The 113,192-nt window shown below is 55.5% G+C and carries 111 protein-coding genes and 3 pseudogenes (2 of these 114 only partly in view); 46 read left to right on the forward strand and 68 right to left on the reverse strand.

Annotated elements, in window-relative coordinates; all coding sequences use genetic code 11:
* The 4 genes in view from AC2FH9_RS04110 to AC2FH9_RS04125 are tightly spaced (at most 2 nt apart) and all read left to right on the forward strand, a layout consistent with a single transcriptional unit that may run on beyond the window.
* Window positions 1-839, forward strand: the 3' portion of a protein-coding gene (locus AC2FH9_RS04110) for an ABC transporter permease (protein WP_496701234.1). Its footprint begins 19 nt before the window's first position; only the last 839 of its 858 coding nucleotides appear in the window; the start codon falls outside the window, past its left edge; its stop codon occupies window positions 837-839.
* Between the two features lie 2 nt (window positions 840-841).
* Window positions 842-1,834: an ABC transporter ATP-binding protein gene (locus tag AC2FH9_RS04115; protein ID WP_496870895.1), complete on the forward strand. Its 993-nt coding sequence runs from the start codon at window positions 842-844 to the stop codon at window positions 1,832-1,834.
* Entirely contained in the window at window positions 1,831-2,826 is a 996-nt protein-coding gene (locus tag AC2FH9_RS04120; RefSeq protein ID WP_496708883.1) for an ABC transporter ATP-binding protein, read from the forward strand. Before AC2FH9_RS04115 ends, AC2FH9_RS04120 begins: the two co-directional genes overlap by 4 nt.
* Entirely contained in the window at window positions 2,819-4,618 is a 1,800-nt protein-coding gene (locus AC2FH9_RS04125; RefSeq protein WP_496870897.1) for an aminopeptidase P family protein, read from the forward strand. Before AC2FH9_RS04120 ends, AC2FH9_RS04125 begins: the two co-directional genes overlap by 8 nt.
* 15 nt (window positions 4,619-4,633) lie before the next feature.
* Here AC2FH9_RS04125 and AC2FH9_RS04130 read toward each other — a convergent pair whose 3' ends face one another.
* From AC2FH9_RS04130 to AC2FH9_RS04195, 14 genes are all read right to left on the reverse strand, one after another.
* Entirely contained in the window at window positions 4,634-4,996 is a 363-nt protein-coding gene (locus AC2FH9_RS04130; protein ID WP_496870898.1) for a hypothetical protein, read from the reverse strand.
* 459 nt (window positions 4,997-5,455) lie between these two features.
* A complete protein-coding gene (locus AC2FH9_RS04135; RefSeq protein WP_142637805.1) occupies window positions 5,456-5,851 on the reverse strand; it encodes a RidA family protein in 396 nt (131 codons plus the stop codon).
* Window positions 5,848-6,255: an acyl-CoA thioesterase gene (locus AC2FH9_RS04140; protein WP_142637803.1), complete on the reverse strand. Its 408-nt coding sequence runs from the start codon at window positions 6,253-6,255 to the stop codon at window positions 5,848-5,850. Before AC2FH9_RS04140 ends, AC2FH9_RS04135 begins: the two co-directional genes overlap by 4 nt.
* Entirely contained in the window at window positions 6,255-6,941 is a 687-nt protein-coding gene (locus tag AC2FH9_RS04145; RefSeq protein ID WP_496749282.1) for an ABC transporter ATP-binding protein, read from the reverse strand. Before AC2FH9_RS04145 ends, AC2FH9_RS04140 begins: the two co-directional genes overlap by 1 nt.
* Window positions 6,938-7,687 carry an ABC transporter ATP-binding protein gene (locus AC2FH9_RS04150; RefSeq protein ID WP_496678003.1) on the reverse strand — a complete coding sequence of 250 codons (750 nt, stop codon included), beginning with the start codon at window positions 7,685-7,687 and terminating at the stop codon, window positions 6,938-6,940. Before AC2FH9_RS04150 ends, AC2FH9_RS04145 begins: the two co-directional genes overlap by 4 nt.
* Window positions 7,680-8,660, reverse strand: coding sequence for a branched-chain amino acid ABC transporter permease (locus AC2FH9_RS04155; RefSeq protein ID WP_496871034.1), 981 nt, complete (start codon window positions 8,658-8,660; stop codon window positions 7,680-7,682). Before AC2FH9_RS04155 ends, AC2FH9_RS04150 begins: the two co-directional genes overlap by 8 nt.
* 2 nt (window positions 8,661-8,662) lie before the next feature.
* The gene (locus tag AC2FH9_RS04160) at window positions 8,663-9,583 is read right to left on the reverse strand and encodes a branched-chain amino acid ABC transporter permease (RefSeq protein WP_496749283.1); all 921 of its coding nucleotides are present in this window, start codon (window positions 9,581-9,583) and stop codon (window positions 8,663-8,665) included.
* A gap of 52 nt (window positions 9,584-9,635) precedes the next feature.
* Window positions 9,636-10,766: an ABC transporter substrate-binding protein gene (locus AC2FH9_RS04165; RefSeq protein ID WP_282027718.1), complete on the reverse strand. Its 1,131-nt coding sequence runs from the start codon at window positions 10,764-10,766 to the stop codon at window positions 9,636-9,638.
* 126 nt (window positions 10,767-10,892) lie between these two features.
* Window positions 10,893-12,503, reverse strand: a complete 1,611-nt coding sequence (locus AC2FH9_RS04170) for an AMP-binding protein (RefSeq protein WP_496870901.1) — start codon at window positions 12,501-12,503, stop codon at window positions 10,893-10,895.
* The gene (locus AC2FH9_RS04175; RefSeq protein WP_496870903.1) at window positions 12,503-13,654 is read right to left on the reverse strand and encodes an acyl-CoA dehydrogenase family protein; all 1,152 of its coding nucleotides are present in this window, start codon (window positions 13,652-13,654) and stop codon (window positions 12,503-12,505) included. Before AC2FH9_RS04175 ends, AC2FH9_RS04170 begins: the two co-directional genes overlap by 1 nt.
* Window positions 13,654-14,454 (reverse strand): enoyl-CoA hydratase family protein, encoded by an 801-nt coding sequence (locus AC2FH9_RS04180; protein ID WP_496694017.1) that lies wholly within the window; start codon window positions 14,452-14,454, stop codon window positions 13,654-13,656. Before AC2FH9_RS04180 ends, AC2FH9_RS04175 begins: the two co-directional genes overlap by 1 nt.
* Window positions 14,444-14,911 carry a MarR family winged helix-turn-helix transcriptional regulator gene (locus tag AC2FH9_RS04185; protein WP_496870904.1) on the reverse strand — a complete coding sequence of 156 codons (468 nt, stop codon included), beginning with the start codon at window positions 14,909-14,911 and terminating at the stop codon, window positions 14,444-14,446. Before AC2FH9_RS04185 ends, AC2FH9_RS04180 begins: the two co-directional genes overlap by 11 nt.
* Complete coding sequence (locus AC2FH9_RS04190) at window positions 14,908-15,639, reverse strand: SDR family NAD(P)-dependent oxidoreductase (RefSeq protein ID WP_496749287.1); 732 nt, start codon at window positions 15,637-15,639, stop codon at window positions 14,908-14,910. The genes AC2FH9_RS04185 and AC2FH9_RS04190 overlap by 4 nt, the downstream gene beginning before the upstream one ends.
* The gene (locus tag AC2FH9_RS04195; protein ID WP_496749288.1) at window positions 15,636-17,930 is read right to left on the reverse strand and encodes a bifunctional salicylyl-CoA 5-hydroxylase/oxidoreductase; all 2,295 of its coding nucleotides are present in this window, start codon (window positions 17,928-17,930) and stop codon (window positions 15,636-15,638) included. Before AC2FH9_RS04195 ends, AC2FH9_RS04190 begins: the two co-directional genes overlap by 4 nt.
* Before the next feature lie 263 nt (window positions 17,931-18,193).
* On the opposite strand from AC2FH9_RS04195, the gene AC2FH9_RS04200 reads away from it, so the two are divergent.
* The gene (locus AC2FH9_RS04200) at window positions 18,194-19,213 is read left to right on the forward strand and encodes a LacI family DNA-binding transcriptional regulator (RefSeq protein ID WP_142637781.1); all 1,020 of its coding nucleotides are present in this window, start codon (window positions 18,194-18,196) and stop codon (window positions 19,211-19,213) included.
* A 2-nt stretch (window positions 19,214-19,215) separates the two neighbouring features.
* Here the strand turns inward: AC2FH9_RS04200 and AC2FH9_RS04205 are convergent, their stop codons facing one another.
* Both AC2FH9_RS04205 and AC2FH9_RS04210 read right to left on the reverse strand, forming a co-directional pair.
* Window positions 19,216-20,187: a LysR family transcriptional regulator gene (locus AC2FH9_RS04205; RefSeq protein ID WP_271949993.1), complete on the reverse strand. Its 972-nt coding sequence runs from the start codon at window positions 20,185-20,187 to the stop codon at window positions 19,216-19,218.
* An 88-nt stretch (window positions 20,188-20,275) separates the two neighbouring features.
* Window positions 20,276-22,711 carry a GcvT family protein gene (locus AC2FH9_RS04210; RefSeq protein WP_496870907.1) on the reverse strand — a complete coding sequence of 812 codons (2,436 nt, stop codon included), beginning with the start codon at window positions 22,709-22,711 and terminating at the stop codon, window positions 20,276-20,278.
* A 184-nt stretch (window positions 22,712-22,895) separates the two neighbouring features.
* Here AC2FH9_RS04210 and AC2FH9_RS04215 point away from each other — a divergent pair, with 184 nt between their 5' ends.
* Both AC2FH9_RS04215 and AC2FH9_RS04220 read left to right on the forward strand, forming a co-directional pair.
* Window positions 22,896-24,413 (forward strand): trimethylamine methyltransferase family protein, encoded by a 1,518-nt coding sequence (locus AC2FH9_RS04215; RefSeq protein ID WP_496870909.1) that lies wholly within the window; start codon window positions 22,896-22,898, stop codon window positions 24,411-24,413.
* A 60-nt stretch (window positions 24,414-24,473) separates the two neighbouring features.
* Window positions 24,474-25,442 carry an agmatinase gene (locus tag AC2FH9_RS04220; RefSeq protein ID WP_496702310.1) on the forward strand — a complete coding sequence of 323 codons (969 nt, stop codon included), beginning with the start codon at window positions 24,474-24,476 and terminating at the stop codon, window positions 25,440-25,442.
* Here AC2FH9_RS04220 and AC2FH9_RS04225 read toward each other — a convergent pair.
* The 5 genes from AC2FH9_RS04225 to AC2FH9_RS04245 all read right to left on the reverse strand — a co-directional run bounded on the left by AC2FH9_RS04225 (window position 25,439) and on the right by AC2FH9_RS04245 (window position 31,340).
* On the reverse strand, window positions 25,439-26,413 hold the full coding sequence (locus AC2FH9_RS04225) for an arginase family protein (protein ID WP_496870910.1): 975 nt from the start codon (window positions 26,411-26,413) through the stop codon (window positions 25,439-25,441). The genes AC2FH9_RS04220 and AC2FH9_RS04225 overlap by 4 nt on opposite strands.
* A gap of 51 nt (window positions 26,414-26,464) precedes the next feature.
* Window positions 26,465-28,054: an ABC transporter permease gene (locus AC2FH9_RS04230; RefSeq protein WP_496870912.1), complete on the reverse strand. Its 1,590-nt coding sequence runs from the start codon at window positions 28,052-28,054 to the stop codon at window positions 26,465-26,467.
* Window positions 28,047-29,084, reverse strand: coding sequence for a quaternary amine ABC transporter ATP-binding protein (locus tag AC2FH9_RS04235; RefSeq protein WP_496870914.1), 1,038 nt, complete (start codon window positions 29,082-29,084; stop codon window positions 28,047-28,049). The genes AC2FH9_RS04230 and AC2FH9_RS04235 overlap by 8 nt, the downstream gene beginning before the upstream one ends.
* 77 nt (window positions 29,085-29,161) lie before the next feature.
* Window positions 29,162-30,112 carry an ABC transporter substrate-binding protein gene (locus AC2FH9_RS04240; RefSeq protein WP_496705558.1) on the reverse strand — a complete coding sequence of 317 codons (951 nt, stop codon included), beginning with the start codon at window positions 30,110-30,112 and terminating at the stop codon, window positions 29,162-29,164.
* Between the two features lie 340 nt (window positions 30,113-30,452).
* On the reverse strand, window positions 30,453-31,340 hold the full coding sequence (locus tag AC2FH9_RS04245; RefSeq protein ID WP_142637763.1) for a LysR family transcriptional regulator: 888 nt from the start codon (window positions 31,338-31,340) through the stop codon (window positions 30,453-30,455).
* Between the two features lie 98 nt (window positions 31,341-31,438).
* Between AC2FH9_RS04245 and AC2FH9_RS04250 the strand changes: the two genes are divergently transcribed.
* The 11 genes from AC2FH9_RS04250 (at window position 31,439) to AC2FH9_RS04300 (ending at window position 43,939) form a co-directional block, all read left to right on the forward strand.
* Window positions 31,439-32,881, forward strand: coding sequence for an aldehyde dehydrogenase family protein (locus AC2FH9_RS04250; protein WP_496692979.1), 1,443 nt, complete (start codon window positions 31,439-31,441; stop codon window positions 32,879-32,881).
* Entirely contained in the window at window positions 32,881-33,855 is a 975-nt protein-coding gene (locus AC2FH9_RS04255; RefSeq protein WP_496749292.1) for a membrane dipeptidase, read from the forward strand. Before AC2FH9_RS04250 ends, AC2FH9_RS04255 begins: the two co-directional genes overlap by 1 nt.
* A gap of 4 nt (window positions 33,856-33,859) precedes the next feature.
* Window positions 33,860-35,548, forward strand: coding sequence for a hypothetical protein (locus AC2FH9_RS04260; RefSeq protein WP_496749293.1), 1,689 nt, complete (start codon window positions 33,860-33,862; stop codon window positions 35,546-35,548).
* Window positions 35,545-36,174, forward strand: coding sequence for a DUF3726 domain-containing protein (locus AC2FH9_RS04265; protein ID WP_496870917.1), 630 nt, complete (start codon window positions 35,545-35,547; stop codon window positions 36,172-36,174). Before AC2FH9_RS04260 ends, AC2FH9_RS04265 begins: the two co-directional genes overlap by 4 nt.
* Window positions 36,175-36,186: 12 nt before the next feature.
* Entirely contained in the window at window positions 36,187-37,200 is a 1,014-nt protein-coding gene (locus AC2FH9_RS04270) for an Ldh family oxidoreductase (RefSeq protein WP_496870918.1), read from the forward strand.
* A 257-nt stretch (window positions 37,201-37,457) separates the two neighbouring features.
* Window positions 37,458-38,642, forward strand: coding sequence for an ROK family transcriptional regulator (locus AC2FH9_RS04275; protein ID WP_496870920.1), 1,185 nt, complete (start codon window positions 37,458-37,460; stop codon window positions 38,640-38,642).
* Entirely contained in the window at window positions 38,639-39,904 is a 1,266-nt protein-coding gene (locus AC2FH9_RS04280) for a M20 family metallopeptidase (RefSeq protein ID WP_496749296.1), read from the forward strand. The genes AC2FH9_RS04275 and AC2FH9_RS04280 overlap by 4 nt, the downstream gene beginning before the upstream one ends.
* An 11-nt stretch (window positions 39,905-39,915) precedes the next feature.
* Window positions 39,916-40,965, forward strand: coding sequence for a substrate-binding domain-containing protein (locus AC2FH9_RS04285; RefSeq protein ID WP_496749297.1), 1,050 nt, complete (start codon window positions 39,916-39,918; stop codon window positions 40,963-40,965).
* A gap of 61 nt (window positions 40,966-41,026) precedes the next feature.
* A complete protein-coding gene (locus tag AC2FH9_RS04290; RefSeq protein ID WP_282022025.1) occupies window positions 41,027-41,980 on the forward strand; it encodes an ABC transporter permease in 954 nt (317 codons plus the stop codon).
* Window positions 41,981-41,996: 16 nt separating this feature from the next.
* Window positions 41,997-43,208, forward strand: a complete 1,212-nt coding sequence (locus AC2FH9_RS04295) for an alanine racemase (RefSeq protein WP_496870922.1) — start codon at window positions 41,997-41,999, stop codon at window positions 43,206-43,208.
* Window positions 43,205-43,939: an ATP-binding cassette domain-containing protein gene (locus AC2FH9_RS04300; RefSeq protein ID WP_496696699.1), complete on the forward strand. Its 735-nt coding sequence runs from the start codon at window positions 43,205-43,207 to the stop codon at window positions 43,937-43,939. Before AC2FH9_RS04295 ends, AC2FH9_RS04300 begins: the two co-directional genes overlap by 4 nt.
* Window positions 43,940-44,005: 66 nt before the next feature.
* Here the strand turns inward: AC2FH9_RS04300 and AC2FH9_RS04305 are convergent, their stop codons facing one another.
* From AC2FH9_RS04305 to AC2FH9_RS04330, 6 genes are read right to left on the reverse strand one after another with little or no spacing between them, the layout of a single operon-like run.
* Window positions 44,006-44,827, reverse strand: coding sequence for an energy transducer TonB (locus tag AC2FH9_RS04305; RefSeq protein ID WP_496870924.1), 822 nt, complete (start codon window positions 44,825-44,827; stop codon window positions 44,006-44,008).
* Window positions 44,824-45,216, reverse strand: a complete 393-nt coding sequence (locus tag AC2FH9_RS04310) for an ExbD/TolR family protein (protein WP_496870926.1) — start codon at window positions 45,214-45,216, stop codon at window positions 44,824-44,826. The genes AC2FH9_RS04305 and AC2FH9_RS04310 overlap by 4 nt, the downstream gene beginning before the upstream one ends.
* Entirely contained in the window at window positions 45,216-45,545 is a 330-nt protein-coding gene (locus AC2FH9_RS04315) for a biopolymer transporter ExbD (protein WP_496870929.1), read from the reverse strand. The genes AC2FH9_RS04310 and AC2FH9_RS04315 overlap by 1 nt, the downstream gene beginning before the upstream one ends.
* A 31-nt stretch (window positions 45,546-45,576) precedes the next feature.
* Window positions 45,577-46,245 (reverse strand): MotA/TolQ/ExbB proton channel family protein, encoded by a 669-nt coding sequence (locus AC2FH9_RS04320; RefSeq protein ID WP_496870930.1) that lies wholly within the window; start codon window positions 46,243-46,245, stop codon window positions 45,577-45,579.
* A 4-nt stretch (window positions 46,246-46,249) separates the two neighbouring features.
* Complete coding sequence (locus tag AC2FH9_RS04325; protein ID WP_496749302.1) at window positions 46,250-46,696, reverse strand: hypothetical protein; 447 nt, start codon at window positions 46,694-46,696, stop codon at window positions 46,250-46,252.
* A gap of 20 nt (window positions 46,697-46,716) precedes the next feature.
* Window positions 46,717-48,747, reverse strand: coding sequence for a TonB-dependent receptor domain-containing protein (locus AC2FH9_RS04330; protein WP_496870932.1), 2,031 nt, complete (start codon window positions 48,745-48,747; stop codon window positions 46,717-46,719).
* 238 nt (window positions 48,748-48,985) lie between these two features.
* On the opposite strand from AC2FH9_RS04330, the gene AC2FH9_RS04335 reads away from it, so the two are divergent.
* From AC2FH9_RS04335 to AC2FH9_RS04350, 4 genes are read left to right on the forward strand one after another with little or no spacing between them, the layout of a single operon-like run.
* Window positions 48,986-50,041: a hemin-degrading factor gene (locus AC2FH9_RS04335; protein WP_496870934.1), complete on the forward strand. Its 1,056-nt coding sequence runs from the start codon at window positions 48,986-48,988 to the stop codon at window positions 50,039-50,041.
* 32 nt (window positions 50,042-50,073) lie between these two features.
* Complete coding sequence (locus AC2FH9_RS04340; RefSeq protein WP_496870936.1) at window positions 50,074-50,904, forward strand: heme/hemin ABC transporter substrate-binding protein; 831 nt, start codon at window positions 50,074-50,076, stop codon at window positions 50,902-50,904.
* Window positions 50,901-51,977, forward strand: coding sequence for a FecCD family ABC transporter permease (locus tag AC2FH9_RS04345; RefSeq protein ID WP_496870938.1), 1,077 nt, complete (start codon window positions 50,901-50,903; stop codon window positions 51,975-51,977). The genes AC2FH9_RS04340 and AC2FH9_RS04345 overlap by 4 nt, the downstream gene beginning before the upstream one ends.
* Window positions 51,978-51,980: 3 nt before the next feature.
* Window positions 51,981-52,769, forward strand: a complete 789-nt coding sequence (locus AC2FH9_RS04350; RefSeq protein ID WP_496870939.1) for a heme ABC transporter ATP-binding protein — start codon at window positions 51,981-51,983, stop codon at window positions 52,767-52,769.
* Window positions 52,770-52,793: 24 nt separating this feature from the next.
* On the opposite strand, the gene AC2FH9_RS04355 is transcribed toward AC2FH9_RS04350, so the two are convergent.
* Complete coding sequence (locus AC2FH9_RS04355; RefSeq protein ID WP_281973196.1) at window positions 52,794-53,498, reverse strand: SDR family oxidoreductase; 705 nt, start codon at window positions 53,496-53,498, stop codon at window positions 52,794-52,796.
* 98 nt (window positions 53,499-53,596) lie between these two features.
* Here AC2FH9_RS04355 and AC2FH9_RS04360 point away from each other — a divergent pair, with 98 nt between their 5' ends.
* Window positions 53,597-54,475, forward strand: a complete 879-nt coding sequence (locus tag AC2FH9_RS04360) for a LysR substrate-binding domain-containing protein (RefSeq protein ID WP_496701289.1) — start codon at window positions 53,597-53,599, stop codon at window positions 54,473-54,475.
* 228 nt (window positions 54,476-54,703) lie between these two features.
* Here the strand turns inward: AC2FH9_RS04360 and AC2FH9_RS04365 are convergent, their stop codons facing one another.
* The 11 genes from AC2FH9_RS04365 to AC2FH9_RS04415 all read right to left on the reverse strand — a co-directional run bounded on the left by AC2FH9_RS04365 (window position 54,704) and on the right by AC2FH9_RS04415 (window position 63,713).
* Window positions 54,704-55,795 (reverse strand): alpha-hydroxy acid oxidase, encoded by a 1,092-nt coding sequence (locus tag AC2FH9_RS04365; protein ID WP_496870942.1) that lies wholly within the window; start codon window positions 55,793-55,795, stop codon window positions 54,704-54,706.
* Entirely contained in the window at window positions 55,795-56,349 is a 555-nt protein-coding gene (gene comE, locus AC2FH9_RS04370; RefSeq protein ID WP_496749311.1) for a sulfopyruvate decarboxylase subunit beta, read from the reverse strand. The genes AC2FH9_RS04365 and comE overlap by 1 nt, the downstream gene beginning before the upstream one ends.
* On the reverse strand, window positions 56,346-56,852 hold the full coding sequence (gene comD, locus AC2FH9_RS04375) for a sulfopyruvate decarboxylase subunit alpha (protein WP_142637714.1): 507 nt from the start codon (window positions 56,850-56,852) through the stop codon (window positions 56,346-56,348). The genes comE and comD overlap by 4 nt, the downstream gene beginning before the upstream one ends.
* A gap of 40 nt (window positions 56,853-56,892) precedes the next feature.
* Entirely contained in the window at window positions 56,893-57,306 is a 414-nt protein-coding gene (locus tag AC2FH9_RS04380) for a universal stress protein (protein WP_496749312.1), read from the reverse strand.
* Between the two features lie 33 nt (window positions 57,307-57,339).
* Window positions 57,340-58,320 (reverse strand): zinc-dependent alcohol dehydrogenase, encoded by a 981-nt coding sequence (locus AC2FH9_RS04385; RefSeq protein ID WP_496870945.1) that lies wholly within the window; start codon window positions 58,318-58,320, stop codon window positions 57,340-57,342.
* Complete coding sequence (locus AC2FH9_RS04390; RefSeq protein ID WP_496822062.1) at window positions 58,317-59,078, reverse strand: SDR family NAD(P)-dependent oxidoreductase; 762 nt, start codon at window positions 59,076-59,078, stop codon at window positions 58,317-58,319. Before AC2FH9_RS04390 ends, AC2FH9_RS04385 begins: the two co-directional genes overlap by 4 nt.
* Window positions 59,071-60,378, reverse strand: coding sequence for a histidinol dehydrogenase (gene hisD, locus AC2FH9_RS04395; RefSeq protein WP_282027724.1), 1,308 nt, complete (start codon window positions 60,376-60,378; stop codon window positions 59,071-59,073). Before hisD ends, AC2FH9_RS04390 begins: the two co-directional genes overlap by 8 nt.
* A 12-nt stretch (window positions 60,379-60,390) precedes the next feature.
* Entirely contained in the window at window positions 60,391-61,719 is a 1,329-nt protein-coding gene (locus AC2FH9_RS04400) for a TRAP transporter large permease (RefSeq protein WP_142637703.1), read from the reverse strand.
* Between the two features lie 12 nt (window positions 61,720-61,731).
* Window positions 61,732-62,244 (reverse strand): TRAP transporter small permease, encoded by a 513-nt coding sequence (locus AC2FH9_RS04405; protein WP_281973202.1) that lies wholly within the window; start codon window positions 62,242-62,244, stop codon window positions 61,732-61,734.
* Between the two features lie 113 nt (window positions 62,245-62,357).
* Window positions 62,358-63,506 (reverse strand): TRAP transporter substrate-binding protein, encoded by a 1,149-nt coding sequence (locus tag AC2FH9_RS04410; RefSeq protein WP_142637699.1) that lies wholly within the window; start codon window positions 63,504-63,506, stop codon window positions 62,358-62,360.
* Window positions 63,507-63,527: 21 nt separating this feature from the next.
* Window positions 63,528-63,713 carry a hypothetical protein gene (locus tag AC2FH9_RS04415; RefSeq protein ID WP_142637697.1) on the reverse strand — a complete coding sequence of 62 codons (186 nt, stop codon included), beginning with the start codon at window positions 63,711-63,713 and terminating at the stop codon, window positions 63,528-63,530.
* A gap of 298 nt (window positions 63,714-64,011) precedes the next feature.
* Here AC2FH9_RS04415 and AC2FH9_RS04420 point away from each other — a divergent pair, with 298 nt between their 5' ends.
* The 3 genes from AC2FH9_RS04420 (at window position 64,012) to AC2FH9_RS04430 (ending at window position 65,632) form a co-directional block, all read left to right on the forward strand.
* Window positions 64,012-64,221 carry a hypothetical protein gene (locus AC2FH9_RS04420; protein ID WP_496870946.1) on the forward strand — a complete coding sequence of 70 codons (210 nt, stop codon included), beginning with the start codon at window positions 64,012-64,014 and terminating at the stop codon, window positions 64,219-64,221.
* A 351-nt stretch (window positions 64,222-64,572) separates the two neighbouring features.
* Window positions 64,573-64,740, forward strand: coding sequence for a helix-turn-helix domain-containing protein (locus AC2FH9_RS04425; RefSeq protein ID WP_425595601.1), 168 nt, complete (start codon window positions 64,573-64,575; stop codon window positions 64,738-64,740).
* Window positions 64,741-64,792: 52 nt separating this feature from the next.
* Complete coding sequence (locus AC2FH9_RS04430; protein WP_496701306.1) at window positions 64,793-65,632, forward strand: EamA family transporter; 840 nt, start codon at window positions 64,793-64,795, stop codon at window positions 65,630-65,632.
* A gap of 49 nt (window positions 65,633-65,681) precedes the next feature.
* On the opposite strand, the pseudogene AC2FH9_RS04435 reads toward AC2FH9_RS04430, so the two are convergent.
* Window positions 65,682-65,942, reverse strand: a pseudogene (locus AC2FH9_RS04435) (transposase); the annotation flags it as partial.
* A 156-nt stretch (window positions 65,943-66,098) separates the two neighbouring features.
* On the opposite strand from AC2FH9_RS04435, the gene AC2FH9_RS04440 reads away from it, so the two are divergent.
* The 3 genes from AC2FH9_RS04440 (at window position 66,099) to AC2FH9_RS04450 (ending at window position 70,483) form a co-directional block, all read left to right on the forward strand.
* Window positions 66,099-67,217, forward strand: coding sequence for a putative 2-aminoethylphosphonate ABC transporter substrate-binding protein (locus AC2FH9_RS04440; RefSeq protein ID WP_496710130.1), 1,119 nt, complete (start codon window positions 66,099-66,101; stop codon window positions 67,215-67,217).
* Window positions 67,218-67,334: 117 nt separating this feature from the next.
* Window positions 67,335-68,465: a putative 2-aminoethylphosphonate ABC transporter ATP-binding protein gene (locus AC2FH9_RS04445; protein WP_496701308.1), complete on the forward strand. Its 1,131-nt coding sequence runs from the start codon at window positions 67,335-67,337 to the stop codon at window positions 68,463-68,465.
* Window positions 68,462-70,483, forward strand: a complete 2,022-nt coding sequence (locus AC2FH9_RS04450; RefSeq protein WP_496789155.1) for a putative 2-aminoethylphosphonate ABC transporter permease subunit — start codon at window positions 68,462-68,464, stop codon at window positions 70,481-70,483. Before AC2FH9_RS04445 ends, AC2FH9_RS04450 begins: the two co-directional genes overlap by 4 nt.
* Window positions 70,484-70,515: 32 nt before the next feature.
* Here the strand turns inward: AC2FH9_RS04450 and AC2FH9_RS04455 are convergent, their stop codons facing one another.
* On the reverse strand, window positions 70,516-71,406 hold the full coding sequence (locus AC2FH9_RS04455) for a LysR substrate-binding domain-containing protein (protein WP_142637687.1): 891 nt from the start codon (window positions 71,404-71,406) through the stop codon (window positions 70,516-70,518).
* Between the two features lie 119 nt (window positions 71,407-71,525).
* On the opposite strand from AC2FH9_RS04455, the gene AC2FH9_RS04460 reads away from it, so the two are divergent.
* The 5 genes from AC2FH9_RS04460 (at window position 71,526) to AC2FH9_RS04480 (ending at window position 78,873) form a co-directional block, all read left to right on the forward strand.
* Entirely contained in the window at window positions 71,526-72,713 is a 1,188-nt protein-coding gene (locus tag AC2FH9_RS04460) for a 2-aminoethylphosphonate--pyruvate transaminase (protein ID WP_281995490.1), read from the forward strand.
* A 19-nt stretch (window positions 72,714-72,732) separates the two neighbouring features.
* Window positions 72,733-73,977, forward strand: coding sequence for a phosphonoacetate hydrolase (gene phnA, locus AC2FH9_RS04465; RefSeq protein WP_142637684.1), 1,245 nt, complete (start codon window positions 72,733-72,735; stop codon window positions 73,975-73,977).
* A 3-nt stretch (window positions 73,978-73,980) separates the two neighbouring features.
* Window positions 73,981-75,444: a phosphonoacetaldehyde dehydrogenase gene (gene phnY / locus AC2FH9_RS04470; RefSeq protein ID WP_496749319.1), complete on the forward strand. Its 1,464-nt coding sequence runs from the start codon at window positions 73,981-73,983 to the stop codon at window positions 75,442-75,444.
* A 107-nt stretch (window positions 75,445-75,551) separates the two neighbouring features.
* Entirely contained in the window at window positions 75,552-76,904 is a 1,353-nt protein-coding gene (gene pbfA / locus AC2FH9_RS04475; RefSeq protein ID WP_281973209.1) for a (R)-1-hydroxy-2-aminoethylphosphonate ammonia-lyase, read from the forward strand.
* A gap of 304 nt (window positions 76,905-77,208) precedes the next feature.
* Window positions 77,209-78,873 (forward strand): Na/Pi cotransporter family protein, encoded by a 1,665-nt coding sequence (locus tag AC2FH9_RS04480; RefSeq protein ID WP_496870947.1) that lies wholly within the window; start codon window positions 77,209-77,211, stop codon window positions 78,871-78,873.
* A gap of 454 nt (window positions 78,874-79,327) precedes the next feature.
* Here AC2FH9_RS04480 and AC2FH9_RS04485 read toward each other — a convergent pair whose 3' ends face one another.
* The gene (locus AC2FH9_RS04485; protein WP_496870948.1) at window positions 79,328-80,896 is read right to left on the reverse strand and encodes a trimethylamine methyltransferase family protein; all 1,569 of its coding nucleotides are present in this window, start codon (window positions 80,894-80,896) and stop codon (window positions 79,328-79,330) included.
* Between the two features lie 102 nt (window positions 80,897-80,998).
* Here AC2FH9_RS04485 and AC2FH9_RS04490 point away from each other — a divergent pair, with 102 nt between their 5' ends.
* The 3 genes from AC2FH9_RS04490 to AC2FH9_RS04500 all read left to right on the forward strand — a co-directional run bounded on the left by AC2FH9_RS04490 (window position 80,999) and on the right by AC2FH9_RS04500 (window position 83,051).
* A complete protein-coding gene (locus AC2FH9_RS04490) occupies window positions 80,999-81,871 on the forward strand; it encodes a LysR substrate-binding domain-containing protein (protein ID WP_496870949.1) in 873 nt (290 codons plus the stop codon).
* A gap of 89 nt (window positions 81,872-81,960) precedes the next feature.
* The gene (locus tag AC2FH9_RS04495) at window positions 81,961-82,482 is read left to right on the forward strand and encodes a dihydrofolate reductase family protein (RefSeq protein WP_496870950.1); all 522 of its coding nucleotides are present in this window, start codon (window positions 81,961-81,963) and stop codon (window positions 82,480-82,482) included.
* Window positions 82,479-83,051 (forward strand): TetR/AcrR family transcriptional regulator, encoded by a 573-nt coding sequence (locus AC2FH9_RS04500; protein WP_496870951.1) that lies wholly within the window; start codon window positions 82,479-82,481, stop codon window positions 83,049-83,051. Before AC2FH9_RS04495 ends, AC2FH9_RS04500 begins: the two co-directional genes overlap by 4 nt.
* A 251-nt stretch (window positions 83,052-83,302) precedes the next feature.
* Here the strand turns inward: AC2FH9_RS04500 and AC2FH9_RS04505 are convergent, their stop codons facing one another.
* Window positions 83,303-83,995 (reverse strand): MOSC domain-containing protein, encoded by a 693-nt coding sequence (locus tag AC2FH9_RS04505; RefSeq protein ID WP_496749325.1) that lies wholly within the window; start codon window positions 83,993-83,995, stop codon window positions 83,303-83,305.
* Window positions 83,992-84,537, reverse strand: coding sequence for a MarR family winged helix-turn-helix transcriptional regulator (locus AC2FH9_RS04510; RefSeq protein WP_496870952.1), 546 nt, complete (start codon window positions 84,535-84,537; stop codon window positions 83,992-83,994). The genes AC2FH9_RS04505 and AC2FH9_RS04510 overlap by 4 nt, the downstream gene beginning before the upstream one ends.
* Before the next feature lie 86 nt (window positions 84,538-84,623).
* On the opposite strand from AC2FH9_RS04510, the gene AC2FH9_RS04515 reads away from it, so the two are divergent.
* Both AC2FH9_RS04515 and AC2FH9_RS04520 read left to right on the forward strand, forming a co-directional pair.
* Complete coding sequence (locus tag AC2FH9_RS04515) at window positions 84,624-85,373, forward strand: hypothetical protein (protein ID WP_496870953.1); 750 nt, start codon at window positions 84,624-84,626, stop codon at window positions 85,371-85,373.
* Between the two features lie 58 nt (window positions 85,374-85,431).
* On the forward strand, window positions 85,432-85,956 hold the full coding sequence (locus AC2FH9_RS04520) for a redoxin domain-containing protein (RefSeq protein ID WP_496870954.1): 525 nt from the start codon (window positions 85,432-85,434) through the stop codon (window positions 85,954-85,956).
* A 169-nt stretch (window positions 85,957-86,125) separates the two neighbouring features.
* On the opposite strand, the gene AC2FH9_RS04525 is transcribed toward AC2FH9_RS04520, so the two are convergent.
* The gene (locus tag AC2FH9_RS04525) at window positions 86,126-87,586 is read right to left on the reverse strand and encodes a catalase (protein WP_496870955.1); all 1,461 of its coding nucleotides are present in this window, start codon (window positions 87,584-87,586) and stop codon (window positions 86,126-86,128) included.
* A 96-nt stretch (window positions 87,587-87,682) separates the two neighbouring features.
* Between AC2FH9_RS04525 and AC2FH9_RS04530 the strand changes: the two genes are divergently transcribed.
* Window positions 87,683-88,627, forward strand: coding sequence for a hydrogen peroxide-inducible genes activator (locus AC2FH9_RS04530; RefSeq protein ID WP_496749329.1), 945 nt, complete (start codon window positions 87,683-87,685; stop codon window positions 88,625-88,627).
* Between the two features lie 482 nt (window positions 88,628-89,109).
* Here the strand turns inward: AC2FH9_RS04530 and AC2FH9_RS04535 are convergent, their stop codons facing one another.
* From AC2FH9_RS04535 to AC2FH9_RS04590, 12 genes are all read right to left on the reverse strand, one after another.
* On the reverse strand, window positions 89,110-90,531 hold the full coding sequence (locus AC2FH9_RS04535; RefSeq protein ID WP_496870956.1) for an AMP-binding protein: 1,422 nt from the start codon (window positions 90,529-90,531) through the stop codon (window positions 89,110-89,112).
* A complete protein-coding gene (locus AC2FH9_RS04540) occupies window positions 90,524-91,369 on the reverse strand; it encodes a hypothetical protein (protein ID WP_496692038.1) in 846 nt (281 codons plus the stop codon). The genes AC2FH9_RS04535 and AC2FH9_RS04540 overlap by 8 nt, the downstream gene beginning before the upstream one ends.
* Window positions 91,366-92,697 (reverse strand): hypothetical protein, encoded by a 1,332-nt coding sequence (locus tag AC2FH9_RS04545; RefSeq protein WP_496870957.1) that lies wholly within the window; start codon window positions 92,695-92,697, stop codon window positions 91,366-91,368. The genes AC2FH9_RS04540 and AC2FH9_RS04545 overlap by 4 nt, the downstream gene beginning before the upstream one ends.
* Entirely contained in the window at window positions 92,694-93,794 is a 1,101-nt protein-coding gene (locus tag AC2FH9_RS04550; protein ID WP_496749332.1) for a BtaA family protein, read from the reverse strand. The genes AC2FH9_RS04545 and AC2FH9_RS04550 overlap by 4 nt, the downstream gene beginning before the upstream one ends.
* Window positions 93,784-96,243: a PEP/pyruvate-binding domain-containing protein gene (locus AC2FH9_RS04555; RefSeq protein ID WP_496870958.1), complete on the reverse strand. Its 2,460-nt coding sequence runs from the start codon at window positions 96,241-96,243 to the stop codon at window positions 93,784-93,786. The genes AC2FH9_RS04550 and AC2FH9_RS04555 overlap by 11 nt, the downstream gene beginning before the upstream one ends.
* Complete coding sequence (locus AC2FH9_RS04560; protein WP_496870959.1) at window positions 96,240-97,151, reverse strand: UbiA family prenyltransferase; 912 nt, start codon at window positions 97,149-97,151, stop codon at window positions 96,240-96,242. The genes AC2FH9_RS04555 and AC2FH9_RS04560 overlap by 4 nt, the downstream gene beginning before the upstream one ends.
* On the reverse strand, window positions 97,148-98,386 hold the full coding sequence (locus AC2FH9_RS04565; protein WP_496870960.1) for a hydroxymethylglutaryl-CoA reductase: 1,239 nt from the start codon (window positions 98,384-98,386) through the stop codon (window positions 97,148-97,150). Before AC2FH9_RS04565 ends, AC2FH9_RS04560 begins: the two co-directional genes overlap by 4 nt.
* Window positions 98,387-98,639: 253 nt before the next feature.
* A complete protein-coding gene (locus AC2FH9_RS04570; RefSeq protein WP_496749336.1) occupies window positions 98,640-99,455 on the reverse strand; it encodes a formate/nitrite transporter family protein in 816 nt (271 codons plus the stop codon).
* A 6-nt stretch (window positions 99,456-99,461) separates the two neighbouring features.
* Window positions 99,462-100,022, reverse strand: coding sequence for a hypothetical protein (locus AC2FH9_RS04575; RefSeq protein WP_496870961.1), 561 nt, complete (start codon window positions 100,020-100,022; stop codon window positions 99,462-99,464).
* On the reverse strand, window positions 100,019-100,618 hold the full coding sequence (locus AC2FH9_RS04580; RefSeq protein ID WP_496870962.1) for an SCO family protein: 600 nt from the start codon (window positions 100,616-100,618) through the stop codon (window positions 100,019-100,021). The genes AC2FH9_RS04575 and AC2FH9_RS04580 overlap by 4 nt, the downstream gene beginning before the upstream one ends.
* Window positions 100,618-102,078, reverse strand: coding sequence for a cbb3-type cytochrome c oxidase subunit I (locus AC2FH9_RS04585; RefSeq protein WP_496870963.1), 1,461 nt, complete (start codon window positions 102,076-102,078; stop codon window positions 100,618-100,620). The genes AC2FH9_RS04580 and AC2FH9_RS04585 overlap by 1 nt, the downstream gene beginning before the upstream one ends.
* On the reverse strand, window positions 102,079-102,588 hold the full coding sequence (locus AC2FH9_RS04590) for a cupredoxin domain-containing protein (protein WP_496702365.1): 510 nt from the start codon (window positions 102,586-102,588) through the stop codon (window positions 102,079-102,081).
* Window positions 102,589-102,694: 106 nt separating this feature from the next.
* On the opposite strand from AC2FH9_RS04590, the gene AC2FH9_RS04595 reads away from it, so the two are divergent.
* Entirely contained in the window at window positions 102,695-103,159 is a 465-nt protein-coding gene (locus tag AC2FH9_RS04595; RefSeq protein WP_496870964.1) for an RrF2 family transcriptional regulator, read from the forward strand.
* A gap of 33 nt (window positions 103,160-103,192) precedes the next feature.
* On the opposite strand, the gene AC2FH9_RS04600 is transcribed toward AC2FH9_RS04595, so the two are convergent.
* The 8 genes from AC2FH9_RS04600 to AC2FH9_RS04635 are packed head-to-tail and all read right to left on the reverse strand — an operon-like array spanning window position 103,193 to window position 108,165.
* The gene (locus AC2FH9_RS04600; RefSeq protein ID WP_496701351.1) at window positions 103,193-103,318 is read right to left on the reverse strand and encodes a hypothetical protein; all 126 of its coding nucleotides are present in this window, start codon (window positions 103,316-103,318) and stop codon (window positions 103,193-103,195) included.
* Window positions 103,319-103,343: 25 nt separating this feature from the next.
* Window positions 103,344-104,216, reverse strand: coding sequence for a cytochrome-c oxidase, cbb3-type subunit III (gene ccoP / locus AC2FH9_RS04605; protein ID WP_496870965.1), 873 nt, complete (start codon window positions 104,214-104,216; stop codon window positions 103,344-103,346).
* Window positions 104,207-104,374: a cbb3-type cytochrome c oxidase subunit 3 gene (locus AC2FH9_RS04610; RefSeq protein ID WP_496786572.1), complete on the reverse strand. Its 168-nt coding sequence runs from the start codon at window positions 104,372-104,374 to the stop codon at window positions 104,207-104,209. Before AC2FH9_RS04610 ends, ccoP begins: the two co-directional genes overlap by 10 nt.
* Entirely contained in the window at window positions 104,371-105,102 is a 732-nt protein-coding gene (gene ccoO / locus AC2FH9_RS04615) for a cytochrome-c oxidase, cbb3-type subunit II (protein ID WP_496870966.1), read from the reverse strand. The genes AC2FH9_RS04610 and ccoO overlap by 4 nt, the downstream gene beginning before the upstream one ends.
* 6 nt (window positions 105,103-105,108) lie before the next feature.
* Entirely contained in the window at window positions 105,109-106,728 is a 1,620-nt protein-coding gene (gene ccoN, locus AC2FH9_RS04620; protein WP_142637651.1) for a cytochrome-c oxidase, cbb3-type subunit I, read from the reverse strand.
* Complete coding sequence (locus AC2FH9_RS04625; RefSeq protein ID WP_496702372.1) at window positions 106,718-107,008, reverse strand: TehB family protein; 291 nt, start codon at window positions 107,006-107,008, stop codon at window positions 106,718-106,720. The genes ccoN and AC2FH9_RS04625 overlap by 11 nt, the downstream gene beginning before the upstream one ends.
* Entirely contained in the window at window positions 107,009-107,749 is a 741-nt protein-coding gene (locus AC2FH9_RS04630; protein WP_496702374.1) for a DUF2189 domain-containing protein, read from the reverse strand.
* Window positions 107,746-108,165 (reverse strand): group III truncated hemoglobin, encoded by a 420-nt coding sequence (locus AC2FH9_RS04635; RefSeq protein WP_496870967.1) that lies wholly within the window; start codon window positions 108,163-108,165, stop codon window positions 107,746-107,748. Before AC2FH9_RS04635 ends, AC2FH9_RS04630 begins: the two co-directional genes overlap by 4 nt.
* Before the next feature lie 141 nt (window positions 108,166-108,306).
* Here AC2FH9_RS04635 and AC2FH9_RS04640 point away from each other — a divergent pair.
* Window positions 108,307-108,405: pseudogene (locus tag AC2FH9_RS04640) on the forward strand (IS6 family transposase); the annotation flags it as partial.
* Between the two features lie 60 nt (window positions 108,406-108,465).
* Here the strand turns inward: AC2FH9_RS04640 and AC2FH9_RS04645 are convergent.
* Window positions 108,466-109,419 carry an AraC family transcriptional regulator gene (locus tag AC2FH9_RS04645; protein ID WP_496870968.1) on the reverse strand — a complete coding sequence of 318 codons (954 nt, stop codon included), beginning with the start codon at window positions 109,417-109,419 and terminating at the stop codon, window positions 108,466-108,468.
* Between the two features lie 139 nt (window positions 109,420-109,558).
* Here AC2FH9_RS04645 and AC2FH9_RS04650 point away from each other — a divergent pair, with 139 nt between their 5' ends.
* From AC2FH9_RS04650 to AC2FH9_RS04665, 4 genes and pseudogenes are all read left to right on the forward strand, one after another.
* On the forward strand, window positions 109,559-110,083 hold the full coding sequence (locus AC2FH9_RS04650; RefSeq protein WP_496696619.1) for a DUF4142 domain-containing protein: 525 nt from the start codon (window positions 109,559-109,561) through the stop codon (window positions 110,081-110,083).
* Window positions 110,083-110,430 carry a cupredoxin domain-containing protein gene (locus AC2FH9_RS04655; protein WP_496870969.1) on the forward strand — a complete coding sequence of 116 codons (348 nt, stop codon included), beginning with the start codon at window positions 110,083-110,085 and terminating at the stop codon, window positions 110,428-110,430. The genes AC2FH9_RS04650 and AC2FH9_RS04655 overlap by 1 nt, the downstream gene beginning before the upstream one ends.
* A gap of 67 nt (window positions 110,431-110,497) precedes the next feature.
* Window positions 110,498-110,608: pseudogene (locus AC2FH9_RS04660) on the forward strand (integrase); the annotation flags it as partial.
* Window positions 110,609-110,879: 271 nt separating this feature from the next.
* Window positions 110,880-111,671 (forward strand): inositol monophosphatase family protein, encoded by a 792-nt coding sequence (locus tag AC2FH9_RS04665; protein ID WP_496701367.1) that lies wholly within the window; start codon window positions 110,880-110,882, stop codon window positions 111,669-111,671.
* A 280-nt stretch (window positions 111,672-111,951) separates the two neighbouring features.
* Here the strand turns inward: AC2FH9_RS04665 and AC2FH9_RS04670 are convergent, their stop codons facing one another.
* The gene (locus AC2FH9_RS04670; RefSeq protein WP_496870970.1) at window positions 111,952-112,122 is read right to left on the reverse strand and encodes a hypothetical protein; all 171 of its coding nucleotides are present in this window, start codon (window positions 112,120-112,122) and stop codon (window positions 111,952-111,954) included.
* A 124-nt stretch (window positions 112,123-112,246) separates the two neighbouring features.
* Window positions 112,247-113,192 carry the 3' portion of an ABC transporter ATP-binding protein gene (locus AC2FH9_RS04675; RefSeq protein WP_496870971.1) on the reverse strand. The gene runs 128 nt beyond the window's last position, so the window shows 946 of its 1,074 coding nt (coding positions 129-1,074); the start codon falls outside the window, past its right edge — the gene reads right to left on this strand; the stop codon is at window positions 112,247-112,249.

Below are 113,192 nucleotides of genomic sequence, written 5' to 3' on the forward strand. Positions count from 1 at the left end.
ACAGCACCTCGCAGCGCCCCACCTTCATGCAGCGGGCCTTGCGCAAGCCTGGGTTCGTGGCCGGGTGCATCATCATCGGGTTTTCAGTGCTGCTTGCCCTGTTTCCCGGCGTATTCGCGCCCTATGACCCAAGCGCAATCGACTATCAGGCCCTGCGCCAACCACCATCCTGGGCACATCCGTTCGGCACAGATCTGTTAGGGCGCGACAGCCTATCCCGCGTCATCTGGGCCTATCAGGTCAACATGCAGATGGCAATTTTCGGGACTGTATTCGCATTGGTCACCGGTATAACGGTTGGCGCGCTGGTCGGGTACTATCGCGGCATCGCGGACATGATCTTTGGCCGCATCGTTGACGCTGTAATCACCTTTCCTTTCCTGGTTCTTGTCATTGCCGTGGTTGCGGTTCTAGGGCCAGGCCTGATCAACATGTATATCGCGATTTCAGTTGTTTACTGGGTCTATTATGCGCGCCTGATGCGGGCCGAGGTAATCGCTCAAATGGGGAATGACTATGCCTCGGCCGGGGTGGTGATGGGATATTCCGACAGCCGCATCATCTTCCGCCACTTGCTGCCAAACGCGATAACACCGGTTATTGTCTATTGGATGACTGACATGGCGCTGGTGATCTTGCTGGGGTCATCCCTTGGCTATCTGGGGTTGGGGGCGCAACCACCGCAAGCCGAATGGGGTGTGCTGATCGCCGAAGGGCGCAACTTTATCTCGACCGCCTGGTGGCTGAGCCTGATGCCCGGCATCGCCATCGTTTTGACCGGCCTTGGCTTTTCGCTTTTGGGCGATGGGCTTGCCGATCTGCTGAGACCGCGGGGATAGCGATGCAGGACCAAACGAAACTACTAGAAGTAACCGGGCTATGCACAACCTTTCACAAGAACGGTCGCGCGTTGCCTGCGCTGCGCGATGTCAGTTTCGGCGTGAACCGGGGTGAGGTTTTGGGGCTGGTCGGCGAAAGCGGGTCGGGCAAGAGCGTCACGTTGCGCTCGATCATGGGGCTGGCGCGCCGCTATGGCGACGTGACCGGCCAGATGCGCTGGAATGGACGCGATCTGACATCCATGTCAGACAGGGCTCTTCGTCGGTTTCAGGGTCGCGAAATCGCGATGATTTTTCAGGAACCGATGACTTCGCTGAACCCTCTGCTGACTGTCGGACTGCAACTGGAAGAGACCCTGCGTGCCCATACCGACCTGCCCCGCGCCGAGCGCTTGGATCGGGCAATCGAAATGCTGGACCTTGTCGGCATCCCCTCGGCAGCGCAACGCTTGAAGGATTATCCTCACCAATTTTCCGGCGGAATGCGCCAGCGGGTCATGATCGCAATAGCGCTTGCCGCAGAACCCAAACTGTTGCTGGCGGATGAACCCACCACAGCTCTGGACGTGACCATTCAGGCCCAGATCCTCGATCTGATCCTGCGACTGGCGCAGGATATGGATATGGGGGTTGTGCTGGTCACCCATGATCTTGGCGTGGTTGCCCAGACTTGCGACAACGTGGCCGTTATGTATGCGGGACGGATCGTCGAACAAGGGCCGGTCCGCGATGTGCTGCGGGCACCGCATCACCCCTACACTGTGGGTCTGATGCGGTCTGTGCCCGAAAACATCGCTCCTCGCACGCCGCTATATTCTGTTCCCGGAGTGCCGCCCGCACTGGATGCCCTGCCTGCCGGATGCGCGTTTGCACCGCGCTGTGCCGCATGCATAGACGCCTGCACGCAAGAGCGCCCAGCGATGACCCTGATCACCGATCAAAGACGGGTCGCCTGTTTCAACCCGATAACCAAAACCCAAGGGAACGCCGCATGACTGCCCTGATGCAAATCCGCGACCTGCATCTGCGGTTCCCAATGGGCCGCAGCATCGGCGATGTCATTACGCGGCGTCCTGGTCGCGAAGTACGGGCGCTGAATGGTGTCAGCCTAGATTTGACCCGCGGCGAAACTTTGGGCGTCGTCGGAGAGTCCGGGTGTGGAAAGTCCACACTAGCCCGGTGTATCGTGCGCCTTCATAAGCCCAGCGACGGTTCAATCCACTTTGAAGGTCAGGACATATTCGACGGCGAAATCAAAGCTGACCGCACCTATAACCGCCGGGTTCAGATGATGTTCCAGGACCCCTATTCATCGCTCAATCCCCGGATGACGACAGGGCAAATTCTGGCCGAAGCCCTGAGCGTTCACAACATGCGCCCAGAAGCAGAAATTCCCGACCGTGTGGCCGAGTTGCTTGATCTGGTCCGCCTTCCGAAGGACGCGCAAGACAAGCTGCCGCACGAATTCTCCGGAGGTCAGCGTCAGCGGATCGCCATTGCGCGCGCATTGGCGGTCGAACCCGAAGTTCTGATTGCGGACGAACTGGTCTCGGCACTAGATGTTTCGGTTCAGGCGCAGGTGGTAAACCTGTTGCTGGACCTGCAGCGGGAACTTGATCTGACAATCCTGTTTGTGGCCCATGACCTGCGGCTTGTCCGTCATGTTTCAAACCGGGTCGCGGTAATCTACCTTGGGCGGATCGTTGAAATCGGCGACAGCGAAACCTTGTTTTCCGCCCCCTCCCACCCTTACAGCCAAGCTCTGCTTTCAGCCGCGCCTTCGCTGAACCCCGACAACCGGGGCACCGTCAAGCGGCTTGAGGGAGAGCTGCCTTCACCGCTGAACATGCCCTCAGGGTGCCCATTCCATGTCCGGTGCCCTCACGCCAGCAACATATGCAAAGCCAAAGTGCCTGCCCTGCTGCCTTTTGAAAATCGTGGCGAGGTCGCCTGTCACCATGTTGAAGAGATAAATGCCGATGCTTGATGCCCCCGGAACCGACCGATCCGCGATTGTTTCGGCCTTGCGCGCAGAGCTTAAAGCACAAGGTCTGGATGCCTTTATCGTGCCCCGCTACGACGCACATCAGGGCGAATATGTTGCCCCTCATGATGAACGCCTCGCCTTTGTAACTGGCTTCAGCGGCTCGGCAGGCATGGCCATCGTCACACCAGAAACTGTCGCTTTATTTGTCGATGGCCGCTATGTGGTGCAGGCTGCAAACCAGTGTGCCGAGGCTGTTTTCTCGCACCATCATCTGTTTAACGAGCCGCCCGAATACTGGCTGGCCGCCGTTGCACAGAAAGGATGGAAAATCGGCTTTGACTCTATGCACCTACCGCCGGTCTGGTTTGACCGATTTGAGCACGGGCTGGAAGGCAGCGGTGCCGCGATGGTAGCGACAGCTTCAAATCCGGTCGATGCAATCTGGACCGACCAACCCGCTGCCCCCCAAGGACAGATCGAGCCATTTCCACTTCAGTTTTCGGGCCGGGCGGCGGGTGAAAAGATCTCGGATCTGGCCACTGAGCTAACACGCCGAGAGGCCGGCTTGCTGGTGGAAACTCAGCCCGACAACATCGCCTGGCTGCTTAATGTGCGTGGCTCAGACGTGGCTTTCAACCCTGTTCCCAACTCTTTCCTTCTGTTGCAAAGCTCGGGCCAAGTGCACTGGTTCGTGTCTGACCAAAAACTGGATGCCGATGTCACTGACCACATGCCGGAAAATGTTTCGGTTCAGGCGCCGGATGGTTTTCTGTCTACACTCAGTGATCTCACAGCGCCCGGCCAGGCTGTGATTTTCGACCCCGATTTTTCGCCGACGGCGGTCAAACAAGTGCTGGAGCGTATCGGAGCGAAGGGCGTGCCGGTCAACGGATTGTTAAGCAAAACCAAAGCCCGCAAGAATACAACGGAACTGGAAGGGTTGCGCGCTTGCCATATCCGGGACGGGATCGCCTGGACCGAATTCTGCGCCTGGCTGGCGGCTCAGGTACAGAAACAGGCTGAACCGGTGACCGAGCGTAAAGCAGAACAGCGGGTATTGGCCTTCCGCCGCGCTCAGGATGGGTTCATCCACGAAAGCTTCAACACAATCTCGGCCGCCGATGGCAATGCCGCGATGTGCCATTACGCGACCGAGGCCGACAATACCGTTCCGATCCAACCGCGGGGCACATACCTGCTGGATTCCGGGGGGCAGTACGACACCGGCACAACGGATGCCACGCGCAGCTTTTCGTTCGGGCCTCAGCGGCCTGATGGATATGACCGAGCCTATACCGCAGTGTTCAAGGCCTTTCACGCTCTGGCCACGCTGCGCTTTCCTGCAGGCACACAGGGCCATCACATTGATGCAATCTGTCGCCGCCCGCTGTGGGATCTGGGATTGGATTATGACCACGGTACGGGTCATGGAATTGGCCACCGGTTGTCTGTCCATGAACATCCGCAGCGCATTGGCAAACCTTACAACCCGGTCGACCTGATGCCTGGCATGGTTATGTCGATCGAGCCGGGATATTACGAGGCCGGCAGGTTCGGCATTCGCATCGAAAACCTGTTCGAAATTGTCGAGGCAGATGACGGATTTCTGGAGTTCTCGAACATGACCTGGATCCCGATCCAGACGGATATGTTGATGCCAGATATGCTGAACCAGTCAGAAATTGACTGGATCAATGACTATCATGCCAAGGTTCTCAGACAGGTCGGGCCGCATCTTTCGCCTCTGGCCCTTAGATGGGCCCAGACGGCCTGTGCAACGCTGACCAAATAAACCTGAGTTTTGCCATCAGACCACCGTTCGAGGCGTCTTTCCGGCAAATACAGGCTGGACCCGGGCACCCTGATATTCGCCTGCGTTATCCAACCAGTCCAGAAACAAGCGCGTGTTTCCAACGATGTAAGGGACAAAGCCGAAATCCGGTTGATTACCAGCCAGCTTTTGAACCACTGAACCCGTTTGCAACACGAAGATCGCGCCCCCTACCACAACGGCGGCGCTGATTGTGGGCGAGGCTGCGATCTCATGGCTTTGGGTTCCGGCCACCCAAAGAGCAAATGCCAGACGCGTCATCGCCACCGTATCCGTGACGCGGCGCAAGCCTGGAAGGAAATAGGTGGATAGAGCCGTCGCGCATACAATGACAGCCATATAGATCAGGCCGATAACAACCGGGACGGGCAATCCGAAACGCGTTGCCTCTATATGTGAGTAAAGAGTGAAACCTGAGGCAAAAGCCAGAGCCGCAATCAGCGACAACCGCCGTCTTTCGAGACTTAGATGCCTTGTGACTCTATTCACTGCGTCGACCCTCATGTTTTGTTGAGGATCTGTTTGAAATATGAATTTGTGATTGATCTGACGAAATAGCGGCGGAAGTTTGTCTTTGTCTCCCTTCACCATTCAATCGGTCGCCCAAATGACTTGGTTACGCCCTGCACGTTGGCCTTTTAACTCTGGTACGAGTAAAAAATCCAGCGCGGTTCAGGCCGCTGCAACCCGCTTCGGCGGCCCTGTGATTTCAGAAAAGAGGTTTGGCAGAATTCTCACCTCCTATGGTGAAAATCGCTCATATTCATTCCGCTGGGTCGGTTTCAATGTCGCTTGCCTTCAGGATAAATGTGCTGTCGCTTCAATTTCCAACAAGGCCTCGTCTTCGACCAAACCCGCCACGATGATCATTGACATCGCAGGAAAATGCCTGCCGAAAACCTCACGATAGGCCGCCCCAACTTCGGCTTGCAGAGACAGATATTCGCGTTTGTCAGTTACGAACCAGGTCAGGCGGGTCACATCGCGGGCCGAGCCACCAGCGGCCTCGACAATATCAACGATATTCTGCAGCGCCTGTTTCATCTGTCCGATGAACCCGCCGCTGACAAATTTCTTATTCGCGTCCCATCCTATTTGCCCGCCGATATGTAACGTTCCATCTTTGGTCAAAACGCCATTGGCATATCCTTTGGCAGGCAACCAGCCGTCGGGGTGAATTGTCTTGTGGCTCATAGCGCGTCGTCCCTGAATGCCTCGAGTTTTTTACGGATGTCTGCGGGCCAGGCCGTTGGACCGCCCTTTGAATCTACATGAACAAGCGTTGCTACGCTTGTCAGTCGCTCCTCTTGCGCACAACTGGCTACGACCGAGTATTCGGCTGAACTGCGTCCGATCTTTGTGATCTTCATCCGGAATATCAAATGGTCACCGTGACGGCTGGGCGCTGAAAATCGGGTTTGTATCTGTGCGGTAGGCACTGCGCCAACAGGATGAATCTCTTCAAACGGTTTGCATAGCACTTGATCGAAATAGGTCTCAACGCAATCATTGATCATCTCGAAATAGCGCGGGAAAAAGACAATCCCCGCCGGGTCGCAATGTTTGAACAGAACCTTTTGGTGGAATTCAAAAGTCATCAGACCCCCACATATTTTTCTGTGATGTCATGACCGAGATCCACCATCGCGCCAGACCAGACTGTTTTACCGCGCTCAAGAATGACCGCGCGGTCAGACACCAGCGCCAACTCTTTCAGAGACTTGTCGATCAACAGGATCGAAACATTGGTTTCCTGTTTCAGGCGATGCAAGACCGACCAGATTTCCTGTCGCACGATCGGAGCCAGCCCTTCGGTTGCTTCATCGAGGATCAAGAGCTGGGGATTTGTCATCAGGGCGCGCCCAATAGCCAGCATCTGTTGTTCTCCGCCGGATAGTGAGGCTGCCCTTTGGCCCTGACGTTCCTCTAGCCGTGGGAACAGTTCAGCCACCTTCTGCAATGTCCAGTCACCGGGTCTGGCAGCGGCGATCAGATTCTCGCGCACCGTCAGGTCGGCAAAGCACCGGCGCCCCTCGGGTACCAGCCCGACACCAAGACGCGCGACCTTATAGCTGGGCAAAGCGTGCAGATTCTGATTGTTCAGCGACAGGGTGCCCTCGGACCGGATCATCCGGCAAATGGCTTTGACAGTCGTGGTCTTGCCCATCCCATTGCGCCCCATAAGGGCTGTAACCTCGCCCTGCGCCAGAGAAAGATCGACACCAAATAAAGCCTGACTGACGCCGTATGTCGCGGTCAGGTTTTCTACCCGCAACAAAGTCATGCCTCATCCCCCAGATAGGCATCGCGCACCTCACGGCTTGCGCGGATTTCATCTGCCGTCCCGGTTGCAATCACCTTGCCATAGACCAATACGCTGATCCGATCAGCCAGCGCAAAAACGGCGTCCATATCATGTTCAACAAGCAAGATGGGCGCCTCTTCCCGCAGACCGTCAAGAAACCCGGTCAACCGCTTGGACCCTCCAGCGCCAAGCCCGGCCATCGGTTCATCCATGACAAAGACCCGAGGTGACAAAGTCAAAGCCACGGCGACTTCAAGCTGGCGGCGTTGACCATGGCTGAGATTTGCGCAACGCGTTTCGCGTTCATCGCCCAGGCCCACCCTTTCCAGCGCAGCCTCGGCCCTTTCGAGCAGCTCTGACCGTTTCAAGGCAGGTTTCCAGAACCGCCATACGAGGTTTTCCGCCCCCATGGCGCTCAACACGACATTTTCCAGAACCGTATCTTCCATGCACAGTTCAGATATTTGGAACGTCCGCCCCATCCCTGCCCTTGCCCGCTTTTGCGTGCCCAGGTCCGACACATCCTGTCCGCACAGCAAAACACGCCCCGAATCCGGTTGCAAACCTCCGCAAATCTGCTGGATCAACGTGGATTTTCCCGCTCCATTCGGACCAATGATGGCGTGGATCTCTCCTCGCCTGAGATCAATCGAGACGTTATCCGTAGCCTTTAACGCACCAAAGCTTTTGTTCAGACTCTCGGTGGCAAGGACGGGATCAGACATGTGCCCCCTCTTTCCCGGTTAGCAGCCCAATCAGGCCACCGCGACCAAACAGAACGATGCACAGCAGAACAATACCCAAATATACATGCCAGAAATCGGTTAGTTCACCCAGAAAATGCTCGAGCGCGACAAACACGCAAGCCCCAATTACCGGACCCATCAGGCGTCCGACACCTCCGATGATTATCAGCACAATCAATTCGCCCGAAAGCTGCCAACTGAACATAGACGGCGAAACGAACCGGTTGAGATCGGCAAACAGCGCCCCGGCCAGACCAGTGACAGCACCGGACAGAACAAAGGCCAGAAGTTTCAGCCGCATGGGGTTCAATCCCACGGTCTCGACCCGCGCCGTAGATTGCCGCGTCGCATTAAGAGCTAGCCCGAATGGCGCGGCTTGCATCCGTGCAAACAGGACCAGGACGAGACATAGCAGCGCGAAACAGATGCCGTAAAACTGGATCGGATCCAATGTGTTGAGGCCGGGAAAACCGTTGCGAACATAGATGGATAATCCGTCTTCGCCCCCGTATTGCGCCCAAGAAATCGCGAAATAGTAAAACATCTGTCCGAAGGCCAGCGTAATCATGATGAAATAAACGCCTGACGTTCTTAGGGACAGAAGACCGACGAAAAAGGCAGCAATGCCCGAAGTAAGCATCGCAACTATCCAGATCACGGGCATGGATTTACTGCCTTCGATAGAAATCAAGCCCAAATCCAGTGCAGTGTAGGTCTGCGCGTGATAGGTCAGAATGCCCATCGCATAACCGCCGATCCCGAAGAAAACAGCATGGCCAAAGCTGACCAACCCCCCAATTCCCAGGATGATATTCAGACCAACCGCTGCAAGCGCCAAGATCACCGCCCGCGTCACAAGCGTGATTGTGAAGGGCTGGTCCGCGGCCAGCGCCCAAAGGGGCAGCGCCAGCAGGCCGGCGATCATCAGGCCATTGATGTATCTTTCATTCATTCTCATGCGCGGGCTCCGAACAGACCTGTTGGGCGCCAGATCAGGACCAGTCCCATCAGGACATAGATTCCCATTGATGCCAGAGCCGAGCCGCTTTTCTGAGCCGCTCCCGGTTCCATGAACAGTTTGAACAGTTCGGGCAGAAAAACCCCGCCCAGCGTGTCGGTCAGCCCAACCAACAGCGCCCCGATGAACGCCCCCCGAACCGAGCCTATGCCACCGATTACGATAACCACGAAGGCCAGGATCAGAACAGGTTCACCCATGCCCACCTGTACCGACTGAATTGCCCCAACCAAAGCACCGGCAAGCCCCGCCAGCGCCGCACCTAATGCAAAGACCAACGTGTAAAGTTTCGAGATGTCGACGCCCAGTGCGGCAATCATTTCCCGGTCGTTCTTACCGGCCCGTATCTGCACACCCAAACGCGTGCGTTCGATCAGGGCCCACAAACCCACTGCAACAGCAAGACCAATCCCGATCAGGGTTAGGCGATAGAGGGGATATTCGATCCCGCCCTGCAGCGTGATCGGACCCGAAAGTGCCGCTGGAATATCCAAGAACAATGGGAAAGACCCAAAGACCCACCTTGTCCCTTCGGAAAAGATCAGGATCAGTGCAAAGGTGGCCAGAACCTGATCCAAATGTGGTGCCTGATAAAGCCGCCGGATAACGAGCATTTCTACGATCACCCCTGCCAGTGCGGCCGCAGCCAGAGCAGCAATCAGAGCAAGCAGAAATGACCCGGTCGCCCCTGCAACTGCTGCAGCGGCAAATGCACCCACCATGTACAAAGAGCCATGGGCCAGGTTGATCAGGCCCATCACCCCGAAGATCAGCGTCAGGCCAGCAGCCATCAAAAACAACATGACGCCGAACTGCAGCCCGTTCAGGATCTGCTCGATAATCAGGATCGAGGACATGGAAACTCCGGTGATCTGCCCGCCCCACTTTTAGGGGCAGGCAGAAATTCAGTTACATTTTGCACTCGGCGGCGTAGGCATCAGAGTGGTTTTCAAGAGCTACGCCAAGGATCTTATTGGTAAATACATCACCTTCTTTGATCACTTCGCGCGCATAGATGGTCTGAACCGGATGATGGTTCGGGCCAAAGCTGAAATCCCCTCGTGTGCTGTTGAAGTCCGCCGCCCTCAGCGCTTCGCGGAAGGCATCCGCATCTGACGGGTCAGCCTTGTTAAGCGCGGCAAGCAACAGGTTGGCGGTATCGAATCCCTGACTGGCGTAAAGCGAGGGCAGACGTCCGTATTCTGCCTGAAAGCTTTCAACAAAAGCAGCGTTGGTCGGGTTGTCGATATCCTTGTTCCACTGCGAAGTGTTCACCACGCCCAGAGCTGCATCGCCTACCGCCTGCAGAATGCCCTGATCAAAGCTGAAGGCTGGGCCAACAACTGGAAGATCGATCCCGCTGTCGGCATATTGCTTCAGAAACGAAATCCCCATCCCGCCGGGCAGGAAGAAAAAGACGCTATCCGCATCGCTTGCGCGGATTTGCGCGATTTCAGCTGCATAATCGGTCTGGCCAAGCTCGGTATAGATCTCACCGGCCAGATCACCTTCGAAAAAGCGTTTATAGCCAGTCAGCGCGTCGACACCCGCCGGGTAATTCGGAGCAAGTATGAAGCTGCTCTTGTAACCCGCACCATTGGCGTATGCGCCCGCGGCCTCGTGCAGGTTGTCGTTCTGCCAGGCGACGTTGAAATAGTTCTGGTGACAGCCCTTCCCCGCCAGAGGTGACGGGCCCGCATTGGGTGACAGATAGAAAACGTCCTGGTTCACGGCTGCTGGCACAACCGCCATCGCCAGGTTTGACCAGATGATACCGGTCATCACATCTACACGTTCGGATTGGATCATCTTGTCTGACAGCTGTACCGCGATATCCGGTTTGCGCTGGTCGTCTTCGATCACCACCTCGATATCATCCCGCCCCGATTGAGCAATCGCAAGCATGAACCCATCCCGTACGTCGATGCCCAAACCGGCCCCGCCGCCTGAAAGCGTTGTGATCATCCCCACCTTAACTTCCGCTGTAACACCCGTCGCGCACAGCGCGGTGATCGCTGCAGCCGCCAATAGTCTCTTCATCGTCTTCTCCCTTCGTTGGCCCTATGAACGCGATTTATGTCATTATTCTCAACGTTCGGTCTATGCCTTTGGCAATTCGGTCTTTTTCTTACATTCTTTCTTCCCGCTATATTCTACATACATTGATCATGATTTCAGGCGGAAACGCTGGATTTTTCCGGTCGCGGTTTTGGGCAAACCATCGCAGAACCGGATCGAGCGCGGGTATTTATACGGAGCAATCATAGATTTCACATGAGCCTGAAGGGCTTCGCGCATAGCGTCATCAGCCGTGCCTGAAGCCAGAACAATATGTGCTTGGACAATATGACCCCTTTCAGCATCTGGGACGCCGATCACCGCGCATTCCGCAACGACCTCATGCGCCAGAAGTGCGGCTTCGACTTCGGGTCCGGCTATGTTGTATCCGGCCGAGATAATCATGTCGTCATTGCGCGCAGAAAAATGAAAATACCCCTCTGCGTCCCGATAAAAGCTGTCACCAGTGATATTCCACCCATCTGTTACATAACCCGCCTGCCGCTTATCATTCAGATACCGGCACCCTGTCGGACCACGAACAGCTAGGCGTCCGATAACCCCAACTGCAGCTTCAGTACCGTCTGGGTTTAGTACTTTGGCCTCATATCCGGTAACCGGCCTGCCGGTACTGGCTGGGCGGTGATCGTCAAACCGGTTTGAAACAAAAATGTGCAACATCTCGGTCGCGCCGATCCCGTCGAGCATTGGTTTGCCTGTCTTGGAAATCCACTCGTCATAGATTGGCTGCGGTAAGGTCTCGCCCGCCGACACAGCCGCACGCAGACTAGACAGATCAACACCGTCATCCATCGCCTGCAGCATGACCCGATAGGCGGTTGGCGCAGTGAAACAGACAGTCGCTTTGTATTTTTCGATTATCTCGATCATGCCCGCAGGCGAGGCTTGTTCTAACAGGGTTGCAGTCGCGCCGAACCGCAACGGAAACACCGCCAAACCACCCAACCCGAATGTGAAGGCCAAAGGTGGAGAACCAACAAAAACGTCCTCTGGAACGACCTGCAACACCTCACGCGCATAGCTGTCGGCAATGATCAGAATATCTCTGTGAAAATGCATGGTGGCCTTGGGCTCACCTGTCGAGCCGGAGGTGAAACCCAACAAGGCCACGTCGTCGCGCCCGGTTTTAACGCAATCGAACTGTACCGGCTTTTCAAGTGCTAGACGATCAAGCTCGGCATCGTGGTTTGAAGTTCCGTCGAACCCGACGACCCGCTGCAGGAACCGGCTATCACTGGCGCAGGACTGCATTTCGTCGATCAGCCGGGTATCACATAATGCAAACTGGATTTCCGCCTTATCGACAGTTTTCGTCAGTTCTGCAGCGCGCAACATCGGCATAGTATTGACGACGACCGCACCCACCTTGGTTGCGGCAAGCCAGCACGCAACCATTGCCGGATTGTTAGCCGATCGGATCAGCACCCGGTTTCCCGGCTCGACCCCCAAGTCATCGACCAATACATGTGCCAGCCTGTTGGTCCAGTCGCTGAGCTCTTTATATGTTCGTTGCCGACCATTGCCGATCAAAGCGGTATGATCACCAAAGCCCTTGGCAACCATGGCATCGGTCAGCTCATATGCTGCATTCACATGATCGGAATATGCAAAACCCGCCAACAGGAAGTCGGGCCACTGATCCTGGGGGGGCAGGTTATCGCGGCTGAACGTGTCGGTATGTGCAGACGGTCCAAGCATCACCTTCCCTCCATGTGCGCGGCCATCGTCTGACGTGCAATGATTACTTTTTGAACGTCCGAGGCGCCCTCGTAGATGCGCAAGGCACGGATTTCTCGGTACAGAGATTCAACCGCCATCCCAGAACGCACCCCATCGCCACCAAACAACTGAACCGCCTTGTCGATAATCAACTGCGCCTGATCGGTAGCAAACAGCTTGGCCATCGCCGCCTCACGTGTAATGCGCGCCGCTCCGCTGTCCTTGGCCCACGCTGCCCGATAGATCAAAAGCGCCGAAGCATCGACATCTAATGCCATCTCGGCGATGTGCCCCTGCACCATCTGCAAATCAAACAACGGGGCGCCTTGCACCTGCCGTTCTGATACCCGTGTCAGCGCCTCATCCAGCGCGCGTCGTGCAAATCCCAGCGCAGCGGCGGCCACCGTCGGGCGGAACAGGTCCAGCACAGACATTGCAATACGAAATCCTGCGCCAGCTTGACCGATCATCGCGCTAGCCGGCACACGCACATCATTGAAACGCAAAGTCGCCAATGGGTGTGGCGCGATTGTGTCCAGGCGCCCGACTACTTCGAAACCCTTCAGATCAGGAGTGATGATAAAAGCTGATAACCCTTTGGCCCCGGGTGCCTCGCCAGTACGGGCGAACAGGGTGTAGACAGCTGCGATACCCCCGTTCGATATCCATGTCTTTTCACCATTCAGGACAAAGTCGTTGCCATCACGGATAGCCGTCATTGTCGAATTTGCCACATCCGACCCCGATTGAGGTTCAGTCAATGCAAAGGCCGCGATAGCCTGACCAGAGCGCGTTTGCGGCAGCCAATGCGCCTTTTGGCCTTTTGAGCCGAACAACGAGATCGCTCCGGTTCCAAGCCCCTGCATTGCAAAGGCGAAATCGGCCAACCCATCATGGCGAGCAAGTGTTTCACGGCTGAGGCACAGCGTCCTGACATCCAAATGGCCGCTTTCGTCCGAAGTAGGCTGCAGCAGCCCAGCGTCGCCCAGCTGGCGGACCAGATCGCGACAAGCCTGGTCCGGGTCGCCATGGTCAATAGTCAGTCCCCGAGCAACCTCTTGCACCCGATCCGCCCAGCCCCGGTGATGAGGGTCAAAGAATGGCCACGAAAGAAAGCTCTGATCTGCCATCAATCGCCCTCGAATACTGGTTTGTCTTTTGCAACAAAGGCCTTGTAGGCGCGTTCAAAATCTCCGGTTTGCATACAGATCGCCTGGGCCTGCGCCTCTGCTTCGATTGCCTGTTCGATCGACATAGACCACTCCTGCGCCAGCATGGTCTTGGTCATCATATGCGCAAAATTGGGGCCAGCCACGATACGGTCAGCCAGAGATTGCGTGGTAGCGTCAAGCTCGGATGGATCAACCACCGCATTGTAGAACCCCCAGGAAAGCCCCTCATCAGCGGTCATGCTGCGTCCGGTATAGAGCAGTTCGGCCGTACGCCCCTGCCCGATGATACGAGGCAGGATGGCGCAGGCCCCCATATCGCACCCTGCCAGCCCCACCCGCGTGAACAGGAATGCACATTTGGCCTGCGGGGTGGCGATACGCAAATCCGCAGCCATAGCGATGATGGCCCCGGCCCCCACGCAAATACCGTCCACCGCAGCAATCACCGGCTTGCCACAATTCACAATCGCCTTGACGAGATCTCCGGTCATTCGCGTGAAGAGCAACAGGTCCTTCATCTTCATGCGCGTTAGCGGACCGATGATATCGTGCACATCGCCGCCCGAGCTGAAATTGCCACCATTTGAGGCGAACACCACTGCATCTACCTCTTCTGAATAGACCAGATCCCTGAACCAATCACGTAGTTCGGCATAGCTGTCGAAGGTCAAAGGGTTCTTACGCTCTGGTCGGTTCAGTGCAATCGTTGCAACTCGGTTCCGGATTTCGCAGCGAAAATGTTTGACGTCACTGGCCATCGATTTCCTCCGAAATAGTGAGTTCGGTTGTCAGAGTGCGGGCGTCCTCGGCGGAAAACTGACCAAGCATTTCGGATATCCACGCCTCATGCGCCGCGGCCTGACGTGCGAATTCCTCGCATCCTTTTTGTGTCATGCGTACGCGATGGGCACGACGATCCCCAGGCACAGGTACGCGCACTAGCAGGCCGTCATCAGCCAGCCGATCCACGATTCCGGTCACATTCCCGTTCGAAACGCGCAGCGCACCCGAGATTTCGCTCATCTTCAGCCCATCTTCGAACCGCGACAGGGCTGCCATCACGTCAAAACGCGGCAGTGTCGTGTCAAACTCTACTCTGAGGTTCTCTCTTAGTGCCGCCTCGATGCCACGCGTGGTCTTGAGCAGCCGCAGCCATAACCGCAACCTCTCTTTGGATGGATCTTCCAATGGTGCTTGAAGCGGGTTTGGGTTCATATCTCGCCTCCGGACAGGCTAAGCGCGTGGCCATTGACTGAATTTGCCGCATCCGAGGACAACCACCTCACGGCACCTGCTACGTCTTCGACCTGGATGAAACGACCCTGTGGGTTTATCTTTTTCAGGCTTTTCACCGCATTTTCCGCGCTCATTCCCGTCTTCTCGACGATGTTCGCAATCGAGCGATCCAGCATCGGCGTTTCCACAAACCCCGGGCAAACCGCATTGACGGTGATGCCTGTCGCCGCAAGTTCGACCGCCAGAGACCGCGTCAGCCCGACCACCGCATGTTTTGTCGCACAATAGCCGGAAACATAAGGATAGCCCTTCAATCCGGCGGTGGACGCGATGGCAATCAGACGGCCCGTTCCAGCGGCTTGCATGTCAGGCAAAACCGCCTGCCAAAGATTGAAAACACCCACCAGATTCACATCCGTCAGGGTCCGCAGATCATCGGCTGTCATCCGATGAAACGGAAGCGAATGGGCCGCGCCGGCATTCGCAATCGCTATCGAAATCGGGCCGCGTTCTGCCCGTGCTGTTTCAATAGCAGCTCGGACTTGCTTGTCATCGGTCACATCACAAAGGACATACGGCAAGGCTTGCTGCTGCAGCTTGGCCTCTGTACGGCCCAAAATGGTAACGGCTGCTCCGCCATTCGCGAAATCTTGGGCTATAGCCGCACCAACACCGGTGCCGCCGCCAGTTATGACGACATGTTTCATACTTCACCCGCCGTTTCCGCCATGCGATCTGCCAGGCGCCAGGCCTGATCCCGTCCAGCCTCATAGGGGCGGGGCCAAGTTTCCTGCCGGTCCCCCAACGCCGTAGCCGCGTGCAAGGTCCAGTACGGATCGTCCAGATGAGGCCGGGCAAGGCACACCAGATCCGCACGACCGGCCATGAGAATCGAATTTACGTGATCGGCTTCATAGATGTTCCCCACCGCCATAGTACTGATGCCGCATTCGTTTCTAATGCGGTCCGCGAAAGGGGTCTGGAACATACGGCCGTAAACCGGGTTAGCATCGGTCGAAGTCTGCCCGGCGGAAACATCCACTATATCTGCACCCGCCGCATCGAACATCGCCGCTATATCCACAGCTTGTTGCGGCGTCACGCCAGTAGGTCCGACCCAGTCATTGGCAGAAATGCGCACCGCCATCGGCTTATCTTTGGGCCAGATCGACCGCATAGCTGAAAAAACTTCAAGCGGATAACGCATACGGTTTTCAAGACTGCCCCCATACATGTCGTCGCGCGTGTTCGACAAAGGAGAGATAAAGGACGAGATGAGGTAGCCATGCGCCGCATGCAGTTCGATCATGTCAAACCCAGCACGGTCTGCCATCCGGGTTGCGGTTACAAATTGGGACGTGACCCTATCCATATCTGCACGATCCATCGCGCTGGGCACAGCGTTACCGTCGGACCAAGGGATCGCCGAAGCTGATACCAAAGGCCAGTTTCCTTCCTTCAGCGGCTGGTCCATTCCTTCCCACCCGATGCAGGTTGAACCTTTGCGGCCCGAATGGCCGATTTGACAGCATATTTTGGCGTCGGTTTCCGCATGGACAAATTCGGTGAGTCGAGCCCATGCGGCCTCGTGTTCGGGCTCATAAAGCCCCGGGCATCCTGGGGTGATCCGGCCTTCGGCGCTGACACAGGTCATTTCGGTGTATACCAGCCCGGCGCCACCTTTGGCCCTTTCACCGTAATGGATCAGGTGCCAGTCAACCGGGCACCCATCAACCGCCTTGTACTGTGCCATGGGTGACACCACGATCCGGTTCTTCAACTGCATCCCCCGCAGGCGAAATGGCGCAAACATCGGGGGCCGGACCATACCATCAACCGCGCCCCCAGACTGTTGCATGAACCATGCCTCGGCATGCCCCAGCCAGTTGGCATCGCGTTGGCGCAGGTTCTCGTGGCTGATCCGCTGAGACCGTGTCAGCATCGCGTAATTCAACTGAACCGAATCCTGATCGAGGTAACGTTCGACATTCTCGAACCATTCGACCGAGTTCCGCGCTGCCGATTGCAGGCGCAACACTTCAAGACGACGCTCGTCCTCATACCGTGCGAAAGCCGCTTCAAGCGTATCTTCTTTATGGAGGAAGTCAGCCAGCGCTATAGCGCTTTCCAGTGCTAGCTTTGTTCCCGAGCCAATGGAAAAATGTGCGGTCGCTGCGGCATCTCCCAGCAATACCAGGTTTTTGTAACTCCATTTTTCGCACAAGACCCTAGGAAACCGCAGCCAGGCCGAGCCGCGGATATGACTGGCATTGCTCATCAAGGGATGGCCGCCCAAATGATCTTTGAAAATGTCTTCGCACAAAGCGATGGACTCTTGCTTGGTCATCTCACCGAACCCAAAAGCATCGAAGGTCTGTTGCGAGCATTCCACGATGAAAGTCGCCGTATCCCGGTCGAACTGATAGGCATGTGCCCAGACCCAGCCCTTTGGCGTTTCCTCAAAAATAAAGGTGAAGGCGTCGTCAAACTTCTGATGCGTTCCCAGCCAGACGAACTGACACCGTCGTTGGTCTATATCGGGTCGAAAAACATCTGCGAACTCGGCCCGTGACTTGGAGTTCAGCCCGTCCGAAGCCACAACGATGTCGTAGTTCATCATATAGTCCGAGGCTGATGCCGCCTCGGTCTCAAAGCGCATCTCGACACCAAGCTCGCGCGCTCGGTCTTGCAAAATGAGCAGCAGTTGCTTGCGTCCGATCCCGCAAAATCCGTGGCCACTGGACACGGTGCGCTGACCTTTATGCACAAGTGCTACGTCATCCCAATAGGCAAAGTGTTTACGTATCACCGCCGCGCTGGCTGCGTCATTGGCGGCAAGGTTATCCAGCGTCTCATCAGACAACACGACGCCCCAGCCAAATGTGTCATCCGGGCGGTTTCGCTCGATAACAACAACTTCGGCATCCGGATCGCGGAGCTTCATTGAAATCCCGAAATAGAGGCCAGCCGGCCCGCCGCCGAGACATGCAACACGCATCGTTACCTTCCCCCCATTCGCAGCTTTACCTGAAACGCTAGACCAGGTGGCTCATCCCTTCAAGTAAAAATATTTTATACTTGAAGTTTCTATATTCTGAATAACCACCCACAAAATCGCGACGGGTTGGTATTTTCCTGAGCCAAGCCAGCATCGGTTTGCCTGCGACAAAGCAATCAATCTCTGTAAGCGGTTACATTTCGCTTTCACCTGAACGGCGCAGAGCTTACACATATTTGCAAAATCAAATTTCAGGTTTGACAATGCCAAAGGCAAAAACTGCACCGACCCTGGAGGATGTTGCGAAACTCGCGGGCGTATCGACCGCCACGGTTTCACGTTGCCTCAATTCTCCGAGCCTGGTGGTGCAGGCTACGCGTGATCGGGTTCAGTCTGCCGTTGACGCTTTGGGATACACGCCAAATTTTGCCGCACGTGTTATGGCTGCCAGACGATCGCACACCATCGGCGCCATCATTCCCACCATGGAAAACGCGATCTTTGCGCGTGGACTTCAGGCCTTTCAGGAAGAGCTGCGCCAGCATGGCTATACCCTGCTTGTCTCTAGTTCGGCCTATCAGCCTGAGATCGAAGAAGAGCAGATACGCAACCTGGTCGCACGGGGGGCGGATGGGTTGCTGCTGATCGGGCATGATCGAGACTCGCGGATCTATGACTATCTCGCAAAGCGCAGGATTCCGGTTCTGATAGCGTGGTCGTTTCAGGCAGACGCACCAGTCCCTTCGGTCGGATTTGACAACCGTGCGGCCATGGCTGAACTGGCAAATCAAGTGATCAAGCTGGGTCACCGAACCCTGGGTATGATTTCTGGTGTCAGCACCGGAAACGACCGTGCCCGACTGAGGATCGAAGGGGTGCAAGAAGCAATGCGCCGCAACAACATCCCAAATGACCGGCTGACGATCGTAGAAACGCCATATGAAATCGAAAACGGGGCAGAGGCGTTTTCCCGTCTGATGTCTCGGCAAGATCGACCAACAGCGGTGCTGTGCGGGAACGATGTTCTGGCTATCGGTGCGTCGCGCCGGGCCAAGGAGATGGGGCTTAGAGTTCCTCAGGACGTCTCCGTCACAGGGTTCGACGATATCGAACTGGCGCAGATCACCGATCCAGGCTTGACGACCGTGCATGTCCCACATCGGGAAATGGGTCGACGGGCTGCGCTGGAACTGGTTGGATTGATCGAAAAGCCCACCGAAAGTTGCAATGTACAGTTGCGAACCAATTTGGTCGAACGCCAATCGCTGGGGCGCCCCGGCTGACTTCAGGCGGCCTCGTTCTCCATGGTGCGAAACTCACCTTTCAACCAGGCGTGACTTGCGCACATCGGGTCGGTAAAATGTTGACGAATAAGCTTTCCCATCGCTCTCTGGATTAGCTTCGAAGTGGTCTCGGGGTATACGTCGGTCGTGAATAAAGACACTGTTCTTACAAAGTTTCGGCCGGGAAATGGCACCACCCGAACTTGGTCGTGAAATCTGTGGGCCCTATGAAAACTTGCGGCCGTGGTGATGGTCCAACCGGTGCCTTCAGCGACCAATCCTATGATCGACTGATTGCATTCCAGTTCGAACCTGTTGGGCAGATCAAATTTACCTCGCCTGAGCTGTATCTCAATTTGCTTGCCGATCACGTAATCACGCGAATAGCGCAGCAACGGCAGTTCTGCGTTTGATGAAAACATCTCCTCGGGCATGCCACTGAACGCTCCGGGCAAAACAACGATAAAAGGGTCGCGCATCAACGGGTATTCGATCAGGCCCTCGGTCCGTTCGAACGGTCGGGTCGCCACCCCTGCATCCAGCTTGTGTTCCTGTAACTTGGCAATGATCTCATGGCTGGGGCGTGTGAAATGCCGAAAACTGCAGCGCGGCAAAGCATGCGCAAGAAACCGAAACAAGTCTGGCGAGATTTGATTGTCGAAATCATCAATCAGTGCCAGCCTCAAATCCGTCGCATGGCGCCAGTTACCCGACCGGATCTCCGCCTCGGCCTTTTTCAAAACGATCAGCCCATCGCGGACATGGCGCGCATAGACTTCACCGGCAGGTGTCAGACCCATTGGACGACGCCCGTGATCCACCAAATCAATGCCCAATGCGGTCTCAAGGCTTCGTAGGTGATTGGAAACTGTGCTGATAGACAAACCGGTTTCCGATGCGACCTGTTGGATCGATCCTGACTTTGCGACCAACTGAAAAACTTCCAGCCAGCGGAGGCTTAGCGACTTTGGCACATTTACAGTCCGTTGTTTCGATTACATCAAAACTAGCGAAACAAAGAACGCCCCTCATTGCAATGAGGAACTTGCAAACCGTTCTGCGTCAAGCCCGGAGCCTGCTATGGTCCGGGTCATAGGGCGAAGGTGCGATCACCGTTGCGTTGACCCGTATTCCACAGTGATCCAACTCTATCTTGCACCCGATTTCTGCAAGTTGCGGATCGACAAATCCATGGGCAAGATTGAAGCCGGTGCGGTGCCCCCACTCGCCCGAGGTGATTGTCCCGACAACCGTGTCACCCAGCATCAGCGAAGCCCCGGCATGGGCAGATCCCTGTTCGCTTTCCAACCGGAGCGGCACGAGTTTTCTCCGCGGCCCATCAGCATCACGGTTCAGCAGGGCATCGCGCCCGATGAAGTCGCCCTTTTCCAACCTCACAAACCGACTCAGACCTGTTTCAAAAGGATCAAACTCGGTGATCAAATCAGCCTTCCAGTGCAGGAACGTTTTTTCCATCCGCATGGAGTCGATCGCCCGAGCGCCAAACAACTTGAGGCCGAAGCGCTCTCCAGCCCGCCGCAGCGCCAGATATGCGCTATAAAGCGAAGGGTTGGGAACATGGATTTCATATGCAAGTTCGCCAGAAAAACTTACCGCCATCACCGTTGCCGGAGCGAAGCCAACAAAGCACTCCCTGACGCTCAGCCATGGAAAAACTGCCGGGGACCAATCACCGCGCGCGCTGGACGCCAGCACATCACGTGATTTCGGGCCGGCAAGGATCAGAATGGTGTAGTCGTTGGTCAGACTGCGTAAATGCACGTCTTCATCAGGGTAGCGGTTATGCTTTAGCCAATCCATATCGTGGAATTCACTTGCCGCCGCCGAGCCATACCAGACCCGGGCAGGGCCGCGATCGCTGGCGGGCAGGTTCGCCACAGTCGCTTCGGCTTTGACCATCCCGTGATGGTTCAAAAGATAGCCCAGCCCAACCCTGCCGTCGCGGCGCGTGACAGCACCGCAAAACAGACGATCCAGAAAGGCATGCCGATCCGCGCCGGTAATCTCGATACGGTTGAAACCATTCACCTCGGACAACCCGACATTGGACTGAACATTTGCCACCTCGGCCCCGACCAGATCATAGGTTTCGTCAAAATCGAAACTGAGGGTCGGTTCAAAGCTGGGGTCAGGCTTGATGTAATCCACCCTTTCCCATCCATTGACGACAGTGAATTCGGCGCCCTCGGCCGCCAGAACCGGGGTCAAAGCAGTGGTCTTAGCAGGCCTCCCCGCGGGGCGGTGTTCATGCGGGAGATGAAAGCGAAATTCGTTTTGATAATCCTCAATCGCCTTCAGTGCCGTCAGTTCGACATTCGCATGGTCGGTGAACCTGCGCGGGTCCAGACACCAGGTGTCATAACACGCCTCTCCATGCACAATCTGCTGGGCCAACAGCCAACCATGGCCACCGCCCTCACCCAATCCAGCCCGCAGGCCGATAATACAGAAGGCGTTGCGCTTGCCCGGGATCGGCCCGACAAGTGGTGCACCATCAATCGTATAGGTTATCGGCCCGTTGACGACCGTGTGAATCCCGGCCTCTAACAGCGCAGGCATCCGAGCAAAAGCGCCTTCCAGTACGTCCGACACGCGGTCCAGATCGTCCGGGCAAAGCGCATTTACAAAATTTGGATCGATCCCGTCCATGCCCCAGGTCTTGCAGTCCTGTTCATAGAACCCCAGCAAGAGGCCGTTCTTTTCTTGTCGACAGTAGAAATCGCTGATCGGACATCGCAGCAAAGGCATTCGGTGGCCGGCATCGCGGATTGCAGGAATTTCTTCCGTCAGAAAATACTGATGCTCCATCGAGGCCACGGGGTGGTGCACTCCCATCAAGGCGCCCACTTCGTTCACACGATATCCGCAGGCATTCACCACGATGTCACAGTCGATATCACCGTGTTCGGTCTGTACCGTCCAGGTGTCATCCTTGTGCTGGATCAACCCGACAACCGGGGTATTCCGGTACACTTCGGCCCCGGCCAAACGTGCAGCCCGGGCCAACGCCTGACACAGCTGAGCCGGATCAATATCCCCGTCCAAAGGATCCCACAGCCCGCCAATTAGGTTTTCGGTCGAGATCAGAGGGTGCCGCCGAGCGCATTCTTCGGCATCAATAACCTCGAAATGGACATCCATCCCCCGGGCCATCGAAGCGAAATGACGGTATCCCTGCATTTGTGCTTGGGTGTTCGCCAACCTGATTCCGCCGTCACCATGGTGGTAATTGATGGGATAGTCGGGATTCGCAGACAGGTTTTGGTACAGTTTGATCGAATGGGATTTCAGTCCAACCATGGTCTGGTTTGTTCCAAAATTCGTCACCTGCGCGGCTGAATGCCAGGTGGTACCAGAGGTCAACTCGTTTCGTTCGACCAGGACGACATCTGCCCATCCTTCTTGCGTCAGGTGATACAGAGTTGAGCACCCTGCGATCCCGCCACCAATTACCACTACTTTTGTCCGCGACTTCATTGGCTTTGCTCCTCTGAACCCCAATAGGTTTTGCTGAAAACGGGTCTTCGCAACAGCTTACGAATGGCTTGTGCTGAAAAATCGAAACTACGATTGAGGATTCTGAAAGGCGCATTTCCCTTTTGCAGAGACCCCGCATCGCCCTTTACGGTTCCGGGAATTCTGACATGAAAAGGATTGGGCGTTGTCAAAGGGCAGTAAAAGAAGCGGTCGAAATGCGCGTCTTGCGCAACGCGCAGCAGAGCCCGCCATAGATCCGTGCCCCCCCGGGCAAGCCGGTGGTCGCTTTCAACCTTTGACACAGTCCGAAGTCAAACAAATATACAATACCGCCTTAAGGCTTCTGGAAACTCTGGGCATGGGCGAAGTCCCGGACAGGCTGGCCAACGACCTGCGGTCAGCCGGTGCACAAACCGGACAGCAAGGGCGGCTGCTATTTCCTCGAAACTTGGTTGAAGACGCTATTGGGTCCGCTGCCAAGACTTTCTCCTTTCATGGCCGGGACGAAGCGCGCTCGATCGAAGTGGGCGGAAATCGTGTGTTCTTTGGCACCGGCGGTGCGGCGGTGCAGACGCTGGATCTGGAGAGCGGCCACTATCGCCCATCCACGCTGGCCGATCTGCATGATTTCACGCGGCTTCAGGATACGCTGGCCAATGTCAGCTGGTTTACGCGCTGCTGTGTCGCGACTGATCTGCCAGATGTTTTCGATCTGGACGTGAACACAGTTTACGCTCTGGTTCGCAATACCACCAAACCGATTGCCACGTCGTTTACCCTTGCCGAACATGTGGCCCCGATCGTCGAAATGCTCGACATCGTTGCAGGCGGGCCGGGTGAGTTCGCTAAGCGGCCGTTTCTGAAAGCCCACATAAGTCCGGTGATTTCACCACTGCGTTATGGCGAAGATGCGGTGGACGTTGTCTATGAATGTATCGCCCATAATATCCCGATGTCCTGCATTACCGCTGCACAGGCAGGCGCCACCGCCCCTGCAACACTTGCCGGGTTTCTGGCGCAATCTTTGGCCGAGACACTGGCCAGCCTTGTTATGGTCAATGCGATCAAACCCGGCTTTCCGATGGTGTTTTCCAACTGGCCTTTCATCGTCGATTTGCGCACCGGTTCTTTCGCAGGCGGCAGCGGTGAGACCGCCATCCTGAACGCGGCGTCGGCGCAGATCACCAACGCGCTGGGGCTGCCTTCGGGTGTGGCCGCCTCGATGACTGATGCGAAAGCTGTCGACGCACAGTACGGGGCCGAGAAAGGAATGACCTCGCTGGCTGCAGCGCTGGCCGGGGGCAATCTGATCTACGAAAGCTCGGGCATGACCGCTTCGTTGCTGGGCGTCAGTTTCGAAGGGTTCGTCCTTGACGACGAAATGCACTCTCACACCTATCGCGCTTTGCGCGGCATCGAAGTGACCGACGAAAACCTGGGATTCGACGCCATTTGTCATGCGGTATTGGGCGACGGTCATTTTCTGGGAAGCGCCCACACCTATGCTGCGATGGAACGGGACTACTTCTATCCAGCGCTGGCTGACCGGAACGAACCCCGAACATGGCAAACCGAAGGGGCCGCCGATGCGTGGACGGTTGCCCGCCGGCACGCAAAGGACATCCTGGCACGACATCATCCGCAATACCTGACCGAAGAACAGGACACTGAAATCCGCAGACGGTTTCGCATTCTGTATTAGACTTACGTCGACCGACTCTAGCCAGTAGGCTTGCAGCACATACACTCAGATGAGGCCCTCATGACAAATCCCTTCTTTCAGCCGGTCTCGGCAATGGAGCTTGCGCGTTTCGCTGGTGTCCCCACGTTCATGCGCCTTCCCGAACTGACCCCCAAGGACGACCGGATCAACGAAGTTGATATTGGGATCATCGGGATCCCGTGGGATGGCGGCACCACAAACCGCCCAGGCGCGCGGCATGGGCCTCGGCAGTTGCGCGACTATTCGACCATGATCCGCGCAATGAACCCGGTCACCGGTGTAGCCCCTTTTACTATGGTGAATTGCGCCGATCTGGGTGATGTCGCGCCGAACCCGGTGGACATCGAAGACACCATGAACCGAGTCACGTCTTTCTATGACGATCTGACCGAACGGGGCATAACGCCGCTAACCGCGGGCGGCGACCACCTGACCACCCTGCCCGTCTTGCGTGCTCTGGCCAAGTCGGAGCCGTTAGGCCTTATTCAATTCGACAGCCACACCGACCTGTTCGACAGCTATTTCGGTGGCTACAAATACACCCATGGCACACCGTTTCGTCGTGCCGTTGAAGAGGGCCTTGTGGACCCCAAGCGCTTTGTCCAAGTCGGCATACGCGGGACGGCCTATAACACAGACGATATCGATTGGGCCGAGGCACAGGGCATCCGCATCATCCGCATCGAAGAACTGTTCGACCGCGGCATTGACGATGTCATGGCCGAGGTGCGGGAGATCGTCGGAACAGGTCAGACCTATTGCACCTATGACATCGACTTTGTGGACCCCACCTATGCCCCCGGCACTGGCACGCCGGAAATTGGCGGGCCAAACAGCTTTCAGGCGCAGCAGGTGATCCGCCAGTTAAGCGGTGTCAATTTGGTTGGTGCTGATCTGGTTGAGGTCGCGCCCCCCTTCGATGCCGCTGGGGGCACGGCCTGGCTGGGCATCTCACTGATGTTCGAGCTACTGTGTGTTCTGGCACAGGCCGTAGACGCCCGCCGCTAACCGGTGTTTTCGGCAATCATCGAGATCATCTCGAACATCACCGCCGCCGCGGTCAGGGCGGTGATATTGTTGGGGCTGTCCTTAGTGGGCATCATGCAAACAACGTCACCGCCGACAATGTTCAAGCCGCGCGCGGCACGCAGGATACCAACGGCTTCGTCAATGTCGAACCCCTTTTCGCCCGGCTCCAGATTGGACACCGCCGGAGCGATTGTCGGGTCAAGGCAATCCAGATCGAAGGTGATATAGACCGGGCGGTCACCTAGAACCTCTTTGGTCTGCGCCACTACATCTGCAAGCCCGCGCTGACGAAATTCGCGCATGGTGACGATGTTGTACCCATAGTCGTAAGAAGGCTGCAACCAGTCCAGGCTGCGCGGATGGCCTCGCAGGCCGATCTGCATCGAACGGGTAGGATCAACCTGCCCCTGATCGGCCAGATAAGCCCCCCAATGGGCTGCCGACTTCTTTGCCCCCAAAAAGTGATCGACCTTTGTAAACACATCCGTATGGGCATCCAGATGCAGAAAACTGATCGGCTCTCCTCCGGCCAGCTTCCCACATCCCAGCGCCTGTACGATCCCGCCGGTAATGGAATGGTCACCGCCAACGGATACCGGGCGCGCACCTGCCGCATCTATGTCCTTGTAAAAGGCGGTAATGCGTTCGATGCAGTCTTCGTTGTCGTTGGCGCGCGGAAAGGGTACATCGCCGACATCGGCAATCTTGGCGCGGCTCCAGGGGTCGATCTCAAAAACCGAATGGACCCTGCGCTGTACCGCCGAGACATTCCGCAAGGCGCGCGGGCCCAGATGCTGATCCCTTTCGGTTGTCCCGTTTCCGGTCGAATGCGGCACACCGACAAGTGCAATATCCTGCCCCTCGGGTCCGATATTGGGACAGCGAAACATCGTCGGTATGCCCCACCAGTACAAATTGTCCATCATGGACTGCTCATAGCGGTCGACCATTTCATCCTCCGGTAAAAAAATGCCCCCGGCCTGGGCCGAGGGCACAGAAGTTCAGATTCTTTCGTCTTCTCGCCGGAATGCACCCTGAACAATACGGTCCATGACCATAGCAAGGAACAAAATGGCAAAGCCGCCCAACAGGCCGGGCCCCTTGGCTGCGTATTGCAACGCCTCAAGGATTTCCTTGCCCAGCCCTCCGCCACCGATCAGCGAAATGATCACCACCATCGATAGGCACATCAGGATGGTCTGGTTCACCCCGGTCATGATCGACGGCAAGGCCAGAGGTATCTCGACATCCTTCAGCAACTGCCATTTCGAAGCCCCAAAGGCCACAGCAGCCTCTTTGATACTGTCGGGCACCCCGCGCATGCCCAGCGCGGTCAGTCGGATGACCGGCGGCATGCCAAAGATGATCGTGGCCAGAATGCCGGGCGGGTTGCCGGTGCCAAAGAAGGCGATAATCGGGATCAGATAGACGAAGGCCGGCAAAGTCTGCATCAAGTCCAGCACGGGCTCTGCCGCGCGGTAGGCACGCCTGGACTTGCCAAACCAAATGCCCAGTGGAATGCCAAAAACAACGCATAACAGCACCGCCGCACCGACCAGCGCCACGGTTTCCATCGCCACATCCCAATATCCCAGCAAGGCGATATAGGCCAATGAAGACGCCGTGAAGATCGCCACTCGGGGGCCTGCAGCCCGCCAAGCCGTCACACATATCACCAACATCACAACCGGCCAAGGCGACCCGATCAGCGCAATGGTCAGGGCATCCAGAACCGACCGAACCCCAGCGACGATCCCATCGAATACGTCCCCGCCAGCAAGAGCGGCCGCATCTATCTGCGCCTCCATCCAACTTGCAAGGTTTGAAAACAGGGTCCCGCCGCCCTCACCCAATATCAGTGCGGACACTTCTTTTTCGGGGAATGCATCCAACATGGCCATCGACGCATTGACCGTGAATTTGTAGACAATCAACGGCCCAATCGCCGCAACAAGAACAGCCCCCAGCACCATATTTCGCCTGGACTGACCACTTTCGGTACTGTCCGGATCGGTCCGCCATTTTGAATACTGTTTTTCATAGACGCGGTCGGCATAGAAGCCCTGTGCCAGTTTGAAGACCAGCAGCATCAGCAATCCGGTGATCATGATGCTCAGCGCTTCAGACTGCGCGGCCGCGGCTTTTCCAAAGCTGGTATCGGCGGCTTTCTGGATGTTCTCTGCCAGCTTGGTAAAGCGGTCGATATCGGCCTTTTCTGTCGCGTCAGCCGCCCGGGCCAACAGCTCGTCTGCGCGCGCTTGCTGACGTTCGGCACGTTCCGCCATATCAGCACCCGGGTTGCCCCAGGCACCGCGCCCGATCTGTACCCAGGCGATGATTTCAAGGATCAGGAAGGTCCAGAACATCCCCCAGATGGCTCGTGATGCTGACCACAAAGGCCCCAGAACCGCGGCCCAGAGATTGAACGTATTCGGAACCGCGCTAGTTGCATCATGGATCTTGTGAAACGCCTTGACGTAATAGTCCCCGTTCGGACCAGCAAACTCGTGAATGGACCGATCCAGTGCCTCATGGTCGACCTCGATATCCGAGGCGGCGGTGACTTTCACTTCGGTGGTTACATCAGTCATTTTTGCCCCCCTGAATTCCGCGCAACAGGCGCGGTTTGGTCACGACGCCCACGTCCTGTCCTGCATCGGTGATGATCACCGGCAGGTCCGTGTTGACGGCAAGGTCGATCAACTGATCCAGATCGGCCCCCTCATCCGCGCGCGGCGCGCCGTCGGTCGGGCCGGAATAGCTGTCCAGTGGCTCCATGATTGAATGCGCCTTGACAAGTTTCAGTTTGGATATGCCCTGAACAAACTCGCGCACATAGTCATCGGCCGGATTCATCACGATGTCTTCCGGTGTGCCGATCTGAACGATGACACCATCTTTCATGATCGCAATCCGGTGGCCTATGCGGATAGCTTCGTCCAGATCATGGGTAATGAACAATGTGGTCTTCTGCAACTGGGCGACCAGCGCTTTGAACTGGTCCTGCAACTGCAGCCTGATCAGCGGATCGAGCGCAGAAAAAGGCTCGTCCATTAACAGGATTTCCGGATCAGAGGCCAGCGCGCGGGCAATTCCAACACGCTGCTGCATCCCGCCCGACAATTCTTTGGGCAGGCGATCTTCGTACCCGGTCAGGTCCACCAAACCCAGCGCATGGTCCGAGACGGCCCAGCGCTTGGATTTGGACACTTTTCGAATTTCCAAAGGATAGGCCACATTGTCTCTGACAGATCGGTGCGGCATCAGCGCCATATGCTGGAAAACCATCCCGATCTGCTGCGCGCGGATACGGCGCAGTTCGGCCTCGGATATTTTGGATACGTCGTGGCCCAGAATTTCGATCTTGCCTGAGGTCGGCTCGATCAAGCGGTTCACGTGGCGCACCAGCGTTGATTTCCCGGATCCCGAAAGACCCATAATGCAGAAGATTTCGCCGCGCGGGACTTCGAAAGACGCACCCTGTACGCCGACAACACAATTATACCTTTCAAGAACTTCAGGCTTTCCAATCCCTTCATCCCGTACTGCGGTCATGGCCTCCTCTGCCCGCGCACCGAAAATCTTCCAGACATCTGTCAGTTTAACGACTGTTTCGGTCATACTTGCCCCTTCAATGCAAAACAGGCCGCCAGGCATTCCCGGCGGCCTATCTGTAATTCAGTTCCGAGCGTTACCGATCACTCTGACATCCAGTTCAGAACCGCATCTTCGTTCGCACCGACCCATTCTTCGGCATATGCGAGCGGCTCTTTGCCATCTATGACAAGCGCATAAGTCATGGCCGAGACAGCGGCAGTATCCAGTTTCATGTTGGACAACAGCCGAGCAACCTCGGGGTACTCATCCTCAAGAGATTTGGCATAGTGAAGGTGCAGATAGGCCAAATCCCAGGCGACACCTGCTTCGGATTTCTCCAGCCAATCCGGATCATCCGTGGGCTGCAGGACATTCCATTTTGCCGCGTCATAGGCTGGCTCTTCCAGGATCTGAAGATCATGCAGTTCAAACACGTAATGCGGCGTATAGCAGAAACCCACCCAAGGCTCACCCGCTTTGATCGCGTTATCAAGGTTCGCATAGGCGACGGTTTCGTCTATCTCGGTCAGTTCCATGACTTGGTCATAGCCATATGATTTGGCCCGGATTTTCTCGACATTGGTCGACGCCCAGCCGGGGGCACCGATCCATACTTCGCCCTGCCCGTCGCCATTGCTGTCGAACAGTGCCGCGATGTCAGGATTGGTCAGGTCGTCAATGGACCGGATATCATTGGCATCAGCGGTCGCCTTGTCGACACACATTCCCTGAAATGCCTCAACGCCATTGGAATTGAAGGTAACTGTACCCTTTTCGGTTACATAGGTGTCATGCAGGTTCTGCTGGTTCGGCATCCACACTTCGGGGTGTACGTGCATGGCGCCGGAATCCATCGCCTCGAACACGATCGGGTTGGTGCCATTCTGAAGCTCGACCTCTAGCCCCAGATTTTGTTCGATCGCAACCTTTAGAATGTGCGCTGTTGCATTTACCGATGGCCAGTTCGGCACACCGATCACAATGTCAGCAGCAAAAGCAGGCACAGCGACCATCATCGACGCGCCTCCCAGTAACATATTGAGTTTGTTCATATTATTTCTCCGTGTTGGACGTTCGAGGCGCTGTTCTTCTTACCCTAGGGGCAGCGGTGAGCCTGTCAAACGATATCGGGATGAGGTTCCATCCCCCTTTTCAGCCAATACCCGGGCGCGCCGGTGTGACATGAAAATTCAAACATGCCGACATATAGCCCATCAAGAGCAAGATGCCACAAATCGATTTATGCGGCTTTCTCGCAGGTTAGTTTCGGTTTATTCTGATCTTGATCGATATGACGCCTGAAACAGGTACAGCCGATTCTTGAGTGGGCTTGTCTGCCAGTAATATCTTCTACGCGGCGCCATCTCAGACGAGGGCAAAGGTTTTATCCAGTCAGTCCTCAGATCCCAGTACAAGATCCTGCTTCAGGATGAAGTCCCCAAACGCGTCCGTCAGCGTTTGAAAGCGCGAGCGTTGCGAGACATAAAGATACACCTGCCTTTGATCTTCGAGATCAGCGATAGGACGGAAGACGATAGCCTCAGGGAGAGACCGTGCAACGGTTTGCGGCAAAACCGTCACCCATTCCTCGGTGCGCACCAATGCGATCAGTGAATGGGTGTTCTGAATGGTCACACCGGCCTTCGAAATCGCCGCGTGAAACCGCGGGGACTGAACCAGATCGCACAGAGCATTGCGTATGAAGGGAACCGAAGCCACCTGTTCGATGGTTGGCATCTCCGATTGCTGTGCCAGCGGGTGAGCAGCCGTGCAAACCACCCCAAACCTGTCTTCGAACAATGGCGTGGCTGTGACCCCGTTTAGCGCAAGATACCCGGATGCAATACCGATATCCGCTTTTCCTTGCACAACCGCGTCCAGTACCTGCTGTGTATCGGTATCGCGGAGCTCGATCCTGATATCGGGGAAATGGCTATTCATGTGACTCAGCACCTTGGGAAAGGCAAGAGCCGCCACCGACGGCACAGACACGATCCGCAACAGGCCGTACTCTGCGCTGGCTATTGCCTCGATATCCTGAACTGTTTGATCGAACTGTCTGACCTGCTTCAAAGCCAAATCATGAACCTGCCGACCCACTTCTGACAGTCGATTTTTGCGCTCTCCCTCGAACAGCTTCTTACCCAGGTGCTCCTCAAGCTGCTTCAGCGTCATTGACACCGCCGATTGCGTTCGCCCAAGACGGTCGGCGGCCTCGGTCAGATTACCAGTCTGCACAACCGTGCAAAAACTGCGCAGTGTTTCAATCTTGATCGCCATACTTCAATTTTTCTGCAATTTGTTTCATTTAATTGAGTTTGACTGATGTTCGCCAAAAAATCCATCCTAGGTCAAATGAAATCGCACTGGGGCGTAACGTGACACAACTGAATCTGATTGCTGGCGAATGGCTGGCAGGTGAGTCTGAAATCGAAAACCGCAATCCTTCGGACCTGAGCGATCTGGTCGGCATGTTTGCACAGGCCAGCGCTGACCAGCTTGAGGCGACGCTGGATCAAGCCCGTGTCGCACAGGCTGAATGGGCCGCCTATGGCATCGAACGGAAGCAAGCTGTTCTGAACGCTATCGGCAATGAAATGATGGCCCGGGCCGAAGAACTGGGTACGCTCTTAGCGCGCGAAGAAGGCAAGCCTCTGGCCGAAGGCAAAGGCGAAGTGTTCCGCGCCGGGCAGTTCTTTACCTACTACGCAGCTGAATGCCTGCGTCAAATCGGTGAGAACGCGGATTCCGTGCGCCCCGATATCGAAGTAGACGTTCGCCGCGAAGCTGTCGGCGTTGTCGCCATCATCAGCCCATGGAACTTCCCTACCGCGACTGCCTCGTGGAAGATTGCTCCGGCGCTGTGCTATGGCAACGCGGTTGTGTGGAAACCCGCCAACATCACCCCGGCATCCGCTGTTGCACTGACCGAAATCATCGAACGTCAGGACATCCCCAAAGGTCTGTTCAGTCTGGTCATGGGTTCGGGGCGCAGCATCGGGCAACGCCTGGTCGAAAGCCCCAAGGTCAATGCAATTTCCTTTACCGGGTCAGTCCCGGTCGGCAAGGGTATCGCAGCAGCCGCCATCCAGAACCTGACCAAAGTTCAGATGGAAATGGGATCAAAAAACGCGCTGGCTGTGATGGACGATGCCGATCTGGATCTGGCCGTTACTCTGGCATTGGGAGGAGCGTTTGGCGGCACCGGACAGAAATGCACGGCGTCTTCGCGCCTTGTCGTGCATGCGGGTATCCATGACGCGTTTGTCGAAAAGCTGGTGGCCGGTGCGCAAGCGATGAAGGTCGGCCACGCGCTGGAGGAAGGCGTGCAGATGGGTCCCGTCGTCAGCCAACAGCAGCTGAGCGAAAACCTGGCCTATGTTGATCTGGGCAAATCCGAAGGGGCCGAGCTGGCCTGTGGCGGAACCCGGCTGGAGATGCCTCATGACGGGTTCTACATGTCGCCGGGCGTGTTTCTGAACACCAACAACGACATGCGCATCAACCGCGAAGAAATGTTCGCACCCCTGACCAGTGTCATCAAGGTTGGCAGCTATGACGAAGCGCTGAGCGTCGTCAACGACACCAACTTTGGCCTGACCTCGGGCATCGTGACCAAATCGCTGGCCCGCGCCACGCATTTCCGTCGCAATGCGCGCACTGGTGTTGTAACTGTGAACCTGCCCACTGCAGGCACCGACTACCACGTGCCTTTTGGCGGCCGCGGCGACAGCTCTTACGGGCCGCGCGAACAGGGTAAGGCTGCGGCCGAGTTCTATACCACGGTCAAAACCGCCTATATCAGCGCGGGCCCCGTGTGATGCGGATCGACGGGCTACAATATGCCAACTGGTCGGAAAAGATTTTCCGCCAACTGCGTGACGGGGGCGTGGACGCGATCCACGTCACCATCTCGTACCACGAGAACTTTCGCGAAACGGTTCTGAATTTCGAGAAATGGAACCGCTGGTTCGAACAATACCCGGACCTGATCATGAAAGGGCGCTGGGCCAGCGATATCGATACGGCTCGTAAAACGGGCCGGACGGCTGTGTTCTTTGGCTTTCAGAACCCCTCGCCCATCGAAGACGATATCGGGCTAGTCGAAATCCTGCACGATCTTGGCGCCCGTTTCATGCAGCTGACCTATAACAACCAGTCCTTGCTGGCGACCGGCTGTTATGAGGCCGAAGACACAGGCATCACCCGTATGGGCAAGCAGGTGATCAAAGAGATGAACCGTGTAGGTCTTGTAGTGGACATGAGCCATTCGGCGGACCGTTCCACCATCGAGGCCGCAGAATGGTCCGAGCGTCCCATAGCCATCACTCACGCGAACCCGTATGATTGGTCGCCCGCGCTGCGTAACAAGCGTGACGATGTCATTCGTGCAGTGACGGAAAATGGCGGGATGCTTGGCTTTTCGGTTTATCCCCACCATCTGAAAGATAAATCCGACTGCACGCTGGACAGTTTTTGCGAGATGATCGCACGCGCCGCCGACAAATACGGCGCGCAGCATCTGGGGATCGGCACAGACCTGTGTCAGGATCAACCCGACAGCATTGTGGAATGGATGCGGGTTGGCCGCTGGACCAAGGAAATCGACTATGGCGAGGGATCCGCTTCGGCACCAGGCTTTCCGCCCATGCCGGGCTGGTTTCAGGACAACCGAGATTTTGGGAACATCGAACAAGGGTTACGCGCGACCGGCCTGAACGATGACGAAGTGGCCGGGATCATGGGCAGGAACTGGTATCAGTTCTTTGCCGAGAACTTCGTCCCACAAGGGTAACACTATGAATACACGCGTGCAGACTGAAAATGTCAGACGTGATCCCGCGATGGTCATGCGGCTGTCGCGGCTGGGCTCGCTGCATCAATGCCGTCTCAGCTTCATGCGGCAACTGACCCGCCGTATGGCGCAGGAAAACTGGAGTTTTTCCCGCCCTGCGTTCGAGATTGACGAACACGGCGTTGGCCATGCGGTCTATACCGCGCAAGGCCCTGATCACGCATATTCTCTTGTGGCGTTTGCCCATGATCTGCCGCCCGAAAAACGCTCGGACCGGGTCATCGCCGAGGCCTGGGATGCCACCTTCGCGCTATTTGACGGCATTCCGACGGCGGATGATATTCACCGCCTGTCGCAAAACGTACCAGTGCAAGAGGCCGGTCGCGTCAGCGAGTCAGAACTGTCATTGTCGCGCGCCAACCGGTCAGTCCGCCTGTGGGCACATGTGGTCGACCGTCTGGCCGCTGGTCAACAACCCGATCTGGAACAGATTTATCAGGTTGGCTACCTGATGCGGACAACCGCCGTGTATGGTTCCGGCAAGTTTGGGGCTGCAGATCGCGAGAAAACAGCCAGTCGCCCCGAGGTCAACGGCCCGTTCCAGACCGAGATGTTGTCGGTCTACCTGACCCGGACCTTTGTGCGCGATCTGGTGCAGCATATGGCCCAAGTGAAGGGCGGCGATCAAACCGCGCAGTTAGATCCTCAGATCGCCAGTTGGCTCGGCATTGGCAATTCCACAGGTCTGGGCATGGCACCGTTCATCGTCAACCATCCGATCTTGTTCAACAACTGGATCATGGCGCGAGAGGAAGCCATCGCCCGCGTACGGTCGCTCTTGACCGCCTCGGAAGATGAGGCCCGTCAATTCCGTGGCATCTATGATCGTAGCAAACTCTCAATGTCCTGGTGGCAGTCTGAGCATCCGGTCCAGCGCGATAAGCTGGCGGCGCTCAACAACGATCTGCAGGCAATCTCTGGGTATCTGGACAGGGATGATCTGACGCAGAACCAACCCTGGGATCGGTTGATCCTGTGGTCGCAATCCGCGCTGAGCGAGGAGGGCCAGGAACTGCTCGCCTCGCTTATCCTTGAGCCCTATAGCGAATTGGTCGATGGGCTGAGCTGTTGTATGGCCGACAGCAATTCAAGTGCCCATGTGATTGATGGATCAATGTCGGTAGGCGCTGCGCGCGATCTGATCAGTAACAGTTTTGGCTGGGCCTTGGATCTGGATTGGAACGCAGCGGAAAACTGTGCGCGGGCCTGGTATGTCTCCGAGGAGAAGCTGGAGCCGCGACTGGGTGAGCGCTTTGAGGAACCGATAGCCGGTTACGAACAGCCCCTTGCCCCGGCCCGTGACGCCGCGATGGCGTATAAAGCGCTTGCCGAATGGGATACTCGCTCCTCCGTTGCAGAGTTTCTGCTGCGCCATCCTGAACATCGCCACACCCTGCGCCGCGCTCAAATGAGCCGAGTAGCCCCCTATGGTGAAATCCACGACAATACGATCAGCGCCACTGTCCTGCCTATCGACATGCTGCGGGCCAAGCTGTCGTTTTTTGGGGCAACGCATTTTGACCCCCGGTCGGACCGCTGGGTGCGGATCTGCATGTATTCCGGCGCACCATATCCTGATGAGCTAACGCCGGAAAATGCCGATCTGTGGGTTTATCCGGAGTTGCCGCAATGATCTATTCACTGAACGAGATCGAAGCCACCTCTAAACGCGCTGCCCGAGGGGCAGGGTATGCCTGGGGTCTGGCAGAAGAGGCCGCCAAAGCCACACGCTGGTTGTGCGGGCATGGGCTGGACGGGACGGCAGAGCTGGCCCACCTGCTGGATTTGGGTTTGGCTGCGGCGCCGGCAGATCACAGACCAGATGCGATGCAGGGCCCATGGCAGGGCAAGGGCGCTTTGTGCCCTCTGGCCGCTGGCACCTTGCTGTCGGATTGTGCCGAACAGCTGCGCGCCGGACCGGTTGAGATGGCCAACATTGCAATCCCTGCCCTGTTACTGCCCTTTGCTGCTTATGCGGCACGTGAACTCAAGGGCTGTGTGGTGCTTGATTGTGATGGGCATCTGGCGGCATGTGATGGGTATTCCGTGTCGACCCCAGATACCTTACCCGCCCAGGCGCGTAGGGTGGTGGTTTCGCTGGGGGAACAGCGCACAGGCCCCCGCCCACATCAGACCCGCGCCGCCCCAACTGATCAGGCTTGGGCAACGCTGAATCGCTTTGCCCACCGCACCTATGCTCCCGCAACCGAGGAATCCCGCCTGCTGGGTGCAGGGGCCGGGCTTTCTGACAATGACTGATGAGGTACTGATTTGACCGAGACCCGGACCCTTACACTGAACGAAATCGAAGACCTGTCGTTTCGCGCGCTTGTTGCTGCGGGGACTTCACCGGAAAACGCCCGCCCGCTGGCGGTTGCGACCGCGGCAACCGAGGCGGACGGCGTGGCAAGCCATGGGCTGGCCTATATCCCGATCTATTGTGAGCATGTCCAATGTGGCAAGGTCGACGGGCTTGCCAAACCGGTCATGACACGGCCCAAGCCAGGTGTGGTTACCGTAGATGCCGCAACCGGATTTGCCCATTCAGCCATCGATCTCGGGTATGAGACGCTGATCACCGCTGCGCGCGAACAGGGCGTTGCCGTGCTGAGCATCTGCAACAGCTACAACTGCGGCGTGCTGGGCTATCACACCTATCGTCTGGCACAGGCCGGGCTGGTCGGGCTTGGTTTTACCAACGCGCCAGCCTCGATCGCGCCATCGGGTGGCGCAAAGCCGGTTGTAGGGACCAACCCCTTTTCCGTTGCCGTACCCGGTACAGATGGGCAACCCGCCCTGCTGATCGATCAAAGCGCCAGCACAATCGCCAAGAGCGAGGTCATGAAACATGCCAGAGAAGGAAAGTCGATCCCCGTTGGGTGGGCATTGGACGCCGAGGGCAACCCGACCACTGATCCCAATGTGGGCCTCAAGGGCTCCATGGCACCTTCTGGTGGGTACAAGGGCGTCGGTGTGGCCCTTCTGACCGAAGTTATGGCGGCCGCTCTTACAGGGGCCACTCTGGGCATCAACGCCTCGCCCTTTTCCGGAACCGCTGGCGGTCCGCCCAAGACCGGACAGTTTTTCATTGCGATCGACCCTGTGGCGACATCGTCGTCGGGTGGCTTTGCTCAGGGCATCGAGGAACTCGTCGGTGCCATTCGATCGCAAGACGATGCACATTTGCCTGGCGATGGCCGACGCGCAAAACGCGTCGCCTCGGCCACACAAGGCGTGGCTGTAAATATTGCGACCCTTGAAAAGATCGAGACCATCTTGGGATAAGCCGGTTTTCTTAGCCCGCAATCAGATTCTTTCTGGTTCGGGCACCCTTACCCAAACCTTCTGACCCAGCACCGAATTTCAGAACGGCTTCCAGGCCTTTAGCCAAAATTCGACCCGGACGCAGCAGGCTCATTTTTCGTATTTCATGCTTTAGGGCAGAAAAACGGGGTTGACTCAAATCGCACTCCATATTTAGTTCGGTAACAGAACGAATAAATGGAATCGACGTGGCAGCGCAGACGAAAATCTCTCGACGAATGTCTCAAAGTGCGGTCGTTCAGGCGATTGCGACCTATGGGCCCATTTCGCGCGCCAGCGTGTCGAAGCTGACCGGTCTTTCGAAACAGACAATCTCGGAAATTGTCGGAAACCTAGAAAGCGATGGCTGGGTGCGGACAGTCGGTCAGACCGAGGGGCATGTTGGACGCCGCGCCGTGGTATATGAAATCGCTCCGGATGCGGCAACGGTCGCCAGCGTCGATCTGGGTGGAACAAAGATCAGGGTCGCACTATGCGATCTGACCGGTCGCGTTCTGGCCGAACGCGTAGAGCCGACAGAACAAAGCGGCGGCAGACAAGTAGTCGATCAGGTTGCCCGTATGGTTCGCGCAACCGCAGACGACCCCCAATGCCCGTCAGGCGAATTGAAAATAGCTGTCGTCGGTGTCCCAGGCGTGCCGGACAGCAAGACCGGCGCGGTCCTGATGGCGCCTAACATAACCGGGCTGGATCAGATTGATCTTGCTGGCACTTTGAACGAACGGCTTGGGATAGAAATCCTTGTCGAAAATGACGTCAACCTTGCCGCTCTGGGCGAGCATTGGATGGATCATCGAAGCGACCAGGATGATCTGGTCTTCGTTTCCGTCGGAACCGGAATTGGTGCAGGAATCGTCGTCGGAGGTATTTTGTTGCGCGGCGCATCTGGTGCAGCTGGCGAAATAGGTTTTCTTCCCTTTGGTGCCGATCCCATTGCAAAGGAAAGCCATAAAATAGGCGCGCTGGAACGCGTAACCGCCACTGATGCAATCATTGGCGGATACAGGACGCTCACGGGCAAAACTTGCTCAGTTCCTGCGATCTTTGAGGCTGCCAACAACGGCGACAAAGCAGCCGAGCAAACGCTGGACAATGTCGCTTATCAGATCGCGCGGGCTTCGGCGTCGATTGTAGCGGTCCTTGATCCGTCCCTTATCGTGATGGGGGGCTCTATCGGCGCGCGTGACGAGTTGATGCACCGGATCAGACGCTTTGCCGCCCAGTGCTACCCCCGTGAAATAGAGATCCAGCCCTCAAAGCTGGGTCCGCATGCTGCCCTTGCCGGAGGTGTGTCTATAGCCCTGTCGCACCTACATATTTCTCTTTTCGCCGAGGGTCAGAAAGGTGCCGAGATCAACGTACCACCTCCAGCGCTCGATACCTTCAAGGCAAGTATGTCATGACCGCTAAGGCTCTTTCAGAACGCTTGCGTCAAGAACAGGATGCTGATGCAGACCTGACTCTGTTGCGCGATGCCCTGTCCATCGAAAGCGTGACGGGCAATGAAACACGTTTTGCGCGTTTTCTGGACCAGCAACTTATGGCCCTGGGGCTGAATACCGGACGGGGCTGTTTCGCGGGTGAACGCGAAAATGTCTGGGGAATTGCTTCTGTGGAGGGACCCAACCTCATGATTTTGGGCCATACGGATACGGTGCATGTCCGGGGCTGGGAGGAATACTGGGAAGACGATGCACGCAAAAATCCATTCGGCGCGACCGAAAAGGACGGGCACATCTGGTCACGTGGGGCAAGCGACCTCAAGGGTGGGATTTGCGCTGCGATTGCCGGGTATCGCCTGCTGCAAAAACTTGGCGTTATGCCTTCAGCCAATCTGACCTTTGCCTTCATCGGTGACGAAGAAAGCGGTGAACCTGGCAGCGGCGTCAGCGCCGGGGCGAAAGATCTGGTTGGACGCATCAAGTCCGCCGAAATCCCCCGTCCTGATTTCGCGATCTATGTCGAGCCAACGAGTTTGGACATTTATTCCGCCCAGATCGGGTTCTTTATCGCCGAGATCACGATAACTGGAAAAACAGCTTATTTCGGCCGACCCGAATTGGGGGTCGATGCATTGAAAGCAACGCATACACTTCTGTCGAAAATCTGGGATCATGAAAAAGAACTGAACGCGGGCCCGCGTCATGACCTTGTCGGTGCCTCTTCTGTTCTGGTGACGCATATCAATGGCGGCGGGTTTATCGCAGTGCCCGGAGAATGCAGGCTCTCGCTAATCCGGAAACTTAGACCTGGCGAAATGCTTGATGATGCAGTAGCAGCATTGGAAATAGCGCTTGGCCTGGATCGCCTACCTACAGGTATAGAGGTGTGCATCGACTACCCAGCCGGTCGTGATCATCCCAAGGGCGGCTCACCAGTTGAAAACGACCCCGATACTGAGGCGGTTCGCCTGTTGCAGAACTGTGTACAGCAAACTCTGTCCCGAAAAGTAGAAATCGGCGGCGCGCCCTACTGGTCTGAGATGCCATTTTTAACAGAACAGATCGGCTGTCCAACCGTTTACTGCGCACCGGGTGATATCGCCGTGGCGCATACTTTTAAAGAACGAATTGAGGTCGAAGAATACCTCGCCGCCGTCCGGGCCTTTGCGCTTTTCATAGCGCAGTTCGGTGCGTCGGACACGCTCGTAATGCATCCAACCTGAGGAGGACAAACATGTCACTTGTTAGAAGCACATTTGCCGCTACCGCGATGTTCGCGCTGGCGGGCAGCTTATACGCCGAAACCATCGGTCCAGCGGGGGAAAGTGCCACCCCTTCATCAATGGTTGTTGTCGCTGATGATGATGTCGAAAAGGTGAAAGAGGCTGGATATTCAGCTGCTTTGCTGTGGCATGACCAATCCGACTTTGTGAATGCGGTAACAGCAGGTGCCAGCGATGAATTTGCGCGTCTGGGGATCGAGGTCGTTGCCGTGACAAGCGCAGGATTTGATGCTGCAAAACAACGTAGCGATATCGAGACGGTCATGGCCAAATCGCCCAATATCATTCTGTCGCTTCCTCTGGACCCGGTGACCTCTGCCGCAGCATTTGCAGAGGCAAAAGAGGCCGGAGTTGCCCTAAGTTTCCTCTCGAACCTGCCGGCCGGCTACAAGCACCCGGACGACTATGCGGCAATCGTGACGGATGACCTGTTTCAGATGGGCAAACAAGCGGCGGATGCGCTTGCGGCTGCCATGGGCAATGAAAGAACAGTTGGATGGATTTATCACGACGCAGATTATTACGTAACCAATCAGCGCGACAACGCTTTCAAGACCACGATTGAGAACGACTATCCGAACATCACAATCGTTGCAGAACAAGGCATATCTGATCCTGCGCGCGCCGAAGAGATTGCCAATGCGATGCTGCTGAAAAACCCAGACCTGGGTGGAATCTACGTAACCTGGGCTGGTCCGGCAGAGGGTATTCTTGCAGCGCTGCGGACGAACGGAAACACCTCGACCAAGATCGTGACATTGGATCTGTCAGAGCCGATTGCCCTTGATATGGTTCAGGGTGGCAATGTCGCGGCGATTGTTGCCGATGAAGCCTATGAACTGGGGCGTGCAATGGCCGCCAGTGCCGTGCTCGACCTTCTGGGCGAGGACGTACCATCCTTTGTTGTAGCCCCTGCATTGACAGTGACAGCGGACAACGTTGCCGATGGATGGCAAAACTCGCTGAATATTGATGCACCAGCCAGTCTGACATCGAAGTAGAGACCTGATGGGCAGGTCGCCTCTGGCGACCTGCCGCAACCGGATATTCCCAGAGGCATCCATGGAACAGGCTTTTCAACGTATGCGCGACTTGGATCTACAGCGCTGCGTCATTTATTTCGGCTTTCTTGCGATCTTTCTGTTTTTTGGGATCACTCTCTACGATGACGGATTTCTGACCAGTCGGAATCTGACAAATATCGTCCTTCAGACAGCCCCGGCCACGATCATGGCCATCGGATTGGTCTTTGCCCTGTCAGCGGGAGAGATCGACCTGAGTTTTGGCTCTGTCGTTGCAGTTGCAGCCCTCTCGGCAGCTGTTGCGATGCAGAACGGCCCAATGATCCTGGGTGTCGCAGCGGGGCTTGGCGCAGGCATTCTGATCGGCGCGTTCAATGGTGCATTGGTGGCCTATCTGCGGTTGCCATCATTTCTGGTGACCTTGGCCACCATGGGTTTATTTGCCGGAATTGCGCGTTCGATGACCGATCTGCGATCCATTCCTGTCGTTAACGGGACTTTCACCGGGGTCTTCGGCTCGGGCAAGCTGTTTGGTGTACCTTCACTTGTCATCTGGACCGTGATTGCAGTGCTGATTGGCCATGTCATCTACCGACACACACGTTTTGGCGCACACGTTCTGGCCGTTGGAGACAATGCCCGCGCAGCCCAAGTCTCTGGCATCAGGGTTCCCCGTATCCGGCTGATGGTTCTAACCTTGTGCGGTGCAACCGCTGGGCTGGCTGGTTTGCTCTATGCCGGGCGTATTCAAGCCGCCAAATATACAATGGGCGAAAGCGATCTGATGACGGTCATTGCCGCTGTCATCGTAGGTGGCACTGCGCTTAATGGCGGCAAGGGATCCATAATAGGTGCGCTTTTGGGCTCGCTCATGATGGGAATGCTGAATAACGGGCTGATCCTGATGGGGCTTCAGGTCTCGGACCAGATGATCGTACGCGGGCTGATCATACTGATCGCCGTAGCAATTTCACTCCGCGAAATCCGCCGATAGACACCGGAGCAACCCAATGTTTCTTGATCTTCTCATACGCCGCAACCCCAAGTTCATCGAGGCCGCCATGGCCTTGCATCAACAAGGGAAGATCCCCGCAAACGCCTATGTGCTTGACCTGGATGCCGTCGAACGCAACGCGCGCCTTTTCTCTGATGTGGCCCGTGGGCATGGCCTTACAACTTTTGCCATGACCAAACAGGTGGGCCGCCATTCCGGCTTTTGTCAGGCGGTCATGCGCGGTGGCATCAGCCGGTCCGTCGCCGTGGATATGGCCTGTGCCTTGGCATGTGACCGCGCTGGCTTAAGGACAGGTCATTTGGGTCACCTTGTACAGGTGCCCCGCCAAGAAGCTTTCTTCGCCGCGGCCAAACTACGCCCGGACTATTGGACGGTATTCTCGGACAACAAGGCAAAAGAGGCGGCAGACGCCTCTGCTCAGGCCGAGAGAGAACAGGCACTGATGGCGCGCATCCAGACCGAAGGGGATACGTTTTATCGTGGCCACGAGGGGGGATTTGACGCGAATGATATCCTGGCGGTGGCCGACCGTTTGGATGCGCTGCAGGGCGGGCGCTTTGCAGGCATTACAACCTTTCCCGCCCTGCTTTTCGACCAGGATGCCCGCAAGGTTGTGCCGACCCCAAACCTCCACACGCTCAACATGGCTGCAGAAGCTCTGGCGCGTGCTGGGCGTACGGAGATCGGAATCAATGCCCCCGGAACGACATCTTCAGCTGTTCTTCCAGCATTAGCCGAAGCCGGGGCCACGCAGGTTGAACCGGGCAATGGCCTACATGGCACGACGCCTCTCCATGCGGTAGAAGACCTTCCTGAGGATCCCGCCGTACTTTACCTTTCCGAGGTCTCGCACCATCACGGCGGGAAAGCCTATTGCTTTGGCGGCGGGCTCTATATCGATCCGGTTTTCCCGAAATACCAGGTTCGGGCGCTGGTCGGCAACAGCCCGACAATCCGCCGGTCAGCCCTGCGAAATGTCGAAATTCCTGATTATTCCGCAATAGATTACTACGCCATGATCGACAGCGACAGCGATCAAAACCCCGCACCAGGCGACACGGTTGTCTTCGGTTTTCGTGGGCAGGCCTTTGTGACCCGCGCTTTGGTTGCCGGGATAAAAGGCGTAGACAGCGGAATGCCAGAGCTTACCTCAATCGAAAACGGCTTTGGCGACCACGTCAGCTGGCCGGGAGCATTTGCGCAATGACTCCGGTTCTTTCCCTCAAGCAAATCCACAAATCTTTTGGCGGAGTGGTCGCAATCCAGAATTTTTCACTGGACCTCTACCCCGGTGAAATCGTGGCTCTGGTCGGTGATAATGGCGCGGGTAAATCCACGCTCGTCAAGATCATCTCTGGCGTGCATCGACCAACCAGCGGCGAGATCGCGCTCGACGGCGAAGAAGTCGGTTTTTCGGATGCAAGCGCGGCTCGATCACATGGTATTGAAGTGGTCTATCAGGACCTCGCATTGGCTGACGAACAGCCGGTTTATATGAACATGTTTCTGGGCCGCGAACTGACGCGCAAACCTTTTGGACTGCTCGATAAAGCACGCATGCGTGCCGAAACCCAAAGCCTTGTTGATCAGCTTGACGTGCGCATCCCCTCTGAGCGCGCAGCCATACGTGATTTGAGCGGAGGCCAAAGACAGGGCATTGCTATCGCGCGAGCAACCCATTGGGCCAGCAAATTGATCCTTCTGGATGAACCCACTGCAGCACTTGGCGTTGCAGAGACTGCGAAGGTTGAGGACCTCGTCGCGTCACTTAAGGATCGCAATCTGGCAATCTTGATCATCAGCCATTCCCTGGATCAGGTTTTTCGTCTTGCCGACCGCATCTGTATTTTACGCCGGGGTGAACAGATAGGCGTCAGGACAACTGCCGAGACCGACAAGAACGAAATTGTCGCCATGATCACCGGTGTTCATAGATGATGGCGCAAAGCGCAGCCGTGTCCCCATCTTTACGAAGGGGCCCTTTGGCTCGATCGGATATGACACCTATCGCTGCCCGATGATTTCGAAAGTATAATCTCGTCTCACCCCTGCCGGAGGTGGCGGGAAGGGTGCAGCCGCTTTCACCTGGGCAAGGGCGATCTGATCCAACCGCTTTGATCCCGAACTACGTACTATTCCAACCGTCTGCAATGTCCCGTTCTCAGCTATTCGAAAGGCCACCAACGCGGCACCTCGAATATTGGCGCTCTTTCTCCGGGCGCGGATAATCTTGCGTTTAATCTGTCCGGCATAGTTGCTGGCGTCAGCATTGCCGGATGCGGTCAGCGCTGACGTGGATGTAGCAACATTTGCCGCGCCTTTCGTGGTTTTCCCGGTGGCGTCGCCTTTTTTCCCCGATTGTTTCGCGTTGCCATGCGCGGTGGCAGTTTGATTGCTTGCCTGTTTCTTCGGTTCCGGCGGCTTGGCATCCTCGGTCGGCGACACCGAAGCAGCATCACCCTGTCTGTTCGGTGTTTCAGCGTCCTGAGGCCTGAGAGGGCTTGGCGCAACAGCGGTCGCGGCCGAAGCGCTGCTCACAACCGGGCTGAGAGTTTGCGGCGACGTTGTGCGCTGCTGCTTGACAGGGCGGGCCTTGGGTTGCAACCGATGAGGTGCTGCCGGTTTCTTGCGCGTGCTGGCCGGTGCTGGTGCATTTGTTCCGGCGACGAAGTCCTTGAATACAGATCCCAGCGCGGCGGCCCTCTCCTCTCCGCCACCTTCGACCTGCACCTGTTCGGCGGTCGAATAATCCAAAAGCGCAAGGCCATGTGTCGCTACGGCCAATGCGACAGAAATCACAACCACCGCGCGGGATTTGGTTATCACCGTAATCCCCTTTCGGTCACGACATGAACCTGACTTGCACCCAACCCGCGCAAGTCATCGCTGATCTGTTTGAGCGCAACCGCAGGCAAGGATCGATCCGGCACGATCCGAACCGCATCAAGGGGCAGATCAACAGCCGCCCGCTCGACATAAGCCGCAGCATTGGTCAGCTCTGCCCCGCGATATTCTAGCGTGCCATCGGCGCGAATAACCAAAGCATCTGGCGGCTCGCGCCCCTCCATATCCGCCGCCTCAACAAGCTCAACCGATCCGCTGAGCGGCGGGGCAAGGGTGCCCGCGATCATGAAGAATATGAGCATCAGGAACACGACATTGATCAGCGCGATGGTGGGCTCTCGGCTTTGTCTGGGCTTCGATTTCAACTGCATCAGCCCAGAACCTGAGTGCGCAAGTTCTCGACAGGCGTCAGCACGATGAGCAGATCAATCAGCTGCTGAGAGGTTGCTTTTGGTCCGAGGCTGATGAGCGCGACTTGGGATTTGGCGTCGAGCAGCATTGGGGCCACCTGCGCCAATGGTACAGGCGCACCATCGACCAGAATTCGGTCTGCATCCAGTTTAATAAACCGGATGGCTTGGTCTGGTTCGGCACCTCCGACAGAGGCCGTCGAAAACTGAATCTCGGCGAATTTCGAGAATGTGGATGTCAGCATGAAAAACAGCAGTAGCAAAAAGATGACATCTATGAGCGATGTCATCGACAGGCGTTTGCGCCGCTTTCTTTGCACATCAAGCGCCATGCGCCAGCGCCGTAATCGGGGCCCCTGCCGTTTGCTCGGCCTCTTCAGCATGGCCTGGGGCAAAGATTGTTCTAAGCGCACGGTTGGCAAAGACGCGTTCCCGGTTCACGCGAGCCTCAAACCAGGTCAGGATCAGTGACGTCGGCATGGCTACAGCCAGCCCCGCTGCTGTTGTCATCAGCGCCACCCAGATGCCCCCAGCCAGCAACGATGGGTCAACAGCGTTGCCTGCCCCCTGCAGGGTCTGGAAGGCTTCGATCATGCCCAGCACTGTGCCGAACAATCCAAGCAGGGGCGCAAGTTGCGAGACGATATCCAGCACGTTGAGACCCTGTTCCAGCTGTGCAAATTGCGTCTCAGCCTCGGCATCGACCCGTTCGGACAAGGTGCGATCATTCCCGGACAATGCCATTGCGATCACCGGCGCCAGGTAACTACGGCTTTTGTTCAGGTAAATTCTGGCGGCCGTGGGGTCTTCTCGGTCCCATGCGTCGATCGCCCTGGACAATTCGACGTGACGGCCGACCCCCGCCGCTTTGTATTGCCAGATTTTGTAAAAGACCAAGGCGAGGGTCGCGATTGAGGCTGCAATCAGGATCGCCACCACCGGGCCCCCTAATTGCAGGATTTCCATCAGTTTTTGCAGCATTTCGGACATAGCTTTATCCTATCACCTCAGTTTCAAGGCGGCTTTTTAGACTGAGGCCATTCATACAGGCATCTTTGTTACCGCTCTGGGTCATGCATTCCTGCACGCCGTTGAACAGAATCCGGCTGATCTGGTCACAGGCCATGTCGGTGAATTGAAATTGCCTGACCCGTGGGCGGCCTGCGGGCAGTTCTTCGAAATCCAGCAGGGTAATTAACGCGACCGCACCGTTTTTGCCAAACAGGACGGTTTCATAGACCGCACCGTTGATGTCGACCTCATTCATATTTTCGGCGACAAAGCTGAGCAGACAGTTTTGCCCCCTTGCTTCGGCAGAGCTGAGTTCGATTGATACGCCGCCAGTCTTGGGCACGTCTTCTGCGCTGGCAATCCCTGCCCCCAAGACTGAGAGCAGGGTCGACAGGACAGCGCTGGCTTTGGTTGCTGCCGCACTTCGCATAACGGGTCCTTTCCTCGGGATCAGAAGGTTTTGGCCAGGCCGAGCTTGAAGGTCCGGCCCGTCGAATTGCGGGTCGACAGGTTCGGGCGGTAGTCCTTATCAAGGATGTTCTCGATACTGGCGCGCAGCTCAAAGCCTTCAAACACACCATCTTGCGGCATGTAGGTCGCACGCAGAGAGTTTACTCCGTATCCCGCGGTCGCTTCTCCGCTCGAGTCCGTACCGGCCCGGGCACCGAAGATTTCCCAGCTGACGTCCAACGTCTGACCGAACCGCTTGCCCAATGTCAGGCGCGCGGAATCCGACGGCTCATTCCGCCAACGCGAGTCATCGCCGGTGGCGCTGGTTTCCGTACCCGTCACGATGTTCGAGTTGAAATCGACGTATAACCCACCCGCATTGGCATAAGAGGCTTCGATCTCGGCGCCTCTTGTTTCCACTTCGGACAGGGGTTGAGACGGGGTGCCAGAAACGTAGGAGGTGATATCCCACAGGGTCGTTTGATAGAAATTGACCTTGGCGCGGATCACGTCGCCCTCGGCAAACACGTCACCGCGATCATAGGAAAAACCAGCTTCCCACGTGCGGGATCTCTCGGGTTGCGTCATGTAAAGCGGCGTGCCCAGATCATCGATGATCGGCAGGCTTTCCGTGTAGGCCGCACCACCAAAGATCGCGAAACCGCTGTTGAACGCGTACCGCGCCGACAACCCGCCCATAAGCGCGTTGTTGTCATAGCTTTCGTTGAACGGGGCCGCGGCGTCATCATCACCGTCGATGTCCTGCATCTCATATCGCACCGCGGGGGTAATCGTCAGATTGTCACCGATCTGCACATCGTCCACAGCAAACAGGGCAAATCGACGGTCAGTTCCACCCGGGGCCGAGGCCGCGTCCAACCGTTCGCGGTTGATAAACTCGATCCCGGCCCGCAGATCATGCGAGGCGATGCCGGTCTGGAAATACGACGTGTTCTTGATCGTCAGCTTTGTTGTTTCATAGTTATGTGTGGCATCTGCCAGGGCCTGAATGCCGGGGAAGAATGGCGTGCCTTCAAGGCTGGAAGACCCGGAAACATAGCTGCTTTCGATCGCCTGCTCAGAATAGCTGAGGTTCACATCCAGATCGACCAGATCATTTCCAGTGGGTTGATATTGATACCGCAGGATACCGATCTTTGTTTCGATATCACGGTCTACATTACCAAAGGCATCCGACGTGGTGCCAAACGAGTCATAAGGGACGTCGCGCTCTTCAGATGTGGACTGGTTGTAGGATGCGGTGAACGAATGTTCGAGATCGTTGCCGAAGCTGTATTTGCCCTTAGCCAGAAGCGACGGCAGCGTGAACGCGCTGTTGCCGATCGTATTGCCGTTTCCATCCTCCTGATCGTCCTGATCCCGATAGGCGTAGTTGAACAGAAATTCCGTTTGGGTATTCGGCTGCCAAGCCAGGATAGAGGACGAGGCAAATCCGTTACCGTTGGAATACCCTTCAAAGGTTTGACGGAAACGGAAACCCGGCTCTCCACCGGTGAAATCTGACGCGCCCTTGGTTTCCAGCTGAACGACACCACCAACAACCCCGGACCCATATTCGAATGAACCGACAGTGCCCCGAATGACCGAGACGCTTTTGTAAAGCTGGGGGTCAGTAAAAAGCTGGTTGCCGATCCGATACAGCTCTTCCGCGCCCGTTGTGGCACCATCGACCAGGATCAGTACCTTCTGGTCGGTTCCGAACGTGCCGTTTGCACCATAGCCGCGAATATTGATGCCCGATCCCTGAGGGGTCGAGCCGTTCACCAGGCTTACCCCCGGAACCGAGTCGATCAGCTCTGCAACCGTATTGGCCTGCCGGTCGTTGATCTCTTCCTGATCAATATTTGTGACCGGCACGGCAGTGTCTGTCTGAATCTCACGTTTGCTTTCCCCAAGTATCAGGGTGCCCAGGAAACCATCGTCTTGTTCTTGCGCCATAGCGCCAGCCGCAATCATGCTGAGGCACGAAGCCGTTCCCAGCAAAGCTATCTTCCGTATTTGCACACGCATCTCTGTCCCTTCGAAACAGTAGGAGGACCTGAAATGCTTGCGCCATGCTGGCTTTGGTCAGTCTGTTTTATTGTTTTTTGGAGCCGCCTTTTTTTGGTGACTTGTGCTCGTTAATAAAGGTTACTAAAACAGTCAACAATAAATCGCAGTCGCATCGCCGACTCTCGCCAGCGGGCACCCGAACAATTCGGCTGCCGGGCCAGCACCTCTGAAAATCAACTCGAAGATGGGAAAACCCATGACGGAACAGGTGCCTAACACCCCGGCTCAAATTCGTGCAGCCTATGCGCAAAACAGCGGCAAACGTGACCGTGATCTGGCGGAATCGATCGGACTTACCGAAAGCCAGTTGGTCGCTGCCTTCGCCGGGAACGACGTTACACGGCTGACAGCAAAACTTGATGACCTTTTTCCAAGGCTTAACGGTCTGGGAGAGGTTATCGCTTTGACGCGCAATACCTCATGCGTGATCGAAAAGGTCGGACAATACGACAATTACCATTCGGGCGCACATGCCTCGATGGTTCTAACGGATGAGATTGATTTGCGCATGTTTCCCAGCCACTGGGTCCATGCCTTTGCGATCGAACGCAAAACCGACAGCGGTGTGAAACGCTCGCTTCAGGTCTTTGATGCCGCAGGCGATGCGGTGCACAAGATATTCCTGCGCGAAGGATCGGATCTGGACCATTGGGATCAGCTTGTCAGCGCCCTTGCGTCTGAGGACCAATCGCAAACTCTGGATGTCGAACCACGAAAACCGACTGAGACCCCCAAGGCCAACCCGGAAAAGGCGGATATCCTGCGCGCGGAATGGGCCAAGATGACGGACACCCACCAGTTCATGCGCTTGACCTCAAAGCTCAAGATGAACCGCTTGGGGGCCTACCGCATCGCCGGTGAGCCGCTTGTCCGGGAACTGACCCCAGCGGCGATATCGCCGATGTTCGATCAGGTGCGTGACAAAGAAATCGAGGTGATGATCTTTGTCGGCAATCGCGGATGTATCGAAATTCACGGTGGCCGTATCGGAACGATCAAGCAGATGGGGCCCTGGTTCAATGTGCTTGACCCGCGTTTCAATCTGCATCTGAGGACGGACCATATTGCAGAGGTCTGGGCTGTCACCAAACCGACTCAGCGCGGCCCCGCCGTCTCGGTCGAGGCATTCGATGCCGAAGGTGGGCTGATCTTCCAGATATTCGGTCTGCGCACTGGCGAAACCGACCATCGCCCGGTCTGGGACGCGCTGGTTGCCGAACTTGAACCACAACCCGAGGCCGCGCTGACATGAACAGGATGCGAGTGATCTGGCCTGCCTTGGCTATGCTGCTAAGTACACAGGTCGCGCAGGCTGCGGACGACGAACCAAAGCGAGTCATCGCGATCGGCAGTTCCATCACTGAAATCGTCTACGCTCTGGGTCAGCAAGACAGGCTTGTTGGTCGCGACCGAACATCAACCTACCCGACAGAAGCGATGAACCTGCCCGATATCGGATACCGACGCGCGCTGTCGCCCGAAGGCGTTTTGTCGGTAGAACCAGACTTGGTCCTGGCGCTTGAAGGTTCAGGACCACCAGAGGCGATTGCGGTTCTGCAGGAAGCGGGCGTGCAATACGTCACGATCAAGGATGAGTTCTCTCTGGAAGGCGTGGTCGAAAAAATCCAAACCGTTGGGGCCGTGCTGGGAGCTGACGTTGCTGCCGAGGGATTGGCAGCGCAAACCATACGCCAGATCAATCAGGCGGAATTGGCGGCTAGTAGTGCCGCAGGATCCAACCCGAAACGGGTTCTGTTTGTTCTGTCGGTGCAGGATAACCGGATCACAGTGGGAGGTGTGGATACCCAAGCAGACAGCATCATTCGATTGGCTGGCGGTGTAAATGCCGCCGCCAAAGTGTCAGGTTACAAGCCAATGACGCCCGAAGCGCTGGTGTCAGCTGCGCCTGATGTCATCCTTATGATGGATCGGCGGGGTGATCATAATACCGAGGATGCCGCGCTTTTTTCACTGCCCGCAGTCAAGCTGACCCCGGCGGGCCAGAACAAGATGCTGATCCGCATGCAGGGTGCATATCTGCTTGGGTTTGGCCCTCGAACCGCCAGTGCCATTTCTGATCTGTCAGCAGCCCTGCAGGATGAAGGTGGCTCATGACGCTGGCGTTGGATCATATGAGCGCCGAGGCACCTGGGTACAATCGGCGAGCAACCGCACGGCGGGTTACTTTGGCCTTACTGGTATTGCTTGGCCTGACCAGCGCCGCAAGCATTTCAGTCGGTGCTTCGGATGCGTCGTTAAACATGGCGGTGATTGACCTAATCAATGGGCGGTCCCTGACTGACCTGAATCGGATTGTCCTTTGGGACATACGGTTGCCCCGGCTTGCAATGGGGATACTGGTCGGTGCCGCACTGGCTGTTTCAGGGGTGGTCATGCAAGGGCTTTTCCGAAATCCGTTGGCGGACCCCGGAATTGTCGGCGTCAGCGCGGGCGCAGGTCTGGGCGCAATTTCAGCCATCATCCTTGGCAGCCACTTGCCAGTGTCGATTTTGGTCTGGTCCGGAAACGGGTTAGTGGCCATTGCTGCTTTTCTTGGTGGCTGGGTGTCTGTTCTGATCCTATACCGTGTCTCGACCAGCGGAGGGCAGACATCGGTCGCAACCATGCTACTGGCCGGCATTGCATTGGGTGCCTTATCCGGCGCCGCATCGGGTGTTCTGGTCTACATGGCCGATGATCAGCAATTACGCGACCTGACGTTCTGGGGAATGGGATCGTTAGCTGGGGCAACCTGGACCAAAATCGCCTCGGCTGCGCCAATCATTTTGGTTGCCCTTGCAAGCACACAATTTCTGGCTCGCGCGCTTAACGGTCTGGCGATGGGAGAGGCGGTGGCCCATCACATGGGCATCCCGGTTCAGCGCAGCAAGAACATCGCCATTCTTGCAGTTTCCGGTGCAACAGGGGCCGCTGTTGCCGTGTCCGGCGGCATCGGATTCATCGGAATTGTGGTCCCCCATTTGCTACGTCTGGCAACGGGGCCGGACCACCACAGGCTTTTGATGAATTCCGCCCTGCTGGGTGCCAGTCTGCTGCTATGCGCCGACATGATCAGCCGGGTCGTGGTGGCCCCGGCGGAACTGCCAATCGGGATCGTCACGGCAATTCTCGGCGCACCGGTCTTTCTTTGGATCCTCCTGCGCCGCCACGGCATTATGGGAATGTAAATCATGCAAGGTAAGAATATCTGCGTCAGTCTGGGCCGAAAGAACATCCTGCACGACGTGAATTTCAAGGCCGATCCCGGTCAGGTCACCGCAATCATCGGGCCCAACGGATCGGGCAAGTCGACCTTACTAAAGGCATTGGCCGGAGAGATTGCCTCGACCGGAACCGTCACCCTGAACGGCCACGACATCTCAGAGTTAAAGCCCTGGCAACTGGCCGCGAAACGGGGCGTGCTGCCACAATCGACCAGCGTGGCCTTTCCTTTCAAAGTGCACGAAATTGTCAGACTGGGGCTGGCAAACGGGTTGGCCGCACAAGATGACGGTTCGGTCACTACCGCCCTGGCACATGTCGACCTAGCCGGGTTCGAGCAGAGGTCTTACCAGACCCTGTCCGGGGGCGAGCAGCAGCGCGTACAGTTAGCCCGTGTTTTGACGCAGGTCTGGCAGGCACAACGGGCCGATCATCCCAGTTGGCTTTTACTGGACGAACCGGTTGCCAGCCTGGATATCGCGCATCAATTTACGGTCCTTGGTATCGCAAGCGAATTTGCCGCCCAAGGTGGAGGTGTGGTGGTGGTGATGCACGATCTGAACCTCACCGCGTTATTTGCAGACTGTATTTACGTGATGTCACAGGGCACTGTCTGGGGCTCTGGCACACCTTCAAATATCCTCACCGACGACCTGATGCAGCAAGTTTACGGCATCAACCTACCGATCGGCATTGTGCCGACCGGCCCGCTTCCTTTTGTACTGCCTCAGGCAATGCACAAATGCATTGAGGCTTGATGTTGTGCAAACAGATACGTTGCCTCAGACAGCGCGGGTCAATCCTCCGTCAACGCGCAAGTTTTGACCCGTCATATAACCACCGCCTTCAGACGCCAGCCATGAGACAAGCGAAGAGACCTCCGCAGCATGACCGTAACGCCCCATCGGAATCCGGGCTTTGCGGTCTTCTGTTTCGGGCAGGCTGTCGATGAAACCCGGCAGGATGTTATTCATGCGAATATTCTCTGCAGCATATTTATCAGAATAGAGTTTGGTAAAGGCGGCCAATCCTGCCCGGAAGACGCCTGATGTTGGAAACAGCGGATCGGGCTCGAACGCCGCGAAAGTAGAGATGTTGATAATCACCCCCCTGCCCTGTTGCTGCATCAAGGGTGTCACCAGCCGTGTTGGGCGGATCACATTCATCAGATAGACCTCCATCCCTTGATGCCAGTCATCGTCACCGATCTCTAATACGGGCCCTTTCGGGCCATGACCGGCGGAATTGACCAAGACATCGACGCGGCCCCAACGCTCCGTCGCGCCCGTGACCAAAGCAGTCAGATCGTCACCACTGAGGTTAGAACCAGTGACGCCAAAACCACCCAGCTCGGCGCCGAGTGCTTCGCCTTTACCCGAAGAAGAGAGGATCCCAACTTTGAAGCCATCTTTGGCAAGCCGGCGTGCCGCGTCAGCCCCCATGCCACTCCCGCCCGCGGTAATCAAAGCTACTTTTTCTACTGCCATCTGACGATTCCCCTTATGTATTCTGCGAAAATATCCTGTTTCGATGGGTCGTTCGATTGAGATTTGATGTTTCATTACAGTAGAAATACTATTGTCTCATGGCTGATCTTCCTCCCCTCAACGGTTTACGGGCTTTCGAAGTCGCTGGGCGCCGCCTCAGTTTCCGCGCCGCTGCCGATGAGTTGGGCGTAACACAAGGGGCGGTGGCGCAGCAGGTGCGACTGCTGGAAGCTCACCTAGAAGTCACATTGTTCGAAAGGGTGCCCAAAGGATTGGAGTTCACCTCGGTTGGCCGTAGCTATCACGCACGTATATCGGTTGCCTTTGCGAGCCTTAGATCAGCAACCGCCGAGCTAAAGCCGGAACCGGACAAGGTTATAATAAGCGTCACCCCGACTTTTGCTGCCAGATGGTTGATCCCGAATCTGCCGGACTTTGCTGAGAGCCATCCGGAAATCGACTTGCGGATCATGGCCACTGAAAAAGTCTCCAGCTTTCACAGCGACGGGATCGACCTTGCCGTCCGGCAGGGATCGCCGCCGTTTGGCGCCGCGCTTCGGGCGGCGCTTATTTTCAGACAAGAGGTGATTGCCGTCGCCGCACCCGAATTTATCAGCGACGGATTCAATTCGTTAACACCAGATGACCTTGCACGCCTGCCCAAAATTCATGACACGCATGACCTTTGGCCGCGATACCTTGCAGACCTAGGGGTTCGTGACAAATCGCAACGCGGCCTTCGATTAAGCCAGACAGCGCTTGCAGTTGACGCTGCGATCGCGCGGCAGGGTGTGGCCCTTGTCAGCCGTTTCATGGTTTCCCGAGATCTTGAGGCAGGACGCCTGGTAGAGGTTGGTGCGGCAAGAGACATCGGTGGTAGCGATTTTTACCTCCTCATAGAGCGTTCGGCCGCAAACCAACACGCGGTGATGCAAGTCGTAAACTGGCTAAAATCGCGGTCGGCGAAAGAAACGTGATCGGCTTTCGATTCCTGCAAAGCGCACGCATGCGCGTCTGAAATGAAGGGCTGCTTAGGTTTCCCAACGCTTCCCAATTCAGGGTCTTAGTGCTCTCGAACCTGCGGGCAAACACCTCGAGCCGCTGGCGTAGTCGAACACAGCATCCGGGGCAAAATAGTTCGTAACGGCATCCGGATCGTGTGCGTTAGAGGCATTACCGACGGCATTCACATTTGTTCAGTTGCTTCAGGTCAGTTTCGTCCGACCAACCTGAGCAAGTGCACTGGACAACTCTTCGCTGAGGATATTCCACAGTCTATGCAAACCTTCTTCGCCGGCCGCGGCGATGGCAAATTGCAATACGCGGCCAAAGAACACGTAATTTGCACTCTGATCGAGGGCTTTCAGAACATCTTCGCCAGATCGTAAGCCACTGTCGTAAAATAGCGGAAAATCCGCACCAACGCTGTCTCGTATCCGGCCCAGCGCGTGAACGGCAGCGGGTGCGCTTTCAAGTTGCCGTGCGCCATGATTTGACACTTGAATGGCGTCAACGCCTTCGGATTTCAGCTGCAGCGCATCCTCGGCGTTGGTCACGCCTTTTACTACCAGGTTGCCTTGCCACAAATCGCGCAGAGCCTTCAATGTTGTCCAAGTCGCCCTCGCGCGGCTTTCGGTGCGGTCGAACTCAAAGCCCGGCATCTCGAAATTTGCCATCTGCGGACGACCTGCGGCAAGTGACATAAGCGACCATTGCGGGTGCAGGGCAAAGTCCAGAAATTGGCGGGGTCCGATACGGAATGGCATGGTAAAACCATGGCGCAACTCACGCGGTCGGCGACCAACCTCGGGCACGTCGACGGTGACGATCAGGGTTTCGTATCCGGCATCTTGCGCACGCTTTGCCAGTTTGAACGACCCCGTCCCGTCTCCGCTGAAATAAAGCTGGAACCACGCGTGCCCTTCGGCAACCTCGATCATTTTTTCCAGCGGGGTTGAGGCCACGGTCGAGACCCCCAAAGGCACGGATTCGCGCGCGGCCAACCGCGCTAGCATCAGATCGGCACCAGGTCTGGACAGGTTGCACATCCCCATCGGCGCAATGCCAAAGGGCCGCTTGGCAATCTTGCCAAACAGCGGCATGTCCAAAGACCGATGGCTGACATCTTTCAGTATCCGGGGTTCAAGGCAAATGTCATCCAGAGCAGCGTGGTTACGCGCAGCCCCCGTTTCTGACCCTGCCGCCCCATCGATATAGTCAAACACCATCCAAGGCAGACGTGCCTTGGCCAAACGCCGCGCATCCTCACTGGAATGAATTCGCGCGGCGCGGTTCATCAACCAGCCACCGCTTTCATAAAGCGATCCTTGATGATCACCGGGTCCATCGTGATGACCGGCATCTTGGCATTTCCACTGTCGCACTTCACGATCATGACGGTGCCAACCTGCGCGTCCATCGCCTCTTGCAATGCTTTGCCGGTATCAACATCCTGCACTTCAACGACATTGTCACATCCGGCCGCGCGCGCCATGCCCGCCAGATCGGTCTTGCGCCCGGTATAAGTCGGCTGATCACCGGTTGATCCATATGATCCGTTGTCGATAACCATCAGGATGAAATTCGGGGGCATATTGTTCCCAATGGTTGGCAAGGTGCCCAGATTGGTCAACACCGACCCGTCCCCATCGATAGAGATCACGGTTTTTGGCTGCGCCAGCGCCAGACCCAAGCCGATAGACGAAGCGAGGCCCATCGTGCCGAGCATGTAGAAATTCGTTGGTTGATCGTCGATGGCATGCAGTTCTTGGCTGGGGATGCCAATGTTGCAGACCACCAGCTGAACGCGGAGTTGAGGTGCAATTTCCTTGAGAATTTCGGAACGGATCATTGGTCGCCATAGCCTCCCCAGAAATTGGCATCGGTCAGGATTGCCACGGGTTTGTTGCACATAAAGGTATACTTCAGGATCATATCCAGCTCTTCCACATCCTTCTGGTGATGGAAGTGGTAGGTGGGGATATTCATCTGTGCCAACAGCGCCTTGGTATGCACAGCCATTTCCACCTGGCACGCCACGGGCTCACGCAGCTCTCCGCGGTAGCTGATCAACATCGGCAGCGGCATCCGGTAATACTGGATCAACGTCGCAAGAGTGTTGATCGTCACCCCAATGGCTGTGTTCTGCATGATGATCGCAGGGCGTTTTCCACCCATCCACGCACCGGCACACAGGCCCATGCCCTCGTCTTCCTTGTTCGACGGAATATGGAAGATATCGGGGTGTTGGTCTATTTCCTCGATAACGCCCGCAAGCTGTTTGCAGGGCACCGTGGTCACGAATGAGATGTCATTCGCGACAAGATCATCGGTGATCTTCTTGTCTATGTTCATGTTGCAGAAGGGCCTTTCTTGAAAGAGGTGGAGAGCGTCATCAAGCGGACGCGCGATGCACATGGACGGCACAGCCAGCGTGCCGCACAACGCGGGCAGCTGTGGAGCCAAGGAAATAGTCTCTGAGGCCGGGCTTGTGGGATCCAATCACGATGCAGTCGATGCCATGCGCCTCGGAATAGTCGATGATAGTGCGGGCCGAATGTCCTTTTACAATCACAGGCGTGACACCGGGATGTCCAGACAATTTGCCCTCAAGATCAGCACGCGCTTTTTCAAACCCGGCGGCAACCATCTCTTCGTCCAGATACGCACTGACAGAGCCTTGGGGCGCCTCATGAACGTGAAGGGCGAAGATCTGGGCATCCTTTGCACGCAGCGCGTTGGCTATCTCAAGTGTATGAGTCGACACGCCATGGTCCAGCGCCATGGGGACGAGGATTTTATGGTACATGAAGTGTCTCCATTTGGTTGGTGATCATAAGTGTCAGGCCCACGGGTCGAGGATGATCTTGGGGGCTGCAACCACTCCCGATCGTAGATCGGCAAATGCCTGCGGTCCATCATTCAGGCTGCGATGTTCTGCCCAGTCTAGCGGGCCAAGCGCACCATCGAAAAGCGCGGTGCAGGTATCCCGGAAGTCCTCCGGTGTGTAGGTATAGGTTCCGATGAACGTCACCTCTTGCAAGGTCATCCGCCGGATATCGAGGCCACCCGTGTCTTCGCCCAGGCCGATGTGGACAATGACACCCCCCGGTTCAGCCATGGCAGAAGCTGCCGCGCGTGTTGCCGCGTATCCGACGGCGTCGACCACGATGCCGTACTGCCCTGCCCCTGCGGGTACAGATTTCACTAGGCATTGATCTTCCAGGAATGTGCGTCGCTTGTCGCTTGGTTCAGCAACGGTTACGTCATCGACCCCTTGTGCCTTGAGGGCAAGGGCCGCAGCAAGGCCAATGGCCCCGCCACCCAGCACAAGCGCCGTGCGGCTGGCACCCGGATCAAGCGCCATCAGCCCCAACCGTATGGAATGCCAACTGACGGCCAGAGGTTCGGCCAGTGCAGCCTTTTGCAACGAAACATGATCCGGCACCGCGATAAGATTGCTGCCTTGCATTGCCACATATTGGGCAAAAGCCCCTTCGCGCGGCGGCATGGAAATGATCATACGGTCCGGGCACAGATTATCGCGGCCCGTCTGACACGCGGGACAGGTGCCACAACTGACCAGCGGGTTGATCGTGACCCGTTCGCCGTCACGGGCGCCGCCTTCAATCACACCTGCGGCCTCATGGCCAAGGATCAGGGGCGCAGGGCGCCTGTCGTCGTGGCCAAGATAGGCATGCATGTCCGATCCGCAGATGCCCGAGGCTTCGATACGAACCAGCGACTGGCCCTGACCGACTGTCGGGTTGGGGACTTCGCGCACACCAAGCGTTTCGACACCTTCGTAGACCAACGCTTTCATTTTGCTGTGAACCCTCCGTCGACCATCAGGGTTTGTCCGGTCACGTAACCGGACGCGTCCGAGCAGAGAAACAGCATGGGGCCGTCCATGTCTTCCAAACGGCCATTGCGTCCGATGCAGGTCTGGGCGGCATTGCGCGTGGCTCGGTTCGGATCGGCAAAGACGGCCTCGGTCAGTTCTGTCGGAAAAAACCCAGGCCCAATCGCATTGGCTGTGATGCCATAAGTCGACCACGCCTCGGCCATAGCGCGGGTCAGTTGGGCAATGCCCGCCTTGGTCGTCCCATAGGCGATGCCACCGGGAAAAGCGCGCGTGGTTTGGAGCGATGCAAAATTCACGATCCGCCCCCACCCCTTGGCCTTCATCGCGGGCACCAACGCCTGGCTCAGAAAAAACGGAGCCGAGATGTTTAGCGCCACGGTCTGATCCCAACCTTCTGGTGTCACGTCATCCGCCGTCTGACGGGTGTTGATGCCAGCGGCGTGCACAATGATGTCTGGCGCTCCGAACGGTGCGCTGACCGCTTCTACCAAGTGTGGGAGTGCATCACGGTCGGCGACATCCGCTGCAACGTAGTCCACATCTTCGCCGACCTCGTTTTGCAAGCGCTGCAGGGCGTCCTCGCGCCGGGCTACGCCCACCACGCGGGCCCCGGCACTTGCCAGTGCGATGACCGCACGCCGCCCGAGGCCGGAGCTGGCGCCGGTTACACAGGCCACGCGGCCAGTCAGGTCAAACAGAGATCGTGGATCAGCCATTTGCAGTCAGGTCGAACGCTTCATCCGGGAAATACTTGGCCAGACGAACATCCGCAGCACGGGCGTGCCCTTCCATCCCCTCAAGGCGGGAAATGCGCGCTGTGGCTTCGGCCACCTGCTTGGCACCTTCGCGTGTGGCGCGCTGCCAAGTGACGATCTTCATGTATTTATGGACCGACAAACCGCCGGTATAATTCGCGGCCCCTGACGTTGGCAGCACATGGTTGGTGCCCGTTGCCTTGTCGCCATAGGAAACGGTTGTCTCTTCCCCAAGGAACAACGAGCCGTAACATGTGAGCCGCTCAAGCCACCAATCCAGATCTTCGGCCTGCACTGTCAGGTGTTCGGGTGCGTAATCATCGGAGCAAACTGCCATTTCTTCGCGATCTGAGCAAACGATCACTTCGGCATAGTCACGCCAAGCGGCAAAGGCGTTGTCGCGGTTCACCTCGGGCAGATCATCAATCAGGGCAGGCACAAGCTCCATCACCTTTTCGGCCAACACCCGGTCATCTGTGACCAGCCAAACAGGCGAGTTGTAGCCATGTTCGGCCTGACTTACCAAATCCGTTGCCACGATATGCGGATCAGCTGTTGCATCTGCAAGGATCAAACTGTCCGTTGGGCCCGCGATCATGTCGATCCCGACACGGCCAAAAAGAATGCGCTTGGCTTCTGCAACAAACTGATTGCCGGGGCCCACGAGGATGTTGGCCTTGGGCAGGCCAAACAGTCCGAACGTCATTGCAGCCACACCCTGAACGCCACCAAGTGCCATAATCTTGTCCGCACCACATAGGTTCGCGGCATAAATGATGGCCGGGGCAACTCCTACACCGGGACGGGGTGGCGAACAGGCGGTAATGTGGCGACAACCTGCAACTTTGGCCGTTGTCACAGTCATGATGGCCGAAGCAATGTGGCTATAGCGACCGCCGGGCACATAACAGCCCGCCGCATCAACAGGGATAGCCTTTTGCCCTGCAATCATGCCCGGTACGATTTCAACCTCGACATCGGATACTGTGGCCTTTTGCGCCTCGGCAAACCGTTTGACGTTGTCATGCGCAAACCGGATGTCCGCTTTCAGCCTCTCCGGCACAAGCGCTCCTGCCGCCTCGATTTCTTCGGCGGTCAACAGGACATTGCCCTCGTACCGATCGAACTTGGCGGCGTATTCCATAGCCTTTGCATCTCCGCCTGCCTCAATATCAGCCAGAATTGTCCTGACCGTCTCGTGGACTTCGGAAGCATCCGATTTAGCGGTTAGGGTCGCTTTTTTCAGGTATTCACGTTTCATCTTAGCGAGGTCCTACTTGTAGATTTCGGGCAAGAACGTAGTCGAAATCGCTGGCATATAAGCAATCAGCAACACAACCAAGAACATGCAAAGAACAAAGGGAACGGCACGGGCGGCAATCTTGAGGATGGATTCCCCGGTTATGCCAGACACCACGAACAGGTTGAGCCCCAATGGCGGCGTGATGAAGCCTACGCCAAGAGCTGTGATCATCATGATGCAGAACTGTATCTCGTTCATGCCGATGTTGTCCGCGAGTGGTTTCAGGATAGGCGCAAGGATCACGATATTCGGCGTGGTTTCCATAACGCAACCGGCGGCGATTAGGATTCCGATCATCAGCAGGATAAGTAACCATGGTTCATCCGTCAGCCCGGTCACCGATGTCACAAAACCTTGCGGCACGCCCATGATGGCCAGCGCTTCGGCCAGCGGAGCCGAGAAAGCGATTATGGGAAGGATGACGCCGTTCACCTTTGCCGAACTGACCAGCATGGCGGGAAAATCCGCAAGGGACAGCGTCCGCAGAATAAAGCCCATGATGATTGTCACGACGACGGCCGTTGCACCCGCTTCTGTTGGTGTCAGGCGGCCCGAGAATATGCCGTAAAAGATGATGCCCGGCACGATAAACGCATACCAACCGGATTTTAGAGCACGGCCCAAATTACCCAACCATTCGGCCATCGTCATCTGTCCACCACCTTCATAGGCGTAGATGCGGTTCACGATCAGGTTCGTGATCAGGATCGACAACAGGATCGCGATCCCCGGGATCAAGGCCGCAAGGAACAAGGTCGATGCGGATATCCCCAGAACAAGGCCGATGATGATATAGGCGATCGACGGTGGGATCAAAATGCCGGTACAGGCGCCCGCCGCCACCAGAGCGCAGGCATAGGGGCGCGGATAGCCGCTTTCGACCAAGCGTGCGATAGTCATACGTCCGACCGCGGCCGCACCAGCTGCGTCCGATCCCGAAATGGCCGCAAACATGCCACAGACAAGAACCGTGGCAGACCCGAAACCACCCTTGGTGAAACACGTCAATGCCTCGGCAACATCAAGGAATTTTCGACTGAGCCCGGTTCGGACCAGCACGTCCCCTGTCAGGATAAACAGCGGCACCGCGGTCAGCGCAAAGGCATCAATGCCGGTGAACAGCTTTTCACCAACAAGGCTCAGGGGAAGGTCGCCGGACATGACCAACATCAGGATCGCCGAGGTCCCGATGGCGGCCCAAACCGGAACCGCCAGTGCAATCAGCGAGACGAATATGATAACGGGCAGATAGAAATCCCAACCCAGCTCGACGGTTTGATCAAAGGTTTGCCAAAGCATTCAAATCATCCCTCAATCAAAGAGTGTGTCGCCCTCAAAAACGGGTTTGCCCGTTCTGAGAGAATGGATGTCGCGCAGTAGTGATTGAATCAGCCGCAATATGATCAGGCCGAACCCCAATGGAACCGCCATCAGGAACCATACTTTGGAAATACGCAGCCCGTCCGTGACCGACCCGAATTTGGCAGACACATGCACGGCTTCGTAGGACCAATAGAGGGCAATCACAGCAACACCGAACATCACCAGGTCGCCAAAGATATACAGCAAAGCCTTCGGACGCGGCCCAAGGTAGTGCATCAGCACGTCAATGCGGATATGCGCGCGCTCTTTCACTGCAGCCGCAGCACCAATCCATGCGAGATAGATGAAGGAGTACCGCACAATTTCTTCGCCCCAGATCGAGGAAAAAGAGAATATTTCCCGGCGCAGCACCTCGATCGCCATGGTGATGACAAGCATCACGTAGAAGACCAGAAGCAACCAGCGCTCGGCGTCTCTATCAATTCGGCGCAAAAAGCTCATGTGAGAACCTGCTGATTTGCCTAGCAAAACGCACCGCGCTGACGCGTTTGGATTTTACTGAGGCGGGAAAGATTGGTGATCGGGCGCGCGTGGAGGCACGCCCGACCCGACAGTTAAGCGTCATGCACGTAGTACTTGCCTTGGGTACCTGCGGCTTCTTCCATCTTGGCGAAGTTGTCCATGGACCCGGCCAGATCGATCTTGAACTCGTCCCATTCGGACCGTTGGTAGCCACCAGCGGCTTTCCATTCGGCCAGTTGCTCTTCGCTGAGCGAGTGGAATTCGACACCTGCTTTGATCAGTTCGGCCATAGCGTAGGCGCGGGCCGATGGCACTTTGGCAAGGTTCTGGTGCGAGGTCATCTCGGACCCCCACATGATCCCTTCCTGCACGTCGGCGGGCATTGAGTTAAACCATTCCAGGTTGCACGAATAAACTTGGCTGTCTGGCACGGCCTGGGTGAAAGTCACATGGCTCAGGATATCTTTGAAACCAAAGACTTCGAGCGCACCCACGGACGGGTCAAGCGCGTCAGCGACGCCCTGTTTGATCGCAGACGGGGTTTCTCCCCAGGCCACAGGCGTCGGATTTGCACCAACCATGCGGTAGTATTGCTGCAGCATCTTCGAGCCGGGAACGCGGAACTTGACGCCGGACAGGTCGCCAGGTGTCAAGACCGGTCCAGGGCCACCCTTGCGGATGGCAACGACACGGGGGTCGATGTTGATATAAAACAGCGCCTTGAAGCCGTTCTCCTCAACCTTCGGCTCGACCGTGTCCTTCCAGAACTGCGAGTTGACGAGGTTTGTGAAACGCTGGTTTGACCCGCACAGATACGGCATGTTGATCAGGTCAACGGTCGACGCAAACGGCGCGAAATTCGAAAGCGAATGCTGTGCTGCCTGAATTGTGCCACCCTGCACCGCCTGCACCAGCGCGCCGCCTGCACCCAGCTGACCGCCAGGCGCGAGTTTGACATAGACCTTGCCATTGGTCGCGTTCTGGATGTTTTCCTTCAGGTCCAGCTGCATGATTGGATAACCACGCGACGCACCGACCGGATAGGCAGTTGCCAGAACCATGATATGGTCCGCTGCAGCCTCGCGGTCGCGCTCTTCGCTGGCACTTTGCGCTGCAGCTTCAGTCGACCACAACGTCCCCGCAGCACCAGCTACCATGGCCGCTGTGAAGCCGCCTGTTGCCGTCAATTTCAGAAAATTTCGGCGTGCTGCCGACGCAAGGTCCTTGCGATCTTTGTCCATTATGTTTCCTCCCAGAAATCCTTAGCTGCCGTTCTTTTTGTTTCGGTCAGCCTCTTTTTGAAGAATGGCGACGACAAACAATATCGACGCGGCAAACAGAACCAGCATTTCGCCCACGTCCCCAAGGAATGCGCTTGCTGCAAAGGCCCCCAGAGCGACGTTGGCGAAGTAGATGACAAAGACGATCAGCGAGGCGGTAAGGAACATAAAACAGGATCCGAAAAGGTTGCAGTTCTGAGCGACACTGTAAGCGCTTACATTTGATTCGTGCAAGCGCTTACATTCGAGGCGCATTTTTTGGCGCTCTCGGCGATTGCGGACAGGAAGACCCCAAGCAGCGACCAAAGTAATACTATTATGGTCGGATACATTCTGAAAATTCATCGTGTTAGCCAAGTCGCCGTACAACAAGAACGGTAGGCCGGGTTCCACACCGCTGCGTCAGCCGATGCGCGGGATATCAAAAGCCCCGACCGTGAACTTATGGAGAAAATCAATAAATGAGATGACCAATCTGCAGGCGGTAACGAGTATCTCGCCCCCTGCATCCCGTTATGACAATTTGATCGGAGGCGGCTTTTGCAAGCCAAAGGCAGGCCGGTATTTTGACAATCTAAGCCCGATTCCCGTCCAGCCCATTGGCCAGATCGCACGGTCTGATGCTTCAGTCGTTGAGGCCGCGCTGGACCCAGCGCATTCGGCTGCCGATACCTGAGGTTCGACCAGCGTGACCGAGCGTGCGAATGTTCTCACGCGGATAGTGCAAAAGCTGGCAGACAATCTGTAGCTGCTAGCTATTGCGTGGTTCTGAATCCGGCCAAGCAACGCCAGCGACAATCATGGTGATCTGTGAACTGATCGCGGATATCCTGCCTGCTGGCGTGTTGAATGTTGTTAACGGATTTGGCCTTGAGGCGGGTATAGGGCCCTGCGGCGTTCATTTCGCATATAATACGTTTTCTTCAATTCTGATTGAATTCTCTCAAGACACTGAAGCCTGACGGTTTTGACCGCCAATCAATGCCTAACCTCGTTACGAACCATGACGAACTCAAAGCCAAACTATATGGCAGAGCGGTTGGAGAAGGCTCATGCCATCGCCGAATTCACTGACCTGTATATGACAGAAATTGCATTGGCCTGTGGATTTGTTTCCTGTACGACGCTTTCGCAGCGATACAAGCGAAGATTTGGTAGAACACCAGTCGATCAGCTCATGAAGCAGAGCGCATAGAGGTGCAAAATCATATGTGTCTACAAGGCGTTTTCGCTGATTGCGACGAGCAATGACAGTACATGCGATCCTCATCGTACTGTTTGCGGCTTTCCTTCATGCGCTGTGGAATGCGGTCGTAAAGGGCGCGCCAGACAAGGCCATTATGTTGGGATTAATCTCGATCGGGCATGCCATACCTGCGCTTGCCGTGCTTCCTTTTACGGGCTTTCCAGTAATGGCTGCAATTCCATACATTATTGGTTCCACCTTGATTCATTGGGGATACTACTGGTTTCTCAACACCGCCTACCGTTACGGCGATTTATCGGTGGTGTACCCCATCTCGCGCGGGATAACGCCCATATTAGTGGCGTTGGGAGCGGTCTTTCTTGCCGGTGAATTCCTTCCTCCGGGCGCGTGGATCGGTATTGTCTGCATTTCGGCCGGCATCGGTTGCCTGTCTTTTGGCGGACTTGGAAAGGGCACGAACTGGGTAGGCATCGCGGCGGCATTCGGAACTGGTTTGATGATTGCTTCCTACTCTTTGGTTGACGGTATTGGCGTGAGATTGTCAGGGAATACGCTTGGATATATCACGGTATTGTTCGTGGCCGAGATCTTCGTGGCGGGGTTCATCTTCTCGACTCGATGGGACCGCCTCATCGCACTTCCAAAGAGATATGTCTGGTCAGGTTTAGCAGGAGGAATCATTTCCGGCTTAGCCTATGGTCTGGTGCTCTATGTTAAGAGTTTCGCACCGTTGGGTGTTGTATCAGCGCTCCGAGAAAGCTCGGTCATCTTCGCTTCAATAATAGGTGTGATGTGGTTTGGTGAGGGTCCAAAATCCAACAGGCTCCTGGCGGCGATAATCGTGGCAGTTGGAATTGTGGTTCTGGCCCTAACAAGATGATGTACAAGTTGGACTAGGGAGAAGGAAGTTGCGGGATAACGAGGCCAAGGCGCAGGTCTTTAACTCCGGATAAGGTCGCCGCACGTATCTTATAGCCCGCGAGGCGCTTCTTACCAGCTTCAAGGAGTTCTTTGGACCAGCTATAGTACAGACTCTGAGCAATGCCTGCCCCGCAGCACAGCTCCGCAATGCTGCCTTCGCCCTTGCGCTTGCCCAGAACGATCCAGATCTTCTCTTCCGCTGAATAGTGCTTGCGGGTAGCAGTATGTAGCCTCGGATTTCGTAGCCCACCGCCCGTTCGATGGGCCAATGCCGAAGCGCGCTGATTTGAACGAAACTCTTGGGTGACTGGTGCAGGGAGAGTTCCTATCTCATATCAATGGGGTATGACACTCAATTCCGAGCGCTAGGGCGGATTGCCTTACATAGGTTTTGCTTATGATGTGGAAGGTATAATCGATTTTTCTTGATCTATTTATCTGTCACACTGCCGGGGCATGGAACTGCAAATAAGCGCTGCTCAAGAATGGCGTTCCCGAGAATAATCAACCGACAGAGGATCACGATGAAACATAAGACCAAATTTCTTGCAGCCCTGGCCGTAAGCTCCTTGACTGCTACAGTTGCGTTATCTGAAACCGAATTGACAGTTTACACAGCCGTCGAAGCTGAAGACCTGGCGCGCTACGCTGAGACGTTCAATGCGAGCAATCCGGACATCAAAATCAACTGGGTGCGGGATTCGACCGGGATCATCACCGCCAAACTGTTGGCCGAGAGGGACAACCCTCAGGCAGACGTCGTGTGGGGTCTCGCAGCCACTTCGCTGTTGTTGCTCAAGTCCGAAGGTATGCTGGAGCCTTACGCGCCTGCGGGTGTTGGCGACCTAGACGCGAAATTTGTCGATGGCGACAATCCTCCGGCGTGGGTTGGCATGGACGCTTGGGTTGCGGCAGTTTGCTACAATACCGTCGAGGCCGAGAAGGCGGGACTGAAGCCACCAACTTCGTGGAAGGATCTTACAGACCCCATGTATAAGGATCAGGTGATCATGCCAAATCCGAACTCGTCGGGCACTGGTTTCCTTGATGTTTCAAGTTGGCTGCAGATGTTCGGCGAAGAAGGCGGCTGGGAGTACATGGACGGATTGCACGAGAACATCGCGCGATATACCCACTCTGGTTCAAAGCCGTGCAAACTGGCTGCTGCAGGTGAGATCCCGATTGGCATTTCTTTTGCTTTCCGTGGTGCTAAGTCGAAAGCTGATGGTGCGCCGCTTGAGATTATTGTCCCGTCAGAAGGTGTCGGCTGGGACATGGAAGCGACCGCTATTGTTGCCGGTACTGCAAATCTCGAAGCCGCGCAGAAACTGGTTGATTTCACCGTCACCAAGGAAGCCAACGAGATGTACAACACAGGGTACGCCGTTGTCGCCTATCCTGGCGTCGCAAAACCGGTCGAGCACTTCCCTGAAGGTCTTCTGGATGCGATGATCGACAACGACTTTGAATTTGCCGCCAACAACCGCGCGGCGATACTGAAAGAATGGCAGTCTCGCTATGACGGGAAGTCTGAAGCGAAGTAAACCAACCTGTAGAAGAGGTGTAAGCACCTCTTCTACACACCACTCTATTTTTCCAAACAACGCGACCAGCGCGCCCGGCTTCAACCGGCCCAGATCGGCCGTTCCCGAGGTGCAGATATGAGGACCGCTCCCGTGCTTCAGAAAACCCCACCCGGTGAACTGTATCTAAGCATCCAGAATTTGTGGAAGGCGTTCGGCAGCTTTCTTGCACTCAAGGACATATCCCTGGAAATCAACGAAGGCGAATTTGTCTGCTTTCTGGGGCCTTCGGGTTGCGGCAAAACAACCTTGCTCCGGGCGATTGCGGGTCTCGATCTGCAAACCAAGGGCACTGTCATGCAAGACGGCAAGGATGTGTCAAATCTGCCGCCGTCAGAGCGTGATTTCGGGATTGTGTTTCAGTCTTACGCCTTGTTCCCGAACCTGACGATCGAAAAGAACATTGCTTTCGGCTTGGAAAACACTGGTCGCAGCAAATCGGATATTGCCGTTCGTGTCAGCGAACTGCTTCATTTGGTCGGGTTGCCTGAACAGGGAAAAAAGTATCCTGCGCAATTGTCCGGTGGCCAGCAGCAGCGGATTGCGTTGGCCCGCGCCATTGCGACCAACCCCGGTCTCTTGTTGCTGGATGAGCCGCTTTCGGCATTGGACGCAAAGGTGCGCGTCCATCTACGTCACGAAATCAAAGAGCTGCAGCGCAAACTGGGTGTGACTACTGTGATGGTTACGCATGATCAGGAAGAAGCGCTGGCGATGGCGGACCGGATAGTGGTCATGAATCATGGGGTTATCGAGCAGGTGGGGTCACCTACAGAAATTTACCGAGAACCCGCAAACTTGTTCGTCGCCGACTTCATCGGAGAAATGAACCAGATCCAGTCTCAGGTCACCAAGGGTGGTCGACTGAGCGTCGGCGAAAAGACCTTTGCGTGCCTCAGCCACACGTTCAACGACGGAATGCCAGCGATTGCGGCGATCCGACCCGAGGATATCATCCCGCATGAGGCTGGTTATCTCGATACCGGCGGCAACAGGAATTGCATCGACGTCACTCTCGATGAAATGGAATTCCTCGGTTCATTCTGGCGATGCCGCTTGAGCAACGAGCGATTTGGATCTTCGGAACTGATCGCAGATTTTTCGATCAATGCCGTGCGCCGCCTAGAACTGGAAGAGGGTAGGACCATGGTGATTGAACTGCCCGAAAACCGACTAATGGCCTTTGATGTTCCGGAGACGGCAGCATGAGCGAGATTTCAACCAACCCGGGGACTCTTCCAGCCGGGCCTGACATCAAACCCAAGCTCAGCAGGGATGACATCCTGATGCGCGGCAGCATGTTCGTGATCGCACTCTATCTGGTCGCGACGTTGGTCCTGCCGCTTTACACGATGCTTTCCAAGTCATTCTCGACCTATCGGATGGAGTTGTCACAATACGAGTTTCAGGTCAGTGACGAAGCGGGGCAATTTGACGGAACCATCCTGTCAGCCGACACACTGAACGAACAAATCGGGGCTTTTTCAGGCACCGATCTGTCTACCGGCTCAGACGGGCGGCTATCGGTAACCGAGCTTTTTCCCGATTTCAGCTTTCGCAGTCCGGTCATGTACCAAATCCGTAACACAAGCGACACCGGGCGGTTTCTTGTCGGTTCTACGCTGCAAGACAATACGGATTGGGTCACGCTCGATTCCAATCAGTTCCGGCGGGTTCAGCTGAGGCCAGTTCAATCGCGAGGCTTGGAAAATTTCGTCAACTACTTCTCAACCCCGGCACTGTTCAATTCTATCAAGAACTCCCTTTGGATTTCTGTAATTAGCACCATTGTCACAGTAACTTTGGCGTTCTGGTTCGCTTATGCGCTGAACCGGAGTTGCATGCGGTTCAAGGGTGTGTTTCGTCTGATTGCGATGGCTCCGATCCTGGTGCCTTCGCTGTTGCCCGGGATCGCGCTGGTCTATCTGTTCGGCAATCAGGGCATGATAAAAGAGTTGCTGTTCGGCGCCAGTATCTATGGTCCGATTGGCATCGTGATAGGCTCGGTGTTCTTCACCTTCCCGCACGCCTTCCTAATCATTTCAACGGCACTGGCGATCTCTGATGCACGACTATACGAAGCTGCGGTCAGCCTGCGTTCAACGCCGTGGCGTACTTTTTGGACGGTCACCGTTCCCGGCGCGCGATATGGTCTGATCTCGGCCGCTTTCGTTGTATTTAATCTGGTCATAACTGATTTTGGTCTGCCAAAAGTTATTGGAGGTCAGTTCAACGTTCTGGCGGTTGATATCTACAAGCAGGTGATCGGCCAGCAGAACTTTGAAATGGGTGCCGTAGTCTCGGTCGTTCTGGTTATCCCGGCAATCCTGGCGTTCGCCATCGACCGCATGGTGCAATCAAAGCAGGTTGCCTTATTGTCGGCCCGGTCGGTCCCGTACCAGCCAACCCCAAATCGAAAGGCAGATCGGTTCTTTCTAATCTATTGCTGTCTGATCGGTTTGTTCATCGTTGGGCTGCTGGCTGTGTGCCAATTCGCGGCGCTCATCAAGTTTTGGCCCTACGACCTGAGCCTGAGCCTGAAGAACTACGATTTCAACAAGATGGATGGTGGCGGTTGGGGCTCCTACATTAACTCGATCAAGCTGGCGCTTTTGACGGCGGTGATCGGTACTTCAGTCGTCTTCTTTGGTGCCTATCTGGTTGAAAAGTCGAACGGGTTCAGAACAGGTCGATCGATCTTTCAGATGTTCGCGATGCTGCCAATGGCGATCCCGGGCATGGTACTGGGCCTGTCATACATCTTCTTCTTCAATAGCCCGTCTAATCCGCTGAACGGTATCTACGGAACAATGGCAATTTTGGTGATCTGTACGGTGACACACTTCTATACTGTGTCGCACCTGACGGCAGTGACAGCACTCAAGCAGATGGACAGAGAATTCGAGTCGGTATCAGCCTCGCTCAAGCAACCGACGATGAAGTTGTTTGCCCGTGTCACGGTCCCTGTTTGCCTGCCAGCCGTGCTGGACATATCAATCTATCTGTTCGTAAACGCAATGACGACGGTATCTGCGGTTGTGTTCCTATACTCGCCCAAAACCACGTTGGCATCTATTGCAGTGCTAAACATGGACGATGCGGGCGATATTGCGCCGGCTGCCGCAATGGGGATGATGATCTTCTACACAAACGCCGCAGCGCGGATCATCCACCTGATTGCTTCCAAAGGCGTCCTCGGTCGCACGCAAGCCTGGCGAACTCGCTAACAAGAAAGCCCATTTAGGCATCTCCCCACCGATCACTGATTGGTGGGGTTTTGTTTTTCTTCTAGAACAGAATTGGCGAATTTCATGAAGGCGCGAATGGTCTTCACCTCACGCCGTTGGGAGAGATAGATCATGCTTTCTCCCATTTGCAGGTCGACGTCTTGCAGCTTGATTTGTCTGAGACGGTCGTCGTGACCGTATTCTGCCTGGGACACGAACCCGATACCTGCACCTGATGCCACCAACTCTCTGACGGCCTCTCTTCCTTCGGCCACAATCGCCGGTTTCAGCGGCACCCCCCGTTTACTGGCTTCATCTTCGAGCTTTTGGCGTGTTTTTGATCCCTGTTCCCTGAAGATGAGAGGCAACTCCGCCAGCTCTGCGAGGGACAATGTAGGTTTTGAGGCGAGAAGCAAACTGCGGGCCGTGAATGCCACGATCTCGGTCGAACCGAGACTAAGAACGCTCATGTCCTTGCCGGGAGACACGCTGCCAACAACACCAATTTCTGCGTTGTAAGATCTGAGTTCCTCCAAAATGTCCTCGGTGTTGCCAGCGCGGACGGTAATCGTAATGTTTGAATATTTTTCTCGGAATGGCCCCAGAAAGTCGGTCAAGTGGTGCGCGGAATCGGCAAGGATCCGCAGCTCGCCGTCGATCGCAGCCCTCGTTTCAGACAGATAGTCCTCGATCTGATCCTCGATCTCAAAATACTGCTTGGTGTACCGGTAAAGCTGCGTCCCCTCCGGGGTTAGGTTCACTCTTTTTCGCTCACGCTTGAACAACAACAAATCATGATCCTGCTCAAGTTTGCGAACCTGCTCTGAAATTGCTGGCTGCGTCAAAAAAAGCGCCTCTGCAGCACGCGAAAACCCACCATATTTGGCCACGAAATGAAAGGCTTTGAGCTGGCTATGTCGCATTTCAAACTCCTGAAGGTTCGAGCATAGGCTGAGCTTATAATTAGATTGATATTTGCAATTTCACATATAGCTGCGGTTGCTGCAACTGTGTCTTTGAAACGTTGATCTGGAGCTTGGTTATGACGTCTTCTTTTCCTCAAATTGAACAACCGCGTCTCGGCGAGCCCTATCTACTAACTCCTGGCCCCTTGACCACGTCATACGCCGTGAAAGAAGCCATGTTGAGGGATTGGGGAAGCTGGGATGATGACTTTCGGGGTATGACCCAGGAGTTGCGCTCCAGTCTTTTGGCATTGCTTGGCGAGGGCGCCGATGAGTTTGACTGCGTACCGATGCAGGGGAGCGGATCGTTTTCAGTAGAGGCGATGCTGGCTTCGTTCATTCCGCGCGATGGCAAGGCATTGGTGCTGGCCAATGGCGCTTACGGTCAACGCTCGGCGCAAACGCTCGAGTATCTGGAACGCGATCATGTTGTCTTGGACAAGGGCGACTATCTGCCGCCGCGTGGTTCAGAAGTTGCCGAGATTCTGGCGAATGATTCCGCGATCACCCATGTCGTTGCTATCCACTGCGAAACAAGCTCGGGCATTCTGAATCCGGTAGAGGAAATATCGGAGGCGGTTTACGCCGCTGGTCGCAAACTTCTTGTCGACTCAATGTCAGCCTTTGGTGCGATCGAGTTGAAGCCTACGGAAGTCCGCTATGAGGCAATGGTTTCGTCCGCCAACAAGTGTATTGAGGGTGTTCCGGGGTTTGGGTTCATAATCGCGCGCAAGAACGAGCTTGAGGATGCCAAGGGTAACAGTCATTCGCTGTCTCTGGACGTTCACGCGCAGTGGGCGCATATGAACAAAACCGGTCAATGGCGATTTACGCCGCCCACCCATGTGGTTGCCGCTTTCATCGAAGCCCTCAGGGCACATGCGGCTGAGGGCGGCGTTTCCGGTCGCGGAGCCCGATACACCAGCAACAGGGATGTTGTGGTCGCCGGCATGCGTGAGCTGGGTTTCGAAACTCTGCTCGACAATCGCTGGCTGAGCCCAATCATCGTAACATTCTTCTGCCCGGCCGATGAAAACTTTGTCTTTGATCAGTTCTACAATCTGATGAAAGAAAAAGGGTTCATCATTTACCCGGGCAAGTTGACCGTCGTCGACAGCTTCCGCGTTGGGTGCATCGGTCAGATGGACGACAAGGTTATGCGGAAAGTTGTAATTGCCGCCAAGGAAACTTTGGAAAAAATGGGTGTGTCGAGTGCCACACCTCCTCTCCAAGCTTTAGAAGAACGCGCCAAACTGGCCGCTTAAGGATCAAGGAACAAACCAAATGACCATCCACACCCCTGTTGAAGCCAACGAGCGTGTCTACCCGATGCCCAAAGTGCCCGCCATTGCCATCTGCCTTGACGGTTGTGAGCCAGAATACCTGGACAAAGCTATTGCTGACGGTCTGATGCCGACGCTCAAGCGGATGCGCGAAACCGGCACTGACCGGCTGGCCCATTCGGTGATCCCGTCGTTTACTAACCCTAACAACCTCAGCATTGCGACAGGCCGTCCGCCTATCGTGCACGGCATCTGTGGAAACTATCTGATTGATCCGGACAGTGGTGAAGAAGTGATGATGAACGATGTGCGCTTTTTGCGTGCACCGACCGTGTTCAAACAGTTCTATGACGCTGGCGCCAAGGTGGCCATAGTCACCGCGAAGGACAAGCTGCGCGCGTTGTTGGGGGCGGGTCTGAAGTTCGACGACGACCGGGCCAAATGCTTCTCTGCGGAAAAGTCCGACACGTCGACACAGGCTGAGCATGGTCAGGAGAAAGCAAGCGCATGGTTGGGCATGGCCCAACCCGAGGTTTATTCGGCAGAGTTGTCCGAGTTTGTCTTTGCTGCGGGTGTCAAGTTGCTGAAAGAGTGGAAACCAGATGTGATGTATCTGACCACCACCGACTATGTGCAGCACAAATACGCACCCGATCAAGCCGAGGCCAAGGCATTCTATGAGATGTTTGACAAATATCTGACCGAACTGGACGCCATGGGCGCTGCCATCGTGGTCACCGCCGACCACGGCATGAAGCCCAAGCACCACGCCGATGGCTCGCCCAGCGTAGTATATGTGCAGGATCTGGTGGATGAATGGCTGGGCAAGGACGCGGCCCGTGTCATCTTGCCGATCACGGACCCCTATGTGGTGCACCACGGCGCACTCGGGTCGTTTGCCACCTGCTATCTGCCCGAAGACGCGGATCGCAGCGACATCATCGGCAAACTGAAAGCCACAGCCGGCATCACCCACGTGTTGACCAAGGAAGAAGCGATCAAGCGTTTTGAACTGCCCGGTGACCGCATTGGTGATATTGTGATGGTCTCGGGTGAGAACATCTGTATCGGTACCTCTGAAGACCGCCACGATCTGGCCGCTCTCAACGAGCCGCTGCGCAGCCACGGCGGACTGACCGAGCAGGAAGTTCCTTTCATCGTAAACCGGGTTATCGACTTGGGGACTGCGCCCGAGTTGCGCAATTTTGATGCGTTTTTCTATGCAACCACAGCGGCGGCGCAGTAATCCATGAAAGATCAAACCATGTCGAAAATCGAAATCCGCAATGAAGGAATGCGCATCGGGGGCGAGATCGTCTTTACCGACGAAACGGTGCCGGTTCTGTACCCATACACAAACGAGATTGTCGGGCATGTACCCGCCGGCAAGGCAGAACATGCGCGCAAAGCGTTCGAAGTCGCGGCGAATTACACTCCAAAGCTCACACGGTATGAGCGCAGCCAGATCCTGCAGCGTGCGGGCGAGTTGATTGGTGAACGTCGTGAATACCTTGCCAAATGGCTGACGTTGGAACTGGGTATCTGTCACCAGCATGCGATTTATGAGACCAAGCGTGCGCAAGATGTCTATCAGTTCGCCGCCGCTGAGGCGATGAAGGATGATGGCGAGATCTTTTCATGCGACCTGACCCATAATGGCAAAGATCGAAAAATATTCACCATGCGCGAGCCGGTGAATGCGATTTCGGCAATCACACCATTCAATCATCCACTTAACATGGTCAGCCACAAGATCGCGCCATCAATCGCGACCAACAACTGCATGGTGTGTAAGCCGACGGAGCTGACGCCACTGACGGCGCTGACATTAGCTGACATCCTCTACGACGCGGGTCTACCACCCGAGATGTTCCAAGTGGTTACCGGCTGGCCAGGTGACATTGGCGATGAGATGATCACCAATGACAACATCGACATCATCACATTCACCGGCGGCGTGCCGGTGGGTAAGATGATCGCCGAAAAAGGCGTTTACAAGCGGCAAGCTCTGGAACTGGGGGGCAATGACCCTCTGATCGTTTTGAACGATCTTTCTGACGCGGACCTTGAGAAGGCCGCGACCATTGCTGTGGCAGGCGCCACCGGCAATTCGGGTCAGCGCTGCACTGCGATCAAACGTATTCTGGTGCAAGAAAGCGTGGCCGACAAGTTTGTGCCATTGGTTCTGGAAAAGGCGAAGAAGATCAAGTTCGGCGACCCACAAGACCCCGAGACCGAACTGGGCTGTGTCATCCATGACAAGGCAGCTGAACTGTTCGAAAAACGCGTTTACATGGCCGAGGCCGACGGCGCAGAAATCCTCTATCATCCGGGCCGTCAGGGTGCACTACTGCCGCCCATCGTGGTCGATAAGGTCCCCCATGACAGCGAGCTGGTGATGGAAGAAACCTTTGGCCCCATTGTGCCCATCGTTCGGGTTCCGGACAATGACGACGAGGTGATGCGTATTTCGAACGGTACCGAATTCGGCCTCAGCTCAGGCGTCTGTACGAACGACTTGAACCGTGCGATTGCCTTTATCAACGGTCTGAACGTGGGCACCTGCAACATTTGGGAACAACCCGGATACCGTATCGAAATGTCCCCCTTCGGAGGCATCAAGGACAGCGGTAATGGGGTTAAAGAAGGTGTCATCGAGGCAATGAAGTTTTTTACTAACGTAAAAACTTACTCGCTGCCCTGGCCACGCTAGTTTTTGTGCCCCGTCCCGACCCGGGTCGGGGCACCACAAGTTCCTCCCTGGTACTGGCGGACTTTGCGAGGTCCGCATTTTTTCACAAGCGGCGTTGAGGAAAAAGCATGTCACAAATCGTCCACACGGAAGGCGAATCCAATACTTCCAGCGCGCGAAAAGCATGGATGAAGGAATCTATAGGGCCTAAATCTTCACCCTTGCTGAAACGCGACGCTAACGCGTTTCTCCACCAGTCACTGTCCTCGCCATGCGTTAGCACCATTGCCAAAGCTGAGGGGATTTGGGTCGAAGACCTGGACGGCCGCCGTTACATGGATTTCCATGGCAATTCAGTGCATCATATCGGTTACGGACATCCCCGTTTGATCACCGCGATCAAGGCGCAACTGGATGACCTGTCTTTCGCACCCCGTCGCTTCACTAATGATCCCGCGGTTGAATTGGCCGAAAAGCTCGCCGAAATCGCGCCAGACGACCTTGGGAAAATGCTGTTTACGACCGGCGGCTCTGATGCAAACGAGGTCGCTCTCAAGATAGCGCGCGCTGCCACCGGTCGGTTCAAAACAATTAGCTTCTGGGATGCCTTCCACGGTGCCGGTTTTGGCGCCGCAAGCGTCGGCGGCGAGGCGACATTTCGCAGCCATATAGCCGGCCCGCTTCTCCCGGGTGCAGAGCACGTGGCACCTTTTGCCTGTTACCGATGCCCGTACAATCACGCCGGCCCAGATACCTGTGGGTTGGCTTGTGCAAAAATGGTCGAGTTCGTTCTAGAACGCGAGGGAGACGTAGCTGCGGTCATCGCTGAGCCTATGCGCGCGGTGCCTTATGTGCCGCCACCGGGCTTCTGGAAAGCTGTGCGGGAGGCGTGTAATCGTCACGGGGCTCTCTTGATCATGGACGAGATTCCCACGGGGCTTGGAAAGACCGGCAAGATGTTTGCCTTTGAGCATGACGAGATTATCCCTGACATCGTCACCTTGGGTAAGGCACTTGGCGGAGGCATCCTGCCGATTGCAGCTTGTATCGCGCGAACCAAACTGGACGTCTGCGGAGACTTTGCTATTGGACATTATACACACGAAAAAAACCCGGTGACTGCACGCGCCGCGCTTACCACAATACAAATCATCGAAGATGAGGGGTTGGTTGACCGGGCGGCTGAGTTGGGCGAGCACGCTATGGATCGTCTGATGGGTGAGCTTCAGAATATCCCGATCGTCGGTGACATTCGCGGCCGTGGTCTGATGTTTGGTGTCGAAATTGTCGATGACCGTGCCGACAAGACACCTGGAAATGCACGAGCCGAGCGGATCTATTATGCTTGTTTGGAAGCTGGCCTAAGCTACAAAATCAGTCAGGGGTGTGTGCTTACATTGTCACCGCCGCTAACGATCACGCGCAAGGATCTCGACTGTGCAATCGACATTGTTGTCAACGCGATTAAGGACGAATGTTAATCTTTGTGGCCATACCTTTAGAGCAAAACACGCCGTTGCTCTCTCTGCTTCCAGGAAAACAGTGGTCAATGGACGTGGAGATCAATTCTCAATTATGGCGCCAAGGGCCACTGCCTACCACCAAGAAAGTGAATGCGTTTTCCCGGTGGAACAGGCGCGTCCGATTTTTTTCAGCAAACTCGGGCGCTGAGCGTTTTATCGAAATTACTCGGCCGCAAAATCACCGGGTCGGTCTCCGGTCGTTGGTTGGCAGGATTGCAGCGCACCCTGTTATTCCAAGCAAACCGTGGGAGTGAGGTAGAGCATGGCGATAGTCAGCTTTTTAATCAGCCTTGCTGGCGCGACGATGTTGCTGCTTTTTGCAGTTCGAATGGTACGCACTGGAATTGAGCGCAGCTATGGAGCGTCGTTCCAGCGCGTTTTGACGCGACAGCACAGTTACCTGCAGGCCTCACTTGTGGGTCTGATGATGGCGGTTGTACTGCAAAGTTCGGCGGCAGTGGCGCTGTTGACCTCTGGGTTTGCTGCCAGTGGAATGTTGAGTTTTCCTGCCGGTCTGGCGATTGTGCTCGGAGGCGATCTAGGTTCAGCACTGATCATCCAGATTCTTACGTTCCGGTTGGACTGGCTTATTCCAATGCTGCTGGCGATTGGAGGCTATCTATTCGTCAAGACCGAAGCCAAAAAAGCCCGACAACTAGGGCGCATTCTGATGGGCGTTGCCTTTATCCTGATCTCACTTCGGTTCCTTCGTGAGGCGATGGACCCAATTCGGGACAGTGCATTTTTACCCACAGTCGCGGATTACTTGTCGCGCGACTATATCACTGCATTTCTTGTCGGGAGTGCCTTAGCCTTCGTCATGCATTCCTCGGTTGCGGCCATCCTTATGTGTGTAACACTTGTGCAAATTGGAGCGATCCCATTTGCCGCCGGAATGTCTTTGGTTTTTGGCGCGAACTTTGGCTCGGCCTTCATTCCGGTATGGCTAACCCGAGGAATGCCAGTGACTGCCCGACGAATACCCTATGCAAATTTGGCGCTGCGAGGCAGTTGGGCGTTGGCTAGTTTGTTTGCAGCTAATTTTGCCCTACGAACCGGGCTTTTGGGCGACCCGCAAGGGGGGCAAATGCTAGTCAACGTGCATCTTGCTTTCAACCTGTCGCTTTTGGTTTTAGCCCTTCCGTTTTGTGGACACTGGCAGAACTTGCTCGAAAGGCTCTTGCCAGACCAGCAGAAAGTACAGAAGTCGCAACCCGCACAACCGGTCAGCGCATTGGACATGGAAGACGTGGCAAATCCCAATCAGGCCTTGCCGAGCCTCAAGCGTGAGCTGCTGCGGATGAGCGATCTTCTCGAAACCATGTTCCGTCCTGCTCTTGAACTTTACCGCAGCGGAGACAAAGAACAGATCCGGGCAGTTCAGGCCATTGACGAGGACGTAAACCGGTGCCTCTCGGGTATTCGAGCCTTTGTCGCCGCGATACCCCCTGACCTATATGAAAAACACGATGCTAAAACCGCGCGCGACCTTATGGAGTTTGCGATCAGGCTTGAAACGGCGGGTGACGTTGTCGCCAAACGCCTGACTGTATTGGCCGGTGAAATGCGGGCCAAAGGCTCTAGCTTTTCGCAAGATGGCTGGTCTGAACTTGTTCAGATGCATGAAGGTATTCTTGCAAACATGAAACTGGCATCAAATGTACTTGTTTCAGACGATCTGGAAAGCGCCCGGCTTCTCAGCCTTGAGAAAACCGAAATCAAACGCGTGGAACGTGAAAGCCGCAAGCGTCACCTGCGCCGGTTGCAGCATGGAACAACGGAAAGCTTCGAAACCAGTGATATTCATCTAGAGACTTTGCGGGCTTTCCGGGAGTTCAACAGTCATATTGCATCGATTGCTTACCCGGTCCTTTACCAGAACGGTCAACTTCTAGAGACACGATTGATCAACGAAATTGCTGAATAGGCCCGAGCCGGTCTCAATGCGAAGACAAGAAAAGAGCGAGAACAAAGGCGACTGGAAACACCGAAGTGAGTTCGTTCTCGAAATCAAATTTTGAAATTGTTCAGTGTCTTCCAAAACCTGAGCCCAGCACTGCGCAGTGCACAAGGGTCTAAGTAACCGGATTGAAGGATCCCACCAATCAACCCGAAAACGCGAAAAGATCATCGGTCCCGACAAGTCACTCTGGCAGACTCAGAGATTTCTGGTTGCCCATAACCAGATCACCATCAGCTCCCGTCTCCCCGCTATCAACTTACTTCAGCTTTATACCACCATGCCCGATCAGATGCCTTCCAGTTTTGGATCAGCTATGCCCGCGAAATGTCCTCCTGACGACATAGGCGCCGACGTTCTTCAATCTTGCTCAAGCAAGTTGGCAATCCCGGCAGAGTTCTTAGGTATTGGGTATTCCGTTCTAGTACCATTCATCCGGCATTCGCGCTTTGCGTTCTGACACGAAGTCTTCAAGCGCGGCTTGTATGCCGGGTTTCATTTCAGGACGCTGGTAATCGTTCAACATCTGATGCCACCGCGCGGTGGCGCGTTGATCTGACGTGAGAGCACCATTTTCAGACCAGGTCTCGAATGGCCCTGCATCAGAAATTTGTGGCTCATAATTTGCTGCCGCATAGTGGCGCAGCGTGTGTTTGGTCGACAGGAAATTTTCGCCCGGGCCCGTTTCAAAATAGGCATCACGGCCAAATGCCTCTTCATCCGTTTCGAAGCCCTGCAACAGTTTCAGCATCGCGCCACAGTGGTCTAGATCCATGATGAATTTCTCGTAGGACATCACAAGCCCACCTTCGAGCCAGCCTGCCGCATGCCAGACCTGATGGGCTCCGGACAAAAGCGTGGACCACATGGCACCTGTGCTGTCCTGCATAGCGTGCCCGTCTGGCGCATTGGAGGCGGTGATCTGCCCACCGCCAGAGCGCACAGGTACGCCAAGCCTTCGTCCCAATTGTGTCAGCGCCATCGTGGTCATGTTCGCTTCGGGCGATCCAAAGGTCAGAGCGCCCGTGCGCAAGTTCATTGTGGAGTGGAACGAGCCGAACACCACCGGACAACCGGGGCGCACCAGTTGCGCAAGCGCAATGCCAACCATCGCTTCTGCCAGAGTTTGCGCCGCCACCGCCGCCGGCGAAAGCGGCCCCATGGCACCCGCGAAAATCGCAGGGGAGACGCAGACACATTGGCCTGCCTCCGCATAGATACGCAGAGCCGACGACATGGTATCATCATAAACCAGCGGCGAATTGACGTTGATATTTGCCTGCATCACCGCGTGGTGCTCCATGAAGTCGCGTCCAAAGACGAGGCGTGCCATCTCGATACTGTCACGCACGCGCTCGGGTGCCGTAACAGAGCCCATAAAGGGCTTGGTTGAGAGTGTCAGATGCGCCAGCATCATGTCCAGATGCCGTTTATTCACCGGCACATCTGTCGGCTCGACAACCGTGCCGCCGGAATGATGCAAGGCAGCCGCACTGTAGGCCAGTTTGACGAAATTGCGGAAATCCTTCAGCGTCGAATATCGTCGGCCCTTCACCAGATCGCTGACAAAGGGAGAGCCGTATCCCGGCATCAGCACAACGTTGTCACCGCCAAGTGTCACCGTTCTGACCGGGTCTCGGCCATGCAACTGAAATTCACCTGGGGCCGTAGCACAAAGCGCACGGACATGACCCGGTTCAAACCGCACGCGTTCGCCATCGAGGCGGGCACCCGTTTGGGCGAAGTGATCCAGTGCCGTTCGATCCCCCCGAAACTCGACGCCAATATTGCTTAGAATCCAGTCGGCTTGATCTTCGATCCGGGCCAATACCGTTTCACTTAGTAGATTGTATGCAGGTATCCTGCGACCCGTGAACGGTGTGCTCTCAGAAGGGGCAATACTACGGGCCAAGCGGCGTCTGCGCGCGCGGCCGCGGTGCCTCGCCGGTGTCGGTGTTTCTGCTATTGCGTTCAACGAGTCCAACGTCATTTCATCGCTCCACGAGCTTGAATGCGGTTGTCGACCTTAAAAACATGTTTGAAAATCGAAAAAAACTACTCTTAGCGTTTAGAAAATTTGTACACTAAGAATATGAGTACCCGATTTCATCACCATGACTTACTCAGGCTATTTGCTGAGATTGCTCGTTATTCCAGCTTCTCGACGGCAGCATCGGCGCTCAACATGACAAAGGGCGCCATCAGCTATCAGATCAAAACGCTTGAAGCCGATCTTGGAATGATCCTGTTCCAGCGCACATCGCGTGGTGTCACACTCACTGATGAAGGATTAAAACTGCTCGCGATCTGTCAGACCCGATACGAAGAAATCGAAGCTGAAATTCATGCGTTAAAGGGGATTTCAACGCGTTCTCTAACCGTTGGGGTCTCGACCTATTTCGCTGCGCGCTGGCTGTCGCCACGCCTGATGTCATTCATGCAAAGCCACCCGGACGTACAGATTCGCATTCAACCGATGATCGAGTTTTCACAAGCTGAGATGCAGGATGTGGATCTTGCAATCAGGTGGGGTAACGGGAATTGGATCGGCGGCACCGTTACTCCGTTCATGCCCATGCCGCCCTATCCTGTGGGTGACCGGGCGGCAGCTGACCTAGTAATAGAGTTAGGAATGAAAGAGGCAATATCGCATCTTACGCTACTGAGAGATCGTGATGACAGCAACGCCTGGTCTGATTGGCTGAACGTCGCAAAGCTTCCCCGACAATCAAGGAGAGATGCGCTAATCGTTCCTGACCCAAATGTCCGGGTGCAAGCAGTCATCGACGGACAGGGAATAGCTTTGATGGATGATCAGGTTCGGGACGATCTAAATGCTGAAAGACTGTTTCGGTTGTCGGAAACCGATCTGCCCGACTATGGGTATTTTTTGGTTCAACCGTATAGCTCCGCTCCAACCGGCGCAGTACAGTCCTTCTCGGACTGGATTCTGGGTCAATCGTAGCAGTCATTCCCCTTGAGTATCCTCAGAGCCGTTATTATACGGCATATAAATAAAATACAGGGACCCAGAGGATGCCCACAGGACATATCATGATGGCAATGAGCCTAGACGGTTTTGTCGCAAGGCCAGATCACAGGCTGGACTGGTTGGAAAAGCAACCCACTGCAGACGAAGATCACGGGTTTGTCGCGTTTCAGAGTAGCGTCGACGTGATCGTGATGGGGTCCGGATCGTACCGGACAGTTCTGGGATTCGGGGAGTGGCCTTACAAGAAACCGGTGGTGGTTCTCAGTCGCTCAATGAAGCCCTCAGGCATTCCAGATGAGCTGCGCGAAAGAGTTGAAGTTTCAGACAAAACACCCACCGATTTGATGGAGGACTTTGGCGCGCGTGGTTACAATCGAGTTTATGTGGATGGCGGTGCAATCATCCAATCCTTCCTCAAAGCCGGGCTGATTGAGGACATGCGGATTACCTTGGTTCCCATTCTGATTGGTGAAGGCATTCGGATCTTTGGTGAAACAGAAGGTGACGTTGATCTGGAATTGGTTTCGGTTAGCAGCTTTTCCTCCGGTCTGGTAGATCTCGATTACAGACTGAAAACCAGGTGACGAAAGCTTCTCCACCAGGGCGACCGTCAAAGGCTGCACAGCGCCTTTCGAAGCAAGTGATCCTGCAGGCCGCATTGCCGATCGTCCAAAGCAAAGGTGTTGATGCGCTATCGTTTCGCATACTTGCCGATCAGCTTGACGTCACTCCGATGGCCGTGACCTATCACGCAGGTAGCAAGAAGCAACTATTGTCCGATCTGGTGGAACTTGCCTTTGCAGGCGTCTTGGATGGAGTGAATGGTGGCAACCCGGTCAAACGCGCCCGCTGCATTATGGCGGCTTACTATGGTTGCGCTTTGAAGAACGCCAATCTACTCCGTGCAATCCTAGACGATGTAACGCTCATGAGCGCGGACCTCATGAACGTGGCCGAGGAATTAAAGGTCAGCACGGACCAACTCGAATACAGCGATGGCGGTGATGTTCTTGTTCACGTGCTGATCGACTATGCACATGGGTTTGTGCTCTCAGCCTCGAGCGGAGAAGACAATCCCCTGACAATAGACGATTTTCTGCGGGGGGTTGACTGGATTCTTGCGCAAGCGGCGGGTGACTTCGCGGAGACGTGATATGAAAACATGCCCATCAGAGGGTGTCCTCAAGCAATGAGCAGTTTGCGTCATTCAATTCTGACCCTAACGTCAAGTATTTCAGCCCCAAGGCTACTAACTTTCATCGAGGCTGAGGCTTATGTCTCAAATGAGTTCGGTTTGCCAAAGGACTGATAGTAGGCGGTTAGCTGCTTTCGTGTTCTCGATTGTTTTCGGCTCGAGGAAGGTGCGTTATCGCCGACCACGGCTTAAATGCTTCATACGATGCCTCAGGCACCTAGCCTCGCCGATGTATCCTCTATGGCGTTGCCTTCCGCCATTCGGCAGAACGCTTGTCGCCAACCTTGAGCCAGTTCTTTCATCTGAGACAACACCTCTGCATCTTCTGGCAGAATGCGACGAGTCAACCTTGCACGTGTGACGGCCAATACAGACCAATTGGGATTTAACCTTTCAACCAAGGTGATCCGATCACCGGCGCCAACTTCACCCGGTTCCAGGACACGGTAGTACCATCCGGTTCGGCCCGTCTTCTGAAACTGGTAAGGCATTTCCTTGCGTCCCGTATGTAGCCCAAGTTTCCAGCACGGTTGCCGTCCCTGGCTAATTTGAACTACCGCCGTCCCGAGTGACAGGATGTCGCCGATGCAGAGGTTTTCCTCGGTCAGTCCCGTCGTAGAAATGTTCTCGCCAAACGCCGCTGGCACTGTGCCGGGTGCCATTAGGCCCTCTGCTTGCCAAGCCGAGTAGTGATCAAAAGCATAATGATGGATGGCTTTGTCTTCGCCTCCATGCACGGTCAAATCTGCCTGTGCATCCTCGGAAAATCCGAGCGAGGTAATCAACTGCCGCCCGTCCACCCTGTCTTTTTGAATGGCCGATGGCGGTTTGCCTTCCCAACAATCTTTGACCGCTCCGACAAATATGCCGTCGATGTTCGCCGATAAATCAAAATGGTTCATCTGGCTTTCTCGTGCTCGATACAGATCTTGTCTTTTTCACCGACGTCCAATGATACACCCAACAGTTTGCAGAAACCGTTTTCCGTCGTGGTATCATGGTATGTGCAGGATTTGCATTGGCCGAACGATCGGCCTCCATTTGCGGCCAAAGCCAGACTGAGGCTTTGCATCAGGCCCTGTTCAAGCATGGCTTGGTTTTCTACGGGCATATCTCCAATTGCCTGTGCAACAGGGTTCGGCTGACGTACAATTTTGACCCCCTCCTTGGTCAGGTCATAAGAGATCGACCGTTGATCAAGCTCTTTGCGTTGCTCTTCTACATAGCCCTTGCGCGCCAAAGCCTTGAGCGTTTGCGACATCGTTCCACGGGTTGTTCCGATATACTCCGCAACTTGCGACGGCGAGCGCGAAAACATGTTCGCCTCTGCGAGGTATTCCAGCGCCATCCTCTGAGTCGGGTTCAAATCTCCCGCCCATCCTTCGGAAGCATCAATACGGGCCAAACGGTTGATTAGCGTGCGTATGCGGTGGTCTGTGTTCATAACACTTTTAGTAGCGAGTCGAAATTATAGTTGCAATGCATTTCTCACTATAGTAGCGACTCGATATTATTTGATTGGAGACACTCATGAAACTCTCAATGCTCACTTCCACTTTGGCGCTGGTCATCGGAGGCACGGCTCTTGCAGATGGGAACCATGCCATCCATCAAGATGGCGCCATCATATCTTCGCCGGACGCCAGTAAAGTCGCGGACTTTGACATTCTGGCAGCGCATGCGCATCGCAATGGAAACACGGTCACTTTTCACATGACAACGAATGGAGCGGCTGGCGCCTCGGTTCCGGTGGCAACCGGAGAGGTCGGTGGATCAGATGTCTGGTCATATGTCTGGCCTACTTCTTTGGACCCTTCGGTCGTTGGGTTCGAAGGCGGCACAGGCATCCTTGCAATGGCCGCAACCAGTCATCCAGATTTTGATGACACACCGCTTTTTGACGAGAACGGCGACGGAGATCCGGCGAATGACGGCATCGAATGGCACAGCCACTGGGTTGTGTTGACCCCGACCGAAGCGTGCGGACCCGACGCGCTTGCCGTACGTGACATCCCCGAGGGTTCCTCGCCGAAGCTACCTGCAACATGGCCTGGGTTCCCGATCTTTCTGGACAGCCCAGGGTTTACACCGCTGTTTGATGGGCCCGAAATTGTGGTGAACGCAGGCTTTGCCAGCGACGTAGAACTGGATGGTGTCGCTTACGATGGTGTCACTTCTGCATTGCGAGTGAACGCTAACATCCATGCGCCCTTGCTGTGCGTCACAGATGTTTTCGACGTCGCATCCGGCGACCTGAGCCTGCCGGGGAAGCTTCACTGACATTCGACTACGCAGCCGCCGAACCCAAGACGGCTGCGTGTTATTGAGGGCAATGAAAATGCAAACACCAGAACTAGACGTTTCGGAATGGTTTAACACAGACACACCCCTAACCTTAGGCGGTCTAAGGGGACGGGTTGTTGTTATTGAGGCATTTCAAATGTTGTGCCCGGGATGCGTCCTGCACGGTATTCCCTTGGCGCAATCGATTCAGAAGACGTTTCCTGAAGAAAAGGTAGTCGTGATTGGCTTGCACACTGTGTTCGAGCATCACGACGCCATGACACCGGTGTCTCTGAAAGCCTTCCTGCATGAATATCGCATCACCTTCCCTGTCGGCGTGGACAGGCAGGGGGTGGGGCAGTTGCCAAACACGATGTCCCGCTTTGGCATGCGCGGTACACCAAGCCTTGTCTTGTTGGATCAGTCGGGACGGATCGTTGTGCATCACCTTGGACAGGTCTCAGAACTGCAGTTGGGGTCTGAGATTGGCAGTCTTCTGACACGAGGGGCCGCATCGATCACAAGCAATCCCGCCACCGTCAATCAAAACGAAGGCGCATCAGGTAGCTGCAATGTGTGAGCCGGCCAATGCGCCCGCGTATGGAAACCGTCTTTCCCCCAGGTCATCGCCAAAAGGCAGTTTAGCCACACGCAGCGACGGAATACCCGATCACACCAAACGGTGCCCGCCGTCGAATACCCCGCAGTATCAGGCAGGCCCCCGAAGATCGGGGGCTTGCCAATTGTCTTTACGCGGGGAACCCACTTTCATCGGTCAAACCAAGAGCCCTTGCTACACCGGCACCATATGCAGGATCTGCCTCGAGACAGTTCGATATGTGGCGGATCTGAATTTCTCTTTGTGCAGCCCCGATTGCGCGGGCAGTGTTTTCGAACAGTACTTCTTGCTGCTCTGGCGTCATCAGGCGGAACAAATCACCGGGCTGCGAGAAGTAGTCATCAACCTCGCGGTGGTTCCAATGATCCGCAGCACCTTCGATGGACAAAGGTGGTTCAGAGAAATCCGGTTGCTCGGACCATTCGCCATGCATGTTGGGCTCATAGCCAATCCGAGATCCGGCATTGCCGTCGACCCTCATCGCGCCATCACGATGGTAGGAATGATACGGGCAACGAGGCGCATTCACAGGGATCTGGGAATGGTTGACACCCAACCGATACCGCTGAGTGTCACCATAAGAAAACAGACGTCCTTGCAACATCTTGTCCGGCGAAAAGCTGATACCAGGCACGATTGTAGAGGGGGCGAAGGCTGCTTGTTCAACCTCGGCAAAGTAGTTCTCAGGGTTCCGGTTCAATTCCAGCTCGCCAACCTCAATCAACGGATAATCCCCATGTGGCCAAACCTTGGTCAGATCAAACGGGTTGAGGTGATATGTACCCGCATCCTTCTCTGGCATGACTTGGACATAAAGCGTCCATTTAGGAAAATCGCCGTTTTCAATTGCGTCAAAAAGATCACGCTGGTGGCTTTCACGGTCACCGGAGATGATCTGTGCTGCTTCCTCGTCGGTGAGGTTTTTTATCCCCTGTTGCGTTTTGAAATGGAATTTGACCCAGAACCGCTCGTTGTCCGAGTTGATAAAACTGAACGTGTGGCTGCCAAAGCCGTGCATGTGTCTGTAGGTGGCCGGAATCCCCCGATCAGACATAACAATCGTCACCTGAAGCAAGGCTTCGGGAAGGCTGGTCCAGAAATCCCAATTGTTATCCGCACTGCGCATGTTCGTCCGCGGATCGCGTTTGACGGCATGGTTGAGATCGGGAAACTTCAGTGGATCGCGAAGGAAGAACACAGGGGTGTTGTTGCCCACAAGATCCCAGTTGCCCTCTTCCGTATAAAACTTGATAGCGAAGCCGCGGATATCCCGTTCTGCATCCGCTGCGCCGCGTTCCCCTGCAACGGTCGAGAACCGCAGGAAGAGATCCGTCTTCTTGCCAACATCAGAGAACATTTTGGCACGCGTATACTGGGTGATGTCATGGGTCACTTTGAATGTGCCGTAAGCGCCGGATCCTTTGGCATGCATCCGACGTTCGGGGATCACCTCGCGATCAAAGTGGGCCATCTTCTCGAGAAACCAAACATCTTGAAGCAGCGCAGGTCCACGCGGCCCTGCCGTCAGTGTGTGTTGGTTGTCAGGCACTGGCGCGCCAAATGCGGTGGTCAGCTTCGATTTACTGGTCATGTCAATCTCCTGAGTTGGTATTGGCAGGACAAAACCGAAAACCGCCAAATTACTCCAACTTATATAAATTATCCGATCGATAATCAGAGGTGATGCATGGTTAGAAGAACCTCAGTCGCCGGCCTTTCACTCAGAGATCTTGAGTACATTCAAAGCATTGCCGAAGAAGGTCATTTTGGCCGGGCGGCTGATATCTGTGGGGTTTCACAACCTGCAATCAGCCAACAGGTATCCAAGCTGGAGGCGCGTCTTGGCTTTTCGATATTCGAACGCCACGGACGGCATATTTCGTTGACGCAAAATGGCCAGATAGTTCTGCAAAAAGCAGAAATCCTTCTGACAGAGGCCCGTGAACTGCTGGAATTGTCGCTGAGCCTAAGTGACAATCTGGAGGGAGAGTTGAAATTTGGGGTACTTCCAACACTTGGGCCTTACTTGCTGCCGCTTATCCTCAAGTCTCTCAAAAATGCGTACCCCAATCTCCAGTTGTCATTGTTCGAAGAACCCACTCACGTTCTTGAAGAGATGCTCGTCAGGAGGACGCTGGACGCTGCACTGATTGCGACGGCCCCGAAACAGCTTGTACTGAGAGCGCTTCCGTTGTTTCACGAACCATTTGTTTTTGCCTGCCCCAAGGATCTGAACTTCAGACCCAATGAGAAAGTTCGCTGGTCCAAGGTTCTGTCCTCTCAGCTCGTTCTGCTTTCTCAAGAGCACTGCCTAAGAGATCAGACCGTAGCATTCTGCGACCGGATTGACCGACCTGGACAGAGGGTGGCGAGCAGCCTTGAAATGCTCCGGCAAATGGTCGCACTCGGAGAGGGTTGTGCGCTGTTTCCGGCATTGTCTGTGAGTGGCCCTGATCGTTTCGGCGGCTTGGCAACGACACATCCCATTGCTGATGGGATCTTTGGCCGTTCTATCAGATTGGCATGGCGCGACAGCGACCCGCGCGCAGGGTCGCTTGAACATTTCGGGACTTTCATTCAGACGCTTATGGCCGCTCCGGATATGACGCGATATTTGAACGGAAATACCTAGAACGAGACCAGCCAAGGTTGGGATAGGCTTTGCTGATGACGTGGGTGCCTCCTCCTGACGAAATCGCAACGTGCCAATGTGATGTTTTTTAAGCCATCAACAAAGCCACCCAAAGATCAAATTCGGCTGATGCCCTACATTGAGGCGCCTTCTGACGTCGAACGTTCATCACATTTCTAGCCCAACTGTGACGGTTGGTTCAGGTTCATTCAATTCTGACCGAAACATCAAGCATTTCTAACCCAGAACGAACAACAACCCCTCATCGACGCTGCGATAAATGTCTCAAATGAGCCCGACCTGTCCCTTGCGCTTTTTCACAGCCAACTTGCAGTGGGAGAAATAGTCATTCATGCGGCGAGCAGCTATGCTGGCACTGGTTTTTCATAAGCACCCGGACTTTCCTGCCTTTCGGTTGGAAGGCAAAAAGTGTGCTCGACCACGGTTTTCCGTTGGAGCTCTTAAGGTGAAAATTCTGTGATTTAATAACCCAATAATTGGGTGAGTTTTTTCCGATCAACTTTGGACCTGTGCCGTTTGTCCATAGGCATTTTTTTCACATGGGTCACATTGGCAACACCGAATTCCTGCGCCAGGCTATTCCAGTTTGAAAGCTGATCCGCGTCGCCTTCAATGCATAAAATCGGACGCCCATCGAAGCTCATGAGCGCGCTGTTCGTCACGCTCGGCCATTGCCGGGCAGCTACTTCGATTGCAAAAGGAAAGGTTTGACCAGCCGGGGTTGTCACATCGCTCCCCAGTCTGCCCCACAGCCACAAACGCCCCTGATCATCTAACCGACCCGCGTCGCCGGTTCGATGCCAAATCGTGGTGCCGTCTTTGATTTTGTTTTCCTTGGAGTATGCGAGATCAAGATAGCCATCATTTACATGATCGCCCGCCACCTGAACTTCATCGTCCTGAATTCGGAGTTTGATTTGCGAAACCGGATGCCCAACAAGAAGCCCCTTGCCCGCCGCCATTTCAAGTTGATCAACTTCGGTGATTTCCCGCGCATCAAGATGCGCAATCGGTTCAGCTTCGGTTGACCCATAGACACAGACCACGTCCAGACCGGAATTAGCGAGAAGCCTTTCAATCAGGTCAGGGAATACCGGACCGCCGCCGGTGAAGACTGTGTGCAGCCGGCCCGTATCTTTACGCTGTGCAAGTTTTTCGCACAACGACGGAGGGATCAAAAGACGGGTCACTTGCTGCTTCGATATCCAGCCCGCAAACTGTTCGGAGGATAGTCGATCCAGATTGCTCATTCTCCAATTCGGCAGAACTGTCGTGCGCCCAGCCGCAAGGTTGATCAGGGTGAACACCGGAAACGCTACCAGATCCCGTTCAACTGCATCACTGTCCAGAAGCGGCGCAATGGCATCATGTTGTGCCATCAGAAACGCGTGGCTGCGGGGGATGGCCTTGGCCTGACCTGTAGTGCCGGATGTAAAGGAAATGAGCGCCGTGTCACTGTCTTGAACGGGCGCGACGCTCAGGTCACCCCGGGCGGTGCCCGGTAGCAAAAGGCGCAGCCTCAAGAGTTCCGGCACAACAAACCTGAGCAACGCAAAATAACCCGACGCGCAAAAAGCCTTGGGCCGGGTCGTTCTCGCTGCATGACGCAGCCCCGCGAGTCCCATCGCGGGTTCAGGCAAAACCACCGTTGCGCCCAACGACCACAAGGCCGCAAGACTAGCGTAGAGATCAGCGTTGACCGGCATCGCCAGAAGAACGCGGTCGCCACGCCCAATCCCCTTACGTCTCCACTTTCTAGCTATTTGCTGCGCGCGTATCTGCACATCACGAAAGGTGACTTCGCGACCGCTGCCTTCAACAATGGCCGTCCGGTCCGGGTGTCTATCAACCGCTACGGCAAATTGATCCAACAAGTTAGTCATCCAGGCGCAGTCCTAACAGGTTGTACCGTCGAAATACGGTGGCCCCTTCAACAACACTGCGATCCGCGGATTGGTTGTCATCATGGATCAGCGCGTGGATAGCGGAATCAAAGCCTAGCTTCAGAGCAGACTTGTGGAAATGACTGGCCAAATGGCGACCCGCACCACGCTCAAGGCTTGCATAAGTTTTCAGGATCGCGGCTGTTGGGTTTGGGCCTTCAGCATAGTTCGGAATACCAAACAGAAAGCCCGCTAATGAGCTGTCGGGACGGCGGGCAAAAAAGATAAGCTCGCGCTTCAACATCGGAACGACAGGCATATACATTGCAAGAAAATCGCGCTCAGAAATAGGTTTATAGAAAGCGTTTCGGGAAAAAGCCTCGACAGATAGTTGATACACTTGCCGGAACAACTCCTCAGGGTTGGTTCCGTCCCAGGGTTCTACGTCGAACCCATCAACTGCAGCTAGAGACGAATTGGCCGTTTGCGCCAATGATACTCGCGCCGAGAAATACTTGCTGATGGCGGCAAATCCTGCCGCCCTAAACACATCGGGCTCATGTGATTTGTGCGTCGGCTCCATTAAAAAGGGTGCTGATCCATCACTGTCCGATACAAACCGATAACTGTGCCATGTATCACCGGACATAGGTCCAATAATCCGATCAACCCCAGCGTACCGGACCCGTCCAATAGCCGTTTGCAGTACCTCCAGACCGGCCTCTGGGGTCTCGCACGAGAAGTCGCCTATTGTTGCCGCTGGGGCACCATCCCAATCAGGGCCCTGCAGATAAACAGATAGTTTGGCGCCTTTGGTCTGAATGTTTTCTTTCGTCATGATACAACTCCGGCAACAATCCCGCCGTCAATAGACCCTGCTATGGACCAGATGTAATAGGCAAGCGGAGGTAACAGCGCCAAAAGCGTGAGCCTCGAAACGCGGTTCTTTTGGAGCAAATGCGGAAGCACCAAGGGCACAATCGCCATAAATGCGAGTGATACAAGTGAGAGCGCGGTCAAAGGCTCGGCCCAGTTTGATTGGTCAGAATTCAGGGAAACCGCCCAGGTACGGATTAGAAACAGAACAGCGGCAGCAAGCGGTATCGCAATAGGAATGGCACGCAGCGCCACAGCTGTGAGCCCCATGGCCAACCCCATTGCACTCATTCCAAAAAAGGATATTGCATCCCATCCCGTTGCATTTCCCGCTGCAAGCCAGCCGAACCCTATTAGCCCCAAGGCGGCTACGATGTCCAAATCGGGGAACTTACTGTCACAAGGAGAAGCAGTACGCGCCCAGCCGTGTGCCGCGAGAACCATGATCGGCAGTACTGTATTTTGCAGTTTCGCGGTCGCCAGCAGTAGAAAAACCGCAACAACATACACACGGGTCGTATGTTTGGTCAGGCCCAGCTTGGTTCCCACCACCCCAAAACTGGCAAGTGCGGCAAAGAACAAAATGGCCAGCAAAGCCAGCTCTGCCAAGGAGCTGTAGTAGTGAACTTTCAAAAAAATCAGCAAGCCAAGCGGCAGGAACAAGTTGTCAAACCCCCGCCAGCTTTGTGCCTCGACCAATGTGCCAAAGGCCGCAACCATAAGGCACAGCATCATGATGTTGGACGGTGGGAGTTTCGACGAAAACAAGAAGCAGATGATCGCAACCAATAGCGTTACGACAAAAAACACCACTGACCCTTCTAGGCTTTTTTCGCCATCTTCGACCACATAGCGTTTGGTCCCGTACGTGGTCCCGGCAAGCGCGGCTGCGGCATCAGCCAGTGTTAAAACGGCGATCGGAAGCACGTAATACAGGGTGTTTTCCCCGGCCAACAACAAGCAAAGCCCAACGGATAGCGCCAACAGGAAATCGCCGTATGACGTGCGCTCGACGCTGTGTAGGGTTGCGCCCAGACCTTGTGAGAACCGGGGCAGGCGCAAGATCAGCATGACGATCAGCGTTACCCCGATTAGCATGTATATTGGCCAGCGTTCCGGAAAAATCCACGGCAGAACCAGTGTAAAGAGTCCGGTTCCAACATGCATCAGTTTACGTTGCACTTCTGCGCTCAAGCCGACCTTTTGCGCCAGCCATCGGACAACTGCCATCAATCCCAACAGGGCCGCAACAGACGCCAAGGCCAGTAAAATCTGGGCCTGGATGCTCACGAAAGCACCTCTTCCACGACGAAATCCGAGTAGAAAAACGCCATGTCGCGTGACTTCAGTCGATCCTCAGTCGTGCGATGTGTTTCAACTTCGCTCCTGTATCGCGCAGGCACGCGGCGCGGTGCCATCATGTTCCAATACACGAGACGTGCCTTGGGCGCGGCAGCTGACAGGATCGAGCCATAGACTTGCTCAAATACATCGGGCGACATGTATTCGAAAATGTCAGACAGGTTGAACCCGTTGGCTTTTTCACCGGTCGAGACAAAAGCCTCTAATGATCCCGGACGGATATCGAGACGATCCAGGCGGGTGCGGATCGTATCAAAATGCTCGGGCCGCCATGCCATCGGCAACGCGTCTCCGTGCGTGCCTTTCAGAATCCAGTGCAAATAGGGGTTCTGTGACGGGTCGGTATCAACGCCCGCATGGCGAATGCGACGAGCCACATGCTGGGCCGGGCTGCCCTCGACGTGATCGAAAAACGCCTTATCGCGGCCCATGCGCCCCATCACAAAGCGGGAAAAGAACACATTCAACAACAGCCGCCATCTGAAGGTGTCAAAGCGCGTATCGAAAAAAACCTCGCGCGCCTCAGGTGACCGGGGCGTAAAAACGTCATCAATCGTACGTCGGGAATGCACAAACGGCAAAAGCCGGGTACGGAAGATGCGAAAATACCGCTCGAACTTGCCAACCCCGCCTGCCCCGTATCTTTCAACGTCAGGGACAAAACCACTCCAGAAGGTTCGGGTTTCAGGGTCGGTATCCTGCAAAGCTCGCGCCAGCAGGGCTGCTCTCCTCTTGCTGGGCTGCGATCCCGTCAGCTCCAGAAACTCGGGATGTGTCAGGGTCTGGAAAGCGCCAATTCGTAGCTTTAGGCAGGCGATTTGTGCTGGCGACAAATCGACAACCACAACTTTCGCTGGATCGAGTGTCAACATAGCCAGCGCATTATCCCCGGCCGAGCAGATGGATACCAGCGTTCCTCCCGCACAATCGCCCAGCGCGTCGGTCAAAACGTCTGCATCTTCCCACAGCTGTGCATAGCGGATGTGATCAAAATCAGCCTTGCCTTCGATTTCACTATGCCCCATCGCACCGTTCCACCTTGCCACTTGCCCCGTCGACCGACAGGGTTTCGCCATCCTTGATCCAATGAGTGGCCCCTTTCAGACCGACCACACATGGGATTCCCAACTCTCGCGCCACTATTGCGGAATGCGACAAAAGTGACCCCCGTTCCACAACAATGGCCGAGGCGTTCGAAAATACTGCGATCCAGCCCGGATCGGTGTGACGCGCCACGAGGATGTCACCAGGTTGCAGCGCCTCAGTCCGCGGGTCACGGATCACACGGGCCTTTGCAATAACTTGTCCAGCTGAACAGCCGGTACCGGATTTAATCCGCTCCGGATCGCTGTCTACCTCTTCTATTTCCGCCCAAATCGGAGCAATGGCGGGACCTCGAATTTCTATACGTTCTGGCGGATCCGGACGCTGGGACGCAGCGGATTCTTCGCGCTGACGCTGCGCGACTATGGTTTTCAGATCAGGCGATAGGCTGAACCCTTCGACGGCTCCCAAGACTTCATACGTCGTCAGATGAAATACGTCGCGGGGTTCTGCAAGCAGCCCCCTTGCCGAAAACTCTCGACCAATTCCCAGAAAAACACGTCTGGCATGGCCAAAGATACGTGTGCGTTCAAAGCGCAGGTTTTCACGGTCACGTACGCGGCCCTTGGCCCAGCCTACGAACCATTTGGATAGGTAGCGTTTCAGCGGATTGCCGGGAAACAGGGTTTTCCAATCCGGCTCGGTGCCGATGTGTCGCTTACCCTCGGGACGGGCGGCACTGGCTGCGACGGCCATCAACAGGCTGGTGGGATCATCGCGCAGCGGAATGCTCTCCAGCTTCAACTCCTCAGTGCATCGATCCCCGAATTTATCGAGATATGACCGAACCTCGGCTTCAATCTCAGGGTAAGGAGCAAGGGTTTCCAACCGGCATTTCGCGCCTAGCTGATCAGCAATCCCGGCCTCGCGGACCAAACGAGCCATGCGGGCAATACGCTGCGCCGGTTCAGCCGAGGTTATTTCACCCTGACCAATCATGACATCGTTATGCAACAACAGCCCGTCTTCACCCAACCACCTGTGCAGCAAGTTGCGCGATGCACCAAACGCAACCATGCAAAGGAAATCATTGATAAGCGGCGCATCCCAGCGATCCAGTAGGGTGCTTTCGATCTGACGATACTCGGCGGCCAGTTCGGTCGCATTCGCAGCTTCTATGTCCAGACCACGGTCCAGAACATCGTTCAGCCTGACATAGAATTTACACCGCGTACGCGGCAAACGCACGGCCTGCCAGATCAGACTGCCCGCTACCGTCGCTAGTTTGGCGTATTCCAGTATCTTGCGCACACCTCTGGCAGGAGCAGGTCCAATGCTATCTGTGATCTCGCGGGGCATGGGTTCGGACACACCCATCATCGTTTCCATGTAATCGCGATTCAGCGAGAACCCCGGCAGCAACGCCAGCGCCCGATACCAGTTGACCAGATTGTAGTAGACACGCCCATCAATACGCCCAAGAAAATTGTCGAATATGGCTGAGTTCTGCGCGACAGTTTTATTCGAAACGCCCAGAAGCCGCACAAAAGCGCGATAAACCCGTGAGTAGACGTGCAGGGCAAAAGAATAGGTCAGTGGACTGACCATGCCCGGATAGCTTTCGACGATGTTCGAATTGTCAAAAATGGTAAGTACATCATCCGGCACCGCCACTGGTCGCAGCTCGGTCGTAATCGGCCGAGCCTGAAGAATGTGCAGCCCATCCGCATCGAACGCCCACTCGATGTCTTGGGGGACGCCAAAAGCCTCTTCCGCTTTGCGCGCCAGCATCGCAACCTGCAGCACCTGTTCCGGTGTCAAAACCTGAGGCGTGGTTTGCGCGCACTCGGGCTGTTTGGCTTGATCAATAATCCAATCCTCACCATCAACCTCACCTGCTACCAGCGCATCGCCTAAACCTTTGATGGCAGACACGACAACGGTGTTTCGCTGCCCGGTCACTGGATCGGCCGAAAAAGCAACACCCGCGGTCGTCGCATCAATCATGCGCTGTACGATTATCGCGGGCGCTTCTGCCTCGCCACCGGATTTGACCGAGCGATAAGTGGCGATTGTATCCGCAAACCCCGATTGCCAAACCTGTTTTGCCGCCTGTATGACCTTGCTACCGGTGACATTCAAAACCGTATCAAACTGACCTGCATGGCTGTGTTCGACACCATCTTCGGCCCGACCGGAACTACGCACTGCATAATACCCCGGACCCAACGCATCCAATGCAGCGCCAAGCGCCTTACTCAACCCACGTGCTGCGACAGGCCCTGTCTTACCTGCACGGAATGCGGCATCGGTGATAACAAAAAACGCAGGTGGATTGAATCCGCGACGAGCGAGGTTTGATAGCGCAGCGGCTTTTCCTCCGACCACTGTTGGGTCAGTCGCATCGGATTGATTGATGATAAGGGTCATCTAAAGCCTCCAATCAGGAACGGCAGAAAGCCCGCAGTGGCATAGCAGAAAAACACCCATAGTCCCGCGATTGCGTCCATCTTGTCCTGTGCCTTGGGTGTTGGAGCCTTCACATAGCTGCGTGCCGCAAGACCACAAGGCACGAAAGCAGCGGCCCCGACCAATACGGTTAACCAACCAGCTCCAGACGCAAACCCCGTGCCAACCAGAAACACGAATGACAGCACAACGCAGCACAGCCAAATGATAGCGGCGCGGCGATACCCCCAAAGACCGGAATAGGTGTCCACCCCGTCAATTTCGTTTTCGGGCGACCATAGCTTGCGACCGATCTCAAGAACGCAGCCATTCACGAAAGACAACGCTAGAAATAACCACAGCTTTGATGCGGCCCCTCCGACCGGAAGCCATTCGATGCTGGTCAGCAGCAAGTCGATCAGCGGCATGATCGCCATATGACTGACGAGATATAGAACTGGGCGCGCCTTTAACCAGGTTGGCACCCCGAACTCGGCCGTCATTGCCGCCAGCCATACCCAAACCAAAAAAAGGCACCACAGAACCGGGAGGTACCAAAACCATGCAGCGGCGGCGGCCATGGGTAGGGTCAGCAAGCCAAGGACAAGCACCTCAGCCGGGGACACCAGCCCTCGGGGTATCGGTCGCTCGGGCCGGTAGCGGCGGTCGTCCTCGGCATCCTTGAATTCGTCGCAAACGCGCATCTGGAAAAACAGCGCCATCGCCAGTACGAACCCCACCACAAAGGCAGACCACTCGGGCAATGGTCGATCACCAAGCCGGGCCGATACGCAGATACTTGCTGCTGAAAACACCAGCAAAAGCGGAACAGTTTTCTTCAGTGGGAAGCGTTCGGATTGATATATCCACAGTCGAGCCAGCAAAGTCATCTTTGGCGGGCCAAACTTTCATGGGCTCGCGTGAAATGCCCCGCAGCGATTGCAGCGACAATCGATATTTCTCCGCACAGGCATATGGCGGCAGCCACTTCGGCCAGCGCCGTGCCGTGGCCGGCGCCTTTCAATCCCAGAATGTTCAGTGCCGCAGTCTGGCTGGGCAAACCGGTACCACCGCCCACGGAGCCGACAAGGATGTTCGGGAGCGTCACCGAGCAGAAAAGATCATCCCCTCTGGGCTCCATCCGCGTCACCCCCATCGCGCTTTCGGCGACACAGGCCGCGTCCTGCCCAGTTGCTATGTAAAAGGCCGCAAGCCCATTGGCATAATGGGCCTGAGCTCCAAGCTGACCCGACAGATGTGACCCAAGATTGGCGACCCGACCATAAGCCAGCATGGCATCCACGGTGGTGCCAAGCGTCTTTTCCACGATGTCCGCAGGCAAGGTTACCGACGCGCTAACCTTTCGGCCACGACCCGTTACCAATCCAAGCGCCGAGGCTTTTTTGTCGCCTGAAAAATTTCCCTCAATATACCAGTTCTCAATTGGAACTGGACAGTCTTTGGTGATGGTGCAACACAGCGCATCCGTTGCAATGGTTACCATGTTCTGACCGGCCGCATCACCTGTGGTGTAGCGGCAAATCAGAAAGACGATGTTTGTGTCTATGAAAGGCTCCAGCGAGACAAGTTTTCCATGCCCGGTTGTGGCATCAGCCGCCGCCTGGAGTTCATCGACATTGCTGACCACCCAATCCACGAACTGACCGGCCTGCAAAAGGCTTTCGAACACAAAGGCCGGCGTGCGCAAAACACCTTCATACAATACAGCCGTGCTGACCCCACCAGACCGACCAGCTGCAAAGGCCCCCCGCGCATAAGAGGCAACAAGCGCGGCCTCAGTCGTCGCCAGAGGCACATAAAAATCCCCGTTGGCGTTCATACCGTTCAAGCGCAAAGGCCCGACGATGCCAACTGGCACTTTCACAGTTCCAATGAAGTTTTCAATATTGGCGCTGTAGGTTTCAGATGCCTCGACTGTTGCAGGATCCGCAATCAATGCCTGATCTGCGCCGCTTGCCTTGGGCTTTAGATGATCCCAGAACCGCGCAACTGTCTTACGGTCAGCCTTGCGAGAGGGGCGTATAGGCGAAAACACTTCGTCACTTGGGGCCATCTGCTGTGGCGTGCGTTCAACATCATATCGCATTTTGATGCGCCGCAGCATCTCCCGCACATGAAATGGAATGATCAAATGGCAGCTCCAATAAACGCTGTGCAAACGGCTGCAGATTGAATTCTGCGCCGGCTGCACCCTAACAAGAAAGTATGCGATTTCCAGCGAATACATCCAGTTGGAGATTGTGAGTGATCCTACCTTTTTGAGTTGCTCGGCCCCAGACACAGGCCCGGCATTTGCTTATCGGTCTTTGGAGACGAGGATATTGGCAAGTTGTATCACGCTCATGATCACGCCCCCACTAGACAGGATGTCTGGTTGACGCGGGCGTCGCGACACCCTTGACCGTGGGTTTCGACGCCGCTCGCCAATAGCCGTAGCCCATGATCCCGGCACCGGCGAGTGCGTTGCCCAAGGTGACATACATCAAATTGTGGGCGGCTCCGGCCAGGGTGATGCTGTCGGGATGATCTGAGAGTAGCGCCAGTGAAAACACAGTCATGTTCGCAACACTGTGTTCAAACCCGGCGGCGATAAATGCATACAGGCACCAGAAGATGACGATGCATTTGGTAACATCGTCTTTTGCGCGCGCCGAACACCACAAGGCGAGACAAACCAGCCAATTGCACAGGATCGCTTTGGCGAACAGCTCCAACTCGGTGCCGTGCATCTTCTTGGTGGCCACCTTGTAAAGCAAAGCGTCTTCTCCTGCTCCCAGGATAAGTCCGCCACCGCCTACGACGAACAGCAACGTCAACAATATGGCCCCGATCAGATTTCCTGCCCAACTGACAAACCAACAGCGCAGCACATCCGACCACGCAATACTTTTGGCAAGCAATCCGTGCGTCATGTACATGGTGTGACCGGTGAACAGCTCGGCCCCTGCAAAGACCACAAGGGTCAAGGCGATACCGAAGCTAGCCCCCATGACGATGGGACGGATGGATGGATCCGCGCCCTGCCCCACGGAAAAGATCAGCAGGATGCCCGCCCCAACAAACGCACCTGCCTTTACAGCGAGGATCAGAAAGGCGATTGGATCTGCTCGCAGGTTGACGCTTTTCTTTTGCGCCAGTTCTGCAAACCCAATGACTGTGTCAGCATAGGTCATTTCGTATTACACTCCACAGCTTGCGCAGCTGGTCGCATTCGACCTTTGGCCGTTTGGAATTCCAAACAGGATCGGGATAGCCCAGAGACAGGCCAAGCCAGCAGCGAGGTAGAGAAAGGCCATGCCCAGATCCTTCTGAGCCGAGACCAGGTAGGAGTTGCAGATCCTGACAGGTGCATGCGTGTACAGAAATCCCAACACGCCCAGCATCGACAGCGCGTTCGCCTTCAAAAACCCCCTCAGGACCGGACCCAGCCAGGGCCAGGACACCCTTAGAGGAACGCCCAACAACAGTGGCAAGCTTAGGTATTTGGCAATTTCGCCCGTCGATGTCAGCGCCCAATCGACATTTCGCGGAAGCATCCAGAACAGAAAGACGGTTAAGGCGACAAGGAGCAATGGAACCGCCCATTCACGCCGGACTTGCCTGTTCCAAACGATCAAGACCCCGGCAAGAACCAGCAATGGCATCTGAACCAAGACATGCTGGATCGGGCTTTCAATGACCGCATAACGAAGTGCGACAGCTTCGGCAGCCGCGAGTAATGCAAGGCCAAGAAACTTCATGAGCTGTGCTCCTCCAAATGGGTCAGAACAGCGTCAATCGCATCAGTGTCAAAGACCGCCGAAAAGCGGCCGTCTCTGTCAATCACATGGATTGCGGCATTGTGCTGAAACCCACCCCATTCATCCGGGATGACGGTCACGTCAAACAGCTTCAACAATGCCGGTAAATCTTCTGACCTCGGCCGCGCGACGGTCCACATTTTGCCGTCCGCTTCATGAACCTCTCCGTAAGTCGCCATTTGCTCTGGTGTATCCCGCTCAGGATCGAAGCTGACCGAGATCATCCGGACGGGCACTTCACGCAGCTCCAGTTGATCCCGGATCTCGGCAAAATCCGCTGCAGAAATCTGACAGATGTCGCCACAGACAGTGTAGATGAACTCGACCAGAACCACCTCTTGCCCTTGCGGTGACAGAGGCAGCAACTGACCTGACATATCTTCCAGTTGTAGGGCTGGAACTGGACGTGGAGCGCGTTCCACATCCAGTCTCCGCGCGGCTTCGCTAGTGAATGCCTGCACTCCGTCAGTGGCATGCCAGAGTGTTCCCAAGCCTATGCTTGCGACAAGAACCGAGGGAAGAGCGTCGGCCATCATCAGCCGTTGCTCCGCCCAAGACGCAGCACAAAGCGCAGAACAAAGAGCAACGTTCCCAACACAACAAGCACGCTGAACAAAGTGCCAATACGGTCATGGGTCAGCCATTCTTCGTAGTGCACCGCCCAACGGCGGGGAATCGAAGCCGCGCCAGAGAACAGAAACACTGTCACAAACCCAGCAGCACCCGCGAGGTAGGTCACAAAGGTGGCACGGTCCAGCCCGCTCATCTGGGCGATGGTTTTGCCACGGACCAACCAGGCCATGAAACCAAAAGCCATCGCCACTTCACCCAGCAATAGATAGGTGTGGAAATGCCCGGGGACCCACATAGTGTTGTGCATCACCTTGTTCACGCTGATCATTCCATCGATCGACGCGGGGATTGAGCCAACCGCCCAGCCTGCCACGGACAGAACCAGCAGCGAAGACGTCAGATCCCAGGTCATTTTTGAGCCGCGCACGTAGAGGAATGTGGAAAACGCCGTGACCGCGATAAGGGGAATGCCGCTGAAGTACGAAACCAGTTGCCCGATCACCAGCATCCAGGGTGGCATGACAACATCTTGCAGCAGATGGTGCCAGTAAACAGCCATCACGAATATCAGTACGGCATTCCAGGCTATCGCAAACAGTCGGTTCGATTTCCAAGGCTTGCCGGTGTATTCCGGCAGGATTTCATAAACCGCAGTCACTGCCATATAGATCGAGGCATTGATGAAAACGTGGCCAAAGAAATAGATCAGGTTCTTGGCCAGCAGCGCATTAACTTCAAATCCCGGTACCAGCAGATGGACAAGGCTTGCCACCAAAACCGCTGCGCCCAGGATGATCCCGATCGAATTGAATACGGTCACTGCAGCTGCTGCGACGATGGTTGGCGGTGGAGGGTTCTTGTCCTCACGCCCAAGGATCAGGTTCCAGCCCAAGGCCCGTACAAGGCTACCATAGCGGGCATGAATCTGGCGACCGAGCTCCAGATAGTACAACAAAAATCCTACGCCGATCGAAATATATCCAAGCATAAACGCAGCCGCTGCACCTGCCTCCCACGCTCCGCCGGACATTGCCGGTAACGGATACAGGAATGTCCATGCGCCGCCATATCCGCCGATGAAGATCGAGCCCAAGATCAAGGCCACGCCCAACAAAAACAGGGCAAGGAATGCCCAAAAAATTCTTGGCGTCAGAACTATGTGACGTCCGCAAAAATACCACATGATCGCGGCGCCAGACAGCGCCGCTGTACCGACCATTCCGGCACCATGGGCCGTCAGGAGCTGATAGAACAATGCAGGATCCACTTCGATCCATTGACCCTGCGCGGCGCGCATGATCAGGCCAAAGACCATCATCAAGGCAAAAACCACGCCTGAAAGGATCATCGTGAGCTTGACCGCTCCGGTTTGAGGTTCAGCGGCGATTGATTTCCCCGCAAAAGGTTCAGATGCAGTGCTCATTCAGTCCTCCACCGCGACGACTTCGAATTCGTTGACCATGTCCTGATGCGCCACTCCGCAGAACTCCATGCACAGGATTTGGTAGGAGCCCGGATCATCGAACGTATACGTGACTTCGGTTGTGTAGCCCGGGATCACCTGGACCTGCGTCAGAAGGCGAAGGTCTGAAGTGTAAATGCCCAATCCGTGGGTAACGTCTTCGGTCGTGGCGCTAAAATTTATGGGTATTCCAGCGGGGATCTCGACTGTGTCGATATCCCACCACCACTGCCCGCTGGTGATAGAGACGGTCAAGGCGTCGTCTGTGCTGGCTACGGCATGCGGCCACGGTCGCAATGTGCCAACCGCAACAATTACGCCGACAATCGTCATTGCCCAGATCAAGCCCGAACGTTTCGAGTTGGCCTTGGGTCCGGGTTCCGACCCATCAGAAGCCCGCACGGCCAACCAGAAGACAAGTGACAGCACTGCCATCAGGATCAGCGAGATCAATAACACAACGGGCTGCATGAGTCATCTCCTATATTAGGTATTCTAAATACCCAATATAAAGGTAAGAAAAAGATGTCAATAAAATAGGCATTTTCAAAGCCTATTATTTATGGGAAGAATAACCATGCAAATTACCAAGTTCTCCGACTATGCCCTGCGCATCCTGATCCATCTTGCCACCCACGAAGAAGGGTTGATGTCGACGCGTGAGATCGCGGCTATGCAAAACTTGCCCTTTAATCACCTAGCCAAGATCTCTCAGTGGCTTACACACGAGGGCTATGTGGAATCTGTGCGTGGACGAAACGGGGGTATGCGTATGGCCCTACCTCCCAATGCGATATCGATTGGCGGCCTACTACGAAAATCCGAACGCGGCACACCTTTGGTGGAATGCATGAAGGAAGACGGCGGCTGTTGTGTAATGACGCCCGCTTGTGGATTGTTGCCAATTCTGAACGAAGCTCAGGAGGCGTTTTTTGCTGCCTTGGACACCAAGACTTTACAGGACGTATTGGAAGGAAACCGTGGCATGAAAAACCTGATCCGAGCGTTGGAAGTCAGTCATGCGCTGGCATCAAGCGATTAATACGCAAACTGTAGTCCTATAATAATTTGATTGTTACTTGGCCGCGCCAGGCACAGCCTTTACAATCGCCTGCCCTTCCCATGCCTCGAAAGCCATGGACAGGTGCCATGCCTTGAACCCGATGTAGCCGACCAGAAGGACCAGTATCATCAGATACATTGCCCTTCGGAATCGTGGATTTTCTTCAACTTGGTGCATCTTCTGCATTCCACAGTAGATACAACGTGAGCATTCGAATCTGGGCGTCGCTCAGACGTCCTTCCCACGCAGGCATTACACCTTGCCGACCGTGATAAATGCTATGGTAAATCTCATCCCGGTCGCCTCCATAGATCCAGCGTTCATCACCCAGATCGGGCGCGCCGATTTCATAGCCCCCGCGCCCGTCATCGCCATGACATGCCACGCAGTTTTCTTCGAAAACCAATCTTCCTTTTTCGGCCGCTGTCGCATCATGCTGCCGTCCAGACAGAGACAAGACAAATTCCGTGACCTCTTTGACCTGCTGCTTATCGATCATGCCATCCGCACCGAAAGCAAGCATCTTTGCGACCCGTGTATCGTCATGCTGCGCATTAATCCCATATCGAATGGTAGCCTCTATCTCTTCCGGCGAGCCTGACCACAGCCAATGACCGTCCACCAGATTGGGAAAGCCAACCTGTCCTTTAAGATCACTCCTGTGACAAGCCGCACAGTTGTCAGCATAAAGCTTGGAAATCGAAGCGCTATACCGCGCCTCAAGCGCGGGGTCGGCGGCCAGTTCCTCGATATCCCCGGAAGCGAAGGGCGCGAAGGTCATCTCTCGATCTGCATCAGCTTGCAGAAGTGCCGTCGTAACTTCTGCGCGCGAGGAATAGCCAAGCATTCCCTTCGCGTAGTTACGCACACTCGGGAAAGATGGATAAAACACCCAATACAGCGCTGCTATGATGATACTGATCCAAAGCGCCCATCGGGCAGCCCAGGGAACGGGTGTGTCCAACTCTTTGATACCGTCCCATTCATGGCCTGTCAGATCGGTGCCGGAAACGGGATCCTTTTCCTTCATCGACATGGCTGGTCCTCCCGGCTGTCGAGTGGGGATTGGGCGGCATGGTCGTAAACCTTCCGGCGCGAGGGCCAATAGGTCCAAATAGCTGCAGCTAAAAAGACGACCAGCAGGTAGATTGCGCCCCAAGTCTTGGAGAAAACGAGAACCGTATCATGTGTCATCGTTGAACATCCTCAAGGTTTAACGAGTCCAGATCGGCCAATGTGCCAAGAACCTGAAGATAAGCCACAAGAGCATCCATTTCCGTCAGCTTGCCCGGTTGTCCGTCATAATCCCGAACCTGAACCTTTTCGCCGTAACTTTCTTGTAATTCTCCTTCAAAGTACTGCTCAGCATCCGCCTGCCATGCAGCGTCCTTTTCGGCGTTTTCGATCTGGGCGTCCGTATAGGGCACACCAGCTCGGCTGAGCGCTGTCAGCGAGGCAGGTAAATGTCCTGTCCCAAGGCGCGCCTCGGACAGAAACGCATAACCCGGCATGATCGACCCCTCGACCAGCTCTCGCGGCGCTTCCAGATGCGCCACATGCCACGCGTCAGAGTATTTACCGCCAACTCGCGCCAAGTCCGGCCCTGTACGTTTCGAGCCCCATTGGAACGGGTGGTCATACATGCTTTCGGCGGCCAGGCTGTAGTGCCCATAGCGTTCGATGTCCGACCGTAGGGTGCGGATCATTTGACTGTGGCAGGCATAGCAGCCCTCGCGCACATAGATATCGCGCCCGGCTAGTTCCAGCGGAGTGTAGGGCCGCATGCCGTCGACTTCTTCCACCGTGTTTTCGATGGTGAACAAAGGGGCGATTTCAACAATGCCACCGATTGATGCAACCAGCAGGATGGCCATCGCAAAGCCAAGTGAGTGGCGTTCAAGCTTTTGGTGTTGTGTACTCATGGGCTGCTACTCCGCCGGCTGGACCAAAGGTCCGGATTGCCTGGTCTCGGTTTGCCGCGGCCCACTGACCGTCATGTAGATGTTGTATGCACCGATGCACGCACCGATCAGATACAGCAGCCCCCCGATCGCACGGGCGACATAGTAAGGATGCATTGCGATCACACTGTCGAGGAAGGAATAAAGAAACGCACCATCCGCATCATAGGTCTGCCACATCAGCGATTGTGTGATGCCACTGTTCCACATAGCGCCGACGTAAATCAGCGTCCCGCTCAGGGCGAGCCAGAAGTGCCATGCCTCCAGCCGCAATGAATACACGCCATCTCGTTTCCAAATCCAGGGCACCATTTTATACATGGCACCAAAGGTGATGAAGGCGACCCAGCCCAACGCCCCCGCATGTACATGGCCGACGGTCCAATCCGTGTAGTGGCTCAGCGAATTGACCGGACGGATCGCCATGAACGACCCTTCGAATGTCGACAGTCCGTAGAACAGAATCGCGACCATCATAAACCGGACCGCCGGATCCGTCCGGACCTTATCCCAGGCCCCGTTGATCGTAAGGATGCCGTTGAACACAGAGGCCCAGCTGGGGACCAGCAGGATGATCGACATGGTCATGCCAAGGTACTGAACCCAGTCCGGTAGTGCAGTGTAGTGAAGGTGATGTGAACCAGCCCAGAGATACAGGAAGGTGATCCCCCAGAAGCCAACAATTGACATTCGGTAAGAGTAGATCGGCCGGTTCACAGCTTTGGGCAAGAAGTAATACAGCATCCCTAGGAACCCGGCGGTCAGCAGGAAGCCAACAGCATTGTGCCCATACCACCATTGCGTCATTGCATCCTGTGTGCCGGAAAACAGCGAGTAGCTTTTGGGATAGGCGATGGAAACCGGAACCGAGAGGTTGTTCACCGTATGCAGCATCGCGATGACGACGATGAAGGCCAGGTAGTACCAGTTAGCCACATAGATATGCGGTTCAGCTCGGCGAGAGAGCGTCTTTAGGTACAGACCTAGATAACCAACCCAGACGATCAGCAAAACCAGATCCATATACCATTCCGGTTCGGCATATTCCTTGGATTGGGTGATCCCCAAGGGGTAGCCGGTCGCCGCAAGGACCATGAACAGATTGTACCCCCAGAACACCATCCAGGGCAGCGATTCACTGGCCAATCTGGCGCGCGAGGTACGTTGGACCACATAAAACGACGTCGCGATTAACGCGTTGCCGCCAAAACCAAAAATCACGGCAGATGTATGAACCGGGCGCAAACGGCCGAAGTTCGACCAGAACATATCGCCGTTCAGTGCTGGAAACGCCAACTGCCAGGCGAGGATATCGCCAACCGTGAACCCTATGATTGCCCAAATCAGCGCGGCGATGACACCAAACCGAATGACCTTGTCATTGTATTCTAAAGGGATGTCCTTTGGGGCCTCGCTCAAACGGTTGATCATCCACATCAACCCCCAACCAGCGGCTATTGCGATCAACCAACCATGCAGCACGTAGGCGGTAGGAACCCCCCAGCCAAGTATGGCTACGCCACCGACAAAGATCAAAGCAAGGGCACACAGGACGGCAGCATCCTCAAGAAAACTCTCACGCTGCATCGGGCGCCTCCTGCCGGTGGAAGCGTACTTCAAACTCGACTTCGCCAATCGGATTCACCGAATGAGTTTCCTGTGGTGCGAACACAGCAGTATCCCCTGCGCCCAGAAGTAGGTCATCCTTGTCATCCCGGCACAGTAGAAGCTGCCCATGTTGCACAGCCAATTGACCCCAGACACCCGCTTTGGTGCTGTGATCTTTGCGCAGCTTTTCTGGCAATGTCTCATGCGTGAACCGCGAGGTCGCATAGTGCACCACGCCTTTTGGAAGCGCTTCGGTCATTTATGCATCTCCATGAAAAAGCTCGGCATAAGCATGCCAGGTCGCGTACCCGAGCAATGGGAACACCACGACCAAACCCAGTAGCCCGGACAGTATTCCAACCAAAGTCAAAAGAGTGATGATGGCTCCCCAGCACAAGCAAAGCTTGAAGTTGTGAGTGGTGGCGTTAAAGCTGAGCCCCATAGCCGAGAAGCCATCGATCTGGCGGTCGATCAGCATTGGCAATGAAAACGCTGACACCGCAAACCCTAATGCCGCAAACAGCCCGCCAACGAATGATCCTGCGATCAACAGCGCCCATCCTGATGACGTAGTAATCAGCAAAAGCAGCGTATCTGCGAAGCTTGAGAATGGGCGCAGCCCGTAGACTATGGCGAACATAACTGTGGCCGCGCGAATCCAGATTAGGGCAAAAACCATCAGTATGACGCCCACCAACGTAATCTGACCCGTGGCCGCTCTGAGCCCTGTTTTACCGCTTGCTACGGAATAAAGACCAATCGTTGCAAGTGGTCCGACCAAAACGCCGCCAGCTAGCAAAGGCAACAAAACCCAACCAAGATCGTTGAGCATCAGGGCCGCAACGCAAATCCACCCCAGAACTACGAGTGAACCACCGTAAAGCAAGGAATATCCCGGGTTGCGTTTCACGTCGCCCCAGCCCGCCTGCAGCCAACGTTTGACAACGCGTGCGGGAGGATCAGAGATGACCTGAGCTTTGGTATAGACAGAGACCGTCATGACAACACCGGCGGAGCGTCAGCCTCTCGACGAAAGTTCTCAATTCCGAATGACAAGCCCTTACCGATCCTCCTGGCCAAATGTGAGAACGCTTCGGCGGTTGCAGGTTTAAGGGCTTTTTTTGCGGTGTCTTCGAACAGGTCGAGCCACAGGCGAAAATGTTCTGGCTGGATTTCAGAGTTCGCCAGGTGAACCTGCATCGGGTTACCCGAATAGCCTGTCTCTCGAAGAATGGCGCCGCGCCAAAAGGCTGCGATCTTTTCTTCGTGTTCCGGCCAATCTTCGATTGCCCTGCCAAATACCGGCCCCAGATCAGGATGCACTCTGATGCGCGCATAGAACCGGTTGACCAAAGTCGCGATTTCATCCGCTGTGATGTCAAACATATGTGGCCGAATTGGCATGGTACGAGTCATCGGATCTACCTTAACGATACGCCTCACTATCTGCGCACTATAATAGGTATTGTCAATACCTATTATAGTGCGCATGGTACGACCTACATCAAGGGGAAAGGCGCGTGGGTCTATCTTTACCCAGCCGTCGACAACCACGGCAAAACGCTCGACGGAATAGAAGTGGTGCACATAATCCGCAAAGGACAAATCACGCCCGGTGTCTGTCCGTTTCGGCAATTTGCGGAGCTGGCGGCTTAGTCCGCCGGTACAAAGATATCACTGTGGCAAGTTAAAACTTCGCAACAGATCCCGTCCGGTTTATTGCGCCGATGATAACGTGATTTGCCGACGGAAGCCGGCAGGTGAGAGGCCGATTTCCCTCTTGAAAACGCGTGCAAAAGCAGAATCCGATGCGTATCCAGCACGTTCTGCCGCATCCGAAACAGAACTTGATGGGTCAGTAAGACAGCGTTTGGCGATCTCCAGCCGCCAAGCTGTTACGTATTGCATTGGCGACATCGCCATCTTTTTCTGAAACTGAACCGCAAAGTTTGTTCGTGACATGCCTGCAATGCGCGCCATTGTTTCTATCGTCCAGGATGCGCTTGGATCCTTGTGAAACGCGTCAAGAGCCCGGGCCAGATGGTGATCAGAGAATCCGTTCAAGCCCCACCTCGAGGATTCGTCACTTTCCACAAACGAACGTATGGCCTGCGCAAGAATGGCTTCTGACATTTTCAAAGCAATGAGATCGCCACCGAGGCGAAGACCCCCGGCCTCATCTCCGATCATGCGCAGTGTCGCCTCCATCCATTTTCCAGCGGATTCCCCGTAATTCCTGAGGTGAATGAACGGTGGAAGGCGTTCCAACAGTATATGTTTTGCATGAGGGTCGAATGAAAAATGGCCGCAGATAAGTTGCGTGTCACGTTCATCGCCGTCGCCGCCGTAAACCAGAACCCCAGTCCCAGTGTATCCCGACCGTTCGATGACCGTGTCCAGCGGCAAAACTGCATTTCTTGTTTCAGCCGCGCAGTACAACTTGTGTGACGCGCCATGCGGAACAATCAACAGATCGCCCTGCTCCAGCGCCACCACTTTTTCATATCCTTCAACTTCGATCAGGCAATTGCCCCTATGAGCAAAATGAAATCGGGCGACGTTTTTGAACTTGGGAACTTCAATCCCCCAAGGGGTGGTCAACGAAGTTCGAAAATAGAGCGCGCCTTGAACAGACAGTTTCGTAAGAATATCGCTAAGCAAATCAAGCATGCATTTTCATGGCAGTATTTGGCGTTTTTGTACAGCAGCTTGAACGATCTGCACAGAAAATCGAACGTTCCCGCATATATCTCACTTCCCGGTTCGGATTACTCCTATTGCCATCGTAACACTCAGTGGAGTCTCCAAAATGAAGAAACTGATTTCCGCATTTGCTGTGGCACTTGCCATGACTGGCGCTCAAGCCTCTGCGCAGGACGTCGCCGAGATGAGCGATCTCGAATACGCTCACATTGCCTATACGGCCGACAACATCGACATTCGGTATGCCTATCTGGCGCTGGCTTTGTCTTCGAACCCCGACATCCATGAATTCGCAAACACGATGATCCGCGACCATACTGCCGTGAACGCAGCGGCCTTGGGCCTGCTCGAAAAACTGGGCGCGTCAGCGCAGGACAATGCGTTCAGCCAAACGCTGAATGCCAATGCCGAAGAGATCATCGATGGCTTCGTCAAGCTGCGTGGAGCAGAGTTTGATGCCGCTTATGCAGCCAATGAATTGGCCTATCACCAGGCGGTGAATGATCTGGTGGAGAACACGATGATCCCCAATATCGACAATGCCGAGGTGAAGGCTCTGTTCGAGCAGGGCCTTGAGATCTTTAAAGCCCATGAAGGTCACGCCGAAATGATGGTCGAGGCACTGCAGTGATGGGAAAAGCCCATTCACGCCGTCGCGTAATGGTTGGAGCGGTCGCATCGGCGGCCGCTCTCGCTTTAACCCGAACGCGGGCCCGGGCGGCAGAACCCGTAGTCCACGAAGTCAAGATCAAAGCATTTGCATTCACGCCAAAGCTTCTGAACGTGTCTGTTGGTGATACCATTCAATGGACCAATGAAGATCTGGCACCACATACGGCCACGGCCGATGAGTTCGGATGGGACACTGGGGAGATCCCAAACGGTGTCAGCGCCAAAGTTGAGGTTACTAAAGGTATGGAAACAAAATATTTCTGTGCGTTTCATCCACATATGAAGGGAACAATTGTGATTATGTGATTTGGCTCATTGGATCGACTGAACGAAAGCGGACTATGATGCAGGTCGCAGCATATGGAACTTTGTGCTTCGCACCTTCCAGCTTCTGTTGGGGCACACAAAGATGGGCAGCACGGTCAGGTATCTTGGCGTTGAACTTGAAGATGCCTTGGCTATCTCTGAAGCCATTGAAATATAACATCTCTGGGCCGCTCTCGCTGGCAACCCGAAGCGGACCATCATCGCAACTTCAAGTGCTGCGATGCAGTGTTCTCAAAATCCGGCGAGGGTCACGAGCAATATGCGACTTCACTGCACGGAAGTGAATGAGTGCTTTAATTGGCATATTCTTTCGACAGAAACTCGGGCGACTCGAAGAAAGTGGATTTTTGTCTGGCAAACACTGTTTTGTGTTCTGACACCCCATCCACTAGGGATGGTGTTGCATTTAGCAGGAAGTGAGCCGACCTATGCATAACATCATTGCACGAAGAAACTTCGCCGTTGCGGTAGCAGAAGAGGCAGGCGCGCTTGCACTAGAGTATTTTGCTTCCAGAGATACCTTGGTCATTGATCAAAAAGGCGCGCAAGACTGGGTCAGCGAGGCGGATCGCAACGTCGAAACCTTCATTCGTCAAAAGATTATGAACTCTTTTCCCGATGATGGGATTTATGGCGAAGAACACGCGGAAAAAGCTGGCTCCAGCGGTTTTGACTGGGTGATCGATCCGATTGATGGGACAACGAACTTCGTCAATGGTATTCCGGCCTGGACGATTGTCTTAGCGGGCGTCTCAGACAGTCAGACGCAGGTCGGCGTAATTTTCGAGCCAAACGTTGGTGAAACTTACGTGGCGGTCCGAGGCGAAGGTGCCACTTTGAATGGACACGCCATGCAGGTTGCCTCAAGCGTGGAACTTGCAAGTGGGACCGTCTCAATTGGCTATTCGAACCGGGTCGAAGCATCAAAGGTCATTCCGGTGATTGCGGCCCTTATCGAACGTGGCGCTCTTTATCATCGCAATGCAAGCGGTGCGCTTTCGCTGGCCTATGTCGCGGCGGGACGTCTATTGGGGTACATTGAAGAACACATGAACGCCTGGGATTGCCTCGCCGGTCAGTTGATGATTGCCGAAGCAGGTGGCGAGATCGAGGATCAAGACGCCGACGGGATGATCCGGGACGGTGGTCGCGTAATCGCTGGCACACCGGCCGTGTTCGAGACCTTGAAAATGATCTGCGACGACGCTTGGAACGAATAACGTCGTTCAGGCAATCGGGCTCGACCCGAATTCAGGTTGAAGAGTTTTAATATCCGCACGCCAGAAGTGGCCCAGACCAGGTTGAACAATCCGACGATCGATTTTCTGCCCTGCAAGATGGCATCAAAGCAGTGTTCCGACCGCGCCGTGGGTTAAAATGGCCAAGTCTCTTCTGTCGCGGTTTTTGACGATTGACAGGACTGTTCGAACGATATGCAGTTGCGCGGCATGGGCTGTTTCCCAACTGCAGAAGCTGGACTTGGGTGCCTTGAAGAAGGTGTCAGCGGCGGACCTCGAATATCGAGGGACGAAGGGAGCCGGTAGTGCTTCGGTCGTTCTCACTCAATCCAGGCTCGGAATTCGCGACCAGCCCCAAAGGCTTTGCGAGGATAGCGTCTGTTTCGGACGCTTTTCGCTCGGTACTGGACCAGATATCTGTCACGCTAGACATGGTCTTACTTTGTGAAAATGTGTCGGCTCGGGCGCGGCCAATTTCACTCAGACCCTATTCGGTGACCGGTGTCTCTGGCTCAAGGACGACCTCCGGGTGAGAGACGACTAAAAGATTACCCACGTCACCCTTCCGGCAACAGAACGGGGCCACGTTCGGCAAAAGACATTTTGACTTCCGAGCCGATTTCCAGTGGCTCGTCCACGTCGTCCTGCACAGCAAATACCTGCCCGAAGGCACCGGCCAGAGTGTACTCCATCCGCACGCCAACATAGGTCGCCTTGGCAACCTTGGCCGGGATGCCGGTATCAGATCCAATCAATATCCGTGACGGGCGCACGGCCAGCGTTGCGGGACCAGGCGTTAGGCCACGAGAAGGGAGCGTATGTTGATAGCCCTCGATTTCGATCGTGGCTAAATCGCCTTCGACGGAAAGAATAGTGCAACTGATCAGGTTAGCCTCACCAATGAAATCGGCCACGAACCGGTCAACCGGCGCATCATATAGTTTACGCGGCGTGCCGATCTGTGCGATGGCAGCGTTGCGCATGACGACAATCTCATCTGAAACGGCAAGGGCTTCTTCCTGATCGTGAGTCACATAGACGACGGTCAAACCGAGATCTTGCTGAATGGCACGGATATCTTCGCGCACTTGGCGACGCAGTTTCGCATCGAGGTTTGAGAGAGGTTCGTCAAAGAGCAAAACCTGTGGCTCCAAAACCAATGCACGAGCGACAGCAACACGCTGTTGCTGCCCGCCGGAAAGTTCGCTTGGCAAACGATTGTCGAAGCCCTTCAGGCCAACCAAGTCTAACCCATGCAGCGCGCGCGAACGGGACTCGCGCTTGTCAAAGCCGGAAAAGGTCAACCCATACATGACGTTTTCTAGCACGCTCATATGCGGAAAAAGCGCGTAGGATTGGAAGACCATCGACACGTCACGATCGGTAGCGGGTAATTTGGTCACGTCCCGGTCGCCGATCAGAATTCGACCCGAGGTCGCCATTTCCAGTCCTGCGATCATGCGCAACGTCGTCGTTTTACCGCAGCCCGAGGGGCCTAAAAGC

This window comes from Ruegeria sp. CDSC081, from assembly GCF_059610485.1.

Bases quoted from the DNA above. Each gene is read 5' to 3' on its own strand.
- AC2FH9_RS04115 (WP_496870895.1), top strand. From the start codon at position 842: ATGCAGGACCAAACGAAACTACTAGAAGTAACCGGGCTATGCACAACC.
- AC2FH9_RS04120 (WP_496708883.1), top strand. From the start codon at position 1,831: ATGACTGCCCTGATGCAAATCCGCGACCTGCATCTGCGGTTCCCAATG.
- AC2FH9_RS04125 (WP_496870897.1), top strand. From the start codon at position 2,819: ATGCTTGATGCCCCCGGAACCGACCGATCCGCGATTGTTTCGGCCTTG.
- AC2FH9_RS04130 (WP_496870898.1), bottom strand. From the start codon at position 4,996: ATGGCTGTCATTGTATGCGCGACGGCTCTATCCACCTATTTCCTTCCA.
- AC2FH9_RS04135 (WP_142637805.1), bottom strand. From the start codon at position 5,851: ATGAGCCACAAGACAATTCACCCCGACGGCTGGTTGCCTGCCAAAGGA.
- AC2FH9_RS04140 (WP_142637803.1), bottom strand. From the start codon at position 6,255: ATGACTTTTGAATTCCACCAAAAGGTTCTGTTCAAACATTGCGACCCG.
- AC2FH9_RS04145 (WP_496749282.1), bottom strand. From the start codon at position 6,941: ATGACTTTGTTGCGGGTAGAAAACCTGACCGCGACATACGGCGTCAGT.
- AC2FH9_RS04150 (WP_496678003.1), bottom strand. From the start codon at position 7,687: ATGTCTGATCCCGTCCTTGCCACCGAGAGTCTGAACAAAAGCTTTGGT.
- AC2FH9_RS04155 (WP_496871034.1), bottom strand. From the start codon at position 8,660: ATGAATGAAAGATACATCAATGGCCTGATGATCGCCGGCCTGCTGGCG.
- AC2FH9_RS04160 (WP_496749283.1), bottom strand. From the start codon at position 9,583: ATGTCCTCGATCCTGATTATCGAGCAGATCCTGAACGGGCTGCAGTTC.
- AC2FH9_RS04165 (WP_282027718.1), bottom strand. From the start codon at position 10,766: ATGAAGAGACTATTGGCGGCTGCAGCGATCACCGCGCTGTGCGCGACG.
- AC2FH9_RS04170 (WP_496870901.1), bottom strand. From the start codon at position 12,503: ATGCTTGGACCGTCTGCACATACCGACACGTTCAGCCGCGATAACCTG.
- AC2FH9_RS04175 (WP_496870903.1), bottom strand. From the start codon at position 13,654: ATGGCAGATCAGAGCTTTCTTTCGTGGCCATTCTTTGACCCTCATCAC.
- AC2FH9_RS04180 (WP_496694017.1), bottom strand. From the start codon at position 14,454: ATGGCCAGTGACGTCAAACATTTTCGCTGCGAAATCCGGAACCGAGTT.
- AC2FH9_RS04185 (WP_496870904.1), bottom strand. From the start codon at position 14,911: ATGAACCCAAACCCGCTTCAAGCACCATTGGAAGATCCATCCAAAGAG.
- AC2FH9_RS04190 (WP_496749287.1), bottom strand. From the start codon at position 15,639: ATGAAACATGTCGTCATAACTGGCGGCGGCACCGGTGTTGGTGCGGCT.
- AC2FH9_RS04195 (WP_496749288.1), bottom strand. From the start codon at position 17,930: ATGCGTGTTGCATGTCTCGGCGGCGGGCCGGCTGGCCTCTATTTCGGG.
- AC2FH9_RS04200 (WP_142637781.1), top strand. From the start codon at position 18,194: ATGCCAAAGGCAAAAACTGCACCGACCCTGGAGGATGTTGCGAAACTC.
- AC2FH9_RS04210 (WP_496870907.1), bottom strand. From the start codon at position 22,711: ATGAAGTCGCGGACAAAAGTAGTGGTAATTGGTGGCGGGATCGCAGGG.
- AC2FH9_RS04220 (WP_496702310.1), top strand. From the start codon at position 24,474: ATGACAAATCCCTTCTTTCAGCCGGTCTCGGCAATGGAGCTTGCGCGT.
- AC2FH9_RS04225 (WP_496870910.1), bottom strand. From the start codon at position 26,413: ATGGTCGACCGCTATGAGCAGTCCATGATGGACAATTTGTACTGGTGG.
- AC2FH9_RS04230 (WP_496870912.1), bottom strand. From the start codon at position 28,054: ATGACTGATGTAACCACCGAAGTGAAAGTCACCGCCGCCTCGGATATC.
- AC2FH9_RS04235 (WP_496870914.1), bottom strand. From the start codon at position 29,084: ATGACCGAAACAGTCGTTAAACTGACAGATGTCTGGAAGATTTTCGGT.
- AC2FH9_RS04240 (WP_496705558.1), bottom strand. From the start codon at position 30,112: ATGAACAAACTCAATATGTTACTGGGAGGCGCGTCGATGATGGTCGCT.
- AC2FH9_RS04245 (WP_142637763.1), bottom strand. From the start codon at position 31,340: ATGGCGATCAAGATTGAAACACTGCGCAGTTTTTGCACGGTTGTGCAG.
- AC2FH9_RS04255 (WP_496749292.1), top strand. From the start codon at position 32,881: ATGCGGATCGACGGGCTACAATATGCCAACTGGTCGGAAAAGATTTTC.
- AC2FH9_RS04260 (WP_496749293.1), top strand. From the start codon at position 33,860: ATGAATACACGCGTGCAGACTGAAAATGTCAGACGTGATCCCGCGATG.
- AC2FH9_RS04265 (WP_496870917.1), top strand. From the start codon at position 35,545: ATGATCTATTCACTGAACGAGATCGAAGCCACCTCTAAACGCGCTGCC.
- AC2FH9_RS04275 (WP_496870920.1), top strand. From the start codon at position 37,458: ATGTCTCAAAGTGCGGTCGTTCAGGCGATTGCGACCTATGGGCCCATT.
- AC2FH9_RS04280 (WP_496749296.1), top strand. From the start codon at position 38,639: ATGACCGCTAAGGCTCTTTCAGAACGCTTGCGTCAAGAACAGGATGCT.
- AC2FH9_RS04285 (WP_496749297.1), top strand. From the start codon at position 39,916: ATGTCACTTGTTAGAAGCACATTTGCCGCTACCGCGATGTTCGCGCTG.
- AC2FH9_RS04290 (WP_282022025.1), top strand. From the start codon at position 41,027: ATGGAACAGGCTTTTCAACGTATGCGCGACTTGGATCTACAGCGCTGC.
- AC2FH9_RS04295 (WP_496870922.1), top strand. From the start codon at position 41,997: ATGTTTCTTGATCTTCTCATACGCCGCAACCCCAAGTTCATCGAGGCC.
- AC2FH9_RS04300 (WP_496696699.1), top strand. From the start codon at position 43,205: ATGACTCCGGTTCTTTCCCTCAAGCAAATCCACAAATCTTTTGGCGGA.
- AC2FH9_RS04310 (WP_496870926.1), bottom strand. From the start codon at position 45,216: ATGCAGTTGAAATCGAAGCCCAGACAAAGCCGAGAGCCCACCATCGCG.
- AC2FH9_RS04315 (WP_496870929.1), bottom strand. From the start codon at position 45,545: ATGACATCGCTCATAGATGTCATCTTTTTGCTACTGCTGTTTTTCATG.
- AC2FH9_RS04320 (WP_496870930.1), bottom strand. From the start codon at position 46,245: ATGTCCGAAATGCTGCAAAAACTGATGGAAATCCTGCAATTAGGGGGC.
- AC2FH9_RS04325 (WP_496749302.1), bottom strand. From the start codon at position 46,696: ATGCGAAGTGCGGCAGCAACCAAAGCCAGCGCTGTCCTGTCGACCCTG.
- AC2FH9_RS04330 (WP_496870932.1), bottom strand. From the start codon at position 48,747: ATGCGTGTGCAAATACGGAAGATAGCTTTGCTGGGAACGGCTTCGTGC.
- AC2FH9_RS04335 (WP_496870934.1), top strand. From the start codon at position 48,986: ATGACGGAACAGGTGCCTAACACCCCGGCTCAAATTCGTGCAGCCTAT.
- AC2FH9_RS04340 (WP_496870936.1), top strand. From the start codon at position 50,074: ATGCTGCTAAGTACACAGGTCGCGCAGGCTGCGGACGACGAACCAAAG.
- AC2FH9_RS04345 (WP_496870938.1), top strand. From the start codon at position 50,901: ATGACGCTGGCGTTGGATCATATGAGCGCCGAGGCACCTGGGTACAAT.
- AC2FH9_RS04350 (WP_496870939.1), top strand. From the start codon at position 51,981: ATGCAAGGTAAGAATATCTGCGTCAGTCTGGGCCGAAAGAACATCCTG.
- AC2FH9_RS04355 (WP_281973196.1), bottom strand. From the start codon at position 53,498: ATGGCAGTAGAAAAAGTAGCTTTGATTACCGCGGGCGGGAGTGGCATG.
- AC2FH9_RS04360 (WP_496701289.1), top strand. From the start codon at position 53,597: ATGGCTGATCTTCCTCCCCTCAACGGTTTACGGGCTTTCGAAGTCGCT.
- AC2FH9_RS04365 (WP_496870942.1), bottom strand. From the start codon at position 55,795: ATGAACCGCGCCGCGCGAATTCATTCCAGTGAGGATGCGCGGCGTTTG.
- comE (WP_496749311.1), bottom strand. From the start codon at position 56,349: ATGATCCGTTCCGAAATTCTCAAGGAAATTGCACCTCAACTCCGCGTT.
- comD (WP_142637714.1), bottom strand. From the start codon at position 56,852: ATGAACATAGACAAGAAGATCACCGATGATCTTGTCGCGAATGACATC.
- AC2FH9_RS04380 (WP_496749312.1), bottom strand. From the start codon at position 57,306: ATGTACCATAAAATCCTCGTCCCCATGGCGCTGGACCATGGCGTGTCG.
- AC2FH9_RS04385 (WP_496870945.1), bottom strand. From the start codon at position 58,320: ATGAAAGCGTTGGTCTACGAAGGTGTCGAAACGCTTGGTGTGCGCGAA.
- AC2FH9_RS04390 (WP_496822062.1), bottom strand. From the start codon at position 59,078: ATGGCTGATCCACGATCTCTGTTTGACCTGACTGGCCGCGTGGCCTGT.
- hisD (WP_282027724.1), bottom strand. From the start codon at position 60,378: ATGAAACGTGAATACCTGAAAAAAGCGACCCTAACCGCTAAATCGGAT.
- AC2FH9_RS04400 (WP_142637703.1), bottom strand. From the start codon at position 61,719: ATGCTTTGGCAAACCTTTGATCAAACCGTCGAGCTGGGTTGGGATTTC.
- AC2FH9_RS04405 (WP_281973202.1), bottom strand. From the start codon at position 62,244: ATGAGCTTTTTGCGCCGAATTGATAGAGACGCCGAGCGCTGGTTGCTT.
- AC2FH9_RS04410 (WP_142637699.1), bottom strand. From the start codon at position 63,506: ATGGACAAAGATCGCAAGGACCTTGCGTCGGCAGCACGCCGAAATTTT.
- AC2FH9_RS04415 (WP_142637697.1), bottom strand. From the start codon at position 63,713: ATGTTCCTTACCGCCTCGCTGATCGTCTTTGTCATCTACTTCGCCAAC.
- AC2FH9_RS04420 (WP_496870946.1), top strand. From the start codon at position 64,012: ATGACCAATCTGCAGGCGGTAACGAGTATCTCGCCCCCTGCATCCCGT.
- AC2FH9_RS04425 (WP_425595601.1), top strand. From the start codon at position 64,573: ATGGCAGAGCGGTTGGAGAAGGCTCATGCCATCGCCGAATTCACTGAC.
- AC2FH9_RS04430 (WP_496701306.1), top strand. From the start codon at position 64,793: ATGACAGTACATGCGATCCTCATCGTACTGTTTGCGGCTTTCCTTCAT.
- AC2FH9_RS04445 (WP_496701308.1), top strand. From the start codon at position 67,335: ATGAGGACCGCTCCCGTGCTTCAGAAAACCCCACCCGGTGAACTGTAT.
- AC2FH9_RS04450 (WP_496789155.1), top strand. From the start codon at position 68,462: ATGAGCGAGATTTCAACCAACCCGGGGACTCTTCCAGCCGGGCCTGAC.
- AC2FH9_RS04455 (WP_142637687.1), bottom strand. From the start codon at position 71,406: ATGCGACATAGCCAGCTCAAAGCCTTTCATTTCGTGGCCAAATATGGT.
- AC2FH9_RS04460 (WP_281995490.1), top strand. From the start codon at position 71,526: ATGACGTCTTCTTTTCCTCAAATTGAACAACCGCGTCTCGGCGAGCCC.
- phnA (WP_142637684.1), top strand. From the start codon at position 72,733: ATGACCATCCACACCCCTGTTGAAGCCAACGAGCGTGTCTACCCGATG.
- phnY (WP_496749319.1), top strand. From the start codon at position 73,981: ATGAAAGATCAAACCATGTCGAAAATCGAAATCCGCAATGAAGGAATG.
- pbfA (WP_281973209.1), top strand. From the start codon at position 75,552: ATGTCACAAATCGTCCACACGGAAGGCGAATCCAATACTTCCAGCGCG.
- AC2FH9_RS04480 (WP_496870947.1), top strand. From the start codon at position 77,209: ATGGCGATAGTCAGCTTTTTAATCAGCCTTGCTGGCGCGACGATGTTG.
- AC2FH9_RS04485 (WP_496870948.1), bottom strand. From the start codon at position 80,896: ATGACGTTGGACTCGTTGAACGCAATAGCAGAAACACCGACACCGGCG.
- AC2FH9_RS04490 (WP_496870949.1), top strand. From the start codon at position 80,999: ATGAGTACCCGATTTCATCACCATGACTTACTCAGGCTATTTGCTGAG.
- AC2FH9_RS04495 (WP_496870950.1), top strand. From the start codon at position 81,961: ATGATGGCAATGAGCCTAGACGGTTTTGTCGCAAGGCCAGATCACAGG.
- AC2FH9_RS04505 (WP_496749325.1), bottom strand. From the start codon at position 83,995: ATGAACCATTTTGATTTATCGGCGAACATCGACGGCATATTTGTCGGA.
- AC2FH9_RS04510 (WP_496870952.1), bottom strand. From the start codon at position 84,537: ATGAACACAGACCACCGCATACGCACGCTAATCAACCGTTTGGCCCGT.
- AC2FH9_RS04515 (WP_496870953.1), top strand. From the start codon at position 84,624: ATGAAACTCTCAATGCTCACTTCCACTTTGGCGCTGGTCATCGGAGGC.
- AC2FH9_RS04520 (WP_496870954.1), top strand. From the start codon at position 85,432: ATGCAAACACCAGAACTAGACGTTTCGGAATGGTTTAACACAGACACA.
- AC2FH9_RS04525 (WP_496870955.1), bottom strand. From the start codon at position 87,586: ATGACCAGTAAATCGAAGCTGACCACCGCATTTGGCGCGCCAGTGCCT.
- AC2FH9_RS04530 (WP_496749329.1), top strand. From the start codon at position 87,683: ATGGTTAGAAGAACCTCAGTCGCCGGCCTTTCACTCAGAGATCTTGAG.
- AC2FH9_RS04535 (WP_496870956.1), bottom strand. From the start codon at position 90,531: ATGACTAACTTGTTGGATCAATTTGCCGTAGCGGTTGATAGACACCCG.
- AC2FH9_RS04540 (WP_496692038.1), bottom strand. From the start codon at position 91,369: ATGACGAAAGAAAACATTCAGACCAAAGGCGCCAAACTATCTGTTTAT.
- AC2FH9_RS04550 (WP_496749332.1), bottom strand. From the start codon at position 93,794: ATGGGGCATAGTGAAATCGAAGGCAAGGCTGATTTTGATCACATCCGC.
- AC2FH9_RS04555 (WP_496870958.1), bottom strand. From the start codon at position 96,243: ATGACCCTTATCATCAATCAATCCGATGCGACTGACCCAACAGTGGTC.
- AC2FH9_RS04560 (WP_496870959.1), bottom strand. From the start codon at position 97,151: ATGACTTTGCTGGCTCGACTGTGGATATATCAATCCGAACGCTTCCCA.
- AC2FH9_RS04565 (WP_496870960.1), bottom strand. From the start codon at position 98,386: ATGCTGCGGCGCATCAAAATGCGATATGATGTTGAACGCACGCCACAG.
- AC2FH9_RS04570 (WP_496749336.1), bottom strand. From the start codon at position 99,455: ATGACCTATGCTGACACAGTCATTGGGTTTGCAGAACTGGCGCAAAAG.
- AC2FH9_RS04575 (WP_496870961.1), bottom strand. From the start codon at position 100,022: ATGAAGTTTCTTGGCCTTGCATTACTCGCGGCTGCCGAAGCTGTCGCA.
- AC2FH9_RS04580 (WP_496870962.1), bottom strand. From the start codon at position 100,618: ATGATGGCCGACGCTCTTCCCTCGGTTCTTGTCGCAAGCATAGGCTTG.
- AC2FH9_RS04585 (WP_496870963.1), bottom strand. From the start codon at position 102,078: ATGAGCACTGCATCTGAACCTTTTGCGGGGAAATCAATCGCCGCTGAA.
- AC2FH9_RS04590 (WP_496702365.1), bottom strand. From the start codon at position 102,588: ATGCAGCCCGTTGTGTTATTGATCTCGCTGATCCTGATGGCAGTGCTG.
- AC2FH9_RS04595 (WP_496870964.1), top strand. From the start codon at position 102,695: ATGCAAATTACCAAGTTCTCCGACTATGCCCTGCGCATCCTGATCCAT.
- AC2FH9_RS04600 (WP_496701351.1), bottom strand. From the start codon at position 103,318: ATGTATCTGATGATACTGGTCCTTCTGGTCGGCTACATCGGGTTCAAG.
- ccoP (WP_496870965.1), bottom strand. From the start codon at position 104,216: ATGTCGATGAAGGAAAAGGATCCCGTTTCCGGCACCGATCTGACAGGC.
- AC2FH9_RS04610 (WP_496786572.1), bottom strand. From the start codon at position 104,374: ATGACACATGATACGGTTCTCGTTTTCTCCAAGACTTGGGGCGCAATC.
- ccoO (WP_496870966.1), bottom strand. From the start codon at position 105,102: ATGAGTACACAACACCAAAAGCTTGAACGCCACTCACTTGGCTTTGCG.
- ccoN (WP_142637651.1), bottom strand. From the start codon at position 106,728: ATGCAGCGTGAGAGTTTTCTTGAGGATGCTGCCGTCCTGTGTGCCCTT.
- AC2FH9_RS04625 (WP_496702372.1), bottom strand. From the start codon at position 107,008: ATGACCGAAGCGCTTCCAAAAGGCGTGGTGCACTATGCGACCTCGCGG.
- AC2FH9_RS04630 (WP_496702374.1), bottom strand. From the start codon at position 107,749: ATGACGGTCTCTGTCTATACCAAAGCTCAGGTCATCTCTGATCCTCCC.
- AC2FH9_RS04635 (WP_496870967.1), bottom strand. From the start codon at position 108,165: ATGACTCGTACCATGCCAATTCGGCCACATATGTTTGACATCACAGCG.
- AC2FH9_RS04645 (WP_496870968.1), bottom strand. From the start codon at position 109,419: ATGCTTGATTTGCTTAGCGATATTCTTACGAAACTGTCTGTTCAAGGC.
- AC2FH9_RS04650 (WP_496696619.1), top strand. From the start codon at position 109,559: ATGAAGAAACTGATTTCCGCATTTGCTGTGGCACTTGCCATGACTGGC.
- AC2FH9_RS04655 (WP_496870969.1), top strand. From the start codon at position 110,083: ATGGGAAAAGCCCATTCACGCCGTCGCGTAATGGTTGGAGCGGTCGCA.
- AC2FH9_RS04665 (WP_496701367.1), top strand. From the start codon at position 110,880: ATGCATAACATCATTGCACGAAGAAACTTCGCCGTTGCGGTAGCAGAA.
- AC2FH9_RS04670 (WP_496870970.1), bottom strand. From the start codon at position 112,122: ATGTCTAGCGTGACAGATATCTGGTCCAGTACCGAGCGAAAAGCGTCC.